This is a genomic window from Devosia sp. XGJD_8, assembly GCF_046614475.1.
In the GTDB taxonomy this organism is placed as follows: Bacteria; Pseudomonadota; Alphaproteobacteria; order Rhizobiales; family Devosiaceae; genus Devosia.
The window spans coordinates 2134997-2248995 of record NZ_JBKJHF010000001.1 but is presented as its reverse complement, the minus strand read 5'-3'; the positions used below and the strand labels follow the sequence as shown (position 1 = coordinate 2248995).

At 63.5% G+C, this 113999-nt stretch carries 105 protein-coding genes and 3 tRNA genes (2 of these 108 running past the window's edge); 65 read left to right on the top strand and 43 right to left on the bottom strand.

The window, feature by feature from the left end; all coding sequences use genetic code 11:
* The 3 genes from ACLI1C_RS10595 to ACLI1C_RS10585 form a co-directional block, all read right to left on the bottom strand.
* Nucleotides 1-1288 carry the beginning of a vitamin B12-dependent ribonucleotide reductase gene (locus tag ACLI1C_RS10595; RefSeq protein WP_411396819.1) on the bottom strand. Its footprint begins 2429 nt before the window's first position, so 1288 of the gene's 3717 nt are visible here — the first part of the coding sequence; the start codon lies at nt 1286-1288; its stop codon lies beyond the left edge, outside the window.
* Between the two features lie 567 nt (nt 1289-1855).
* Nucleotides 1856-3040 carry an MFS transporter gene (locus tag ACLI1C_RS10590; RefSeq protein ID WP_411396818.1) on the bottom strand — a complete coding sequence of 395 codons (1185 nt, stop codon included), beginning with the start codon at nt 3038-3040 and terminating at the stop codon, nt 1856-1858.
* The gene (locus ACLI1C_RS10585) at nt 3040-3825 is read right to left on the bottom strand and encodes an APH(3') family aminoglycoside O-phosphotransferase (protein ID WP_411396817.1); all 786 of its coding nucleotides are present in this window, start codon (nt 3823-3825) and stop codon (nt 3040-3042) included. Before ACLI1C_RS10585 ends, ACLI1C_RS10590 begins: the two co-directional genes overlap by 1 nt.
* Before the next feature lie 84 nt (nt 3826-3909).
* Between ACLI1C_RS10585 and ACLI1C_RS10580 the strand changes: the two genes are divergently transcribed.
* The 4 genes from ACLI1C_RS10580 (at nt 3910) to ACLI1C_RS10565 (ending at nt 6124) form a co-directional block, all read left to right on the top strand.
* Complete coding sequence (locus tag ACLI1C_RS10580; RefSeq protein WP_411396816.1) at nt 3910-4485, top strand: TetR/AcrR family transcriptional regulator; 576 nt, start codon at nt 3910-3912, stop codon at nt 4483-4485.
* Nucleotides 4486-4581: 96 nt separating this feature from the next.
* On the top strand, nt 4582-4965 hold the full coding sequence (locus tag ACLI1C_RS10575) for an NADH:ubiquinone oxidoreductase subunit NDUFA12 (RefSeq protein WP_411398296.1): 384 nt from the start codon (nt 4582-4584) through the stop codon (nt 4963-4965).
* 45 nt (nt 4966-5010) lie between these two features.
* Nucleotides 5011-5412 carry a DUF2155 domain-containing protein gene (locus ACLI1C_RS10570; RefSeq protein ID WP_411398294.1) on the top strand — a complete coding sequence of 134 codons (402 nt, stop codon included), beginning with the start codon at nt 5011-5013 and terminating at the stop codon, nt 5410-5412.
* Nucleotides 5413-5626: 214 nt separating this feature from the next.
* Nucleotides 5627-6124 carry a GyrI-like domain-containing protein gene (locus ACLI1C_RS10565; RefSeq protein ID WP_411396815.1) on the top strand — a complete coding sequence of 166 codons (498 nt, stop codon included), beginning with the start codon at nt 5627-5629 and terminating at the stop codon, nt 6122-6124.
* On the opposite strand, the gene aat is transcribed toward ACLI1C_RS10565, so the two are convergent.
* The 5 genes from aat to ACLI1C_RS10540 form a co-directional block, all read right to left on the bottom strand.
* On the bottom strand, nt 6114-6758 hold the full coding sequence (gene aat / locus ACLI1C_RS10560) for a leucyl/phenylalanyl-tRNA--protein transferase (protein WP_411396814.1): 645 nt from the start codon (nt 6756-6758) through the stop codon (nt 6114-6116). The two genes, ACLI1C_RS10565 and aat, sit on opposite strands and share 11 nt — an antisense overlap.
* 188 nt (nt 6759-6946) lie before the next feature.
* The gene (gene accC, locus ACLI1C_RS10555) at nt 6947-8293 is read right to left on the bottom strand and encodes an acetyl-CoA carboxylase biotin carboxylase subunit (RefSeq protein ID WP_411396813.1); all 1347 of its coding nucleotides are present in this window, start codon (nt 8291-8293) and stop codon (nt 6947-6949) included.
* 10 nt (nt 8294-8303) lie between these two features.
* A complete protein-coding gene (gene accB, locus ACLI1C_RS10550; RefSeq protein ID WP_411396812.1) occupies nt 8304-8798 on the bottom strand; it encodes an acetyl-CoA carboxylase biotin carboxyl carrier protein in 495 nt (164 codons plus the stop codon).
* A 34-nt stretch (nt 8799-8832) separates the two neighbouring features.
* Nucleotides 8833-9270 (bottom strand): type II 3-dehydroquinate dehydratase, encoded by a 438-nt coding sequence (gene aroQ / locus ACLI1C_RS10545; protein ID WP_411396811.1) that lies wholly within the window; start codon nt 9268-9270, stop codon nt 8833-8835.
* A gap of 91 nt (nt 9271-9361) precedes the next feature.
* On the bottom strand, nt 9362-10231 hold the full coding sequence (locus ACLI1C_RS10540) for a DsbA family protein (protein WP_411396810.1): 870 nt from the start codon (nt 10229-10231) through the stop codon (nt 9362-9364).
* A gap of 152 nt (nt 10232-10383) precedes the next feature.
* Here ACLI1C_RS10540 and ACLI1C_RS10535 point away from each other — a divergent pair, with 152 nt between their 5' ends.
* Nucleotides 10384-11538, top strand: a complete 1155-nt coding sequence (locus tag ACLI1C_RS10535) for a pyridoxal phosphate-dependent aminotransferase (protein WP_411396809.1) — start codon at nt 10384-10386, stop codon at nt 11536-11538.
* Nucleotides 11539-11625: 87 nt separating this feature from the next.
* Entirely contained in the window at nt 11626-12207 is a 582-nt protein-coding gene (locus ACLI1C_RS10530) for a hypothetical protein (protein WP_411396808.1), read from the top strand.
* Between the two features lie 60 nt (nt 12208-12267).
* On the opposite strand, the gene ACLI1C_RS10525 is transcribed toward ACLI1C_RS10530, so the two are convergent.
* A complete protein-coding gene (locus ACLI1C_RS10525; protein ID WP_411396807.1) occupies nt 12268-14919 on the bottom strand; it encodes an Rne/Rng family ribonuclease in 2652 nt (883 codons plus the stop codon).
* Nucleotides 14920-15531: 612 nt separating this feature from the next.
* Here ACLI1C_RS10525 and ACLI1C_RS10520 point away from each other — a divergent pair.
* From ACLI1C_RS10520 to prfB, 5 genes are all read left to right on the top strand, one after another.
* Entirely contained in the window at nt 15532-16773 is a 1242-nt protein-coding gene (locus ACLI1C_RS10520; RefSeq protein ID WP_411396806.1) for an N-acetylmuramoyl-L-alanine amidase, read from the top strand.
* A 179-nt stretch (nt 16774-16952) separates the two neighbouring features.
* A complete protein-coding gene (locus ACLI1C_RS10515) occupies nt 16953-19466 on the top strand; it encodes a penicillin-binding protein 1A (RefSeq protein ID WP_411396805.1) in 2514 nt (837 codons plus the stop codon).
* Entirely contained in the window at nt 19466-19960 is a 495-nt protein-coding gene (locus ACLI1C_RS10510; RefSeq protein ID WP_411396804.1) for a peptide deformylase, read from the top strand. The genes ACLI1C_RS10515 and ACLI1C_RS10510 overlap by 1 nt, the downstream gene beginning before the upstream one ends.
* A 92-nt stretch (nt 19961-20052) precedes the next feature.
* Nucleotides 20053-21837, top strand: a complete 1785-nt coding sequence (locus ACLI1C_RS10505) for a methyl-accepting chemotaxis protein (protein WP_411396803.1) — start codon at nt 20053-20055, stop codon at nt 21835-21837.
* An 89-nt stretch (nt 21838-21926) separates the two neighbouring features.
* Nucleotides 21927-23049 (top strand): peptide chain release factor 2 gene (gene prfB, locus ACLI1C_RS10500; RefSeq protein WP_411396802.1). Its coding sequence is split into 2 segments (ribosomal slippage): nt 21927-21995 and nt 21997-23049, totalling 1122 coding nucleotides; the frame shifts between segments, so codons are not numbered across the junction.
* Between the two features lie 10 nt (nt 23050-23059).
* Here the strand turns inward: prfB and ACLI1C_RS10495 are convergent.
* Both ACLI1C_RS10495 and ACLI1C_RS10490 read right to left on the bottom strand, forming a co-directional pair.
* Complete coding sequence (locus tag ACLI1C_RS10495; RefSeq protein ID WP_411396801.1) at nt 23060-24211, bottom strand: M23 family metallopeptidase; 1152 nt, start codon at nt 24209-24211, stop codon at nt 23060-23062.
* Nucleotides 24212-24276: 65 nt separating this feature from the next.
* On the bottom strand, nt 24277-24765 hold the full coding sequence (locus tag ACLI1C_RS10490; protein ID WP_411396800.1) for a peroxiredoxin: 489 nt from the start codon (nt 24763-24765) through the stop codon (nt 24277-24279).
* Between the two features lie 234 nt (nt 24766-24999).
* On the opposite strand from ACLI1C_RS10490, the gene ACLI1C_RS10485 reads away from it, so the two are divergent.
* Nucleotides 25000-28395, top strand: coding sequence for an AsmA-like C-terminal domain-containing protein (locus tag ACLI1C_RS10485; RefSeq protein WP_411396799.1), 3396 nt, complete (start codon nt 25000-25002; stop codon nt 28393-28395).
* Between the two features lie 37 nt (nt 28396-28432).
* On the opposite strand, the gene tyrS is transcribed toward ACLI1C_RS10485, so the two are convergent.
* Nucleotides 28433-29677, bottom strand: coding sequence for a tyrosine--tRNA ligase (gene tyrS / locus ACLI1C_RS10480; protein ID WP_411396798.1), 1245 nt, complete (start codon nt 29675-29677; stop codon nt 28433-28435).
* Between the two features lie 121 nt (nt 29678-29798).
* A complete protein-coding gene (locus ACLI1C_RS10475) occupies nt 29799-30461 on the bottom strand; it encodes an alpha/beta hydrolase (protein WP_411396797.1) in 663 nt (220 codons plus the stop codon).
* A 289-nt stretch (nt 30462-30750) separates the two neighbouring features.
* Between ACLI1C_RS10475 and ACLI1C_RS10470 the strand changes: the two genes are divergently transcribed.
* The 9 genes from ACLI1C_RS10470 (at nt 30751) to ACLI1C_RS10430 (ending at nt 39614) form a co-directional block, all read left to right on the top strand.
* Nucleotides 30751-31881: a cysteine desulfurase family protein gene (locus ACLI1C_RS10470; protein ID WP_411396796.1), complete on the top strand. Its 1131-nt coding sequence runs from the start codon at nt 30751-30753 to the stop codon at nt 31879-31881.
* Nucleotides 31882-31946: 65 nt separating this feature from the next.
* Entirely contained in the window at nt 31947-33449 is a 1503-nt protein-coding gene (gene sufB, locus ACLI1C_RS10465; RefSeq protein WP_411396795.1) for a Fe-S cluster assembly protein SufB, read from the top strand.
* Between the two features lie 192 nt (nt 33450-33641).
* Nucleotides 33642-34391 (top strand): Fe-S cluster assembly ATPase SufC, encoded by a 750-nt coding sequence (gene sufC, locus ACLI1C_RS10460; RefSeq protein WP_411398292.1) that lies wholly within the window; start codon nt 33642-33644, stop codon nt 34389-34391.
* Nucleotides 34392-34393: 2 nt separating this feature from the next.
* Complete coding sequence (gene sufD / locus ACLI1C_RS10455) at nt 34394-35602, top strand: Fe-S cluster assembly protein SufD (protein ID WP_411396794.1); 1209 nt, start codon at nt 34394-34396, stop codon at nt 35600-35602.
* A gap of 162 nt (nt 35603-35764) precedes the next feature.
* Nucleotides 35765-36985, top strand: coding sequence for a cysteine desulfurase (locus tag ACLI1C_RS10450; protein WP_411396793.1), 1221 nt, complete (start codon nt 35765-35767; stop codon nt 36983-36985).
* Nucleotides 36986-36997: 12 nt separating this feature from the next.
* Complete coding sequence (locus tag ACLI1C_RS10445) at nt 36998-37393, top strand: SUF system Fe-S cluster assembly protein (protein WP_411396792.1); 396 nt, start codon at nt 36998-37000, stop codon at nt 37391-37393.
* 1 nt (nt 37394) lies between these two features.
* Nucleotides 37395-37814, top strand: a complete 420-nt coding sequence (locus ACLI1C_RS10440; protein ID WP_411396791.1) for a VOC family protein — start codon at nt 37395-37397, stop codon at nt 37812-37814.
* A 13-nt stretch (nt 37815-37827) separates the two neighbouring features.
* Nucleotides 37828-38208 (top strand): HesB/IscA family protein, encoded by a 381-nt coding sequence (locus ACLI1C_RS10435; protein WP_411396790.1) that lies wholly within the window; start codon nt 37828-37830, stop codon nt 38206-38208.
* Nucleotides 38209-38351: 143 nt separating this feature from the next.
* Nucleotides 38352-39614, top strand: a complete 1263-nt coding sequence (locus ACLI1C_RS10430; protein ID WP_411396789.1) for a 3-phosphoshikimate 1-carboxyvinyltransferase — start codon at nt 38352-38354, stop codon at nt 39612-39614.
* Between the two features lie 6 nt (nt 39615-39620).
* Here the strand turns inward: ACLI1C_RS10430 and ACLI1C_RS10425 are convergent, their stop codons facing one another.
* The 3 genes from ACLI1C_RS10425 to parE all read right to left on the bottom strand — a co-directional run bounded on the left by ACLI1C_RS10425 (nt 39621) and on the right by parE (nt 44736).
* Entirely contained in the window at nt 39621-40688 is a 1068-nt protein-coding gene (locus tag ACLI1C_RS10425; RefSeq protein ID WP_411396788.1) for a GGDEF domain-containing protein, read from the bottom strand.
* Between the two features lie 143 nt (nt 40689-40831).
* On the bottom strand, nt 40832-42382 hold the full coding sequence (locus tag ACLI1C_RS10420) for a DEAD/DEAH box helicase (protein ID WP_411396787.1): 1551 nt from the start codon (nt 42380-42382) through the stop codon (nt 40832-40834).
* 341 nt (nt 42383-42723) lie between these two features.
* Nucleotides 42724-44736, bottom strand: a complete 2013-nt coding sequence (gene parE, locus ACLI1C_RS10415) for a DNA topoisomerase IV subunit B (protein ID WP_411396786.1) — start codon at nt 44734-44736, stop codon at nt 42724-42726.
* Between the two features lie 195 nt (nt 44737-44931).
* Here parE and ACLI1C_RS10410 point away from each other — a divergent pair, with 195 nt between their 5' ends.
* From ACLI1C_RS10410 to ACLI1C_RS10400, 3 genes are all read left to right on the top strand, one after another.
* A complete protein-coding gene (locus ACLI1C_RS10410) occupies nt 44932-45255 on the top strand; it encodes a hypothetical protein (protein ID WP_411396785.1) in 324 nt (107 codons plus the stop codon).
* Between the two features lie 567 nt (nt 45256-45822).
* Nucleotides 45823-47343, top strand: coding sequence for an ABC-F family ATP-binding cassette domain-containing protein (locus tag ACLI1C_RS10405; RefSeq protein ID WP_411396784.1), 1521 nt, complete (start codon nt 45823-45825; stop codon nt 47341-47343).
* A 174-nt stretch (nt 47344-47517) separates the two neighbouring features.
* Nucleotides 47518-48165: a PilZ domain-containing protein gene (locus ACLI1C_RS10400; RefSeq protein WP_411396783.1), complete on the top strand. Its 648-nt coding sequence runs from the start codon at nt 47518-47520 to the stop codon at nt 48163-48165.
* Here the strand turns inward: ACLI1C_RS10400 and ACLI1C_RS10395 are convergent.
* Nucleotides 48129-48758 (bottom strand): nucleotidyltransferase domain-containing protein, encoded by a 630-nt coding sequence (locus ACLI1C_RS10395; RefSeq protein ID WP_411396782.1) that lies wholly within the window; start codon nt 48756-48758, stop codon nt 48129-48131. The genes ACLI1C_RS10400 and ACLI1C_RS10395 overlap by 37 nt on opposite strands.
* Nucleotides 48759-48962: 204 nt before the next feature.
* Between ACLI1C_RS10395 and ACLI1C_RS10390 the strand changes: the two genes are divergently transcribed.
* Nucleotides 48963-49646 carry a PilZ domain-containing protein gene (locus tag ACLI1C_RS10390; RefSeq protein ID WP_411396781.1) on the top strand — a complete coding sequence of 228 codons (684 nt, stop codon included), beginning with the start codon at nt 48963-48965 and terminating at the stop codon, nt 49644-49646.
* A gap of 45 nt (nt 49647-49691) precedes the next feature.
* Here the strand turns inward: ACLI1C_RS10390 and glnA are convergent, their stop codons facing one another.
* Nucleotides 49692-51101, bottom strand: coding sequence for a type I glutamate--ammonia ligase (glnA, locus tag ACLI1C_RS10385; protein ID WP_411396780.1), 1410 nt, complete (start codon nt 51099-51101; stop codon nt 49692-49694).
* A gap of 73 nt (nt 51102-51174) precedes the next feature.
* Complete coding sequence (locus tag ACLI1C_RS10380) at nt 51175-51513, bottom strand: P-II family nitrogen regulator (RefSeq protein WP_035079039.1); 339 nt, start codon at nt 51511-51513, stop codon at nt 51175-51177.
* Nucleotides 51514-51857: 344 nt separating this feature from the next.
* Here ACLI1C_RS10380 and ACLI1C_RS10375 point away from each other — a divergent pair.
* The 3 genes from ACLI1C_RS10375 to ACLI1C_RS10365 all read left to right on the top strand — a co-directional run bounded on the left by ACLI1C_RS10375 (nt 51858) and on the right by ACLI1C_RS10365 (nt 54934).
* Nucleotides 51858-51942, top strand: a tRNA-Leu gene (locus ACLI1C_RS10375).
* Between the two features lie 54 nt (nt 51943-51996).
* The gene (tig, locus tag ACLI1C_RS10370; protein ID WP_411396779.1) at nt 51997-53376 is read left to right on the top strand and encodes a trigger factor; all 1380 of its coding nucleotides are present in this window, start codon (nt 51997-51999) and stop codon (nt 53374-53376) included.
* Nucleotides 53377-53461: 85 nt separating this feature from the next.
* Entirely contained in the window at nt 53462-54934 is a 1473-nt protein-coding gene (locus tag ACLI1C_RS10365; RefSeq protein ID WP_411396778.1) for an NAD(P)H-hydrate epimerase, read from the top strand.
* 166 nt (nt 54935-55100) lie between these two features.
* Here the strand turns inward: ACLI1C_RS10365 and ACLI1C_RS10360 are convergent, their stop codons facing one another.
* The gene (locus tag ACLI1C_RS10360) at nt 55101-56357 is read right to left on the bottom strand and encodes a cytochrome P450 (RefSeq protein ID WP_411396777.1); all 1257 of its coding nucleotides are present in this window, start codon (nt 56355-56357) and stop codon (nt 55101-55103) included.
* Between the two features lie 128 nt (nt 56358-56485).
* Between ACLI1C_RS10360 and ACLI1C_RS10355 the strand changes: the two genes are divergently transcribed.
* The 4 genes from ACLI1C_RS10355 (at nt 56486) to ACLI1C_RS10340 (ending at nt 59550) form a co-directional block, all read left to right on the top strand.
* Nucleotides 56486-56716: a hypothetical protein gene (locus tag ACLI1C_RS10355; protein WP_411396776.1), complete on the top strand. Its 231-nt coding sequence runs from the start codon at nt 56486-56488 to the stop codon at nt 56714-56716.
* A gap of 232 nt (nt 56717-56948) precedes the next feature.
* Nucleotides 56949-57578: an ATP-dependent Clp protease proteolytic subunit gene (locus ACLI1C_RS10350; RefSeq protein ID WP_411396775.1), complete on the top strand. Its 630-nt coding sequence runs from the start codon at nt 56949-56951 to the stop codon at nt 57576-57578.
* Between the two features lie 172 nt (nt 57579-57750).
* On the top strand, nt 57751-59028 hold the full coding sequence (gene clpX, locus ACLI1C_RS10345) for an ATP-dependent Clp protease ATP-binding subunit ClpX (RefSeq protein ID WP_411396774.1): 1278 nt from the start codon (nt 57751-57753) through the stop codon (nt 59026-59028).
* A gap of 114 nt (nt 59029-59142) precedes the next feature.
* A complete protein-coding gene (locus ACLI1C_RS10340) occupies nt 59143-59550 on the top strand; it encodes a DUF1801 domain-containing protein (RefSeq protein WP_411396773.1) in 408 nt (135 codons plus the stop codon).
* Between the two features lie 2 nt (nt 59551-59552).
* On the opposite strand, the gene ACLI1C_RS10335 is transcribed toward ACLI1C_RS10340, so the two are convergent.
* On the bottom strand, nt 59553-60635 hold the full coding sequence (locus tag ACLI1C_RS10335) for a citrate synthase/methylcitrate synthase (protein WP_411396772.1): 1083 nt from the start codon (nt 60633-60635) through the stop codon (nt 59553-59555).
* 58 nt (nt 60636-60693) lie between these two features.
* Between ACLI1C_RS10335 and ACLI1C_RS10330 the strand changes: the two genes are divergently transcribed.
* Nucleotides 60694-61857: a citrate synthase gene (locus ACLI1C_RS10330; RefSeq protein ID WP_411396771.1), complete on the top strand. Its 1164-nt coding sequence runs from the start codon at nt 60694-60696 to the stop codon at nt 61855-61857.
* Between the two features lie 5 nt (nt 61858-61862).
* Here the strand turns inward: ACLI1C_RS10330 and ACLI1C_RS10325 are convergent, their stop codons facing one another.
* Nucleotides 61863-62903 carry an ornithine cyclodeaminase gene (locus ACLI1C_RS10325; RefSeq protein ID WP_411396770.1) on the bottom strand — a complete coding sequence of 347 codons (1041 nt, stop codon included), beginning with the start codon at nt 62901-62903 and terminating at the stop codon, nt 61863-61865.
* Between the two features lie 12 nt (nt 62904-62915).
* Complete coding sequence (gene rocF / locus ACLI1C_RS10320; RefSeq protein ID WP_411396769.1) at nt 62916-63890, bottom strand: arginase; 975 nt, start codon at nt 63888-63890, stop codon at nt 62916-62918.
* Nucleotides 63891-64033: 143 nt separating this feature from the next.
* Between rocF and ACLI1C_RS10315 the strand changes: the two genes are divergently transcribed.
* Together ACLI1C_RS10315 and lon are read left to right on the top strand one after the other, a co-directional pair.
* Nucleotides 64034-64465 (top strand): Lrp/AsnC family transcriptional regulator, encoded by a 432-nt coding sequence (locus ACLI1C_RS10315; RefSeq protein WP_411396768.1) that lies wholly within the window; start codon nt 64034-64036, stop codon nt 64463-64465.
* 226 nt (nt 64466-64691) lie between these two features.
* A complete protein-coding gene (gene lon / locus ACLI1C_RS10310; protein WP_411396767.1) occupies nt 64692-67127 on the top strand; it encodes an endopeptidase La in 2436 nt (811 codons plus the stop codon).
* A gap of 73 nt (nt 67128-67200) precedes the next feature.
* Here the strand turns inward: lon and ACLI1C_RS10305 are convergent, their stop codons facing one another.
* The 6 genes from ACLI1C_RS10305 to ACLI1C_RS10280 all read right to left on the bottom strand — a co-directional run bounded on the left by ACLI1C_RS10305 (nt 67201) and on the right by ACLI1C_RS10280 (nt 69855).
* Nucleotides 67201-67668, bottom strand: a complete 468-nt coding sequence (locus ACLI1C_RS10305; RefSeq protein WP_411396766.1) for a YidB family protein — start codon at nt 67666-67668, stop codon at nt 67201-67203.
* Nucleotides 67669-67709: 41 nt separating this feature from the next.
* Nucleotides 67710-67967: a GlsB/YeaQ/YmgE family stress response membrane protein gene (locus ACLI1C_RS10300; protein ID WP_411396765.1), complete on the bottom strand. Its 258-nt coding sequence runs from the start codon at nt 67965-67967 to the stop codon at nt 67710-67712.
* 108 nt (nt 67968-68075) lie between these two features.
* Complete coding sequence (locus ACLI1C_RS10295) at nt 68076-68489, bottom strand: GFA family protein (protein ID WP_411396764.1); 414 nt, start codon at nt 68487-68489, stop codon at nt 68076-68078.
* A gap of 17 nt (nt 68490-68506) precedes the next feature.
* Nucleotides 68507-68965 (bottom strand): SRPBCC family protein, encoded by a 459-nt coding sequence (locus ACLI1C_RS10290; RefSeq protein WP_411396763.1) that lies wholly within the window; start codon nt 68963-68965, stop codon nt 68507-68509.
* A gap of 105 nt (nt 68966-69070) precedes the next feature.
* Nucleotides 69071-69538 (bottom strand): SRPBCC family protein, encoded by a 468-nt coding sequence (locus ACLI1C_RS10285; RefSeq protein ID WP_411396762.1) that lies wholly within the window; start codon nt 69536-69538, stop codon nt 69071-69073.
* Nucleotides 69535-69855 carry an ArsR/SmtB family transcription factor gene (locus tag ACLI1C_RS10280; protein ID WP_411396761.1) on the bottom strand — a complete coding sequence of 107 codons (321 nt, stop codon included), beginning with the start codon at nt 69853-69855 and terminating at the stop codon, nt 69535-69537. The genes ACLI1C_RS10285 and ACLI1C_RS10280 overlap by 4 nt, the downstream gene beginning before the upstream one ends.
* Nucleotides 69856-70161: 306 nt before the next feature.
* On the opposite strand from ACLI1C_RS10280, the gene ACLI1C_RS10275 reads away from it, so the two are divergent.
* The 23 genes from ACLI1C_RS10275 (at nt 70162) to ACLI1C_RS10165 (ending at nt 91974) form a co-directional block, all read left to right on the top strand.
* Nucleotides 70162-70434 carry an HU family DNA-binding protein gene (locus tag ACLI1C_RS10275; RefSeq protein WP_046140229.1) on the top strand — a complete coding sequence of 91 codons (273 nt, stop codon included), beginning with the start codon at nt 70162-70164 and terminating at the stop codon, nt 70432-70434.
* Nucleotides 70435-70561: 127 nt separating this feature from the next.
* Nucleotides 70562-70637 (top strand) — tRNA-Val (locus tag ACLI1C_RS10270).
* Between the two features lie 231 nt (nt 70638-70868).
* Nucleotides 70869-70945: transfer RNA gene (locus tag ACLI1C_RS10265), tRNA-Asp, on the top strand.
* A 142-nt stretch (nt 70946-71087) separates the two neighbouring features.
* A complete protein-coding gene (gene msrA, locus ACLI1C_RS10260) occupies nt 71088-71819 on the top strand; it encodes a peptide-methionine (S)-S-oxide reductase MsrA (protein ID WP_411396760.1) in 732 nt (243 codons plus the stop codon).
* A 219-nt stretch (nt 71820-72038) separates the two neighbouring features.
* Nucleotides 72039-72584, top strand: coding sequence for an outer membrane protein (locus ACLI1C_RS10255; RefSeq protein WP_411396759.1), 546 nt, complete (start codon nt 72039-72041; stop codon nt 72582-72584).
* A 306-nt stretch (nt 72585-72890) separates the two neighbouring features.
* On the top strand, nt 72891-73469 hold the full coding sequence (locus ACLI1C_RS10250; RefSeq protein ID WP_411396758.1) for an outer membrane protein: 579 nt from the start codon (nt 72891-72893) through the stop codon (nt 73467-73469).
* Nucleotides 73470-73863: 394 nt separating this feature from the next.
* Nucleotides 73864-74229 carry an NADH-quinone oxidoreductase subunit A gene (locus ACLI1C_RS10245; protein WP_411396757.1) on the top strand — a complete coding sequence of 122 codons (366 nt, stop codon included), beginning with the start codon at nt 73864-73866 and terminating at the stop codon, nt 74227-74229.
* Complete coding sequence (locus tag ACLI1C_RS10240) at nt 74199-74801, top strand: NuoB/complex I 20 kDa subunit family protein (RefSeq protein ID WP_411396756.1); 603 nt, start codon at nt 74199-74201, stop codon at nt 74799-74801. The genes ACLI1C_RS10245 and ACLI1C_RS10240 overlap by 31 nt, the downstream gene beginning before the upstream one ends.
* 9 nt (nt 74802-74810) lie before the next feature.
* Nucleotides 74811-75428 carry an NADH-quinone oxidoreductase subunit C gene (locus ACLI1C_RS10235; RefSeq protein ID WP_411396755.1) on the top strand — a complete coding sequence of 206 codons (618 nt, stop codon included), beginning with the start codon at nt 74811-74813 and terminating at the stop codon, nt 75426-75428.
* Nucleotides 75425-76618 carry an NADH-quinone oxidoreductase subunit D gene (locus ACLI1C_RS10230; RefSeq protein WP_411396754.1) on the top strand — a complete coding sequence of 398 codons (1194 nt, stop codon included), beginning with the start codon at nt 75425-75427 and terminating at the stop codon, nt 76616-76618. The genes ACLI1C_RS10235 and ACLI1C_RS10230 overlap by 4 nt, the downstream gene beginning before the upstream one ends.
* Nucleotides 76618-77931: an NADH-quinone oxidoreductase subunit NuoE gene (nuoE, locus tag ACLI1C_RS10225; protein ID WP_411396753.1), complete on the top strand. Its 1314-nt coding sequence runs from the start codon at nt 76618-76620 to the stop codon at nt 77929-77931. The genes ACLI1C_RS10230 and nuoE overlap by 1 nt, the downstream gene beginning before the upstream one ends.
* Before the next feature lie 11 nt (nt 77932-77942).
* Nucleotides 77943-79250: an NADH-quinone oxidoreductase subunit NuoF gene (gene nuoF / locus ACLI1C_RS10220; protein WP_411396752.1), complete on the top strand. Its 1308-nt coding sequence runs from the start codon at nt 77943-77945 to the stop codon at nt 79248-79250.
* Between the two features lie 4 nt (nt 79251-79254).
* Nucleotides 79255-81360: an NADH-quinone oxidoreductase subunit NuoG gene (nuoG, locus tag ACLI1C_RS10215; RefSeq protein ID WP_411396751.1), complete on the top strand. Its 2106-nt coding sequence runs from the start codon at nt 79255-79257 to the stop codon at nt 81358-81360.
* 9 nt (nt 81361-81369) lie between these two features.
* Nucleotides 81370-82467, top strand: coding sequence for an NADH-quinone oxidoreductase subunit NuoH (gene nuoH / locus ACLI1C_RS10210; RefSeq protein ID WP_411396750.1), 1098 nt, complete (start codon nt 81370-81372; stop codon nt 82465-82467).
* Nucleotides 82467-82955, top strand: a complete 489-nt coding sequence (nuoI, locus tag ACLI1C_RS10205) for an NADH-quinone oxidoreductase subunit NuoI (RefSeq protein ID WP_411396749.1) — start codon at nt 82467-82469, stop codon at nt 82953-82955. Before nuoH ends, nuoI begins: the two co-directional genes overlap by 1 nt.
* A gap of 11 nt (nt 82956-82966) precedes the next feature.
* Complete coding sequence (locus ACLI1C_RS10200; RefSeq protein WP_411396748.1) at nt 82967-83575, top strand: NADH-quinone oxidoreductase subunit J; 609 nt, start codon at nt 82967-82969, stop codon at nt 83573-83575.
* A 15-nt stretch (nt 83576-83590) separates the two neighbouring features.
* Nucleotides 83591-83899 carry an NADH-quinone oxidoreductase subunit NuoK gene (nuoK, locus tag ACLI1C_RS10195; protein ID WP_411398291.1) on the top strand — a complete coding sequence of 103 codons (309 nt, stop codon included), beginning with the start codon at nt 83591-83593 and terminating at the stop codon, nt 83897-83899.
* An 11-nt stretch (nt 83900-83910) separates the two neighbouring features.
* A complete protein-coding gene (gene nuoL / locus ACLI1C_RS10190; protein ID WP_411396747.1) occupies nt 83911-86019 on the top strand; it encodes an NADH-quinone oxidoreductase subunit L in 2109 nt (702 codons plus the stop codon).
* Nucleotides 86019-87587, top strand: a complete 1569-nt coding sequence (locus ACLI1C_RS10185; protein WP_411396746.1) for an NADH-quinone oxidoreductase subunit M — start codon at nt 86019-86021, stop codon at nt 87585-87587. The genes nuoL and ACLI1C_RS10185 overlap by 1 nt, the downstream gene beginning before the upstream one ends.
* Nucleotides 87588-87596: 9 nt before the next feature.
* Nucleotides 87597-89042: an NADH-quinone oxidoreductase subunit NuoN gene (gene nuoN / locus ACLI1C_RS10180; RefSeq protein WP_411396745.1), complete on the top strand. Its 1446-nt coding sequence runs from the start codon at nt 87597-87599 to the stop codon at nt 89040-89042.
* A complete protein-coding gene (locus tag ACLI1C_RS10175) occupies nt 89043-89873 on the top strand; it encodes a biotin--[acetyl-CoA-carboxylase] ligase (protein WP_411396744.1) in 831 nt (276 codons plus the stop codon).
* 74 nt (nt 89874-89947) lie between these two features.
* The gene (locus tag ACLI1C_RS10170) at nt 89948-91621 is read left to right on the top strand and encodes a ribonuclease J (RefSeq protein WP_411396743.1); all 1674 of its coding nucleotides are present in this window, start codon (nt 89948-89950) and stop codon (nt 91619-91621) included.
* A 104-nt stretch (nt 91622-91725) separates the two neighbouring features.
* On the top strand, nt 91726-91974 hold the full coding sequence (locus ACLI1C_RS10165; RefSeq protein WP_411396742.1) for a DUF1467 family protein: 249 nt from the start codon (nt 91726-91728) through the stop codon (nt 91972-91974).
* 16 nt (nt 91975-91990) lie between these two features.
* Here the strand turns inward: ACLI1C_RS10165 and ACLI1C_RS10160 are convergent, their stop codons facing one another.
* Complete coding sequence (locus tag ACLI1C_RS10160; protein ID WP_411396741.1) at nt 91991-92320, bottom strand: MmcQ/YjbR family DNA-binding protein; 330 nt, start codon at nt 92318-92320, stop codon at nt 91991-91993.
* Nucleotides 92321-92646: 326 nt separating this feature from the next.
* Between ACLI1C_RS10160 and proS the strand changes: the two genes are divergently transcribed.
* From proS to ACLI1C_RS10145, 3 genes are read left to right on the top strand one after another with little or no spacing between them, the layout of a single operon-like run.
* The gene (gene proS / locus ACLI1C_RS10155; protein ID WP_411396740.1) at nt 92647-93996 is read left to right on the top strand and encodes a proline--tRNA ligase; all 1350 of its coding nucleotides are present in this window, start codon (nt 92647-92649) and stop codon (nt 93994-93996) included.
* Complete coding sequence (locus ACLI1C_RS10150; RefSeq protein ID WP_411396739.1) at nt 93993-95378, top strand: ABC transporter permease; 1386 nt, start codon at nt 93993-93995, stop codon at nt 95376-95378. The genes proS and ACLI1C_RS10150 overlap by 4 nt, the downstream gene beginning before the upstream one ends.
* Nucleotides 95371-96057 (top strand): ABC transporter ATP-binding protein, encoded by a 687-nt coding sequence (locus tag ACLI1C_RS10145; protein ID WP_411396738.1) that lies wholly within the window; start codon nt 95371-95373, stop codon nt 96055-96057. The genes ACLI1C_RS10150 and ACLI1C_RS10145 overlap by 8 nt, the downstream gene beginning before the upstream one ends.
* A gap of 34 nt (nt 96058-96091) precedes the next feature.
* On the opposite strand, the gene ACLI1C_RS10140 is transcribed toward ACLI1C_RS10145, so the two are convergent.
* From ACLI1C_RS10140 to ACLI1C_RS10110, 7 genes are all read right to left on the bottom strand, one after another.
* Entirely contained in the window at nt 96092-96508 is a 417-nt protein-coding gene (locus tag ACLI1C_RS10140; protein ID WP_411396737.1) for an HIT family protein, read from the bottom strand.
* Nucleotides 96509-96511: 3 nt separating this feature from the next.
* A complete protein-coding gene (locus tag ACLI1C_RS10135) occupies nt 96512-97636 on the bottom strand; it encodes a hypothetical protein (RefSeq protein WP_411396736.1) in 1125 nt (374 codons plus the stop codon).
* Nucleotides 97637-97691: 55 nt separating this feature from the next.
* Nucleotides 97692-98870 carry a GNAT family N-acetyltransferase gene (locus tag ACLI1C_RS10130; RefSeq protein ID WP_411396735.1) on the bottom strand — a complete coding sequence of 393 codons (1179 nt, stop codon included), beginning with the start codon at nt 98868-98870 and terminating at the stop codon, nt 97692-97694.
* A gap of 78 nt (nt 98871-98948) precedes the next feature.
* Nucleotides 98949-99713 (bottom strand): glycerophosphodiester phosphodiesterase family protein, encoded by a 765-nt coding sequence (locus tag ACLI1C_RS10125; RefSeq protein ID WP_411396734.1) that lies wholly within the window; start codon nt 99711-99713, stop codon nt 98949-98951.
* Between the two features lie 58 nt (nt 99714-99771).
* Nucleotides 99772-100230, bottom strand: a complete 459-nt coding sequence (locus ACLI1C_RS10120) for a RidA family protein (protein ID WP_411396733.1) — start codon at nt 100228-100230, stop codon at nt 99772-99774.
* Nucleotides 100227-101549 carry a DNA polymerase IV gene (locus tag ACLI1C_RS10115; RefSeq protein WP_411396732.1) on the bottom strand — a complete coding sequence of 441 codons (1323 nt, stop codon included), beginning with the start codon at nt 101547-101549 and terminating at the stop codon, nt 100227-100229. Before ACLI1C_RS10115 ends, ACLI1C_RS10120 begins: the two co-directional genes overlap by 4 nt.
* Before the next feature lie 3 nt (nt 101550-101552).
* Entirely contained in the window at nt 101553-101831 is a 279-nt protein-coding gene (locus ACLI1C_RS10110; protein WP_411396731.1) for a DUF3572 family protein, read from the bottom strand.
* 97 nt (nt 101832-101928) lie between these two features.
* Between ACLI1C_RS10110 and ACLI1C_RS10105 the strand changes: the two genes are divergently transcribed.
* Both ACLI1C_RS10105 and ACLI1C_RS10100 read left to right on the top strand, forming a co-directional pair.
* Entirely contained in the window at nt 101929-102300 is a 372-nt protein-coding gene (locus ACLI1C_RS10105) for a response regulator (protein ID WP_046170152.1), read from the top strand.
* A 91-nt stretch (nt 102301-102391) separates the two neighbouring features.
* Nucleotides 102392-103762 carry a PleD family two-component system response regulator gene (locus tag ACLI1C_RS10100; protein WP_411396730.1) on the top strand — a complete coding sequence of 457 codons (1371 nt, stop codon included), beginning with the start codon at nt 102392-102394 and terminating at the stop codon, nt 103760-103762.
* A gap of 404 nt (nt 103763-104166) precedes the next feature.
* Here ACLI1C_RS10100 and rpmG read toward each other — a convergent pair whose 3' ends face one another.
* From rpmG to rnr, 3 genes are all read right to left on the bottom strand, one after another.
* Nucleotides 104167-104334: a 50S ribosomal protein L33 gene (gene rpmG, locus ACLI1C_RS10095; protein ID WP_056233989.1), complete on the bottom strand. Its 168-nt coding sequence runs from the start codon at nt 104332-104334 to the stop codon at nt 104167-104169.
* 94 nt (nt 104335-104428) lie between these two features.
* The gene (locus ACLI1C_RS10090) at nt 104429-104824 is read right to left on the bottom strand and encodes a DUF983 domain-containing protein (RefSeq protein WP_411396729.1); all 396 of its coding nucleotides are present in this window, start codon (nt 104822-104824) and stop codon (nt 104429-104431) included.
* A 4-nt stretch (nt 104825-104828) separates the two neighbouring features.
* Nucleotides 104829-107114, bottom strand: a complete 2286-nt coding sequence (rnr, locus tag ACLI1C_RS10085) for a ribonuclease R (protein ID WP_411396728.1) — start codon at nt 107112-107114, stop codon at nt 104829-104831.
* A 145-nt stretch (nt 107115-107259) separates the two neighbouring features.
* On the opposite strand from rnr, the gene ACLI1C_RS10080 reads away from it, so the two are divergent.
* Nucleotides 107260-108306, top strand: a complete 1047-nt coding sequence (locus tag ACLI1C_RS10080) for a dipeptidase (protein WP_411396727.1) — start codon at nt 107260-107262, stop codon at nt 108304-108306.
* A gap of 125 nt (nt 108307-108431) precedes the next feature.
* On the opposite strand, the gene topA is transcribed toward ACLI1C_RS10080, so the two are convergent.
* Nucleotides 108432-111059: a type I DNA topoisomerase gene (gene topA, locus ACLI1C_RS10075; protein WP_411396726.1), complete on the bottom strand. Its 2628-nt coding sequence runs from the start codon at nt 111057-111059 to the stop codon at nt 108432-108434.
* A gap of 289 nt (nt 111060-111348) precedes the next feature.
* Here topA and ACLI1C_RS10070 point away from each other — a divergent pair, with 289 nt between their 5' ends.
* Complete coding sequence (locus ACLI1C_RS10070) at nt 111349-112380, top strand: aldo/keto reductase (RefSeq protein WP_411396725.1); 1032 nt, start codon at nt 111349-111351, stop codon at nt 112378-112380.
* Here ACLI1C_RS10070 and dprA read toward each other — a convergent pair.
* A complete protein-coding gene (gene dprA / locus ACLI1C_RS10065) occupies nt 112377-113474 on the bottom strand; it encodes a DNA-processing protein DprA (protein WP_411398289.1) in 1098 nt (365 codons plus the stop codon). The two genes, ACLI1C_RS10070 and dprA, sit on opposite strands and share 4 nt — an antisense overlap.
* 24 nt (nt 113475-113498) lie before the next feature.
* Nucleotides 113499-113999 carry the 3' portion of a glycerol-3-phosphate 1-O-acyltransferase PlsY gene (gene plsY, locus ACLI1C_RS10060; protein WP_411396724.1) on the bottom strand. 99 nt of this gene lie beyond the right edge of the window, so 501 of the gene's 600 nt are visible here — the last part of the coding sequence; the start codon falls outside the window, past its right edge; it ends in the stop codon at nt 113499-113501.

Sequence of the window (113999 nt, the reverse complement as noted above, 5' to 3'; positions counted from 1 at the left end):
TCTTGACGGTCTTGCCATCCTTGCGGGAGGTCAGGTTCCAGTCGCCATCGTTTTCCACGGCGCGCAGGAAGTCATCGGTGACGCGGACGGAATTGTTGGAATTCTGGCCCGAGACGGTGAGGTAGGCTTCGCTGTCCCAATCGGTGTCGTAGACCGGGAATTCGATATCGGTATAGCCCTGCTTGGCGAACTGGATGACGCGGTAGATGTAGTTCTCCGGCACCAGGGCCTTCTTGGCGGCGCGGACTTCGCGCTTGAGGGCAGGGTTCATCGCCACGTCGAAGCAGTCGTCGCCCGAACCTTCGCAGTTCACGGCGGCCTTCATGATCAGCTTGAGGTGCTTGGAGACGACCTTGGAGCCGGTGACGAGGGCCGCGACCTTCTGCTCCTCCTTGACCTTCCAGTTGATGTATTCCTCGACATCGGGATGATCGATATCGAGCACGACCATCTTGGCGGCGCGGCGGGTGGTGCCGCCGGACTTGATGGCGCCGGCAGCGCGGTCGCCGATCTTGAGGAAGCTCATGAGGCCCGACGACTTGCCGCCGCCCGAGAGGCGTTCGCCCGAGCCGCGCAAAGCGGAGAAATTGGTGCCGGTGCCCGAGCCATACTTGAACAGGCGCGCCTCGCGGACCCAGAGGTCCATGATGCCGTTTTCGTTGACCAGGTCGTCATTGACGGACTGGATGAAGCAGGCATGGGGCTGGGGGTGCTCGTAGGAGCTCTTGGAGGAGACCAGCTTGTTGGTGAAGGGGTCGACATAGAAATGGCCCTGGCCGGGGCCGTCGATGCCATAGGCCCAGAACAGGCCGGTGTTGAACCACTGCGGGGAATTGGGGGCAACGCGCTGGGTGGCGAGCATGTAGGCGAGCTCGTCGAAGAAGGTGCGGGCATCTTCCTCGGAGTCGAAATAGCCGCCCTTCCAGCCCCAATAGGTCCAGGTGCCGGCCAGGCGGTCGAAGACCTGGCGGCTGTCCATTTCCGAACCATAGCGCTCGGCTTCGGGGAGCTTGGCGAGCGCAGCCTCGTCGGGGACGGAGCGCCACAGCCAGGAGGGAACGGAGTTCTCCTCGACCTTCTTCAAGACCTTGGCGACGCCGGCCTTGCGGAAGTATTTCTGCGCGATGATGTCAGCCGCGACCTGGCTCCAGGTCGAGGGAATGGCAATGTCTTCGAGCTTGAAGACGACCGAGCCGTCAGGATTGCGAATCTCGCTCGTGGCCGAGCGGAATTCGATCGAGCCGTAGCGATCCTGATCGGCAGACGTGAACCGGCGTTCAATGCGCATAGTCGTCGTATTCCCCAATGTAACGAGCACAAGGGTGCCCGCGAGCCGAAACCCGGCTTCTCATCCAAATCTGTGTTGACGCTTCACCAACCGAGTCCGCTGGACGGGCTCGAAAAAATTGCCTGTGCCCGAACCTGTCGCCGGTCTTGTGCCAGCGCTCTCGTTCAGGACTTGCCCGCTGCAGGGAGATGCATCGAACTGTCCAAAACATTCTTCCGATTCAGACGGCGCGTCAATGTCACAAATCACAAGGGCTAGTGGTCGGGATGGCGGCCAGGACAACCACTAGTAGGGGTAATATGTGGATTGCGGGGACAAACTGCAAGGAAATTGGTGGGCTTGGCGGGCCCGTTTGAGCTTTTTCAAGAGCTGCATGAACCATCGAAACGCCGCGGGAGGAGTCCGCGCTAAAGCCACGGGATTCCTCAGGGATCGGGTTATGGGGAGCGCCGTTAAGCGGGCATTCATCATGCCGGCAGACGGCAGAATCGGCTGGGCCAAAAGCTGTCAAGCGCAGAAATTTTGGCCGAAAGACGGCAGGGCGCCGTGGACACCAGCGCTGGTGGCTCAGTCGATGGCGCGCATACCACGACGCTGCCCGACAAAGACCCAGGCGGCCACGGGCAGCATGACGAGGCCAGCCCAGCCATAGGCGGGCAGGATGCCCAGCCATTGGGCGAGGAAGCCAAAGAGCAGGGTGGCGACAATGCCGGCAATATTCTCCGCCATGATCAGCGCCGAGGTCGTGGTGGCGCGGCTGCGCCCATCCATGACGCGATGGAAGCGGGCCTCAGCCAGCACCGCCACGGGGGCGATGGCCACATAGGCCAGCTCCAGCAGCAGCACATACCATGGATTGTCGCCGAGCGAGGCTGCCACCAGCAGGGCGCCGCCGAGCAGGGGCAGGGCCCAGGCCAGATAGGGACGACCGGCAAGGCGGTGGGCGGCGACGCTGGCATAGGCATAGACCAGCTCCACCGCGGCGGCCAGCAAGCCCCAGGCCCAGATCGGCACGGAGACGGCGAGATAATAGAGCTGGTCGAACTCCTCGAGCAGCTCGAAGGTGATCAGGCCCACCGACATGTAGATGGTGACGAAGCGCAGATCGGCATGGCGCCGGAACTCGCCGAAGGCGTCGGCAAAGTGGGACAGGTAAGTGGCAGGTGTCTCGCCGTCCTCAGCCTGCCGGCTGCGCCGGTTGTCATGCAGCAGCAGCGCCAGCCCGGCGCCGACAAGAAGGGGCGGGATAGACAGCCAGATGGCCCAATCCATATCGAACTGGGCGACGAAGCCGCCGAGCAGGGCGCCAGCGCCGATGCCAAGGCCCTCGGCTGCCGAGTCGCGCCCCAGGATCTTGTCGAACTCGTCGCTCCGGCCCGCTTCGGCCAGGCGTTCATAGAGCAGCGCCTCGCGCGAGCCCGACTGCAGGGCCTGTCCGGCACTCCAGAACAGGAAGCCGAGGCCATAGAGCCAGAAGCTGCCATTGGCGAGGCCCCAGCAGACAAAGGTCAGTGCCTTGAGCAGGGGCGCGACGACCAGCAGGACGCGGCGATCGAAATGATCGGAAAGGGCGCCCGAGGGCATTTCGAGAACGATGGCGGAGGCCGACCAGAAGGCGAGCAGGATACCGATCTCGGCGACGGAAATGCCGCGCAGCTCGAACAGGGCCGTGTAGATGGCGTAGGCCAGCATGAAATCGAACAGGAAGACATAGGCGTAATAGACGCCGAAGAAGCGACCCAGACCGGCCATCAGAACAGCTCGTCGAGCGTGCAGTAGTAGCGGTAGCGCTGCGCGTCCCATGCTGCGCCGTAGGCCGCGAGGAATGGGGCGACGTGGTCCTGACCGCAATTGTAGATGATGCTGCGGCAGGCAATGGCCAAATCCTGCCAGCGATCGGCCACGCCGAGGCGTCCGCAATCAATGATGCCAGCAAAGCGGCCATCGCTGGCCATGATATTGGGCAGGCTGGCATCGCCATGGGTGACGACAAGGTCTTCGTGGCCAGGCTGGTGCTGCTGCAACCAGTCGAGGACGGCCTGGGCGGTCCAGCCATGACGGGCTTCGTCGAAATCGCTTTCGTCGACGCGACCGGCCGCCGCATTGGCGGCGCCGGCCTGCAGCCGCACGGGCAGCCGGAGGTCGAAGGGGCAGGTTGCCGGATCAAGGGCGTGCAAGGCGCGCAGACCGGTAGCCAGGGCGTTACACAAGTCGGCGGGGCGATCGACCAGATGGGTCAGGTCCGTGCCGGGCAGGGCGGTCATCAGCAGCCAGGAATAGCCGTCCGCGTTAAACCTGTCGCAAAGCCGGGGGGCGGGAACGGATGTCGAAGCGAGCCAGTGCAGTCGCTCCGCTTCACCCGGGATTTCGCCCAGGGCGTGGATTGCCTCCCGCTTGAGATATAGCGTATCGCCGCCGCCTTCGATGCGCCAGACACATGCGCCGGAGCGGCCCAGGGTGATCCGCACCCACTGCCGGCCGGCCAACCGCGCCAGCTGGGCGGGCAGCTCGATGTCGTGCGCGAAAGAGGTGGACATTAGCCAATTCCTGTTTCAGAACGGTAGGTAAATAACTCCGCTCTATGGCGTGGTCAATGGAATTTTAGAATGATCGATCTGTAAATGGCGCGTCCAAGGGGCTATGATCGCGATACGGTGCTCGACAAGGCCATGTCGATGTTCTGGCGGCTCGGTTACGAGGGCGCGCATCTTGCGGCCCTGGTCGAGCATACCGGGCTGAACCGCTTCAGTCTCTACAAGGAGTTTGGCGGCAAGGCGGGGCTTTACGAGGCGGCCCTCGACCGATTTCTCGGCTACCTGCTGAGCCAGTATCGCGACATCCTGACCGTGCAGCCGCAGGGGCTGGAGAATATCGAGGCCGTGCTGCGATCGCTGCAATATGGCAGCGAATATTACGGCTGCTTCATGATCAACACGCTGACGCAGCGCGACTCGGTGCCGCCCGGTGCCTATGACCGTGCGGTGGCAGGCGCTGGCGAAATCGAGGCGCTGTATCGGGCGAACCTTGCCGGCGCGCTGGCGCGGGGGCAGATCGCCGCAGCGAGCGACATTGCAGGGCTGGGCAAGATGCTGCAAACGCTGGACCAGGGCCTGCATATCCAAGGCCTGGCGGGCACGACGGACGCACAGAAAGACGCGATCATCACCGCGGCCATGGCGGGGCTGCAGGCGCGGTAAATTCGCCGCCAAACACTAGGCTGCCGTGACCACCCATGTTACACCCGGCGCAATCGCATAATACGACGGCGGAATCGACAATTGGCCAAATCCGGTATCAAGCAGTTCCTGACTGAAATCTTCTCCTGGTGGAGCGGCCAGACATGGGGAACGCGCCTGTGGATCTGGCGCTTTGGCGACTTTGTCGGCAGCGACGAATTCGGCAACAAGTACTACCAGGATCGCAAGGCTGGCCGCCGCTACGTGACCTATAATGGCTATGCCGACCCGTCCACGATCGGATCCGGCTGGCACGGCTGGATGCATCACCGCACCGACGTGGTGCCGGCGCAGGCCAACTATCAGGCGCGCGCCTGGCAGAAGCCGCATGAGCCGAACCTGACGGGTACGGCCGCTGCATACCGTCCAGATGGCAGCCTGCTGAACAAGGGCGAGCGCCCGCGCGTTACCGGCGACTACGACGCCTGGTCGCCCGAATAGGACGGCGCCTTGCGCCGCACCACCCCGTTTTCAGCCCTGACAAAGATGCTGGTGCCCTTCGTGGCGCTGGCATGCTTCGGCTTGGCCGCGCCGGTTCTGGCCCAGCCGGTGGCCAATCCGGTCGCCACCTTTGCCGGGCTCGACAAGATCACCGGGCGCATCACGCGGTTCGACGTCTATATCGACGAGACGGTGCTGTTCGGAGCGCTCGAACTCACGCCGCGGGCCTGCTATAGCCGTCCCTCGACCGAGACCCAGCGCATCTCGGCCTTTCTGGAAGTCGACCAGCGCAGCCTCACCGGCGTCTCCCGGCGCATCTTCACCGGCTGGATGTTTGCCGATAGTCCGGCGCTCAACGCAGTCGACCACGCGATCTATGATGTGTGGCTGGTCGAGTGCAAGACCAGCACCGACGTGCCGCCGCCCGACGAGCGCGAGACCCCCTGAAACCAAATCGACCGTGACTGTTCTGACCTTGTCGGTATCGGCGACGCTCACCCGTCCTTGACCGAGCAGCGCCGTGGCGCAAGGCTGCGGCCGGTCGGAGGCTAATGCATGCTGCGTGGGGGACGGACCAGCATGACGGCGACCAGGGCCAATGCGACCGGCGGGCGCTGCTCGACAGGACCATCCCAAGAAACCACCATAACAGGAGACTGAGATGCTTACCTTGCCTGAAAACGTGACCCGGGCGGCGCAAGACTATGCCTATGTGAGCTTCACGGTGCGCATGGACGAGATGCAGAAGCCCGCCCAGGAAGGGTTTCCGGTCGTGTTCGGCCTGCTCGCCGAGCAGAATATCGAACCGGTGGGCGCGGCATTCTACAATTACCGGCGGATCAACATGGCCGATACGCTCGAGGTGGAGGCCGGGGTGGCGGTGGCGCGGAAGGGCGTGGCAAGCGACAGGGTCAAGTTCGGCACCCTGCCGGCCGGGCGGTTCGTGACACTGCGCTGGCATGGGCATCCGGACAAGCTGGAGCCTGTCACCGGCATGCTGATCGGCTGGCTGCGGCAGAGCCAGCAGGCTCTGGACATGGAGGAGAAGCCCGATGGGGACCACTTCGCCTGCCGGCTGGAAATCTATGAGACGGACCCTGAGGAGGAACCCGACATGGACAAGTGGGTGACCGAACTGGCCTTCAAACTCAAGGACTAGCGCGCTGGCGGTCCCAGGCACACCAATCGCCAGACAGCAGGAGCGCCTGGGCGAGGCGCTCCTCATATTCCTCGCGTGGGATTTCGACGCCCCCGAGCGAGGTGAGATGGGGCGTGACGAACTGGGTGTCGAGCAGCACGAAGCCGCCGGACCTGAGGCGCTCGACCAGATGGGCAATGGCCATCTTGCTGGCATTGGTCCGCCGGTGGAACATCGATTCCCCGAAGAAGGCGCCGCCGATGGCAAGGCCATAGAGGCCGCCGACGAGATCGGGGCCATCCCACACCTCTACCGTATGGGCCACGCCGCGGCGGAACAGCTCGCCATAGACCGAGCGGATGGTGCGGTTGATCCAGGTGGTGTCGCGATCCTCGCCGACGGTGGCGCAGCCCTCGATGGTCGCCTCGAAATCGGTATCAACCCTGACCGTAAAGCCCGACTTGCGGATGGCCTTGCGCAGGCTGGTGGAGAGGCGGAAGCCATCGAGCGGGATGATGCCGCGCATTTCCGGGCTGACCCAGAACAGGTCCTCGTCCTCGGCGTCCTCCGACATGGGGAAAATGCCGGCGCGATAGGCGCGGATGATGAGTTCGGGGGTGATGTCGATGTCGAAGGGATCCTGCCGGCGGGCCATCAGCAGCTCCCGCCCCAAAGCACCCGGCGGTTCAGTCGACACCCTCCCCCTTGTGGGGAGGGATCAAGGGTGGGGGTGGGCTGAAACCGATATCGGGGCTCTCGCACCCCCTCCCGGCCTCTCCCATCAAGGGGGAGGTGATGCTCCGTGGATGTGACGCCACTGTGCCACATCATCAAGGCTCCCAATCAGACCTTGTTCTCGGCCAGATACTTTTCCAGCCAGTGGATGTCGTAGTTGCCGGCAAGGATGTCCGGTTCGCGGATCAGGCGCTGGAACAGCGGCAGCGTGGTCTTGATGCCGTCCACGACGAATTCGTCGATGGCGCGGCGCAGGCGCTGCAGGCATTCGTCACGGGTACGGCCATAGACAATGAGCTTGCCGATCAGCGAGTCGTAATAGGGCGGGATCTTGTAGCCCTGGTAGACGGCCGAATCGACGCGCACGCCCACGCCACCGGCGGGATGGTAGAAGGTGATGGTGCCGGGCGAGGGCGCGAAGGTCTGCGGGTCCTCGGCATTGATGCGCACTTCGATGGCGTGGCCATAGAACTGCACCTTGTCCTGCGTCATCGAGAGTTTTTCGCCCGAGGCGACGCGGATCTGCTCATAGACGATGTCGATGCCGGTGATGCGCTCGGTGACCGGGTGCTCCACCTGCAGGCGGGTATTCATCTCGATGAAGTAGAATTCCCCGTTTTCGTAGAGGAATTCGATGGTGCCGGCGCCGGCATATTTGAGCTTGCGCATGGCCACGGCGCAGATCTCGCCGATCTCGTCGCGTTCCTTGGGCAGGATGGTGGGGCCGCCGGCCTCTTCCCAGACCTTCTGGTGGCGGCGCTGCAGCGAGCAATCGCGGACGCCGAGGTGGACAGCATTGCCCTGGCCGTCGCCAAGCACCTGCACCTCGATGTGGCGCGGCTTGCCGAGGTATTTTTCCATATAGACCGAGTCATTGCCGAAGGCGGCCTTGGCTTCGGTGCGGGCGGTCGACCAGGCTTCGAGCACGTCCTTTTCGGACTTGGCGACCTTCATGCCGCGGCCACCGCCGCCGGCGGTTGCCTTGATCAGCACGGGGTAGCCGATTTCCTTGGCAGTACGCAGGGCTTCCTCGTCGCTCTCGACGGCGCCGGCAGAGCCGGGCACGACGGGAATGCCGAGTTCGACGGCGGTCTTCTTGGCCGTGATCTTGTCGCCCATAATTTCGATATGGTGCGCCGAGGGCCCGATGAAGGTGACCTTGTGCTCGCCCAGGATCTTGGCGAAGCGGGCGTTCTCGCTGAGGAAACCGTAGCCGGGATGCACGGCATCTGCGCCGGTGATTTCGCAGGCGGCGAGAATCGAGGGGATGTTGAGGTAGCTGTCCTTGGCGGAGGGCGGGCCGATGCAGACGCTTTCGTCGGCCAGGCGCACATGCATGGCATTGGCGTCGGCGGTGGAGTGCACCGCCACGGTCTGGATGCCGAGCTCCTTGCAGGCGCGCAGGATGCGCAGGGCGATTTCGCCGCGATTGGCGATGAGGACCTTCTGGAACATGAAGCCCCCCTTACTCGATGACGACGAGCGGCTCGCCGTATTCCACCGGCTGTGCATCCTGGACGAGGATGCGCGTGACGGTGCCCGAGCGGTGCGCCGGGATCTGGTTCATGGTCTTCATCGCTTCGATGATGAGCAGGGTCTGGCCCTCGGTCACCTTGGCGCCGACATCGATGAAGGCGGGCTTGCCCGGCTCGGGCGAGCGATAGGCGGTGCCGACCATGGGGGAGGTGAGGGTGCCGGGATTGGAGGCGAGGTCCTCGGCGGCAGCAGGGGCTGCGGCGGGCACGGAGCCGGCCGGGGCGATGGAGGCCGGAGCAGCCTGCGGCGGCGCCTGCAGATACTGCGGCGCCTGCGCATAGACCGGCGCCTCATTTGCGTAGGAGCGGGTGACGCGGACCCGGAAGTCCTCCTGCTCGATCTCGATCTCAGCGAGATTTTCCTTGTTGAGCAGCTCGGCAATGGCCCGGATCAGATCCTGATCCACCTGCGATGACTTGGTCATTCTTGTCGGTCTCCCGCGCTAGTCGCGTTGATCGTTATTTTAGTTTTTCGGCGAGCGCTGTGAGCGCCAGTCTATACCCGGTGACGCCAAAGCCGCAAATGACGCCGAACGCGACCGCCGACACATAGGAGTGGTGCCGGAAGGCCTCGCGCTGGTGGATATTGGAAATATGCACTTCGGCAACCGGCAGGCCGACGCCCTTGAGGGCGTCATGGATGGCCACCGAGGTGTGCGAATAGCCGCCCGGATTGATGAGGATGGCGTCGGCCGTCTGACGCGCCTCGTGAATCCAGGTGATGAGCTCGCCTTCGTGATTGGACTGGCGAAAATCGACGGCCAGCCCGAACTCGTCGCCCGTGCGCTGGCACAGGTCCGCCACATCCTGCAGCGTTTCGGCGCCATAGATGTGTGGCTCGCGGGTGCCGAGCAGGTTGAGGTTCGGGCCGTTGAGGACGAGAACACGTTTTGCCATGATTTTGCCTTTTGCACCGGCATTTCCGGCCGGCGCAAGCCCGGTTATACGAAGTCCACCGAAAAGGCAAAAATCGCGGCGAAAGTGGGGCTTACCCCTCGCATTGGGACTCGCCGCATTTGCGCATATTGGCGATGCGTTCGCGCAGTTCATCGATGCCGATGGCACCGGGAATGATCTCGTTGCCGATGATGTAGGTCGGCGTGCCGGTGATGTTAAGCGCCCTGGCGATCTCGTAAGAGGTCTGGATCTTCTGGGACACCGCCTCGGTGCCCATGTCGAGTTCCAGCGACACCGGGCTGAGGCCCAGATCGGCTGCGGCGGCGAGCGCTACCTGCTTGTCCACCTGACCCCGGCTGGTGAACAGCGCCTCGTGGAAGGTCCAGTAATCGACGTCGGCATCGCCAACCAGCACCGCCACACGGGCCGCATCGATGGATTCGTTGGACAGAATGGGGAATTCCTTGAGCACGACGCGCAGGTTGGGGTCTTCCGCCAGCAGCGCAGCCATGTCGGGCAGGGCGGCGCGGCAATAGCCGCAATTGTAGTCGAAGAACTCGACCAGGGTGACGTCGCCATCCGGATTGCCGAGCACGACCTGGCCGGGGTCGTTGAAAATGGCCTCCTTCATCGAGGCGATGGCGCCGGTGGCCTGGGCGCGCTCCTCGGCCTGCAGGGTCGTGTCCAGGGCGACCGACATGCGCTGGAGAATCTTGGGGTCGCTCAGCAGATAGGATTCGATCAGGGGATTGAGGGTTTCCGGATCGATTGCCGCCACATCCTGCGACAGGGCGGCCTGTGCCGCCTGGCGCTCGGCGTCATAGGCGGTGATGGCCTCATCGATCAGAGCCTGCACCGCCACCGCATCGGTCTGTGCAACGGGCCTGGTGACCACCGAATAGCCGAGGGCTCCGGCCAGAATGCCCACCAGGGCGACAAGGACAAGAGTGACGCGCGACATGACCGTAGGCTCCAAATTCGGCAATCGGCCCGCTTCTAGCAGACGCAGGGCGATATTGGCACCCGGGAGTGAAGGGCGCCCTGACACGACCATCAATTGTTGTTGAGGGGGGCGGCCGAACCGGATAGGCGGGGAGGCAGCAAGGAACCGCCATGACAGAACAGCCCGCCGACGGCCTGATGCCCTTCCACGCCATGGAAATTCTCAAATGCGCCAAGATTATCGAGGCGACGGGGCGCAGCGTCTGTCATCTCGAGGTGGGTGAGCCCGGTGCGCCGCCGGCACCCCGGGTGATCGAGGCCGTGGCCAAGGCCCTGCCGCTGGCGCAGGGCTATACCAATGCCAAGGGCCTGACGGAGCTGCGCGAAGGGCTGGCGAACTATTATGCCACCCAGCACGCGGCGGTCGTCGAACCCGAATCGATCCTCTGCACGATGGGGTCTTCGGCGGGGTTCATCATCGCTTTCCACACAGCCTTTCGACCCGGTGCGCGCATCGCAATCACCCGGCCGGGCTATCCGGCCTATGTGAATACGCTGCTCGGGCTGGGCTTCGGCATTGCGGAAATTCCGCTCGACGCCGCCAATGGCTGGAAGCTGACCGGGGCGGACATCGCGGCGGCCCATGCCGATACCCCGTTTGAGGGCCTGCTGTTCGCCAGCCCCGCCAACCCGACCGGCGCGGCGGTGGACCGGGCGGAGCTGGCCGACATCGTCGCCACCTGCCAGCGGCTCGGCGTGCGGCTGATCTCGGACGAAATCTACCATGGACTGGACTATCGCGGCCCTTCGGTCAGTGCGCTGGAGCTGACCCGGGAGGCCATCATCATCAACAGCTTCTCGAAATATTACTGCATGACGGGCTGGCGGATCGGCTGGATGGTGCTGCCGGACGAGCTTATCCGTCGCGCCGAAATCCTGCAGCAGAACCTTTTCATCTCTGCCCCGACGCTGAGCCAGATTGCCGCGACGGTGGCGCTGGGCGAGCGTGACTATGCCGAACAGCAGAAGGCGGGCTATGCGCGCAACCGGCAATTGCTGAACAATGGCCTGCAGACGCTGGGCTTTGACATCGGCAGCCCATCGGACGGGGCGTTCTATGCCTATGCCGGGATCAGCCGCTTCTCCAACGATTCCATGAGCTTCTGCGAGGCGCTGCTCGACGAGGCGGGTGTCGCGGCGACGCCGGGCATCGACTTCGACCGGGCCGGCGGCAACCGCTACGTGCGCTTCTCCTATGCGGGCACGCAGGAGACGATCGAGATGGCGATCGAGCGCATGGGGCGCTTCCTGCAGCAGGCCGGATAGAGACAAGTCAGCCGGGACGGGTAGGCCCATCTTAAGGCCTCTGCGCTATGCTTTGCCATGTGCTGGTAGGATTGGGAGGTCCGAACCGTGCATGCTCAAGCAGGCGATCCGGACGTTCTCGCCCATTGCGTAGCCATCGTCCTGGCCAAGGACGAGCGCGATTGTGCGGCGCTCATGCGCCTGGCCGAGAAGCTCCGCTTCGGCGCCGTAGTGGCGCATTCGCCAGCACTCGGCCATGACCGCTTCGACCATCGGCTGGTCTATTATCTCGTCCATTTCGACTACGCAGACGAAGACAAGCGCAAGCTGCTGTTCGACCTGCGCCATGCCGGCTCGGTCAGCCTCTGCTTCGCCCCGGTCGTGCTGTTTCTGCGCGATGGCTCGGCAGAAGACATCCAGGCGCATATCGAGATGGGCTTTGACGAGGTCATCAGCGTGCCCGAGGACGGCCGCGCCATGGCGACACGGCTGGCGGCCCAGATCGGGCATGAGCACCTCTATATCGAGACGCGGAACTATCTTGGACCCGACCGGCACCGCAGGGACAAACCCGGTCATGGCCAGGTGCACCGAATGCAGGGCGAAAAGCATGCGCGACTGACGATCCTGCGCACGCCGGAGGCCGGTGTGCATATCGTTCGCCGCCAGACTGTGGACGAAGCCCGCTAGCGGAGCAGCAACAAAAAAGGCGGCCCATGGGCCGCCTTGAATGTCTGGATCTACAAGCTTCTAGCCGAGGCCGAGGCGGCGCTGCCACCAGCCGGCCTTCTTCTTGGGCTCGGCCTGCTCGCCTTCGGCTTCCGCCTTGGGTGCGCTGGAAGACACGACAATCCCTTCGGCCGGCAGTTCCTTCTTGGCGCGGCGCGGCTTGGGCGCCTCCGCAGCAGGCTCGGCAGCCTCGACCTTGGCGGCTTCGGGAGCCTTGGCCACTTCAGCGACCGACGCCGCCGGTGCCGCCTCGGCCGTCTCGGCCTTGGGCTTGCGGGCACGCGGCTTGCGCTTGGGCTTTTCGGCCTCAACCGGCGCCTCTGCCTCGGCCGGCGTGGCTTCGACCGGAGCCGCATCAACGGGTGCGGACTCGGCGGTTTCTTCCACCTTCTTGCGACGCGTGCGCTTGGGCTTTTCAACCGGAGCCGGCTCGGCGACGGCCGTTTCGGCTGCCGCGATTTCGTCCTGAGCCAGCAGGCTTTCGGCCACTGTCTCGGTTTCAGCCGTGGTCAGGCCATCCTCGCCAGCGGGCGAGGGAGCCTTCTCGGGACCGTCCTCGCCATCGCGACGATTGCGACGGCCACCGCGACGGCCGCGACGACGGCGCTTGCGCGGCTCCTCGTCGGAACCGGCATCATTGGAGGGACGCGCGACATTGGGCTCTTCATCGCCCTCGTCGCTGTCTTCGCCGGCATCGGCTTCGACGCTCGGGGCCTGGGCAGCGCGCTGCTGGGGCGGACGCTGGCCATTGTCCTCGCGATCGGCACCACCGCGGCGGCGACGACGGCGGCGACGGCGACCTTCGCCTTCACCATTTTCGCCCGATGCGGCAGCGGCGGCCGGGCTTTCGCCGGCTTCCTCGTCCTCAACCTCGTCGACGATCTCCTCGTCGGCATCGTCCTCAATGATGGCGCTGTCGACGCGCACATGCTCGGTGACGCGGGTATCGGCATAGGCCATGACCCGGGCTTCGCCCTTTTCGATGGCGAACTGGTGACCGGTCATCTTGCCGTCGGCAGTGATGGTGATCGACAGCTGGTTGCGGATTTCGAGCGAGATCAGCGTCTCGCGCTTGAAATTGAGAATGTAGAGCGCGACCTCGACCGGTACGCGGACATTGATCGACTGGCCCTGGCGGCGCAGAACGTGGTCTTCGATGTGGCGCATGATCATCAGCGCCAGCGACTCGACCGAACGGACCAGACCGGTGCCGTCGCAGATCGGGCACTTGTGGGTGGAGCTTTCGACGACGCCGAAGCGGATGCGCTGGCGGCTCATTTCCATGAGGCCGAAGTGCGAAATACGGCCAACCTGGATGCGGGCGCGATCGTCCTTGAGGCAATCCTTGAGCTTGCGCTCGACGGCCCGGTTGGAGCGATTTTCCATCATGTCGATGAAGTCGATGACGATCAGGCCGGCCAGGTCGCGCAGGCGGAGCTGGCGGGCGACTTCATCGGCCGCTTCCAGATTGGTCTGGAGCGCGGTGTCCTCGATATTGTGCTCCTTGGTGGAGCGGCCCGAATTGACGTCGATGGAAACGAGCGCCTCGGTCGGGTTGATGACGATGTAGCCGCCCGAGGGCAGGGTAACCGTCGGCGAGAACATGGAATCGAGCTGGGCTTCGATGCCGTATTTGGAAAAGAGCGGCTGATCTTCCTTGTAGAGCTGCACGTTCTTGGCGTGGCTCGGCATGATCATGCGCATGAAGTCCTTGGCTTCGCGGTAGGCATCTTCGCCCGCCACGAACACTTCATCGATGTCCTTGTTGTAGAGGTCGCGAATGGTCCGCTTGATCAGCGAGCCTTCCTCATAGACCAGGCACGGCGCCTGGCTCTTGAGGGTGAGTTCGCGCACGCTTTCCCACAGGCGCATCAGGTATTCGAAGTCGCGCTTGACCTCGGCCTTGGTGCGCGCGGCGCCGGCGGTGCGCAGGATGACGCCCATGCCCTGCGGCACTTCGAGATCGGAGGTGATCTCCTTGAGGCGCTTGCGGTCGGCGGCGTTGGTGATCTTGCGCGAAATGCCGCCGCCACGGGCGGTATTGGGCATCAGCACGGAATAGCGGCCGGCCAGCGACAGATAGGTGGTCAGTGCCGCGCCCTTGTTGCCGCGCTCTTCCTTGACCACCTGCACCAGCATAACCTGGCGGCGCTTGATGACTTCCTGGATTTTGTAGTGACGGCGATTGGGGCTCTGCCGGCGACGCTCGGGAACTTCCTCGAGTGCGTCGGCACCGCCGATCGACTCGATCGGTTCGGAATTGGCGGGCGCCTGCTCGATATGGCTGGCGTCTTCGATATCCTGCGGGTCTGCCTCGGCGTCAGGCTCGGTGACGCCTTCGGGCAGTGAAATATTCTCGTCGGCTTCGTCGTGGTGGTCGTCCTCGGCCTCTTCGTCGCGCAGCAGGGCTTCGCGGTCGGCTACCGGGATCTGGTAATAGTCGGGGTGGATTTCGCTGAAGGCGAGGAAGCCATGGCGGTTGCCGCCATATTCCACGAATGCCGCCTGCAGGGACGGCTCAACGCGCGTGACCTTGGCGAGGTAGATATTGCCCCGCAGCTGGCGGCGGGTCGCCGATTCAAAGTCGAACTCGTCGAGCCTGTTACCCGATGTGACGACAATCCGTGTTTCTTCCGGGTGGATGGCATCCACCAGCATTCTCTTGGTAGCCATAATGAACTCCGCGCGCTCGCGCGCCGACAGACAGGCGCGGGGAGACCGGCATCCGTGCTGTGGCGCTGTGCGAGGCGAATGGTTTGGGGTGGGTGGCGCGCAGAAGCTCTGCCTTGAACGCGCCGGTCGTGATGGTCATGGCCGGAAGATGCTGCGTGACAAAACGGCAATCGGATAATTCGATCGCGTCGCGCTTTGTCCGCTTGCGGGCCATCTGACCTCTTCCTATTGGATTGCCTGGTGGCAACCGTCCGGTCCATGGGGACCGAAATTCGTAGCGAAGCGCAGGATTTGCCGCTTCTGAACCGGATGTCGGGAGTTCTCTTCGTTCCCTGGTCCGGCCACTTCCTGGCACCGCTATCGTGGCCCTGGGGCCACGCAAACTGGTTCCGCAGGAAGCATGCGCTTCCCGTCTAGCGTGTAGGGATGTTGCGATAGAATGGCAACAAGAAAGTCGAAACCACTGGGGGCAAACCATTTCACACCAGCTTTATTGGCCCGCTCCGCAAATCATCGCATAAGAGCCACATCGCCGCAGAATCGCCCGACCCGGGTGGCAGATGTGGACGAGAAGAACATGGGGCCGGTCCGCGCTTGCTGAAATCCCTCCGTATGATGCTGCTGCCGCTGCTGGCGGCCCTGTTTGCTGCGCTGTCGCTGGCCGGCATGCCGCAGGCGCAGGACGCGCCGGCCGCGCCTGCCGCCGTTGCGGCGCCCGTGGCGCTGCCCAATGTCATGGATGTGCGCGTGTCGGCGACGCCGGAGCGGGCAAGGCTGGTCATCGACCTGGCGGCCAAGACCGAATTCGCGCTGGTGTCGCTGAGCGACCCCGACCGGCTGGCCATCGACGTGCGTGCGGCGACTTTCTCGGTGCCCGAGCCGACCGGCAAGCCGGCAGGCGAGGGGATGATCGCCGAATATGTGGTGGAGCAGGCAGCGCCGGACCGGGTGCGGACCATGCTGACGCTGTCCGCGCCGGCGCAGGTGCAGCAGGCCTATGTGCTCGACCCCTTCGAGGGGCAGCCGGCCCGGCTGGTGGTGGATGTCATTCCGGCCACGGCCGAGGAATTTGCGGCCAACGTGGCGCGCGACGCGGCGGCATCGGCGACGCCGCCGGTGGCCGATGCTTCTACCCCGGCTGGTGGTTCGGAACTGCCGATCGCCACACGGCCCCTGGTGGTGATCGATCCCGGCCATGGCGGCATCGACAGCGGCGCCGAGACCACTAATGGCATCAAGGAGAAGGACATTGTCCTGGCCTTCGCCCTGCGGCTGCAGGAGCTGCTGGTCGCCTCGGGGCGCTTCGACGTGGCGCTGACGCGGGAGGACGATACCTTCCTGCGGCTTGAGGAACGCGTGGCGCTGGCACGGACCAACAAGGCGGACCTGTTCATTTCCGTGCATGCCGACAGCTTCCAGCAGGCGGAAATCCGCGGGGCCAGTGTCTATACGCGGGACGAGAACGCCACCGACGTGCTCGACAAGGTGCTGGCGGACAAGGAGAACAAGACCGACGTGATCGCGGGCTTCGCCATGCCGCAGATGGCGCCCGAGGTGGTGGATATCCTGCTCGACCTGATGCGGCGGGAAATGCGGCACCAGTCGTTCATGGCGGCACAGGCCATCGTGCACCAGCTCGAGCCCAGCGTGCAGCTGCGGCGCTTCCCGGTGCGGCAGGCGGACTTCTTCGTGCTGCAGGCGCCCGATGTGCCATCGGTGCTGCTGGAGCTGGGCTTTTTGTCCAATGCCGACGACATGGCCAATCTGCTGCGCGGGGAATGGCAGGATCGCACGGCCGATGCCTTGGCGCGCGGCATATCAAGCTATTTCGACGGGCTTGTGCCCGAAGAGTGATGTGATAATTCGGCCACGCAGCGCCGCAAGCGTCACCGGCGTGCCGCTGTGGCGGGCTTGTGATCTACTGTCGGGGCCGCCGTCTGCTATGATTCTGCGGATGAAACTGCCGCGCCTGGCGGGCGCTGCGCGGCCGGTTTAATGCGGGTCGGACGATCCGTGTCGGAGAAATTGAGTATATGCTGCGCTTGCTTGGCTGGATTTTTGGTTTTGGAATGTTCGCCGCGCTCGCCGGCATCGGCGTCGCAGCCATCTATCTCACGACCGTTGCCGCCGAATTGCCCGACTATACGGTGCTCAAGGACTATCAGCCGCCCGTAACCACAAGGGTGCATGCCGCCGACGGCACGCTGCTGGCCGAATTTGCCCGCGAGAGGCGGCTGTTCCAGCCCATCGAGACCGTGCCTCCACTGCTCGTCCAGGCCTTCCTGTCGGCCGAGGACAAGGATTTCTACAACCATGGCGGCATCGCCATCGACGGCGTGTTCCGGGCCGTCCGCGACAATCTCATGGCGCGCATGGATGGCAATAATGCCATCCAGGGCGGTGGCTCCTCGATCACCCAGCAGGTCGCAAAGAACTTCTTGCTCAGCTCCGAGCAAACCTGGGACCGCAAAATCCAGGAAGCGCTGCTGGCGATCCGCATTGAATCGACCTTCTCCAAGGACCGCATTCTCGAGCTCTATCTCAACGAGATATTCCTGGGCCTGAACTCCTATGGGGTCGCGGCGGCGGCGCTGAACTATTTCGACAAGGCGCTCTACGAGCTCACCCTGGCCGAGGCGGCCTATGTGGCGGCGCTTCCCAAGGGCCCAAACAACTACCATCCGTTCCGCCGCCCGCAGGCCGCCATCGAGCGCCGCAACTGGGTTATCGACCGCATGGTGGAGAATGGCTATGCGACGCTGGAAGAGGCGGAGGCGGCCAAGGGCGAGCCACTGAACGTCATTCCGCGCGCCGGCGGCAGCCAGCTCTATTCAGCCGAATATTTCACTGAGGAAGTCCGCCGCGAGCTGGCCAAGCTCTATGGCGAGGACCAGCTCTATGGTGGCGGCCTGTCGGTGCGGACCACGCTGGAGCCCAGGCTGCAGGAATATGCCCGCCGCGCGCTGATGGACGGGCTGATCGCCTATGATCGCAGCAAGGGCTTCCGTACGCCGGTGGCCAGCATCGAGATCGGTGCCGACTGGGGGCTGGATGTCGCCAAGATCGTGCCCTTGAGCGATGTGCCGGAATGGCAGCTGGCGGTGGTGCTGGAGATCAGCGGCAATGAGGCACGCATCGGGCTGCGCCCCGACGATATCGCTGATGGCGGGGTGGCTGACGATCGCGTTGTGGGAACACTTTCCGGCCCTGATATTACGTGGGTATCCAAGCCATTGCAGGAGATACTTAATGTAGGGGATGTGGTCTATGTCTCGCCGATTTCGGGCAAGACTGGCAACTACATGCTCGAGCAGGTGCCCGAGATCGAAGGCGCGCTGGTTGCGATGGACCCGCGGACCGGCCGCGTGCTGGCCATGGTGGGCGGCTTTTCCTACGCGATGAGCGAATTCAACCGGGCGACGCAGGCATTGCGCCAGCCCGGCTCGTCGTTCAAGCCCATCGTCTATGCCGCGGCTCTGGACAATGGCTATACGCCCGCCTCGGTGGTGCTGGATGCCCCGGTGGAAATCCGCAATGGCGACGGCTCGATCTGGCGTCCGGAAAACTATGCCCAGGAATTCTACGGGCCGCAGACGCTGCGGCGCGGTATCGAACGCAGCCGTAACGTCATGACGGTTCGGCTGGCCAAGGATATCGGCATGCCGCTGGTGGCTGAATATGCGCGGTTGTTTGGCGTCTATGACACGATGCAGCCGGTGCTGGCCATGGCGCTGGGGGCCGGTGAGACGACGGATCTGCGCATGACGGCGGCTTACGCCACCATCGCCAATGGGGGCCGCAAGATCGTTCCGACCCTGATCGACCGTATCCAGGATCGCTATGGCGTGACGGTCTATAAGCATGACCAACGCCTGTGTCAGAGCTGCAAGGCCGAAAGCTGGAACGGGCAGGGCGAGCCGGTGATCGTGGACAATCGCGAGCAGGTGCTCGATCCGATGACGGCCTACCAGATCACCTCGATGATGGAAGGCGTGGTGCAGCGCGGCACCGGGACGGCCGCGCGCGTGCTCAACCGGCCAGTGGCCGGCAAGACCGGCACCACCAATGACTACAAGGACGCCTGGTTTGTGGGCTTCACGCCTGAACTGGCCGTCGGCGTCTATGTCGGCTACGACCAGCCGCGCTCAATGGGTCGGGCCGTGACCGGCGGCACGTTTGCGGTACCGATCTTCACCGACTTCATGGCCAAGGCCCTAGAAGGCAAGCCTGCCACGCAGTTCAACAAGCCGCCGGGCATGAGTACCGCCTGGATCAACCCCAATTCAGGGGTCAAGGCCTTCGAGGGGGAATCGGCGATCGAGGAGGCGTTCAAGCCGGGTACCGGGCCGAACCTGATGACCTCGGTGATCGGCGTCGACGTCAACGCCTTCGACGCCATCCAGCGCCAGCAGCAGATGCAGCAGGAATATGGCGGCGGCTACGTGACCCAGCCCAGCGAGCCGCAGCGCTCGGGCGATCAACTGGTCTATGACGGGTCGACGGGGCAGTGGGTCTATCCCAATGTGGGTCGTGGCGGCCTGTTCTAGTGGGCGAATTCGTCATCTACCCTGATGCTGCGCTCACCCGGAAAGCCACGTCGCGTCCCGTCGATGCCAGGATGCTGGAGGCCGGGGCGAGGCTACTGGCAGCGGCGGAAGGGGTGCAGGCCTATGGCCTCGCCGCGGCGCATCTGGGGCTGGACGAACCGCTGGTGGTCATCAGCATCGCCCCCGCCACCGCACCGCGCGACTATCGCGTGCTCTACAACCCGAAAGTCATCGACCTCGCCCCCGAGAGTGAAACGGGCATGGAAGGCTCGGTTTCATTGCCCGGCATAGAAGTGCCAGTGGTCCGTTCGACCTGGGCCGTGCTGGCGCATGATGACGCAGCCGGACAGAGCCGAAATCTGCGGGTAGAGGGCTTTGTTGCTCGGGTCGTGCAGCACGAGATTGATCAGATGAATGGGCTGTTCTTCCTTCGGCGCGTTTCATCAGTAAAGCGTGATCTTGCACTTCGGAAATTCAGAAAGACTACTCGTTAGCAAGTATCCGTAGTTGATCACGACTTCGTTATTTACTCTGGCTTAGGGATATTTCCGTATATCTCCGTCCCGATCAATGGACGAGGTCGGTCGTGAATAAGATACCCCTCTTTGGGCGCAAGAAGACTACCCAGCGGAACAATGACAGGGCCGTACTGGACGCCATCAACCGGTCGCAGGCCGTCATCGAGTTTGCCCTGGATGGGACGATCCTGTCGGCCAATGCCAACTTTCTGACCGCCATGGGCTACGACGCCAGCGAGGTCATTGGGCGGAATCACCGCATGTTCGTCGAAGCCGGTGCGGACGAGGGCGAATGTGCGGCTTTTTGGGATCGCCTGCGCGCCGGCCGCTTTGACACGGGTGAGTATAAGCGTGTCGGCAAGGGTGGCCGCGAGGTCTGGATCCAGGCGTCCTACAATCCCGTGCTGGATGCGGACGGCAAGCCGATCAAGGTCATCAAGTTTGCCTCCGATATTACGGCGGCCAAGCTCGCTGCGGCTGATACACGCGGACAGCTCGACGCGATCAGCAAATCCCAGGCGGTGATCGAATTCACCACCAGCGGCGAAGTGATGACGGCCAATGCCAATTTCTGCGCCGCGCTCGGGTACCGGCTCGACGAGATCCAGGGGCGGCATCACCGCATGTTCGTGCCGGCAGAAGAGGCAAGCAGCCGCGCCTACGCCGAATTCTGGGCAACACTGGCCCAGGGCAATTACCAATCGGCCGAATATCTCCGGATTGGCAAGGGCGGCAAGGAAGTGTGGATCCAGGCGAGCTACAACCCGATCCTCGACATGAACGGCAAGACGTTCAAAATCGTCAAATATGCGACGGACATAACCGCCCGCAAGCATGCGGTGCAGAAGCTGGGTGAAGGATTGTCGGTCCTGGCGCAGGGCGACCTGACCAGACAGATCGACGAGGCCTTTGTCGGCGAGCTCGACGAGGTGCGCGAGGCCTATAATACGACGCTGTCCAAGTTCTCGGTGATCGTCCAGAAGCTCCGCAACACGTCCGGGACGCTCAAGACGGCAACCTCCGAGCTGCTGGCTGGCGCCAATGACCTATCGGACCGCACGGGGCGTCAGGCTGCGGCGATCGAGGAAACCTCGGCCGCCATGGACCAACTGGCCTCCACCGTCAGCGACAATGCGCGGCGCGCCGACACAGCAAGCGGAAAATCCCGCAATGTCTCCCAGACAGCGAGCGAGACCGGTGGCGTGATGGAGCAGGCCAATACGGCCATGGAGCGCATTTCGACGTCGTCTTCGCGCATATCCAACATCATCGGCATGATCGACGACATCGCCTTCCAGACCAATCTGCTGGCCCTCAATGCCTCGGTCGAGGCGGCAAGGGCCGGGGATGCCGGCAAGGGCTTTGCCGTGGTTGCGGTGGAAGTGCGGCGGCTCGCCCAGTCGGCCGCGAGCGCCTCATCCGAGGTCAAGGCGCTGATCGAGCAATCGGCGACCGAAGTCGTCACGGGCACCAGGCTTGTGGCTGAGGCTACCAGCAAGCTGACGGCGATGCTGGACGGGGTGAGGGAAAACGACCTGCTGATCCAGGGCATCGCCCAGGCCAGCCAGGAACAGTCCAGCGCCATAGAACAGGTCACGACTGCCATCCGCCAGATGGACGAGATGACCCAGCACAATGCCGCGCTGGTCGAGGAGACCAATGCCGCGGTTGAACAAACCGAGGCACAGGCCAGGGAACTCGACGAAATCGTCGAGGTGTTCGTCACCGATGATGAGCCGGCAGTGGTCGAGACGCGACGCCAGCCCCTGCCACGCCCCAAACCCTCTGCGACAGCGCGAAGCTACCTGTCAGCTGGCTCCGCCGCCCTCAAGGCCGACTGGGACGAATTCTGATCCCAGAGGCGCAGCTCAAAGGCCACCGGCGGGTTGATCCTGCCGGTGGCCTCGTCTACATGGTCCGTCGAACATTGGATGGACATGAAATGCGCGCGGAAATCGAAAAGACCGTCGCCGAAATCGAGCAGGTTCTGACCCTGCTGAGGAGGCATCTTTGACTGGGATACTGCTGAACTGCGCCTCGACGCGCTGACCGCCGAGACCGAATCTCCCGAATTCTGGAACGATCCCGAAAAAGCCCGCGCAAAGATGCGCGAGCGCGACGAGCTCGACGTGGCGGTCAAGGCCGTGCGCGAGCTGGAAGCGGGGATCCGTGACAATGTCGAACTGATCGAGATGGGTGAAGCCGAGGGCGACGCCGAGATCGTCAAGGAAGCCGAGAACGCGCTGCTCGAACTCAAGCAGTCGGCCCGGCGCCGCCAGATCGAGACGCTGCTGTCGGGCGAGGTCGATGCCAACGACTGTTACCTCGAAGTCCATTCGGGAGCCGGCGGCACCGAAAGCCAGGATTGGGCGAACATGCTGCTGCGCATGTATACCCGCTGGGCCGAGCGCCGGAAGATGAAGGTGGAAGTGCTTGAAATGCATGACGGCGAAGAAGCCGGCATCAAATCGGCGACCATCCAGATCAAGGGCCACAATGCCTATGGCTGGCTCAAGACCGAGAGCGGCGTGCACCGGCTGGTTCGCATCAGCCCCTATGACTCGGCCGCACGGCGGCATACGAGCTTTTCCAGCGTCTGGGTCTATCCGGTGGTCGATGATTCCATCGATATCGAGATCCGCGAAGCTGATCTCAAGGTCGATACCTATCGTGCCTCGGGCGCGGGCGGACAGCACGTCAACACGACCGACTCGGCGATCCGCATCACCCACGTGCCTTCGGGCATCATCGTGGCGTGCCAGCAGGAGCGCAGCCAGCACAAGAACCGCGCCACGGCCATGGCCATGCTGAAGTCGCGCCTCTATGAGGCGGAACTGCAGAAGCGCGAAGAGGCAGCCAATGCCCAGGCGGCCAGCAAGACCGATATCGGCTGGGGCCACCAGATCCGCAGCTACGTGCTGCAGCCCTACCAGATGGTCAAGGACCTGCGCACGAGCGTCGAAAGCGGCCAGCCATCACTGGTGCTGGATGGCGATCTCGACGAGTTCATGGAAGCCGCCCTGGCCCAGCGCGTGGGCGTGGCGACGGATGTGGCGGCGGACTAGCAGTCCGCCTTCACAGCAGGGCCAATAGCCGCTTGCCGGTCTCGAGAAACGCCTTGGGATTGATGGCATTGTCGCCGTCCCGCACCTCGAAATGCAGGTGCGGGCCGGTGGAGCGGCCGGTGGAGCCAACCTTGGCGATGGGTGTGCCTGTATTGACCGCCTGGCCCTTCTCGCTGAGGAAGCTCGACAGATGGGCATAGCGGGTGACGAGGCCATTGGCGTGGGTGACTTCCACGACATTGCCATAGCCCGGCTTGCTGCCGACAAAGCTCACAACGCCCTTGCCGGCACTGAATACCGGCGTGCCCTTTGAGGCCGCGAAATCGAGCCCCGAATGGAAGGCGCGGCGCCCGGAAAAGGGATCGCTGCGATTGCCGAAACCAGAGCTCTGGCGGTAGTTGCCGCTGATCGGCATATGAATGGGGGCGGCGTCGATGCTTTCGCGCGCGGCCTTGTAGCGCACCAGCGCGGCCATGACGGCATTGGCGTCGTCGATGGCCTGGGATACCTCGCCTTCGGCCGTTGCGGCCAGGAGCGGGCCGCCCACGCCATCCTGCAGGGTGGGCAGATCAACGCGGATGCCCAGATCGGAGAGTTCGGACACGATGCTGTTGGTCCGCGTGGTGGCGGTCTCGGCGATGGAGGTCATGGCGAACTGCGTCTCGCCCATCATCTGCGCCACCGCACTGGCCGTGGCGTCGACATCGGGATTGCCGGTGGCGCTGATTGTTGCGATGGAGGCGGTGTCATGGTTGTCGCTCGAGGCGAGGCCCGCGGCCTCGATGCCGAGCTCCCCGGCCTTGTCGACCAGCACCCGAACCAACTGATGCTGTTCGAGCAGCACTTCCTGCTGCTGGGCCAGCTCCTGCAGCTGCAGGTTCATGTCGCCGGCCTGGGCATAGCTGCGCGAGTGCAGGCGGTCGACCTCGACGCGGAGTTGCGCGATGCGATCCTCATAGGCCTCGATGACCATGTCGTTCTGGCCGCTGAGCAGTTTCTTGATATCGGGCGAGAGCAGGAATGCGGTGCCGAGCAGGGCATTGCCGGCCAGAAGCACGGCGAACATGCTGTAGAACAGCGCCGGGTGGATGCCCTGACGCTTCTGCGTGCCGACGTCTTTGCGTCCGGTATCGGAGCGCCCGAAACTGGCCTGACTACGCACGCAACCCACCCCGCCATCACACCTAATATGGTGAGCAGAGTATGACCGAGTGTGGTTAACAAAGGCTATTTGGCTGGCGCCGCCGCGTCATGTGCCTCCAGCGCTTCCAGCATTTTCTGGGCATGGCCAAGAATGCGGGTGGCGCGAACGATCCGCGCTATCCGGCCGTCGGCGCCGATGATGAACGAGGTCCGGATCAGCCCCATGAATTCGCGGCCATAGAGCTTCTTGAGCTTCCACAGGCCATAGGGTTCGATGGCCAGGTGGTCGGGATCGGATGCGAGCGGAACGGCCAGGCCGTATTTGCTGCGAAACTTGACGTGGCTCTGGATGGTGTCGGGGGAGATGCCGACCAGGCGTGCGCCCAGGCTGGCGAAGGCCTTAGCCCGATCGGAAAATTCCCGGTTTTCATCGGTGCAGCCGCCAGAATCGTCTTCCGGATAGAAATACAGCACCACCGGCTGGCCGCGTGCGGCGGCAAGGCTGAAGACCGTGCCGTCATCCAGCGGCAGGGTGAAGTCCGGGGCGAGATCGCCTTCTGACAAATCGGCCATGCAAAAGTCTCCCGTTAACAGACGCGCGCTAATGTGGGTGTTCGGTGCCATATTGCAGCCGGTATCATTGGGCAAGTGACCGCCTTCTGCGGTTGATTCTTGAGGGCGCCAACAAATAGCGGCAAAGCCTCGTTCTGGAAGCAAGTGAGCGCGTCAACTTCACCCGCAGACACTCCGGTTCCGCCGTCTGCGCAGCGCAAACGGCCCCGTGCACGCCACGCAGCCAAACTGGCCGTGTGGGCGCTTGGCATACCCTCCGTCCTGGCACTGCTGCTTTATCTCGTCCTGCTGATCACGCCGGTGCGCCTGCCCTTTGGGGGTGAGGCGGTGCGTTCGGTTATCCAGTCGGCCCTGCCGCCGACCAGCACCCTGTCGCTGGGCGAGATGGCGCTGGCCCTGGAGAACAATGTCTGGCCCGTCATCCAGTTTTCTCCGGTGACGCTCAACGACAGCAAGAGCGGCGCCCGCATCGGCATGGAAGCGCTGGAAGTCGGCTTTTCGCCGGTGCGCGCTCTCGTTGGCCAGCCGGGCGCCACGGTGACCATCGTGCGGCCCCATATCCAGGTGGTGCAGGACCTGTTTGGCCCCCGCGTATCCAGCTTCGAGGTCATCGACGACCCGGAGGGCGGCACCGCCACGGTGCGGGTGCAGGAAGGCGCAGACGCCTTTCCCGTGGTCGGCATTTCGGCAAGTGGCATCGATGCCAGCGGCAGCGAGCAGCCGCTCAACCTGCGGTCTGACAATGACTGGCTGATCTACAATCTTGAATCCAGCGAGCAGGGTATCGCCGAAATCGTGGAGCAGGCGGCCCAGGGGCGGTTTTCCAAGCTGGTCATCCGCGACGGGGTCGTGGACATGATCGATTCCGTCTATGGGCTGTTTCGGCGCTTCGATGCGATCAACCTCGAGATCGGTCCGACGCCGGACCGCCGCGACACCAATGGCACGTTCTCGGCCAGCCTGGGCGGCCGCACCATGACCGGCAGCATGTCGCGTCATGTCGACGATGCCGGCAATTCCCGCCTGGAAGCGGACGTTTCCAACATCGATTTCGCGGCCTTTCTTCCCTTCATCGACGATGCCACCAGCATGGCTGCCTTGCGCGGGGCCGGGGCGCTGTCGATCGATGTCAATTTCGAGCCCGCGGGCGGCAAGCTGGTCGACGGGCGGTTCAAGATCGACCTGACCGGCCTCGACCTGCGCATAGCCGATGACTATTTCCCGGTGGCCAGCTCGATCATGGACATTACCTGGGCGCCCAAGGATGGCCAGTTCATCCTCAATGAGGCGGCACTGCAGATCGGCAAGAGCAGCGCCTATCTGTCCGGCGTCGTTGCCATGGGGCTGGACCCGGTCTTCGGCCCGACGCTGGCCATCGCGCTCAAGGCGCGGGATGTGGTGATCCAGCCCAATGAAATGGCAGCGCCCGAGGCGCCGTTCGAGAGCATGGAGTTTTCCGGCTGGTCGGCGCCACTTTACGGTGCCCTGGGCATCGACCGCCTGATTGCGCGCAAAGGCGAGGCCGTCGTGGAGACGGCCGGCCGGATCGACATGCTGCAGGCCGGGCTCGGCATCGACCTGTCGCTGGTGGGGCAGGGGGTGAGTGCCGACGACGTCAAGCGCCTCTGGCCCTATGTCATGGGCGGGGAGAGCCGCGACTGGTTCGTGGCCAATGTCACGGACGGCTCGGTGTCCCAGGCGCGCATGGATTTCAAGTTTCCAGTGGGGTCGCTTGGCCTGGCAGGGGAAGACAAGCCTATTCCCGAGGACGCCATGCAGATCGACATGGTTGGCACGGGCGTCTCCATCAAGCCGACAGCCGAAATGGCGCCGATAGCCATCGACGGCCAGACGCGGCTGCAGGTCGATGATGCCGATGTGACCATTTCGGCCCAAGGCGGTACCCTGACTACCGAGGCGGGCGATATCCGCGTCAGCAATCCCGCCATGGTGATGGACAATTCGGACCCTTCAGGCGGGCTCATCGAAGTTTCCGGCGATATCGCAGCGCCGATCCCGGCCTTGCTGGCGCTGGCCAATGACCAGCAACCAGACGTATTGGCTGGCGTGGACCTGCCGGTCGATCTGGAAGCCCTGACCGGGGCGGTCAATCTGGGGCTCGTGGCCACCATTGCGCTGCCTGACGAGTCCAGCGGCCGGGCACTCGACATCGATTATGTTGTCAATGGCACAGTGGCCGACTTTGCCAGTTCCAAGCCGATCCAGGAACGCCGGATCGATAATGGGCAACTGGCGTTCAGCGCCAGCCAGGACGGCTACCAGCTGGGCGGCACGGCCGAGATCGACGGCATGGCGGCCGATGTCGAGATCGCCGGTACGCCCACCACCGACCCGACCTTCCGGCTCGGCTCGAGCATCGAGGTGGCCGAGCTGGCCAAGATGGGCTTTGACGTTTCCGAATTCCTGTCCGGCCGCGTGCGCTTCGTCGCCCAGCCGATGCCGGATGGTTCGATCCAGATGGCCGTGGACCTCAAGGATGCCTCGCTTTCCATCAAAGATATCGGCATCAGCAAGGCCACGGGGACATCAGGCACCCTGAACGCGACGATCACGCCATCGGGCGAGATCACCCAGCTCAACGATATCGACCTGTCCTTCGGCACGGTTCGCGCCATAGGCGACATCACCTACCACGTGACCGAGGGATTGCGGGCGGCCAGCTTCAGCCAGTTCGGGCTCAGCACGGGTGACAGCGCCCAGCTGGAAATGGCGCCCATCGAAGGTGGTTATGCCGTCCAGATCCGCGGGGCCCAGCTGGACCTCAAGCCCATGCTGAGCAAGTTCTTCGGCCTCGGTGAGGGCGCAGGCGGCGTGCAGTCGACGCAGTTCGACCAGACCATTGCGCTCGATGTGCAGCTCGACCGGGCGCTTGGCTACTATGCCACCACGGCCTTCAACCTCGATCTCGACCTGCTGCTGCGCGGCAGCGACATGCGGCGCGCCAACCTGACGGCGCAATTCAGCGACGGCAACAGCATCTCTGTCACCACCAATCCGGCGCCGCGCGGGCGCACCATGTCAGTGGCCTTCAACGATGCCGGCACCATCCTGCGGCTGCTCGGCGTCTATTCGCAGCTGGCGGGTGGCTCGGGCAATCTGGTGTTGACCACAGATCGCGAAGTCGATGCCGAGGCTGGACAGCTGGTGATGCGCGACTTCGCCATCGTGGATGAAGCCAATGTGGCGCAGGTGCTCGGCAATCACTCGGACTCCCGCGCCCGCATCTCCCAGCAGAACCGGCTGGACTTCGACGCCGCGCAAGTGGAGTTCCAGCGTCGGTCCGACCGGGTCGAGGTGACCAATGCCGTGCTCACGGGCGATACGGTGGGCGGCACGATGCGCGGCTTCATCTACACCGACCGGCGCCAGTATGACCTGACGGGCACCTATGTACCGCTGTTCGGGATCAACAATGCCTTCCAGCAGATCCCGCTGTTGGGGCCATTGCTGGGGGGACGCGAGGGCGAAGGGCTGGTCGGCGTGACCTTCGCGGTGCAGGGTTCTCTCGACAACCCACAATTCCGCATCAATCCGCTGTCGATCCTGATGCCGGGCGTGTTCCGCGAGCTTTTCGAATTCCGCGCCAAGGAATTGCCGCAGGCGGAATAGGCTGGGGCGCCGCCTGGACGCCCCAGAGGTGCTGCAATCAGGCCGGCTTGATGAGCGCGTGGCGCTTCTTGCCGACAGAGAGCTTGATGACGCCTTCCGGCAGCAGTGCATTGTCGCCGATCATGAGCTTGTCATCCTCGATCAGCGCGTCATTGACCCGCACGGCGCCCGACTGGATGTGCCGGCGTGCCTCGCCATTGGAGGCGGCAAGACCTGCCGTAACCAGGGCTGCGAGGATGCCCAGGCCATTGGCGAGTTCGGCATGGGTGACCGTTGCCGTCGGCAGGGACAGGTCGATGGCGCCGGTCTCAAAGGTGGCCCGGGCCGTTTCTGCGGCTTCCTCGGCAGCGGCACGGCCGCGGATCATGGCGGTGACTTCGGTGGCGAGGCGCTTCTTGGCTTCGTTGATGTCGCCGCTCACCTGGCGGGCAATCTCGTCCAATGGCAGCGTGGTGTAGAGCTTGAGGAAGCGCTCCACGTCGGCATCCTCGGTGTTGCGCCAGTATTGCCAGAAGTCATAGGCTGAGAGCAGGTCGGCATTGAGCCAGATCGCCCCGTTGAGCGACTTGCCCATCTTGGCGCCCGATGAGGTGGTGAGCAGAGGCGAGGTCAGCGCGTAGAGCTGCGGCGTGCCGAGGCGATGGCCCAGGTCTATGCCATTGACGATATTGCCCCACTGGTCCGAACCGCCCATCTGCAGGCGCACGCCATAGCGCTTGTTCAGCTCGACGAAGTCATAGGCCTGCAGGATCATGTAGTTGAATTCGAGGAAGCTCAGCGACTGCTCGCGATCGAGGCGCTGCTTGACCGAGTCAAAGCTCAACATGCGGTTGATTGAGAAATGCTGGCCGACATCGCGCAGGAATTCGAGGTAGTTGAGCGGCATGAGCCACTCGGCATTGTTGACCATCAGCGCATCCTTCGGGCCGGAGCCGAAGGTCAGGTAGTTGGCAAAGACCTGCTTGATGCCGTCGATATTGGTCTGGATGGTCTCGGGCGTCATCAGCTTGCGCGCCTCGTCCTTGAAGGACGGGTCACCCACCATGCCGGTGCCGCCGCCCATCAGGGCCACAGCACGATGGCCGGTCTTTTCCAGCCAGTGCAGCATCATGATCTGAATGAGGCTGCCGACATGGAGCGAGGAGGCCGTCGGATCAAAACCGATATAGGCGGTGACCGTCTCGGTGGCGAAAAGCTCGTCCAGACCCGCATCATCGGAGGTCTGGTGGATGAAGCCGCGCTCGTGCAGCGTGCGGAGAAATTCGGATTTGAAGTTTGACATTGGGTGCGATCCAAAGGCCGGTCCCGGCGCGGGACCCTGGGGCCATCGAGAGAGAAACGGAGCATTCCACCTGGGCAGAATGTCTCCGGGATGAACTCGATCGCGTGAATACGCTCTCTAACTAGCGCCCGCCGCCGGCGGCGATCTCCTGCCGGCGACGGTCGAGATAGTCGGCACAGCGCATGGTGAGTTCGTCGATCTTGCCTTCGAAGAAGTGGTTGGCACCCTCGACGATCTGCTGCTCGATGGTGATGCCCTTCTGGGTCTTGAGCTTGTCGACCAGCTTCTGCACCGAAGAGGGCGGGGCCACGCGGTCCTTGTCGCCATGGATGATCAGGCCCGAAGACGGGCAGGGCGCCAGGAACGAGAAATCATAGAGGTTTTCCGGCGGCGCCACCGAAATGAAGCCCTCGACTTCCGGGCGGCGCATGAGCAGCTGCATGCCGATCCAGGCGCCGAAGGAGAAGCCGGCAATCCAGCAACCGCGCGACTCGCGGTTGATGACCTGCAGCCAGTCCAGCGCCGCGGCGGCATCGCTGAGCTCACCAATGCCATGATCGAACAGGCCCTGGCTGCGACCGACGCCGCGCGAATTGAAGCGCAGCACGGCAAAGCCGCGCTCGGCGAACATGTAGAAGAGATTGTAGACGATCTGGTTGTTCATCGTCCCGCCGAACTGCGGGTGCGGGTGCAGCACGATGGCGATGGGAGCGTTGGGCTCCTTGCCGGGCTGGTAACGGCCTTCCAGACGGCCCTCGGGCCCGTTGAAGATCACTTCTGGCATGGGTCTGCTTTTCCGGCCACTTTTGGCTCTGTTGGCGTGGTCTTTCCAGCCCGGGTTGTGACGGCGTAGCGGCTTGACTAAGCACGCCACGCTCCCTAAAACATGGGTCGAAAAAACCAGTTTAGAATTATTCAAAACGGGTTTTCGGCCGCATCGCGGCCTGCAGGAGCGCCCCTTGTAATGAAGTTGGGCGTCAAATTTCAAGAAGTGTTTGGATTCGAAGGCGCGAGGGCGCCTCGGTCTTGGCATGGATGGTATGACCGGCGCGCATGCGCCACACGGGTAACCGATGACCAGAGCGGCGATCTATCTCGATCACAATGCCGCGTCCCCGCTTCTGCCCGAAGCGCGGGCGGCGCTGGTTGCTGGCCTTGATTTGACCGGCAATGCTTCATCGGTGCATGGCCATGGCCGTGCATTGCGCAATCTCATCGATACGGCCCGCGGCCAGGTCGCGGCTCTTGCCGGCGCCGAGCGCAAGCAGGTGGTGTTCACCGGCTCGGCGACCGAGGCGATCACGCAGGCAATCGTCGGCGGCGCCAGGGCCTTTGCTTCGGAAGCCATCGTCATCAGCGCCGGCGAACACGCGGCGGTGTCCAAGGCTGCCGAGATGACGGGGCTACCGGTGATCACCATCGGGCTTCTGGCCGATGGCAGCATTGATCTCGATCAACTGGTGGGACGCTTGCAGCATGCTGGCGGAAATCTGCTGGTGGCGCTGCATTGGGTGAACAATGAGACCGGCGTGGTGCAGGACATGGCGCGCATCAACGCCCTGGTCGGCCCCACCCGCCACACGCTCTTCATCGACGCGGTGCAGGCCTTCGGCAAGCTGCCACTGGATTTTGCCGCTTCGGCGCCCGACATGATGGCGGTAAGCGGCCACAAGATCGGCGCACCGGCCGGTATCGGCGCCCTGCTGGTCAAGGCGCATGCCGATGTGGTGCGGCTCATTCCCGGCGGCGGGCAGGAGCAGGGGCGGCGCGGTGGCACGGAAGCGGCGGCACTGATCGCGGCGTTCGGTGCGGCGGCATCGGCCATAGTGGACCGTTACACGGCAGCGAATGTGCCGGCGCTGATTGCGCGGCTCGAGGCCGCGCTGCCAGACGATGCCGTCGTCTTTGGCGGCGAGCGGCTGGGCAATGTGGTCAATTTCGCCGTGCCCGGCGTCAAGAATGCCACGGCGATGATGGGGCTGGACCTCATGGGTCTTTCGGTCTCGTCGGGCTCGGCCTGTTCGTCCGGCAAGGTCGGACCGAGCCATGTGCTGGCGGCCATGGGCGTGGCGCCCGAACTGGCCGAATGTGCCCTGCGCGTCAGCCTGGGCTGGAATTCCACCAGCGACGACGTCGATGCGTTCGTTGCCGGTTACCGAACGATCCTTGAGCGCCAGCGGGCGCGGCAGGGTCAGGCGGCCTAGGCCGTCACAGTTTATGCGGCTCGCGGCGACCTTGAATCGCCGAGGGGCAAAAAGGAGAAGCCATCATGGCGGACTACGACGATATCCCGACGCTCAAGGAAAACATCGACCGCGCCACCGTGGACTCGGTGCTTGCGCTCGATGTCGACAAGTACAAGTACGGCTTCGAGACCGCGATCGAATCCGACATGGCCCCCAAGGGCCTGAGCGAGGATACGGTCCGCTTCATCTCGGCCAAGAAAAACGAGCCGCAATGGATGCTGGACTGGCGGCTGGAAGCCTATCGCCGCTGGCTGACCATGACCGAGCCGACCTGGGCCAAGGTGCATTATCCCAAGCTCGACCTGCAGGACATGTACTTCTACGCCGCCCCCAAGTCCTCGCCGGCGCCCAAGAGCCTCGATGAGGTCGATCCGGCGCTGATCGCCATGTATGACAAGCTGGGCGTGCCGCTGCGCGAGCGCGAAATCCTGGCCGGCGTCGAGCGGCCCAATGTGGCCGTCGACGCGGTGATGGATTCGGTCTCGGTGGTCACCACGTTCCGCGAGGAGCTGAGCAAGGTCGGCATCATCTTCTGCTCGATCTCCGAAGCCATCCGCGAGTATCCCGAGCTGGTGCAGAAGTACCTGGCTTCGGTGGTGCCGGTCTCGGACAACTACTATGCCACGCTGAATTCGGCGGTGTTCACAGACGGGTCGTTCGTCTACATCCCCAAGGGCGTGCGCTGCCCTATGGAGCTCTCGACCTATTTCCGCATCAACGAGAAGAAGACCGGCCAGTTCGAGCGCACGCTGATCATTGCCGAGGCTGACAGCTATGTGAGCTATCTCGAAGGCTGCACCGCGCCGATGCGCGACGAAAACCAGCTGCATGCCGCGGTCGTCGAGCTGGTGGCGCTGGAAAATGCCGAGATCAAGTATTCCACCGTCCAGAACTGGTATCCCGGCGACAAGGACGGCAAGGGCGGTATCTACAACTTCGTCACCAAGCGTGGCGACTGCCGCGGCGACAATTCCAAGATAAGCTGGACCCAGGTGGAAACCGGGTCGGCCATCACCTGGAAGTATCCCAGCTGCATCCTGCGCGGCGACGGCTCGCGCGGCGAGTTCTATTCGATCGCCATCTCGAACGGCTACCAGCAGGTCGACAGCGGCACCAAGATGATCCATCTGGGCAAGAACACGTCATCCCGGATTATCGCCAAGGGCATTGCCGCGGGCTTTTCGGACAATACCTATCGCGGCCAGGTCTCGGCCCATGCCAAGGCCAAGGGCGCGCGTAACTTCACCCAGTGCGACAGCCTGCTGATCGGCGACAAGTGCGGGGCCCATACGGTGCCCTATATCGAGAGCCGCAACGGCACGGCGGTGTTCGAGCACGAGGCGACGACGTCCAAGATCTCGGACGACCAGATGTTCTATTGCCAGCAGCGTGGCCTTTCCGAAGAGGAAGCGGTGGCGCTGATCGTCAACGGCTTCGTTCGCGACGTGCTGCAGCATCTGCCCATGGAATTCATGGTCGAGACACAGAAGCTGATCTCGATCTCGCTAGAGGGGAGTGTGGGGTAGGGCGGTAGGCCCCCTCACCCGGCGCTGCGCGCCGACCTCTCCCCCATAGGGAGAGGTGAAGAAGCAAATGACATGGCTGGCACCCACCTCTCCCTTCGGGGGAGAGGTCGCCCGAAGGGCGGTGATGGGGCCTTCAGTGAGCAACCGGCGCCGAAATGGCAGCCGAACCGGAGTTTAGACATGACCACCCCAATCCTTGAAATCCGCAACCTGCATGCGCGGATCGAAGACCGTGAAATCCTCAAGGGCGTGAACCTCATCATTCCGCCCGGCGAAGTGCATGCCGTGATGGGTCGCAATGGCTCGGGCAAGTCGACGCTGAGCTATGTGCTGGCCGGCAAGGAAGACTATGAGATCACCGAGGGCGAAGTGCTGCTCGATGGTGAGAACCTGCTCGACATGGACCCGTCCGAGCGCGCCGCGGCGGGCCTGTTCCTCGCCTTCCAGTATCCGATCGAGATCCCCGGCGTCGCCACCATGACCTTCCTCAAGGCCGCAATGAATGCCCAGCGCAAGGCGCGGGGCGAGGGCGAACTGTCGACGCCCGACTTCATGCGCGCGGTCAAGACCGCCGGCACGGACCTTCATATCGACACCGAAATGCTCAAGCGCCCGCTCAATGTCGGCTTTTCCGGCGGCGAGAAGAAGCGTGCCGAAGTGCTGCAGATGGCGCTGCTGCAGCCCAAGATGTGCATCCTCGACGAGACCGATTCCGGGCTCGACATCGATGCGCTGCAGGTGGTCTCCAAGGGCGTCAACGCGTTGCGCGCCGCCAATCGCTCTATGCTGGTGATCACCCACTACCAGCGCCTGCTCAACCACATCGTGCCCGACGTGGTGCATGTGTTCAGCGATGGCAGGATCGTCGAGAGCGGCGACAAGGACCTGGCGCTGCAGCTCGAAGCCAAGGGCTATGCCGACTTCGACGGCGCGGCGGCCTGATCATGCGCCAGACCATGCCCGTCCGGCTCGGAGCAGCCGAGGATACACTGATCGCCCAGCTCAAGAGCGTGGGCGCCGACGCGACGGCCGAGCGGATCACCGTCGCCGGCCTGCCGACGCGCCGCGTCGAGAGCTATCACTATACCGACCTCAAAACCCTCCTGCGGGCGGTGCCGCCGCTGGCGCAGGCCGCCAATGAGGCCTCTGCGCCCGCATTGCGCGTTCCGGGCGCCTATCAACTGATGATCGCCAATGGCGTGATCCAGTCCGCCTCCACGGCGCCGGCCGGCATCATCGTCGGCAAGGCAGATGGCGGCGTGCTGAGCACCCGCGACGACATCCTGGTGCATCTCAACGGTGCCCTGGCCAAGGACAGCCTGACGCTGACGCTTGAAAGCAGCGTCGATCCGGTGATCCAGATCGACCGCCGCATCGAGGGCGAGGCCGCCCATGCCGCGGATTCGCTCAAGGTCTTCGTGGCCGATGGCGCTTCCGCGACCATCCTCGAGACCTTCTCGGGGTCGGACGCCGCACATGTGGGCAACCACGCCACCTATGTCGCGCTGGGCAAGAATGCCGTGCTGACCCATATCACGGTCGACCTTTCGGCCCGCGCCACGTCGCATTTCGCCACGAACGAGTATCACCTCGCCGAGGGGGCAAAGCTGCGCACGCTGGTGATCCATGCCGGCGCCGGGCTGAGCCGCACGCAGCTGTTTCCGCGCTATGAAGGTGCGGGCGCCCATGGCGATATCACCGGGCTCAACCTGGTTTCGGATGGGCAGCATGCCGATATCACCATGGATGCGAGCCACGCCGTGCCCGGCACGTCGTCGCAGCCGCTGTTCAAGTCGATTGCGCGCGGCCGCGGCAAGGCTGTGGTGCAGGGCAAGCTTGTGGTGGCGCGGGATGCGCAGAAGACCGATGCCAAGTTCATGCATCAGGGACTGATGCTGTCGGACGAGGCGGAAATCCTCTCCAAGCCCGAGCTCGAAATCTATGCGGATGACGTGGTCTGCGGCCATGGCTCGACTTGCGGCAAGCTGGACGAAGACAGCCTGTTCTACCTGATGAGCCGCGGCATTCCGCAGGAGGAAGCCGAGACCATGCTGGTGCGCGGGTTCCTGGAAGAACTCGTCGATCCGATCGAGGATGCGGCGCTGGCCGAGGCGCTGCACGGGGTGATCGACGGCTGGCTGCTGGGGAAGTAGCTCTGAACATGCCGCACGAAGCGGCACCTCCCCCTTGACGGGGGAGGCTGGGAGGGGGTGGCAGTTGGCCCGGATATCCGGGCTACCCCCCACCCTTGATCCCTCCCCGCAAGGGGGAGGGTGTCGACTGAAACATCGCAGGTTCCCAAGGACCAGATGCCTATGACCTTCGACCTCGAAAAAGTCCGCGCTGATTTTCCGATCCTTTCCGAGGTCGTTCACGGCAATCGGCTGGTCTATCTCGATAGCGGCGCTTCCGCGCAGAAGCCGGTGCAGGTGCTGGACCGGATGGACCATGCCTTCCGGCACGAATATGCCAATGTGCATCGGGGGCTGCATACGCTCGCCAACCGGGCGACCGAGGCCTATGAGGGCGGCCGGCATGCGGCGCAGGCCTTCCTCAATGCCGCGCGGCCGGAGGAGATCATCTTCACCAAGTCGGCCACCGAAGCGATCAACCTGGTGGCGCAGTCCTTTGCCGGTCCGCGGATTGGGGAGGGTGACGAGATCGTGCTGTCGATCATGGAGCACCACTCCAACATCGTGCCCTGGCACTTCCATCGCGAGCGCAAGGGCGCGGTGATCAAGTGGGTCGATGTGGGCGACGATGGCAGCTTCGACATCGACGCCTTCGCGGCGGCGCTGACCGACCGAACCCGTATGGTTGCAGTTACCCATATGAGCAACGTTCTGGGCACGGTGACGCCGATCCAGCAGGTCATCGAGATCGCCCATGCGCGCGGCATTCCCGTGCTGATCGATGGCAGCCAGGGCGCGGTTCACACAAGCGTGGACGTGCAGGCGCTCGATGCCGACTTCTACGTCATGACCGGCCACAAGCTCTACGGCCCCACCGGCATCGGCGTGCTCTATGGCAAATATGACCTGCTGGCCGAGATGCAGCCCTATCAGGGTGGCGGCGAGATGATTGATGTGGTGACCATGGAGACGGTGACCTACAACGAACCGCCGCATCGCTTCGAGGCGGGTACGCCGCCCATCGTCCAGGCCATCGGGCTGGGCGCGGCTCTGGGCTATATGGAGAGCCTTGACCGCGAGGCCATTGCGGCTCACGAGGCCGAGGTGGCGGAATATGCCCATGAGCGGCTCAGCCGGATCAATTCGCTGCGCCTGATCGGCACGGCGCCGGGCAAGGGCGGCATCTTTTCGTTCGAGGTCAAGGGCGCCCATGCCCATGACGTCTCGACCATTCTCGACCGCTACGGCATTGCCGTGCGTGCCGGCACGCATTGCGCCATGCCGCTACTCAAACGCTTTGGTGTCAGCTCTACCTGTCGCGCCTCCTTCGCCCTATATAACGGCAAGGATGACGTAGACGCGCTGGTGGACGGCATCGAACGCGCCCAGAAATTTTTCGCGTAACGCGAGGACAATATGACCGACGAACCCGAGATCGCGCCCGCACCGACCATTCCGGAAAACCGCATCACGCCCAGCGTTGGCGGCGGCCTGCCCGAGGCGGAAGTCGAACGCATCACCAGCGACCTGATCGGTGCGCTCAAGACCGTCTATGACCCGGAAATCCCGGTCGACATCTACGAGCTGGGCCTGATCTACAAGGTCGATCTCGACGACGACCGCAAGCTGACCATCGACATGACGCTGACCGCGCCGGGCTGCCCGGTGGCGGGCGAAATGCCCGGCTGGGTGGAGAATGCCGCCCGCGCCGTCGAAGGCGTGCAGGACGTGACGGTCAACATGGTGTTCGATCCGCCGTGGGACGCGTCACGCATGAGCGAGGAAGCGCAGGTTGCGCTGAACTGGTGGTAGCTTGAACCGGCCGGCGCTTGAAGGTCTGGTCGAAACCGCACTCTATGTGACCGATGTCCGGCGCAGCCGCGATTTCTATACCCGCATCTTCGGTTTCGAGGCGATGGGCGGCAACGAGCGCATCCAGCCGCTCAATGTCGGCCCGGGGCAGGTCTTGCTGCTGTTCAAGCAGGGCGGCACGCCAGACCCGGTTCCGGTCGGCGATGGTTTCATTCCGCCACATGACGGCGGCGGCGAACAGCATTTCGCCTTTGGCGTCCCTGCCGCAAGCTATGAGGATTGGAAATCCTTCCTCAAGAGCCTAGATATAGACATAGAGAGCGAAGTCAGCTGGCCGCAGGGCGGCAAGAGCCTGTACTTCCGCGATCCCGATCGCCTGCTGGTCGAACTGATCACGCCAGGCGTCTGGCAGAACTACTAGAGGATATCGAGCCATGGCCTTCAAGATCATGTCGCTGACTGATGCTGCTGCCGAGCGCATCAATGAGATCATGGAAGATTCCGACAAGCCGGTGATGGGCGTGCGCGTCGGCGTCAAGAATGCCGGCTGCGCCGGCATGGCCTATACGCTCGACTACGTCACCGAGCCGGTGGCGGGCGACGACCATGTCAGCGACAAGGGCGTGGAAGTCTACATCGAGCCCAAGGCGACCATGTTCCTGCTGGGGACGGTGATGGATTTCGAAGAATCCAAGATGAGCGCCGGCTTTACCTTCAAGAATCCCAACCAGACCGGGGAATGCGGCTGCGGCGAAAGCGTCCAGCTCAAGCCGGCCGACCTCAAGGCGATCGCCGAAGCGCGGGCGGGGGTGTAAGCTCTTATCCCGCTCCCCTTGAGGGAGAGGGACGACATTTCTCATCCGCCCTTCGGACACCTTCTCCCTCAAAGGGAGAAGGGAAGTTCCAGCCCCAGCGGTCCCTTGCGCATCCTGTCCCGCTGAGGCATTGATCCGCCATCATGCCCAGCCCCATCCCGCCTGCTCTCACCATCATCCCGCCCAACCGTCCGCTCATCGGGCGCGTATCGCCGCCGGGATCGAAATCCATCACCAATCGCGCGCTGCTGCTGGCCGCCCTGGCCAAGGGCACGAGCCGGCTGACCGGCGCTCTCAAGAGCAAGGATACGACGCTCATGGCCGCTGCCTTGCGGCAGATGGGCGTGAGCGTGGACGAGCCCGACGCCACAAGCTTCGTGGTGACCAGCACGGGCCGCCTGCAGGCGCCGGATGGCCCGCTCTTCCTCGGCAATGCCGGCACCGCGACCCGGTTTCTGACCGCCGCCGTGGCGACGGTGGATGGCGACGTCATCGTCGATGGGGACGAGGAAATGCGCGTCCGCCCGATCGGGCCGCTGGTTACGGCGCTGCAGTCGCTTGGCATCGACGCCAGCAGCCCGACCGGTTGCCCGCCGGTTACGGTTCGCGGGCGCGGCAGCTTCGGCCAGGGGCGCGTGGAGATCGATGGCGGCCTCTCCAGCCAATATGTCTCGGCGCTGCTGATGGCGGCGCCGCTGGGGGATGGCGCGATCGAGATCGCGCTGACTGGCAGCGATATCGGGGCGCGGGGCTATGTCGACCTGACGCTGGCCGCCATGCGCAGCTTTGGCGCCACGGTCGAGCAGCGCGACGCGGGGACCTGGCTGGTGCAGCCGACCGGCTATGTCGCCACCGACCTGCTGATCGAGCCCGATGCATCGGCGGCGACCTATCTCTGGGGCGCCGAGGCGCTGACCGGCGGGCGGATCGACCTTGGCGTGGCCGCAGACGCCTTCACCCAGCCCGACGCCGCGGCGCAGGCGGTCATTGCGCAATTTCCAAACATGCCGGCCGTGATCGATGGCTCGCAGATGCAGGATGCCGTGCCGACGCTGGCGGTGCTGGCGGCCTTCAACAACCATCCGGTGCGCTTCGTGGGCATCGCCAATCTGCGGGTCAAGGAAACCGATCGCATTCGCGCGGTGGCCAATGAGCTCAACCGCATTCGCCCGGGCCTCGGGACCGAGGAGGGCGACGACCTGCTCGTGGCTTCGGATCCGAAACTGGCGGGGCGCGCGGCGCGGATCGAGACCTATCACGATCACCGCATCGCCATGAGCTTTGCCCTGGCCGGCCTGCGGCTGCCGGGCATCACGATTCTCGACCCGGCCTGCACCGGCAAAACTTATCCGGGATATTGGGACATGCTGGAAAGCCTTGGCGTGGAGCTCACGCCAGGCGTATAGCGCGCGTCAGGCGGCAGAGGCGCCGGACACGGCGGCGGCCTGCAGCGCAGGCAGCTCGCTCTCGCTGACCACGCGGTTGCGGCCGGCATGCTTGGCTGCATAGAGGCAGCGATCGGCGCGCTCGATGAGCGAGCCCGGCGTGTCGCCAACACGATAGGCAGCGACGCCGAAGGAGGCAGTGATCCGGCCCAGTTTCTCATTGGTCGAGCGCTTCAGCAATTCCTTGGCCTGGATCGCCCGGCGGATATTCTCTGCCACAATGACAGCGCCTTCCATATCGGTGGCGGGCAGGATGGCGACGAATTCCTCCCCGCCATAGCGGGCCGCGAGGTCCTTGCCCTTGATGTTGGACTTGAGCGTCATCGCCACGAGGCGCAGCACCTGGTCGCCGGTCTGGTGCCCATAGGTATCGTTGAAGTTCTTGAAATTGTCGATGTCGACAATCATCAGGCACAGGGGATCGTCCGACACGCTGGCCGCGGAGATCGCTCCCTCCAGGCCCTCGTCGAAACCCTTGCGATTGCAGATCTTGGTGAGCGGATCGAGGATCGACTCGCGGCGCACGTCGTCGAGGTCCCGCTGGAGGGAGGCCAGGTCGTCGCGCGATGCTTCGAGCTTCTGCTCAAGGGCAATGTTGGTCTCCTGCATGCGGCGCGTTTCGGTCAGGAGCCGGTCCGCCAGGGCCTTCATCGCGATGGGGGATATGGTGCGCTCGAGATCGCCGCTGGCCGTCTGCAGTGAGCCGGAATAGGCGTTGGCAGTGGTCATGGCACTGTCGATGGCCTCATGGACTTCCTCGATGCGCGCATGCATGCGCTGCGAGACGTTGGTCATGCGGTCATTGACGTCGGATTTCAGGAACTCGTTGTAGAGCGCCTCGGCCAGGTTTTCCGACGGCGTATTGCCGTTGCGGAAGATGGCGTTGATCCGGTTGTTCAGCGTCGGGTTCACGCCCGTCGCATAGGTGTAGAGCAGCTCGTAGAACTGGGGATAGGGCGGAATCGCACTGCGCTTCAGCAGGTCAAATGCCGAATTCGCATAGCCAAGCGCGCGTTTGAACTCATGTTCCGACACTGCTTCCCTCGCGCGCCGCTACCTGGCTCGGTGCATCCAGCCGGACGCACCGAATCCCTCGCTGATAAGTACAGCTGCCCTAGCAATGAATACAACCGCCACGACGCAACAAACCGTTGCCGTGCACAGTAAAATCGAAGTGTTTAACTGCCGATCCGTGTGGGGCGAAGCAAGAAGGCCGGAACCGGGCCATCGTTGCCGAAAGGCGAGTTGCTGTTGCTGGCGCTTGGCTCTTCGTCTGCCTCGGGGCGCGGCCGTCCGCGGCCACGCGCTGGCCGCTGGCTGCGCTCGGCCTTGACCGGCTCTACCGCCGCGGTGGGCTCGTCAGCAACGGGCTCCGCGGGAGCGGCCTCGGCAGTTGCTGCCCTGGCTGCGCGGGGCTTGGCGCCCTCGCCCTTTTCGGATTCGGGCCGGGTGCGGGGTGCACGGGCCGGTGCAGCTTCCTCAGCAGCCGGAGCGTCGGCGCGATTGCGCGGTCCACCACGGCGCGAGCGGGCCGGACGGGCAGGGCGCTCGGCGCCTTCTTCAGCCTCTGCAACGGGGGCAGCAGCAGCGGCAGGCTTGCCGCTCACTTCCAGCCACTCGATCGGCTTCTGGATCAACTTGAGGATGGCATCGAGATGCTTGCCGTCGGCCGGGGCCACCAGCGTGTAGGCGACGCCCAGACGGCCGGCACGACCGGTGCGGCCGATGCGGTGCACATAGTCTTCGGCATGCACGGGCACGTCGAAATTGAACACATGGCTCACCGCGGGAATATCGAGCCCGCGGGCGGCCACGTCGCTGGCGACCAGGAGGGTCAGCCGGTTGTTCTTGAAGGCATCGAGCGTCTCGGTGCGGCTCTTCTGGTCCATGTCGCCATGCAATCCGCCGGCGCTGAAGCCATGCCGCTCCAGCGAGCGGGCGAGGGTCGCCACGTCCCGCTTGCGGTTGCAGAAGATGATGGCATTGGTCAGCCCATCGGCTGCCGCGATGCGCTCGCGCAGGGCAGCGCGCTTCTCCTCGGGCTTGGAGCCGACCTTGACCAGCTTCTGGTCGATGGTGTCGGCGGTCGAGGCCGCGCGGGACACCTGGACATGCACAGGATCCTTGAGGAACTTCTTGGTCAGCTTCTCGATCTGGGCGTCCATTGTCGCCGAGAACAGCATGGTCTGGCGGCGCGGCGGCAGCCGATTGACGATCTTTTCGATGTCATCGATGAAGCCCATGTCGAGCATGCGGTCGGCCTCGTCGATGACGAGAATCTCGACGCCGTTCAGCATGATCTTACCGCGCTCGATCTGGTCGAGCAGGCGGCCGGGCGTGGCGATCAGCACGTCGACGCCGCGATCGAGCTTCTTGTTCTGGTCTTCGAACGATACGCCGCCAATGATCAGGGCCATGGTCAGGCGATGGTTCTTGCCATATTTCTCAAAATTCTCGCTGACCTGCGCCGCGAGTTCGCGCGTCGGTTCGAGAATGAGCGTGCGGGGCATGCGGGCGCGGGCGCGGCCGTTCTCCAGCAGGTGCAGCATGGGCAGCACGAAGCTGGCCGTCTTGCCAGTGCCGGTCTGGGCAATGCCGATGACGTCCTTCTTTTCCAGGATATGCGGGATAGCCTGCGCCTGGATTTCAGTTGGCGTCGTATAGCCGGCCGACGTTACGGCGTCTGTTACTTTGGTGGACAGGCCAAGCCCGGAAAAATCATCAGTCAAGTTGGGTAATTCCACTCAGAAATGTGGCCCGGGGCCAGATCCGGTCCGAGACATTCGGACGGTGCACCGGGGTCTTCAGCAGTGGACCGATAGGTCGGTACGCGAACGCATCCACAACTGGGGCGGCCACCGGACGGTTGCAGAAACTGCAAGAAACGACGGAGTGGCCCTGAGGCACATCGAGCAAAGGCGAACTGTGTCCAAACAAACCAGCCGTCAAGCCAGAAATGCTCTAGCGGCGCGGACCATAGCGCAAAGGCCTTGTCTGTCAACGGCTTTGAGGTCGTTAGTCTTAATTGGCGCTGATCGGCAAGTGTGCATTTGCTAGGTGAGCGACCGGGCTAGATGTCGAGATCGGTCACGAAGGCGGCATTCTCCTGGATGAAGTCGAAGCGCGCTTCGGGCTTGGTGCCCATCAGCCGGTCGACGCTGATCCGGGTGGCTTCGAGGTCGTCACGGATCTTGACCTGCAGCAGCGTGCGCGACTTGGGCGACATGGTCGTCTCGCGCAGATGCGCGAACGGCATCTCGCCAAGGCCCTTGAAGCGGGTCATGTCCACCTTGCCCTTGCCGGTGAACTCGGTGGCCATCAGTTCTTCCTTGTGGGCGTCGTCGCGGGCGTAGAGCGTCTTGCCGCCCTGGCTGATGCGATAGAGCGGCGGCAGCGCCAGGAAGAGGTGGCCGCCATCGATCAGCTTAGGCATCTCCTGGAAGAAGAAGGTGATGAGCAGCGCGGCGATATGGGCGCCATCGACGTCAGCATCGGTCATCACGATGATCTTGTCGTAGCGCAGGTCTTCCTCGCGATAGCGGTCGCGGGTGCCGCAGCCCAGGGCCTGGATGAGGTCCGAGATCAGCTGGCTGGCGGCCATCTTCTCGCGACTGGCCCCGGCCACATTGAGAATCTTGCCGCGTAGCGGCAGCACGGCCTGGCTGGCGCGGTTGCGGGCCTGCTTGGCGCTGCCGCCGGCCGAGTCGCCTTCGACGATGAAGAGTTCGGCGCCCTGGGCGGCGGTCTGCGTGCAGTCGGCCAGCTTGCCGGGCAGGCGCAGCTTGCGCGTCGCACTGGCGCGGTCGATCTCTTTTTCCTTGCGCCGGCGCAGCCGCTCCTCGGCGCGCTCGATCGCCCAGTCCATGAGCTTGCCGGCCTGGTTGGGCGAGGCCGCGAGCCAGTGGTCGAAGGCGTCCCGAAGGGCATTGTCGACGATGCGCGTTGCCTCGCCGGAAGCCAGCTTGTCCTTGGTCTGGCCGACGAATTCGGGCTCACGCACGAAGACCGACAGCATGGCGCTGCAATGGGCGAAGACGTCCTCGGCGGTCAGGATGGCGGCGTTCTTGTTCTTGGTCAGTTCGGCATAGTTCTTGAGGCCGCGCAGCAGGGCGGTGCGCAGGCCCGCCTCATGCGTGCCGCCGTCCGGGGTGGGCACGGTGTTGCAGTAGGAGGAGACTCCGCCATCGCCCAGGGTCCAGGCGATGGCCCATTCGACGGCGCCATGCGTGCCCGGCTTGCCGTGGCTGCCGGCGAAGAGTTCGTCGACGATGCGTGTCTCCCCCTCGATGCGGGCGGCCATGAAATCCTTGAGGCCATCGGGGTAGTGGAACACCGCCTTGGCGGGGGCATCCTCGGTGACCAGCGCCTCATCACAGCTCCAGCGCAGTTCGACGCCGCCGAACAGATAGGCCTTGGCGCGGGTCATGCGGAACAGGCGGGCAGCGGAGAAATGGGCTGTCTCGCCAAAGATCTGCGGGTCGGGATGGAAGCGGGTGGTGGTGCCGCGGCGGTTGTTGACCCGACCGACCATCTCCACCTTGGTGGTGGGGATGCCGCGCGAATAGCTCTGGCGGTAGAGGACCTGGTCGCGGGCGACTTCGACGGTCATGTCGTCCGAGAGTGCGTTGACCACGGATACGCCGACGCCGTGCAGGCCGCCGGAGGTTTCATAGGCCTTGGAGTCGAACTTGCCGCCGGCATGCAGCTTGGTCAGGACCAGCTCAAGCGTTGATAATTCAGGGTTTTTTGGATGCGGCTCGACCGGGATGCCGCGGCCGTTATCGGTAACCGTGACGTAACCGTCGGCGCCGATATGGACCTCGATGCGGGTGGCGTGGCCGGCAATGGCCTCGTCCATCGAATTGTCGATGACTTCGGCAAACAGGTGGTGCAGGGCATTGGCATCCGTGCCGCCAATATACATGCCCGGCCGGCGCCGGACCGGCTCAAGTCCTTCCAGAACCTCAATATCTGCTGCCGAATAGGAGCCAGCGGTAACGTTCGGCGCCTTGGGCGCGGGCTTGGGCGTCTCGGTGGGCAGGCGTTCAGGTTCGGCGCCGAAAAGGTCTTCTGCTTGCGACATGCACATTCCGTCTTTGCGCCCGAATCGGGCGATTCCGCCTTTTAGCATATCCCAGCCGAGCGATGCGCAGGGCAGGGAACCGGCGTGCCTGCCCCGAGTTCTTCACAAGTCTGAACGCAAGATGAACGCGTGGTTGCGGTCCGGTTCAACCCCGATGCGCCAAAGTGTGCGATTGAACCGTCATAGGAGGCTCTCATGACCAGATGGATCGCTGCCGCGCTGACCGCGCTGCTGCTCAGCACGGGCGCGGCAATCCCGGCCCAGGCCCAATCGTTCGGCTTCGGCATTTTCTTTGGCGACGAGGCCTCGGATTTCCATCCCGAGCGCATCACCTGCATGACCGACCGCCAGATCCGCGATGCGGTCGCGGCCCGCGGCTATAGCAATATCGCGCTGAATGTGGCGATGGAGAAGAATATCCAGGTGCGGGCGACCCGCGATGGCTGGGTCTACCTGCTGGATTTCAACTTCTGCACGGGGCGCATCGAGGGCCGTCAGCAGCTGCGTCCCGCCGGCTAAGCGGCGCCCCTGAAACGAAATCGTCCCAAGATCGGGCGCCCGGTTTACGTTCCGTTTGCTTCTTGGGAGCACTTTCTTAAACGCAGGCTGCTAGACCTGACGCATACGGTTTTTGTCTGGAGTTGCCGTATGCGAGCCGATCGGGATCCTAGTTCTGCGTATCCGGTCCCTGCCGGCTCAATTGTCTTCGGTGTTTGGCCGCATGCCGGGTTTTCAGGTATTGCGTACCGGCTGGCCAAGCTCACCGCCCCACGTTCCGGGGTCGTTGCGCTGGTCGCGACCATGTTCTACTTCCTGTGATGTCCGCTGATTGATTTCCCGTGCCGGCGCGGCTAATGATCGATACAGGCCGTCAAGCAAGCAGGGAGGGTCCGATGACATTGCTGTTCACGCACCGCTCCCGTGGCCCTGTTCAGGCCCTGTGGCTCAAGCTGCAGGGCTGACCGGTACTGGTACGGACGCTTCCCTTCTGTCTCCCCCATTCTGGTTTGCCCTTCGTGGCGGTCTCTGACCGCCTCCTGACGGCAATGGCGCAATTGATGATGCGCCGCATCCAGTGAGACAAAAATGGGCTCGATCAGCCTCCGCAATGCCGGCCTGGTGGCCACCGACACTCTCTTTTCCAATCTCAACCTCGTCATCAGCGATGGCGACCGCGTCGGCCTCGTCGCCGGCAATGGGCGCGGCAAGACCACGCTGCTGCGCGCCATGGCCGGGCAGGGCGAGCTGACCTCGGGCGACATCGTGCGCTCGCGGGGGCTCACCGTGGGCTATGTCGAACAGGACATGCCTGCCGCGATGATGGGGATGACACTCTATGAGGCGGTGCTCGACGCCCTGCCGCCGATGGATCGCGACAGCGACAGCTGGCGGGTCGACGTCGTGCTGGACGAATTCGAGACCCCCGAGACGATGCGGCATCGCCGCGTCAGCGAACTCAGCGGCGGCTGGCAGCGCATTGCGCTGATCGCGCGCTGCTGGGTGCCGCAGCCGGACGCGCTGCTGCTCGACGAGCCGACCAACCATCTCGACCTGGGCAAGCTGTTCCAGCTCGAGGCGTGGATCAACCAGGCGGCCCGCAACATCCCGGTGATCATTGCCAGCCATGACCGTCAGTTCCTCGACGCCACCACCAACCGCACATTGTTCCTGCGGCCCGACGAGTCGCATGTGTTTGCCCTGCCATACAGCCGGGCGCGGGTGGCGATGGCCGAGGCGGACGAGGCGGCGCAGGCCAAGCGCGAGCGCGACCTCAAGGAGGTCAGCCGCTTGCGCAAGCAGGCCGCCAAGCTGACCAATATCGGCATCAATTCGGGCAGCGACCTGTTGACCGTCAAATCGAAATACCTGCGCGAACGGGCCGAGAAGATCGAGAGCGCCGCACTCTCGCTGCACAAGGAGCGCAGCGGCGACATAAGGCTGGGCAATAGCGGGGCACAGGCCCGCGTGATGCTGGCCATCGAGAACCTCGACGTGACCAGTCCGCCCGGCGACAAGCTGTTCCGCATCGACAAACTGCACATCTTCCAGGGCGACCGCCTGGTGATCCTGGGGCGCAACGGCACCGGCAAGTCGCAGTTTGTCGGCCTGCTGCACCGGGCCATGACCGGGCGCGAAACTCCGGGCATCCGCGTCAGCCCGCAGATCGTTCCCGGGTATGTAGACCAGGCGATGAGCTTCCTGCCGCCGCGGGAATCCCCGCTCGGCTATATTACCGGGCGCTTCGACCAGGGCGACCAGCGCAGCAAGAGCCTGCTGGCGGCCGCGGGATTTGCCGTGGAGGCGCAGGAGCGTCCGATCGCCGAACTCTCCTTCGGCCAGCGGGCGCGGCTGGGCCTGTTGGCGATACGGCTGCTGGAGCCCAATTTCTACCTGCTCGACGAGCCCACCAACCATGTCGACATTCCCGGACAGGAACGGCTGGAGGCGGAAATCCTGGCGCATGGGGCGACCTGCATCCTGGTCTCGCATGACCGCAGCTTCGTGCGCGGGTTGGGCAACCGGTTCCTGCTGATCGAAAACCGGCGGCTGACCGAAGTGGATGGACCCGAACTACACTTTGCGGCCATGGCACGGGAGGCGTCCTGACTGCAAAGGGTGGCTCAAGTTGCGCATTATCCTGCAATGGCAAATTAACTCTGCAAATAGTTGATGTTGCAACAGCAAGGCGAACGGGCATTTCTGCGGGGCAATTGGGAGAAGTCCTTAACGACCGTCGGCTAGTCGTGCGATGGGACACGTAAACTTGGGATCGGGAACCCCATGTTTCAAAACACTGAGAACGGCGCTGCGCCGCAGCGATCGCATTTCGACTGGCATGACGTCCGCTTCATCGGCGCCGTGGCCGGTCGCTATGCGCTTGCGGACCGCCGGGAAGGGACGGGCGGCAAGGTGGCCGTCTATGCTTGCCGGCTCTGTTCCATCTCCACGCGGCAATGCGTAGTCGTGGGCCCGGTCGTGGGGAGCGAGGGCGAGACCGTCGCGACCCATTTCGACGAGTTCGGCATGTTGCGTGGCAAGATCGGCCGCCGGCTTCCCTCCGGCTTCGTGCTCGACCTGATGCTCTCCGACGCCGAGCGCAACAAGCTGGGTGGCAAGATCATCTGGCAGAAGAAGCGGGTGCATGAGCAGGTGCCGGACAAGCGCGAGCACCGGCGGGTGCCGCCGCGCGACCCCAGGACCGTGCTGACCCTGGCCGACGGCACGCAGATGCCCTGTTTCGTGATCGACGTGTCGCAATCGGGTATCGCGGTTTCCGCCGATATCTGGCCCGAGCTTGGCACGCCCATGGCGGTCGGCAAGCTGGTGGGCCGCGTGGTGCGCTATCTCGAGGTCGGCTTTGCCCTGCAGTTCATCCAGGTGCAGGAGCTCGATCAACTCGAAGTGCTGATGGCGCCTCCGGCCGGGTAGCGACTTCGCTCAAGCTCGCCCAGCATCGGCAAGGCTTCCGGATGTGCCACGGCGACCGCCTGCATCAGCCAGTGGCGGGGCGCCGGGTCGAGCTGCGGCCAGAAATGGCGGAAATCCGCGATATCCCGCTCGCGTGGCGCCTTGGCCTTGTAGAGCAGCTGGATTTCGGGCGCGATGACCATCCGGCCCGCCGGGGTCTGCCGGAACAGAAGGTCGAGCGGCCGGGTGATGCGCTCGTCGCGGCGATAGTGCCAGGCATCATCGGCATGGGCCTCGCTGACGATTTCGAAATCCCATAGCAGTTCGCCGTGTCGCCGCAGCCAGAGGCTGAAGGGCGGCTCGGGCATGGCGCCGGCCAGCCAGGGCGACAGCTGCTTGTTGCGCGCCACGACGATCTCGAAGCCGGCCAGGCTGTCGACGAGCGCCTTGAGGTCGCCGCGCAGGCAGGTGATTTCGATGTCGGAATGGGTCCTGCTGGTGTGGCCGGCCCAGAGGTCGAGGGCCCAGCCGCCGGCAAAGGCCCAGGGGACCGGGACAGGCTCCAGCCAGGTTGCAAGTTCATCAGGGGTTGTCTGTCGCCAGCGTCCGGCCATGCCCGTCTCCAACCCCAAGAACCCAGGAGCCCTCGTATAGCGCACAGAGGTGAAACTGACATAACTTCGTGACAGGAACATATTGCTCCTGTCCTGCAAGCAAGCAGATGAGGAGATGCGGTTACTATTGGTATTATTCCCAATGTGGAAATTGTTTACCAGTTGAGCGTAGCCTTTCTCGCAAGTATTGCGGGATTGTTCGAAATGACTTCAGCAGTGCAGCAGTCTGCTTTCGCCGGCAGAGCAAGACGGTCCGATGATGTCCGGTTCATCGGCGCACTGACCGGGTGCTATGCCCTGTCGGGACGCCACAGTGACGGTGACGAGGGCGTTCCGGTCTATTCCTGCCGCCTTTGCTCCATCTCGCCGACCCAGGCTGTCATCATCGCGCCAGTGATTGCGCATGAAGACGAGATCGTCATCATTCACTTCCACGACTTCGGCATCCTGCGCACCCGCGTGGAGCGCGAGTTGCCCACCGGGTTCGTGGTCGAGATCCTGCTCGATGATGACGGACGCGACAGGCTGGCATCCAAGATCCGCTGGAAGCGCAGCAACCTGCACGCACACATTCCCGACAAGCGGGAGTTTCCCCGCTTCATGCCGCGCAATCCCCGATCGGTCATGACGATGGGGGATGGCAGCCGGCATAGTTGCTTTGTGATCGACATATCCCGCTCGGGCGCTGCCGTTTCCGCCGCCATCCTGCCCGGCAAGGGCACGCCGCTGGCCATTGGCGCGCTGGTGGGGCGGGTGGTGCGCCGGCTCGATGTCGGCTTTGCCGTGCAGTTCATCGTCGAGCACGATGCCAAGGACTTGGAGCGTATGCTGGTGGAGCCGCCTGGTTCGTTCTCGGCGCAGATCGAGGCGGAAGCGCCGCCGGAATAAAAAAGGGCCCCTTTCGGGGCCCTTTCGCTAGGCTGGCTACCGGGCTTAGGCCGAGTAGTACATCTCGTATTCGACCGGGTGCGGGGTCTGCTCGAACTTCACCACTTCGGTCATCTTCAGCTCGATATAGCTGTCGATCTGGTCCTTGTCGAAGACGCCACCGGCCAGCAGGAATTCGTGGTCGGCTTCCAGGGCGCCCAGGGCTTCGCGCAGCGAGCCGCAGACATGGGGGATCTGCATCAGTTCCTGACGCGGCAGTTCGTAGAGATCCTTGTCCATCGGGTCGCCGGGGTGGATCTTGTTCTTGATGCCATCAAGGCCGGCCATGAGCATGGCCGAGAAGGCCAGGTAGGGGTTGGCCAGCGGATCGGGGAAGCGGATCTCGATGCGCTTGGACTTCGGCGACTGGCCGAAGGGGATACGGCAGGAAGCGGAACGGTTGCGGGCCGAATAGGCCAGCAGGACCGGGGCTTCGAAGCCGGGTACCAGGCGCTTGTAGCTGTTGGTAGTCGGGTTGGTGAAGGCGTTGATGGCCTTGGCATGCTTGATGATGCCGCCGATGTAGTACAGCGCTTCCATGGAGAGGCCGGCATACTGGTCACCAGCGAAGAGCGGCTTGCCGTCCTTCCAGATCGACTGGTGGCAGTGCATGCCCGAGCCGTTGTCGCCGAAAATCGGCTTCGGCATGAAGGTCACGGTCTTGCCATAGGCATTGGCGACCTGATGGATGACATACTTGTAGATCTGCACGTCATCGGCAGCCTTGATCATCGGCGCGAACTTGATGCCGAGTTCGTGCTGGGCCGAGGCCACTTCGTGGTGGTGCTTTTCGACAACCACGCCCATTTCGGCCATGGCGGCGAGCATTTCACCGCGGATGTCCTGCGCGCTGTCCAGCGGCGGCACGGGGAAGTAGCCCTTCTTGAGACCGATATGGTGGCCGTTATTGCCGGCTTCATAGGCGGTGTCGTTGTTGGACGGGAGTTCCGGATGGTCGACTTCGAAGCCGACCTTGAACGGGGTATTGGAATACCGCACGTCGTCGAACATGAAGAATTCCGGCTCTGCGCCGAACACGACGGTGTCGCCGATGCCCGAAGCCTTGAGGAAAGCCTCGGCCTTCTTGGCCGTAGTGCGCGGGTCGCGGCTATAGGGCTGGTAGGTGAGGGGCTCGAGAATGTCGCAGTTCACGACCAGCGTCGAGGCGCCGAAGAAGGGGTCGATATAGTGCGAATTCGGATCGGGCATCAGCACCATGTCGGACTCGTTGATGGCCTTCCAGCCACCGATCGAGGAACCGTCGAACATGGTGCCTTCTTCGAACAGGTCTTCATCGACGATCGAGACGTCGAGCGTGACGTGCTGCAGCTTGCCGCGCGGGTCGGTGAAGCGCAGGTCGAGATACTTGATGTTCTCGTCTTTGATGCGCTTGAGGAGGTCAGCTCCGGTGGTCATTAGGTCTTCCCCTGTCTAGATCGGAATAGTTTTTGGGTTGTAGTCACGGCGTGCCGCGCTGGGGTGGAGGCCCCTAGAGCGCGTCGTCGCCGAATTCTCCGGTACGGATACGAATGGCCTGCTCGATCGAGTAGACGAAGATCTTGCCGTCGCCGATGCGGCCCGTCTGGGCTGCATTGCGGATGGCTTCGATGGCCTTCTCGGCGAGTTCGTCGGGGCACACAACCTCGACCTTCACCTTGGGCAGGAAATCCACGACATATTCGGCGCCGCGATAGAGTTCCGTATGGCCCTTCTGGCGACCGAAACCCTTGGCTTCGGTCACGGTGATGCCCTGCAGACCAACTTCCTGCAGCGCTTCCTTGACCTCGTCGAGCTTGAACGGCTTTACGATAGCCTCGATTTTTTTCACTTTGAGCCTCCACGTGCCGCAAACGGCGGATACCGCCAACCCGTATGCACGGGGTGTGCCACGCCGCCAAACGGGCTAAAACGCCTTTGGAAATAAAGGCTTATGATAGCGGTTTAATGCAGTCGGCCGCCCCGGCAGCAGCGGGGTTGGCTAAACAAGTGGCAGTTTGCGCAATATTTGTGCAGTCGTCCAGTCGCCATGGCGCGATGCTGTTTCCGGCGGCCTGTCGGCGGGCGAGGGGCGGTGCAGCTGCGCAGCATTCCGGCCAAATCGCCAAGCTAGGCTTTGACTGGCTTTCCGTCTTCATATAGATGCAACGCCAACCCGGCCAACGGGTCCTTTTTGCGGGTGTGGCGGAACTGGTAGACGCACTGGATTTAGGTTCCAGCGCCGCAAGGCGTGGAGGTTCGAGTCCTCTCACCCGCACCACTGATGGACCGGCCCACGATCAAACGACTATCAATGAATACGGGATTGAACCGAATGCAGGTTACCGAAACCCTCAATGAAGGCCTGAAGCGCAAGTTGAGCGTCACCATTCCGGCCGCCGCCCTCAATGAGCGCCTGGGCGCCAAGCTCGAAGAGCTCAAGGGCCAGGCCAACATCAAGGGCTTCCGTCCCGGCAAGGTGCCGCTGGCGCATATCAAGAAGATGTTCGGCCGCTCCGCCATGAGCGAAGTGATGACCGACGCGATCAACTCGACCGTGTCGGACACGCTGGACGAGCGCAAGGAACGCGCCGCCGCACAGCCCAAGGTCGACCTGCCCGACGATCAGGCCGTCATCAATGACGTTCTCGACGGCAAGGCGGACCTGGCATTCGAAGTCGAATATGAAGTGCTGCCGCCCGTCACGCTGATGAAGCTGGACGGCGTCAAGCTGGTCAAGCCGGTGATCGACATCACCGACGAAGAAGTCACCGCCGAAGTGAACCGCGTCTTCGCGCAGAACCGCGGCTATACCGACAAGGGCGACGAAGGCGTCGTCGAGAACGGCGATCGCCTCGGTCTGAGCTTTGTCGGCAAGATCAAGGGCAAGCCCTTCGATGGCGGCACTTCCGACCATGCCCACCTCACGGTCGGCTCGGGCGAGTTCATCCCCGGCTTCGAAGAGCAGCTGATCGGCATGAAGAAGGGCGAGACGCGCGAGATCGACGTCACCTTCCCCAAGGATTACCAGAGCGAAGAACTGGCCGGCAAGAAGGCCCAGTTCGAAGTGACGGTGCTGCATGTCGACGGCCCGAACCAGGGCGAGCTGGACGACGAGTTCGCCAAGCGTCTCGGCGTCGAGAACGTCCAGGCCATGCGCGATGCGGTCAAGACCCAGATGGAGGCCGCGCTGGCATCCATGAGCCGCCAGCACATGAAGCGCCAGATCCTCGATGCGCTCGATGACGGTCACAAGTTCGACGTGCCGGCCCAGCTGGTCGATGCCGAGTTCAACACGATCTGGCAGCGGGTCGAGCACGAAGTGCAGAGCCATGGCCGGTCCTTCGAAGACGAAGGCACGACCGAGGAAGCGGCTCGCGAGCAGTATCGCAAGATCGCCGAGCGCCGCGTGCGCCTGGGCCTGGTGGTCGCCGAGATCGGCAACCAGAACGAAGTGAACGTGACCGAGGAAGAGCACCAGCAGGCGCTGATCGCCGAAGTGCGCCGCTTCCCCGGCCAGGAACAGCAGGTCTACGACTATTACCGCAAGAACCCCCAGGCCCTGGCTGGCCTGCGTGCGCCGGTGTTCGAGAACAAGGTCGTCGATTTTGTCGCCGAAAAGGGCGACATCACCGAAAAGAAGATGACCCGCGACGAACTGGCCAAGCTGATCCAGGCCGACGAGGACGAGGTTCCGGAAGAACACCACCACTAAGGTGTTCTGACTTGAATATGGAAGCCGCCCAGAAATGGGCGGCTTTTTGTTTGCAGGTTCCGTTTTGTCTGCCGAGAGATGTGCCATGACCGCTGCCCATGCCGATATCCTGCTCACCCCGGCCCAGATGGCCGAGGCCGACCGGCTTGCGGTGGCCAGCGGGGTCAAGTCGCTCAAGCTTATGGAGGCGGCCGGCAAGGCTGTCGCCGAGGCCGTGATGGAGCGCTATTACCAGCGCTCGGTGCTGGTGCTGTGCGGGTCGGGCAATAATGGCGGCGACGGCTTTGTGGTGGCGCGGCTGCTCAAGCAGAAGGGCTGGCCGGTGCAGTTGCGGCTGATCGGCGACCGCGCGGCGCTCAAGGGCGATGCCGCGCATATGGCCGAGCAGTGGACGGGCCGGGTGGCGCCGCCGACGGCGCAGGATATCGACGCGGCGGACCTCGTCGTCGACGCCCTGCTGGGCGCGGGTCTCGACCGTGATACCGAAGGGGCGTTTGCCGAGGCCATTGCGGCGGTCAATGCCAGCTCGCGGCCGGTGGTGAGCATCGACATTCCCAGCGGCATAGACGGCGCCACGGGCGCCCTGCGCGGCACGGCGATGATCGCCGACATGACCGTGACCTTCTTCCGGCTCAAGCCCGGCCACCTGCTGCAGCCGGGCCGCGACCGCTGTGGCGAGGTGGTGCTGGCCGATATCGGCATTGCCGAATCGGTGCTGGGGCCGATCGGCGCCAGGGCCTGGCAGAATTCGCCCAGCCTGTGGTCGCTGCCGGTGGCGAGCAATGAGGGCAACAAGTTTCATCGTGGCCACTGCGTGGTGGTTTCCGGCGGTCCGCTGCAGACCGGGGCGGCCCGGCTGGCTGCCATGGCGGCGTTTCGCGTCGGGGCAGGGGTGGTGTCGCTGACTGGGTCCGAAGCGGCGCTACTGGTCCACGCCGCCCATGTCACCGCCGTGATGCTGAAGCCTACGGAGAGCCCGGAGGCCTTGGCCGAGCTGCTCTCGGATGACCGGATGAATGCCGTGGTCATCGGCCCGGCGGCAGGCGTGGGCGAAGAGACGCGGGCGCGCGTGCTGGCCGTGCTTGCCTCGGGCGCCGCGACGGTGCTGGACGCCGATGCGCTGACCAGCTTTGCGGCCGACGCCGGCACGCTCTACGGCGCCATCAAGGCCGCCGAGCGCCCGGTGGTGATGACGCCCCACGAGGGCGAGTTCCAGCGGCTGTTCGGCGACGTGCCCGGCGGCAAGCTGGAGAAGGCCCGCGCAGCGGCGGAGCATTCGGGCGCCATCGTCATCCTCAAGGGCAGCGATACGGTCATCGCCAGCCCTGACGGCCGCGCCGCCATCAATGCCAATGCCCCGGCCTGGCTGGGCACGGCCGGCTCCGGCGACGTGCTCGCCGGCATGGTGGCGGGGCTGATGGGGCAGGGCATGGAGGGCTGGGAAGCGGCCTGCGCCGGCGTGTGGCTCCATGCCGAGGCGGCGAACAGATTTGGCGGCCCGGGGCTGATCAGCGAGGACCTGCCGCTGCTGGTGCCGGGGGTGCTGGCGAGCCTTTGACCCATCTTCCCTCTCCCCTTGAGGGAGAGGGTGGATCTTCCGCGTTCAGCGGGAGATCCAGGTGAGGGGTGCTGCGCGCTCCCATGCTGCAATGCTTCAGGTAGCAAAGAGACCCCTCATCCGCCCTTCGGGCACCTTCTCCCTCAAGGGGAGAAGGGAAGAAAGATCAGCGCCAGCGCACCATAAGCCGTTCCAGGCCATGGAAATGGTACACGTCATTGTAGCTGGGCGCTTCGGCCAATCTCAGCTTGGGCAGGCGGCGGAACAATTCGCTGAACGCCACCTGCAGCTCGATGCGGGCCAGCGGCGCGCCGATGCAGAAGTGGATGCCGGCGCCGAAGCTCACATTGGCGCCATCGCTGCGGAACGGGTCGAACGTGTTGGCATTGGCGAAGCGCCTGGGGTCGCGATTGGCGGCGCCCAGCATCAGCCCGATAACATCGCCCTTGCGGAGCTGCAGCCCCTCGTAATCGAGGTCGCTCAGTGCGTAGCGGGTGAACATATGCAGCGGCGCGTCGAAGCGCAGGCATTCCTCCACCGTGGCTTCGGTCTGTGCGTCGCTGGCGAAAAGCGTAACCGGATCGATACCGCTTTCGAGGATGGACTTGACGCCATTGCCGGTGGTGTGGACCGTGGCCTCATGCCCGGCATTGAGCAGCAGGATGGCGGTGGACATGACCTCCTCGTCGCTCAACCGGTCGCCGTCGCGATCGGAGGTCAGCATATGGCTGAGCAGGTCCTCGGTCGGGCGCTTGCGGCGCTCGGCAATGGCCTCGGCGACGAAATCCATGAAGTCCTGCGAGGCCTGGTTGGCATCGCGCTCGGTCGCCTCGCTGACGCCGAACATGTACATGGCCACCATGCGGTTGGACCAGTTGAGCAGGCTCGGCGCGCTTTCGGCGGGCAGGCCGATCATCTCGGCGATGATGATTGCCGGGATCGGTGCGGCGAAGGCCTTGATCAGGTCGACGCTGTCTTCGCCTTCGAAGCCGTCGATCATCTCGTTGGCGAGCCGGATGATGCGGGGCCGCAGTTGCTCGACATGGCGGGAGACGAAGGCGCGGTTGACCAGGGTGCGCAGGCGCGTATGGCCCGGCGGCTCCAGGTTGAGCAGGGAGTGCTTTTCGGTGAGGTCGAAGGCGGCGGTATGCGGCTTGGGCGCGGGCATGCCGAGCTCCTCGCGCGTCGCCACATGCAGGATTTCGCGGCCGAAGCGCTTGTCGCGCAGCAAGGCGCTGACATCCTTGAAGCCGGCAAAGCACCAGTGGCCATACTGGTCCCAGAAGAAGGCCGGGTTGCCGGCATGGAGCCGGTCATAGAAGGCATAGGGATTCTGGAAGAAGGCTGGGTCGCGCGGATCGGCGCTGGCGCGGCGGTTTTCGGGGACGTCGGTGATCGGCTTGAGCTGGATGATGGCGGCCATGGAAATCAGTATCTTGGGAAGGGCGCGATGACCTTACGAGGTCGCCGCGATGAAGCAAACGGCGGAGATGCCTTGCTCCCGCCGAAAAAATCGCTAGTCAGGGGCAAGAGATTTTGAGGAGCCGTTCCGTGAGCGATCTGACCCTGAGCCAGGCCATCGACAACATCTATGCGTCGATCAAGAACAACAACGAGGATCTGGACCTCCACATCGCCGCGCTCAAGGCGGCGATGGCCAAGGAAGGCGCCAAGGAGGCCGTGTTCGAGCCGGCCAAGCTGGCCCAGTCCAACCGCCAGGGCCGCAAGATCATGCAGTCCTATTTCAAGAAAAAGGGCGTCGCGGTCAGCTTCTCGGCCTAGCGCTCCATTCACCTTGCCGTCACATCGGGCAAACGCGCTATTGAAGCCTGCCCCAATGCCGCCTATCTGTGCCTTTACCCGCTTTTAAGGCGGCGTGGGCTGCAATCAGTCGCAGCGTCGATTCGAATTCGATACGATCCCCGGACCCCCGATGTCCGAGTTCGGGAAGGGATCGTGTTTCAATCCAAGCAATGCTGGCCCGGTCCGATACGGCACAGCTAAGGGGCACTACATGCGGGATCCGCACGATACTTACATGAACACGCTCGTTCCCATGGTGGTCGAGCAGTCCAATCGGGGCGAGCGCGCCTTCGATATCTATTCGCGCCTGCTGCGCGAGCGCATCATTTTCGTGACCAGCGTGGTCGAGGACAATATGGCGAGCCTTATCGTGGCTCAGCTGCTGTTCCTCGAATCGGAGAATCCGAAAAAGGAAATTTCGCTCTATATCAACTCGCCCGGCGGCGTGGTGACGGCGGGTCTTTCCATCTACGACACGATGCAGTTCATCCGCGCGCCCGTCGCCACCATGGTGATGGGGCAGGCTGCCTCCATGGGTTCGCTGCTGCTGGCAGCCGGCGAGGCCGGCATGCGCACGGCACTGCCCAATGCCCGCGTCATGGTGCACCAGCCGTCCGGCGGCTTCCAGGGCCAGGTTACCGACATCCTGATTCATGCCAAGGAAGTCGAGGGCTTAAAGCGGCGTCTTAATCAGATTTATGAGAAGCACACCGGCCGCACTTACGAGGAAATCGAGAACGCTCTCGAGCGCGATCGCTTCCTGTCGCCAGAGGAAGCCAAGACTTTTGGCCTCATCGACAACGTCTGGGACAAGCGCGTCGTGCCCGAGGCGCAGGCCTGATCGCCCGCGTTAAGCACATTGCTGATGCGCCGTGGACTGTGATCCAGACGCAATTGCACCAAGCCGGATCGGTCTTTAGGATCGGTTCGGCTTAGACTTTCTTTAGGCTCGAGCGTTACCGTCACTGGCAACGCTTGGTTTTGGGGGCGCTCTGGCCCCCGGGAGTGACTGGATGTCCAAAGAGACAACGAACGGCGAAACCTCGAAGAACACGCTCTACTGCTCGTTCTGCGGGAAATCCCAGCATGAGGTTCGCAAGCTGATCGCCGGTCCGACCGTGTTCATCTGCGATGAATGCGTCGAACTGTGCATGGACATCATCCGCGAAGAGAACAAGACCAGCATGGTCAAGTCCTCCGATGGCGTGCCGACACCGGCAGATATCTGCAAGGTGCTCGACGACTATGTCATCGGCCAGTTCCGCGCCAAGCGCGTGCTCTCCGTGGCTGTCCACAACCACTACAAGCGCCTGCACCATTCGTCCAAGAACCAGGATATCGAGCTTTCCAAGTCTAATATCCTGCTGATCGGGCCGACCGGCTCGGGCAAGACGCTGCTGGCCCAGACGCTGGCCCGTATCCTCGACGTGCCATTCACCATGGCTGACGCCACGACGCTGACCGAAGCGGGCTATGTCGGCGAGGATGTGGAGAACATCATCCTCAAGCTGCTGCAGTCGGCCGACTACAATGTCGAGAAGGCGCAGCGCGGCATCGTCTATATCGACGAAGTCGACAAGATCTCCCGCAAGTCCGACAACCCGTCCATCACCCGCGACGTTTCGGGCGAAGGCGTGCAGCAGGCCCTGCTCAAGATCATGGAAGGCACCGTGGCTTCGGTTCCGCCCCAGGGCGGCCGCAAGCATCCGCAGCAGGAATTCCTGCAGGTGGACACGACCAATATCCTGTTCATCTGCGGCGGCGCCTTTGCCGGGCTGGAAAAGATCATCTCGGCCCGTGGCGAAGGCTCGGGCATCGGCTTTGCGGCCACCGTCAAGGACCCGAACGACCGTCGCGTCGGGCAGATCCTGGCCGATGTCGCACCGGAAGATCTGGTCCGTTTCGGGCTGATCCCCGAATTCATCGGCCGCCTGCCGGTGCTGGCAACGCTCGAGGACCTCGACATTGCCGCGCTGATCGAAATCCTGACCGCGCCCAAGAACGCCCTAGTGCGCCAGTACCAGCGCCTGTTCCAGATGGAAGAGGTCGAGCTGACCTTCCACGAGGATGCCCTCAAGGCGATCGCCGAGAAGGCCATCGAGCGCAAGACCGGCGCCCGCGGCCTGCGCTCGATCATGGAAGCTATCCTGCTCGACACCATGTACGACCTGCCATCGCTCGAAGGCGTGGAAGAAGTGGTGATCTCGGAAGAAGTGGTGAAGGGCAAGGACGTGCGTCCGCTCTACATCTATTCCGAGCGCAAGAAGGACGAAGCGCCCGCAACGGCGTAACGACTTCGGGATTGAAATTGAAAACGCCGGGCCTCGCGCCCGGCGTTTTTGCTTTTGCCTCTGTCGATTGCGGGGCGATTGTTTCGTCGTGATGGAGACAGACAGGAGCCAACCATGGCGATGCAGGACGCCGGCAAGCCGCGCACGATCGAGGAGTTCAACGCCATCCAGGATCCGGAGGACCGGCAGATCTGCGAGCTGCTCCGGCAGGTCATCGATGACGGCCTGCCGGAGGCGGAAAGCCGGATCTGGCACGCCCACCCGGTGTGGTTCCTGGCCGGCAACCCGATCGTGGGCTACAGCAAGCTCAAATCCTGTGTCCGCCTGCTGTTCTGGAGCGGGCAATCCTTCGATGTGCCGGGACTGGCGCCGGAGGGGACGTTCAAGGCCGCGGAAAAGCGCTACGCCTCTGTCGCGCAGGTCGATGTCGATGAGCTGCGAACCTGGCTCGAGCAAGCCAGGTTGATCCAGTGGGACTACAAGAACATCGTCAAGAAGCGGCGTCTCGACCGCATCAGCTGAGGTCAGGCCGCTTGCCGCGGTACTGGTCCGACATAGACCGACATGGGCCGGATCAGGCGGCCATTGAGGGCCTGTTCGCGGGCATGGGCGATCCAGCCGCCGACGCGGCCGGCGGCAAAGACGCAGGTGAAGGCGTCGCGGGGGAAGCCGAGGGCTTCCAGCAGCAGCGCGGTGTAGAATTCCACATTGGTTTCCAGCGGCCGGTCGGGCTTCTTGCGCTTGAGCAGGTCGAGCGCGGCCTGTTCCACCGCTTCGGCGAGCGCCAGGCGGGCGGGCGCGATGGCGCCGGATGTCGCCAGCAGGCGGACGGCCCCCTTGAGCGCATCGGCACGGGGATCGCGGACGCGATAGATGCGATGGCCGAAGCCCATCAGCCGCTCGCCTCTGGACAGGGCATCGTCGAGCCAGGCCGGGGCCCCTGCGGGCTGGCCGACGGCGTCGAGCATGTCGAGCACGGGGCCGGGGGCGCCGCCATGCAGCGGGCCCTTGAGGGCGCTGAGGGCGGCGAGCACGGCGGAGGCGAGGCCGGCCTGGGTTGAGGCCACCACCCGGGCGGCAAAGGTCGAGGCATTGAGGCCGTGATCGGCAACGGTCACCAGATAGCGATCGAGCGCGTCAGCCTGCTGCGCGGTCGGCATGGTGCCGGACAGCATGCGCAGGAAATCGGTGGCATGGGCAAGTCCGGCGTCCGGCGCGACGGGGGCGAGGCCGTTGCGCAGGCGCAGCAGGGCGCTGGTGAAGACGGCGGGCGCCGCGACCAGCTGAAGGGCCGGATCGATGCCGTCGCCATCGGGCAGGCGGGCCATCAGGGCGCGCAGGCCATCAACGGGGGGCAGGGCGACGATGGCGGGATCGGCCGACGCGACATGGGCGAAGACGGCCTGGCGCGCTCGGCCCAGCGCCGCGGGCAGATCATCGGGCAGCGGCAGGAAGCCGTCGCAGAGCAGGCGCAGCACATTTTCGTAGCGGCTGGTGGCCACCAGTTCATCCAGCGATATGCCGCGCACGATCAGCCGGCCATTGGCGCCGTCCACGTCGGACAGCACGGTTTCGGCGGCAACCACGTCTTCCAGACCACTTTTCATCACACACTCCTTTGGCTTGTTGCCGGCAAGACTAGGCGTGCTAACATTGACGTCAATCTTGACCAATTGGATCAATGTATCTGCCATGGACTGGCTGACCGCCGCGGAAGCTCTCGATCTGCTCGGCACGCAGAAGCAGACGCTTTATGCCAATGTCAGCCGCGGCCGGATCAAGGCCAGGCCGGACCCCTCCGACAGCCGCAAGAGCCTCTATCGGGGTGACGATGTGCGACGCCTGGCGCGGCGCGCCGCCGGCCGAAGGCGGCAGGATGCCGTAGCCGCGCAGGCCATGCAGTGGGGCGAGCCGGTGTTGCGCACCGGGATTTCGACGGTCCTGGACGGACGACTGCTCTATCGCGGGCAGGATGCCTGCGCGCTTTCCGAGGGCGCCACGCTGGAGGAGGTCGCCGCATTGCTGTGGCGGGCGCCGTTCAGCAGCGTTGAGGCGTCATCCGCCGAGGCTGGTGGGGGAATGCCGGCGGCCTTTGTCGCGCTGGCCAGGCGGGCAGCGGTATCAATGCCGGTCGCGGGGGCGCCGGCCTCGGAAGCCGGGCAGGTGCTGGCGGAAATGGCGCAGGCGCTGGGCGGCGATGCGCAGCAGGGGGAATGCCTGCATCAGCGGCTCGCGCGGCATTGGGTGCGGCCCGATGCTGCCGATATCATCCGGCGCGCCTTGGTGCTGCTCGCCGATCATGAGCTGACGGCCTCGACCTTTGCCGTGCGGGTGGCAGTCTCGACCGGGGCATCGGTATGGGCGGGGGCGCTGGCGGGGCTGGCGACGCTCAACGGGCCGCGCCACGGCCTGGCGTCACGCGAGGTGGCGGTGCTGGTCGAGGATATCGGGCACGATCCCGACCCGGAAACGGCCTTGCTCGACTGGCTGGGCGAGGGACGGCATGTGCCGGGCATTGGGCATCAGCTTTATCCCGAAGGCGATGTGCGGGCCGTGGCTTTGCTGGACCAGTTCAACCCGCCGGAGGCCTTCATCGCGTTCCGGGAGGCGGCCGAGCGCGTCACGGGCGACGCCGTCAATGTCGACTTCGCGCTGGCGGCACTCGTTGTCGCGCATGACCTGCCCAGGGATGCGCCGCTGGTGCTGTTTGCCGTGGCCCGGACCGTGGGCTGGCTGGCGCATGCGCTGGAGCAGATGGCCAGCGGCCAGATCATCCGGCCGCGGGCGCAATATGTGGGGGCTTCACCTGTCCCTCTGGTCGAGAGTTGAGCCGTCTACGCCGGCTCCTGCACTTTCCGGGCGGCGACGGTGCCGACCAGTTCGCCATAGAGGTTCTTCGGGTCGGCCAGTTCGGGGATGAGATCCACCAGATGCCGCCTCTCCGCGGTGAGGTCGTGGACCAGCCGCAGCGCCGAGAAATCCTCCACGGCAAAGCCGACCGAATCGAAGACGGTGATGTCGGCCGCGCTGGTCCGGCCATCCTTGACGCCGGCAAGTACTTCCCAGAGCTCGGCCACGGGATAGTCGGCTGGGGCCTGCTGGATTTCGCCCTCGACGCGGGTCTGGGGCGTGAACTCGGTGAAATACTTGCCCACGCTCAGAATGTCGGCGGCCAGCTCGGTCTTGCCGGGGCAGTCGCCGCCAATGGCGTTGATATGGGTGCCGGGGCTGAGCATGGCGGCATCGATGACGGCCACTTGGCCTTTGACCGCGGTGCAGACGGTGACGATATCGGCTCCGGACACGGCCGCCTCGACGGACGCCGCGCGGACCAGCGTCATGCCGAAACCCCCGGCATTGGCCATGAACTTGTCGACGGCCCGGGGATCGGGGTCGTAGACCCGGATTTCCTCGATGCCGAGCAGCGCCTGGAAGGCGAGGGCCTGGAATTCGGACTGGGCCCCGGCGCCGATCAGCGCCATGACCCGGCTCTCGGGCCGCGCCAGGACCGAGGCGGCGAAGGCCGAGGTGGCGGCAGTGCGCAGGGCGGTCAGCAGGGTCATCTCGCTGATCAGCAGCGGATAGCCGGTGGCGACATCGGCCAATACGCCGAAAGCGGTAACGGTCAGCTTACCGGTCCGGGGGTTGGACGGGTGTCCGTTGACATATTTGAAGGTGTAGAGCTGCCCGTCGGAGGTGGGCATCAGCTCGATCACGCCATCCCGGGAATGGCTGGCAACGCGGGCGGATTTCTCGAACTCGCTCCAGCGCGAAAAGTCGGACCGGATATAGCCGGCCAGCTGGGTGAGGAAAGCCTTTGTACCGGTGGACCGGACTAGCCTCCTCATGTCTTCGACCCCGATGAACTGCGTCATTTTCTGGCGCTCCTAGATGCTGGTTGCCGCTTCGGTGATGTCGATGCGCGCGCTCTGGCGCGGCATGATCTGGCGGCCGAACAGGCTTGCCGCCAGGTCGACCAGCAGCCGGGCACTCATGCCGGCGTGGTCGAGGTAGGGATTGAGCTCGACGATGTCGAGCGAGCCCATAGTGCCGCTGTCATGGATCATCTCCATGACCAGGTGCGCCTCGCGAAAGGTCAGGCCACCGGCTACGGGCGTGCCGGCGCCCGGCGCGATGGCGGGGTCGATGGCGTCGACGTCGAGGCTCACATGCAGGTGGCCGCCCGCGGCCTCCACCCTTGCCAGCACGTCGCGCATCAGCGCCACGACGCCCATTTCGTCGATGCGGCGCATGTCGATGACATCGACGCCGCGCCGTTCGAGTAGTTGCCGCTCCGGCCGGTCGATCGAGCGGGCGCCGAAGACGGTGACGTTGCGCGGATCGACCTGGCCCCGCCAGTCGCCCTGGTATTCCGGCCCGAAATCGGGTTCGCCACAGAGCAGGGCCAGCGGCATGCCGTGGATATTGCCGGTCTCGGAGGTGGCCGGCGTGTTGAAATCGCCATGGGCGTCGACCCAGAGCACGAAGAGTGGCTTGCCAATCGCCGCGCAATGGCGCGCCACGCCTGAAATGGTGCCCATGGAGAGCGAGTGGTCGCCGCCGACAAAGGCGGGCAGGCGGCCCGCGCCGAGGCTTGCCAGGGCCTGCGCGCTGCTCTGGCGGGCAATGGCCAGCACTTCGGCCTGCCGCTCGCCGGAGAGGCGCCAGGGCGTGCCGCCGGCGGCGCGATAGTCCCAGACCAGGTCGCCATGGTCGCTGACCGTATAGCCCAGCGTGGCCAGCGTCTCGATCAGTCCGGCGACCCGCATGGCGTCGGGGCCCATGCCGGAGCCGCGGCAGGAGGCACCGGCATCGCTGGGGATGCCGAAGAGATCGATGGCAGGGGCGGCGGCATAGCTCATTGAACAAATCCTGCGCGTCACCGGATCGGGCCCGGATCATTTGATGTCCGCCCAGTGTGCCCAGCCGTGCGCTGTGCGAATAGCCAGATTTGTGCTATATATGCGCAGTCAATCGTTCAGTTTGCCAAGTGTGGATGCGCATAATGATCCTCGATGATCTCGATTACCGGCTGATCGCGCTGCTGCGCACCAATGCGCGCACTCCGGTCAACAAGCTGGCACTGGACCTCAAGGTCTCGCGCGCCACCGCCAAGGCGCGCATCGACCGGCTGGTGGCGGGCGGGGCCATAGCGGGCTTTACGGTGGTCATGGCTGCCGCGCCCAGCCAGGGCATTCGCGCCATCACCATGGTGGAGGTCGACGGCAAGCATGAAGCGGCGGTGATGAAGCGGCTGCTCGGCATGCCCCAGGTGCGCCAGCTGCACAATACCAATGGGCGCTGGGACATGGTGGCCGAGCTCGAAGCGCCCGATGTCGAGGCCTTCGACGACCTGCTGCGGCAGATCCGACAGATCGACGGGATTGCCTCCACCGATACGAGCATTTTGCTCAAGGCACGGCGAAGCGTGGGGTAGGGGGCATATCCATAGTGCAGCCAAGGCACAGCCCTGTTTCCGTGCTGCTACGCATATCTCCTGTGCGTAGTTGGGTTAACCGTGACAATTCCACGAAGGTTGACTTGTGTACCCGATAGGCGGACCTATTTATTAACCGGAATCAGCCCAGCATCTCATGCTGTAGCTGTCTACAACGGGCGCGCTACCATCTCCCTTCCCCCGCGCGCCCCGGAAAGGATACGAGATGACGGACGTCACCCCCGCCACTGGCGATGCAAGCCGGGACCGGGTTTACCCAGTTCTCCCCCTGCGTGATATCGTCGTTTTCCCCGGCATGATCGTGCCGCTGTTCGTTGGCCGCGAGAAATCGGTCAAGGCGCTCGAAGAGGTCATGCGCGACGACAAGCACATTCTTGTCGTGACCCAGAAGAATGCGCAGGACGACGATCCGGCACCAGACCAGATCTATGCCACCGGCACCATCGCCACCGTGCTGCAACTGCTCAAGCTGCCCGACGGCACCGTCAAGGTGCTGGTCGAGGGCCTGCACCGTGCGACCATCGATCGCTACCTGCAGACCGTCGACTATTTCGAGGCTGAAGCCTCCATCCTGCCCGAACCGGTGGAAGACGCGACCGAGCTCGAGGCCCTGTCGCGCTCGGCCAGCACCGAGTTCGAGAACTATGTGAAGCTCAACAAGAAGATCTCGGCCGAGGTCGTGGCCGCGGTCGGCCAGATCGAGAACCACTCCAAGCTTGCCGACACCATTGCCAGCCACCTGGTCATCAAGATCAACGAGAAGGAAGACCTGCTCTCGACCCTGTCGGTCGCCGAGCGCTTCCAGAAGATCCTCGGCCTGATGGAAGGCGAGATCGGTGTGTTGCAGGTGGAAAAGCGCATCCGCAGCCGCGTCAAGCGGCAGATGGAGAAGACGCAGCGCGAGTACTACCTCAACGAGCAGATGAAGGCGATCCAGAAGGAACTGGGCGACGGCGAGGAAGGCTCCAACGAGATCGCAGAGATCGAGGAGCGCATTGCCAAGACCAAGCTTTCCAAGGAAGCCAAGCTCAAGGCCGAGGCCGAGCTCAAGAAGCTCAAGTCGATGAGCCCGATGTCGGCTGAAGCCACCGTGGTGCGCAACTATCTCGATACGCTGCTCGGCCTGCCCTGGGGCAAGAAGAGCAAGGTCAAGCGTGACCTGGTCCTGGCCGAAAAGGTGCTGGACGAGGATCACTACGGCCTCGAGAAGGTCAAGGAACGGATCCTGGAATACCTGGCCGTGCAGGGTCGTACCGGCACGCTCAAGGGCCCCATCCTCTGCCTCGTCGGCCCTCCGGGCGTCGGCAAGACCTCGCTGGGCAAGTCGATCGCCAAGGCGACCGGCCGCGAATTTGTGCGCATGGCACTCGGTGGCGTGCGCGACGAAGCCGAGATCCGCGGCCATCGCCGCACCTATATCGGCTCCATGCCCGGCAAGGTGATCCAGTCGCTCAAGAAGGTCGGCAAGTCCAACCCGCTCTTCCTGCTCGACGAGATCGACAAGATGGGCCAGGACTTCCGTGGCGATCCGAGTTCGGCACTGCTCGAGGTGCTCGATCCAGAGCAGAACCACACCTTTGCCGACCACTATCTGGAGGTCGACTACGACCTTTCGGACGTGATGTTCGTCACCACGTCGAACACGCTCAACATCCCCGGCCCGCTGATGGACCGCATGGAGATCATTCGCCTGTCGGGTTACACCGAGCAGGAGAAGCATGCGATCGCCAAGCAGCACCTGATTCCGGAGACCCTCAAGGAAAACGGCCTTGCCCATGGCGAGTTCGAGCTTTCCGACGAGATGCTGACCGCCCTGATCCAGCGCTACACCCGTGAAGCGGGCGTGCGTAACCTCAAGCGCGAACTCAGCAAGCTGATGCGCAAGGCCGTGGCCGAGATCGTCAAGACCAAGGTCAAGACGATCACCATCGACGAGGCCAAGCTCACCCAGTATCTGGGTGCCGACATCTACAAGCACGGCGAGATCGAAGCCGAGTCGCAGGTTGGCCTGGTGACGGGCCTGGCATGGACATCGGTGGGCGGCGAGCTGCTGACCATCGAAGGCGTGATGACGCCGGGCAAGGGCCGCATGACGGTTACCGGCAACATCAAGGAAGTGATGAAGGAATCGCTGACCGCGGCAACGGCCTATGTCCGCTCCCGCTCGATCGATTTCGGCATCAAGCCGCCGATGTTCGACACGCGCGACATCCACGTCCACCTGCCCGAAGGCGCGACGCCCAAGGATGGTCCGTCGGCCGGTATCGGCCTGGCGACTGCCATCGTCTCGGTGATGACGGGCATTCCGGTCCGCAATGATGTCGCCATGACCGGCGAGATCACGCTGCGGGGCAGGGTGCTGCCCATCGGCGGGCTCAAGGAGAAGCTGCTTGCCGCGCTGCGCGGCGGCATCAAGACGGTGCTGATCCCTGAAGAGAATGTGCGCGATCTCGCCGAGATCCCGGACATCGTCAAGGAAGGCATGGAAATCGTGCCGGTCAGCCGCATGGATCAGGTGATCGAGCGGGCGTTGGTGCGCAAGCCCGAGCCGATCGAGTGGAACTTCGACGAAGCCACGCCGGCCGTGTCCACCACGGTCGACGCCGCCTCCGACGATGCCACAGCCGGCCTGCCGCACTAGGCCGGTCTGATTGAATGAGAAACGGCGGCCCGCATGGGCCGCCGTTTTTCTTTGAGTGAGCTGTTTTTGGCAGCTAGGTGAACCTCGCCGCCTCATCCTCCGTCGGCATCCTGCCGTTGGGCGTCATCCTGTTGACGGCGTCGGGCAGGGTCTTGGAGAGACGCTCCAGCAATTCGGCCCGAGAGAGGCCGGTCTTCTGGGTCAGTTCAGCAATGGTCTCTTCGCCCAGGGTGTCCTCAAGATCGGCTGCGTCAACGGGGGCATTGTCCTCGTCGGCATTGATCCAGCTGTCTGCCTGTCGGCCGTGTCCCGTCTGGCGGAAGCGATCGACAAGATCACCCAGACCACCGCTCAATACGCTGCCGGCAGAGGCGCCGCCCAGCGCGCCGCCCAGGCCGTTCAGCAAGTCGCCAAGGCCTCCGGACGACTGACCGGGATTTGCGGGATCGGCGGATTGGCCACCCGCCCCGTTGAGCAGTTCGCCAAGTTTGTCACGGTTCTGGTAGCCCGCCACGGCCAGCAGGCCAAGCAGGGCAACCATTGAAGGCATTCCTCGCGCCATTTGTAATCTCCCGTCCTGGTTTATTCCCGGCGGCGGCCGGCAATCATGCCCCAAACGACGAGCACGATGATGGCACCCACCACGGCCCCGATCAGCCCCGCGCCCTCGCCGGGTGCGTACCAGCCCAGTGCCTGGCCGAGAAACGACGCAACGAAAGCGCCGACGATGCCCAGGATGGTGGTCATGATGAAGCCCGATGGCTCATTGCTGCCGGGCATGATGAACTTGGCGATGATGCCGGCGACGAAACCGATGATGATTGTCCAGATAATGCCCATGGTGTGCTCCGGTATTGGGTGCATGCAGCAACGCCGTTCGGACCAGCTCGTTCCCGCCGGGCCACAGGCAGGCCCGGAAGGATCGCGTGTCGGCGCATGCCGGTATGGCTATCCAGCCATGCGCTCGAACTTCTGCACTGCCGGATCGATGGCGTCCCAGGGATGACCACGCATGCTGTAGGTCAGGGCCTGCGGCTTGAACTGGCTGGGGTCGTCGAGGGCGGTGGCATGGACGGCGATGATGTCCGGCATGGCGGTGAAGGTCAGGTAGACCGGCGTGCCGCAAGTGGGGCAGAAGGCGTGGAGCTTGTCGTGCCCGCTATCCGCGGTGACGCGCCATTCCGATGCCATGCCGGTGATCCGCATGGCGCTGCGGTGCGGAAAGGTCAGGTATGAGCCGTGGCCGGTGCCGCTGCGCTTCTGGCAGTCGAGGCACTGGCAGTGGTTCTGGAAGATCGGCTGCTGGGTGGTCGCGAAACGGATGGCGCCACAGGCGCAGCCGCCGGCATAGGACATGGCCATGGGTTGATCTCCCTGCGTCATGCCGCCGGCTCGGCCAGCTCTGGAAGCGCCCCGGTGCCGGTTTCGATCAGCTGCTTGAGGCTGCCCTGGATCAGCGATGTCCAGGCGTCGGTGCAGATATCGTAGCACTCCACTTCGGGCTTGAGGCCGACATGGGTGAAGGTGACTTCGGTGTGGCTGCCGGTATGGACGATGTCGAAGGCGATCGTCGTGCCGGTCCATTCGGTCCGGTCCTTGAGGAAGCTGAGGTCGGCATCGAGCACTTGCCAGGCGACGCGCCGGCCGGGTACGAGTTCGGTCACCTCCTGCCTGGAATAGTGCAGGTCCTGGTAGCGATAGGTGAACACATCGCCGAGCTCGGTGCTGTCGCCCTCGAAGGCGCCGCTCCACCAGGCGCGGGGGTTGATGATGGCGGCGAAGGCCGCCTCGGGGCTCCGGTTCACGGTGAAGGTGGTTGTGTAGCTTGGCGTCGTCATGGGTTGCTCCTTGGCTGGGTTGTGGCCGGCGCGCAGCTGTCCATGCCCTGAACGAGCACTGGCTGCGGCCGGATGAAAGTTGATTGGGGGCGCTAGCGGCGGCGGTCAGGCGGCCTTGGGCTTGGCGAAGATGTCGAGCGCGCGGCCCGTCTCGAGGAAGGACTTGAGACTGGACAGGACTATCGGCCAGCCCTTGCTGATGCCCTTGGCCATGCCGCCGCCGGCGAGCAGTTCGTCATGGGCGACGGTCAGGCGCACCATGTCGTCATATTCCTCGATATCGAAGGTCACGCGGCTGTAGCTGTCGGGGTCGGCTTCCTGCGACGCGTTGGTCCAGGTCATGACAAGGCGTTTGGGCGGGCTTACCTCCACCACCTTGCCGACCAACTCGACTGTGCGCTCGTCATTGGCGCGGATATGTTCCCAGCGCGAGCCGGGCTGCCAGTCCGATACATTCTCATGGCCCCAGTAGCGCCGTGCCAGCTCTGGCCGGGTAATGGCTTGAAACACCTTGTCCGGGGTCGACTGGATATAGGTCACATAGACAAAGCTGGTTGTCTCTTTGGCGGTCATTCCTGGTTTCCTTCGAGTTCCGTCTTCAGGTCGTGCAGCGTCTTGAGCCGCTCAAGTTCGAATTTGCGCACCCAGCGCTCGTAGATGTCGTGCAGGGGCACGGGGTTGATGAAATGCAGCTTTTCCCTGCCGCGCTTTGCCGTGCTGACCAGGTTGGCCTCTTCTAGCAAAGCGAGGTGCTGCGTTGCCGATTGCCGCGCCATGGCCAGGTTTTCGCAAAGCTGGCTGAGCGTCTGGCCGTTTTTCTCGTGCAACAGGTCGAGCAGCTGCCTGCGGGTGGGGTCGGCCAGGGCCTTGAAAACCTTATCTGCGTCCATCGTTCTCTCAAATCTGCACTACAATATGCAGGCAAATACCTGCATGTCAAGGGCAGGCATTTGCCTGCATTTACGCCATGCCCGCGGTTGCCGAATAGCCTCGGAACCCGCAGGAAAGCCCGGAAAACGGGCGAAAACCTACAATCCGGACTTGCAGGGCCAATCTTTCCGGTCCATTAACAGCTTTGCACCGTCCGGCCTCGCAAAAAGCCCGGAAATCCTTGCGTTTCACTCAGAATCGACCAAGGGTTGCCGCGTTTTAGGCTTCGCCAGCGAGGGCGGGCAAATCCACTGTGAGGAAACGCTATGAACAAGAACGATCTGGTTGGCGTCGTCGCCGACAAAGCGACGATCACCAAGGCACAGGCCGCTGAAGCGGTTGACGCAGTGTTCGAGGCCATCACCGGCTCCCTGAAGGCTGGCGAAGAAGTCCGCCTCGTCGGTTTCGGCACCTTTGCCGTGTCGGCACGCAAGGCTTCGACCGGCCGCAACCCTGCCACTGGCGCTGAAATCCAGATCCCGGCCTCCAACCAGGCCAAGTTCAAGCCCGGCAAGGGCCTGAAGGACGCGATCAACTAAGATCACGTCGGATCACTACGACGATCGGCCCCGTGCGCATCGCGCCGGGGCCATTTCATTTGCCGGTTGACGATAGCGGGCAGGGGCCCTAATCAGGGCCACCTTGCCAAGGCCGATCCGGCCCGGCGGGCGATTAGCTCAGTTGGTAGAGCGCCTCGTTTACACCGAGGATGTCGGCGGTTCGAGTCCGTCATCGCCCACCATTCTCCCTCCACCGCGAAACCTGCAAGCAAAGTGCCAGCATGCTGGCAGCGGGCGCTTCTCATCCTTCACATCCAGAATCATGCGCTAGACCTTGTGGCGACGGGCCTTTTCCACAGCCTGAAGCCGCATTCATGAAAATGTCGCCTGGATGGTGACTTGCTCGCTTGACTTGCCCCTGAGGGCTGGGTAAACGGACGCCACGTTGCGCGAACGACTTGTTTGCAAGCGCTGCGGGAGTAGCTCAGTTGGTTAGAGCGCCGGCCTGTCACGCCGGAGGTCGCGGGTTCGAGCCCCGTCTCTCGCGCCACCCTTTCCCAGGGTTTGCGCACCTTTCCCCCAGTTTCAGCCTCGAGTTCTGCTTCATTTCCGCGTGAAGCGGCTGATCCGATGTAACCCAGAGCGCATATAAGTCGAACTTACGGGCAACTGCCTCAACCAAGGGTTCGCAAATGTCTCGCTCTCTCACCATTGCACACGATCGCGCCGCCAGCTGGCGCGCCACGTTGGCGGCCATGCTCGTCCTGCCCGCCATGGCGCTTGGCTTTTGGAGCCAACCCGCCGCCGCCCAGGAGGCGCCGGTGGTCATCCCCGCACCACTGACGGATCTCAGCGAGACCGGCACCTCGGCAACGGCCGTCTTTGCCGGCGGATGCTTCTGGGGCGTGCAGGGGGTGTTCCAGCATGTGAAGGGCGTGACGCGCGCGGTCTCGGGCTATTCCGGGGGCGCGGCGGAAACCGCGACCTACGAACAGACCAATAGCGGTACGACGGGCCATGCCGAAGCGGTGGAGGTGACCTATGACCCATCCGTGGTGAGCTATGGCGATCTGCTGCAGATCTACTTCTCGGTGGCGCATAATCCGACGCAGCTGAACTACCAGGGACCCGACCGCGGTACACAGTATCGCTCGACAATCTTCGTGGGCAGCGATGAACAGGCCGAGATCGCCCGCAGCTATATCGCGCAGCTCGATGATACGGGCCTGTTCGAGGGGCCGATCGTAACGACGATCGAACCGCTGGACGCCTTCTATGACGCCGAGCAGTACCACCAGGATTTCCTGACGCTCAATCCGACCTGGCCCTATATTGTCTATCATGACCTGCCCAAGATCGCGGCGCTGAAGTCGATCTTTCCCGACGCCTATCGCGACGAGCCTGTGCTGGTGGGTACGCTGTAGGGCTGCGCGCCGGCACGGTGTGGCTGTTCGGCAACTGCTACCCGATGCCCTATTTTGGCCCCGTGGGTGTCGGGTTTTTGCCGGGAATGTTGGACAAACGAGGTGATTGGCTCCCGGGCATCCCGATTTGGTGGTCCGGGCGCGGTACACGACCTAGGCGGAACCGGCCCTACGGCGCCGCGTTCATCAACGGATGGTCCCGCAGCAAGGAGAACGGCGATGAGCTTGTTCAAGACTTTGGCGCTTACGACGCTCGCCACCGCGCTCTCCGCGGGCACAGCCCTTGCGGCAGACATGATCACTGTTCCCACCAGCACACCGGTCGAAATGCCGGTCTATGAAGAGTCCGGATTTGACTGGAATGGCTTCTATGCTGGTGTTTACGGCGCGGCCCAGAATGGCGCGACCAGCGGTACGCAATATGGCCTTGGCATTCAGGCGGGCGTCAACGCGCAGTTCGACTTCTATCTGCTGGGTGCCGAAGTCGCCGTCCATGGCATTACCGGCGATGTGGGCGAGACCACCTATGGTCAAATCCTTGGTCGGGCCGGTCTGGTGGTGACCGATGATGTCGTCGTCTACGGCGCGGGCGGCTATGGCATTGACCTGGGGGCACCCGACGAGAGCGACGCCCTGCTGGGCGGCGGCGTGGAACTGGCGGTCACCGACAGCATCTCGGTGGAGGCGCAGTACCTGCACGGATTTCCGCTTAATGGCGGCAATGCCAAGGACCAGTTCACGGTGGGCGCGAACTTCCACTTCTAGCGTGCCAGCGGCAGGAATTATCGAATCAAGGCCCCGCTCCGACGGGGCCTTTTTGTTGCGGCGCTCGTTTGGCGGCGCGACTCGGTCACGCCCCGATTGCGACACCTCGTCGCCCTGCAGGCGCGGCCGATAGGTGCAATTTGTCTCAAATTGGGCCAATTGCGCGGTATTGAGGCAACACACCCCCGCAAATGGTCATCGAATCTTATCCGCACTGAGTGATTTGAGCGAACCGAGGCTTGTCACGCGCGTTGAGCTGATGCATCTAGTCGGTCGACTACGGTTAACTCTATGGGAGTGCAAGATATGTTTGTACGTTCGCTTTCTCTCGGTGTGGCTGCTGCCGCGCTGCTCGCTGGTGGTGCTCAGGCCGCCGACCTCATCATCCCGACGACCCCGCAGCCGATCTATGAAGCTGCTGGCTTCGATTGGGAAGGTCTCTATGTCGGTGCTCGCGCTGGTGGCCAGTTCACCGGTTCCGACGCCAGCACCTATGCCGGCTATCCGATCAGCTCGACCTCGGGCGTCCTCGGCGTTGCTGCCGGCGTGAACTTCCTGCCGATGGATCCGCTGCTGGTCGGCGTTGAAGTCACTGGCGACTACATCTGGAACAACGCGTTCAGCACCGGCGAATTCTTCGCCAACCTGCGTGCTGGTGCCGTTGTGACCGATTCGGTCCTCGTCTATGCCATCGGTGGCGTTGGCACCAACAACCGCACTGGTTTCAACCAGGGCGTGTACCAGCTCGGCGGCGGCGTCGAACTGGCTGTGACCGACTCGATCTCCGTCCGCGGTGAACTGGTTGGCCAGGGTGACTTCGACGGCGCTGCTGACCCGTTCTTCGAAACGGCCAAGGCAACCGTCGGCGTGTACTACCACTTCTAAGTTTTGCAATCGGCAGGGCGGTTCGCCGCCCTCTCGACCTAGCGTCTTGCAAACCCAATTCGGCGAACCACAGCAGTGGTTCGCCGTTTTGGTTTTGGCCCGCTTTATGCGGGCCTTTTGCTATCTGGTGGCCATCACCCCAGGGTGGATGGAATCCAAAATCGGCGAAGATTGCAGCATGCTTTTGTCGTCCAATTTGCGAGATGGTGGCTAATCTTGCGGGCAGTTGGCGATTGAATATATGATTATTCTGGTCATATTTTCTTTCCCTTGAAACCCGATAGCCAAAGGTCTAAGCCCAAGCCATCAACTGTCGCGTTGGTTCGCTTGCCCCAATTGCTTGCGCAACCCTCGCAACCCCGGTCGCCCGACCGGCCTAGAAACAGGCTGCCGCATGACTGATTTGCTCAGCGACTATCTGCCGATTGTCATCTTTATCGCCGTGGCCGGCGTTATCGGACTGGCCCTCCTGGTTGCTCCTTTCATTGTCGCCGTGAAGAACCCCGATCCCGAGAAGGTTTCGGCGTTCGAAGCAGGTTTTGATGCCTTCGACGATGCGCGCATGAAGTTCGACGTGCGATTCTATCTCGTGTCGATTCTCTTCATCATCTTCGACCTCGAAGTGGCGTTCCTGTTTCCGTGGGCGGTGGCCTTCCATGATGTCGGCTGGTTCGGGTTCTGGTCGATGATGATTTTCCTCGGCGTACTGACCGTCGGCTTTATCTATGAATGGCGGAAAGGGGCCCTGGAATGGGATTGAGTGAACCAACCGGTACGCTGGTGGCGCCACGTCCGACCGGGCTTGTCGACCCGCGCACCAATCAGGCCGCAGGCGCCTCGGATCCGTTCTTCACCGACGTGACCGACGAGCTGGCCGACAAGGGTTTTCTGGTTTCGACCGTGTCGCAGCTCGTCAACTGGGCGCGTACCGGATCGCTGATGTGGATGCAGACGGGTCTGGCCTGCTGCGCCGTCGAGATGATGCAGATGTCGATGCCACGCTACGACATCGAGCGTTTCGGTACGGCGCCGCGCGCTTCGCCGCGTCAGTCGGACGTGTTGATCGTCGCTGGCACCCTGACCAACAAGATGGCCCCGGCGCTGCGCAAGGTTTATGACCAGATGCCGGAGCCGCGCTACGTCATCTCCATGGGCAGCTGTGCCAATGGCGGCGGCTACTATCACTATTCATATTCGGTCGTGCGCGGCTGTGACCGCGTCTTGCCGGTGGACGTCTATGTTCCCGGCTGCCCGCCCACGGCAGAAGCGCTTCTTTACGGCATCCTGCTGCTGCAAAAGAAAATCCGCCGCACCGGCACCATCGAACGCTAGGTTCCCAGAATGGATGAAACTATCCAGGTCGATCCGCTAGTGGACCTTGGCGAGCATATTGCTCGCTCGCTGGGCACGGCTGTCCTGTCCCAGGAAGTGGCCTTTGGCGAACTGACCCTGAACGTAGAACGCGACGCAATCGTGGCGGTTGCCACTTTCCTGCGCGACGATCCACGCTGCCGCTTCATCAGCTTTGTCGATGTGTGCGGTGCCGATTATCCGGCGCGCGACGAGCGGTTCGACGTGGTCTATCACTTCATGAGTCCGCACCTGAACCAGCGCGTCCGCGTCAAGCTGACGGCCGACGACGTGACGCCGGTGCCGAGCATTACCGGCGTATTCAAGGGCGCTGAGTGGTTCGAGCGCGAGGCCTATGATCTCTACGGCATGCTGTTTTCGGGCCATGGCGACCTGCGCCGCATCCTGACTGACTATGGTTTTGACGGGCATCCGTTGCGCAAGGATTTTCCGACGACCGGCTTCGTCGAGGTCCGCTATGACGAGGAGCGCAAGCGCGTCGTCTATGAGCCCGTCAAGCTGATGCAGGAATACCGTTCGTTCGACTATCTGTCGCCCTGGGAAGGCACTGATTATGTGCTGCCCGGTGACGAGAAGGCCAAGCCATGAGTGTTGAAGCCGAAGTCCGCAATTTCACCATCAACTTTGGCCCCGTGCACCCCTCGGCGCATGGTGTGCTGCGTCTGATTCTGGAACTCGACGGCGAAATCGTCGAGCGCGTCGATCCCCATATTGGGCTGCTGCATCGCGGCACCGAGAAGTTGATCGAATCCAAGACGTATCTGCAAGCCGTGCCGTATTTCGATCGCCTCGACTATGTGGCACCGATGAACCAGGAGCATGCCTTTGCCCTGGCCGTCGAGAAGCTGCTGGATCTCGAAGTGCCGCGGCGCGGGCAACTGATCCGCGTGCTCTATTCGGAAATCGGGCGCCTCCTGGCGCATCTGATGAACGTCACCACCCAGGCCATGGACGTCGGTGCGCTGACGCCGCCGCTCTGGGGCTTCGAGCAGCGCGAAAAGCTCATGGTATTCTATGAGCGCGCTTCGGGTGCGCGCATGCATGCCGCCTATTTCCGTCCGGGTGGTGTCCACCAGGACCTGCCGCAGGCGCTGATCGACGATATCGAGACCTTCTGCGAGACCTTCCCCAAGGCTCTGGCCGATATCGACAGCCTGCTCACAGAGAACCGCATCTTCAAGCAGCGCAACGTCGATATCGGCGTGGTGAAGCTGGAAGACGCATGGAACATGGGCTTCTCGGGCGTGATGGTACGCGGCTCGGGCGCCGCCTGGGACCTGCGGAAGAGCCAGCCCTACGAATGCTATGCCGAGATGGATTTCGACATTCCGATCGGCAAGAACGGCGACTGCTACGACCGCTATCTCATCCGCATGGAAGAGATGCGCCAGTCGACCCGCATCATGAAGCAGTGCGTGGACAAGCTGAACGCGCCGGACGGCAAGGGGCCAGTCTCCTCGCTCGACGGCAAGGTCGTTCCGCCCAGCCGTGGCGAGATGAAGCGGTCGATGGAAGCGCTGATCCATCACTTCAAGCTCTATACTGAAGGCTATAAGGTTCCTGCCGGCGAGGTCTATGCCGCCGTTGAAGCGCCCAAGGGCGAGTTCGGCGTGTACCTCGTCAGTGACGGCACCAACAAGCCCTATCGCTGCAAGATCCGGGCCCCGGGTTTTGCGCATTTGTCGGCCATGGATTTCCTGTGCCGCGGCCACATGCTGGCCGACGTCTCGGCCATCCTGGGCTCGCTCGATATCGTGTTCGGAGAGGTTGATCGCTAATGGTTGCGCGTCGCCTTGCGGATGAGTCGGTTCAACCGGCCGCGTTCGCCTTTACCGCTGAAAACGCCAAATGGGCGGAATGGAAGATCGGGCTCTACCCGGCCGGCCGTCAGCAATCTGCCGTCATCCCGCTGCTCATGCGCGCCCAGGATCAGGACGGCTGGGTCAGCCGCGCCACGATCGAGGCGATCGCGGATATGCTCGGCATGGCCTATATCCGCGTGCTGGAAGTGGCGACCTTCTATACCCAGTTCCAGCTGCAGCCGGTCGGCTCGCGGGCGCATGTGCAGGTTTGTGGCACGACGCCATGCATGCTGCGCGGCGCCGAGGGGCTGATCGAGGTCTGCAAGAGCAAGATCCACCACGAGCCGCACCATCTGAGCGATGATGGCACGCTGAGCTGGGAAGAGGTCGAGTGCGCCGGTGCATGTGTCAATGCGCCGATGGTTGCCATTTTCCACGACACGTTCGAAGATCTGACGCCGGATCGGCTGTCCGAGATCATCGATGCCTTCCAGGCCGGCAAGGCCGATACGGTCAAGCCAGGCCCGCAGATCGAACGGCTGCACTCTTCGGCAGAAGGCGGCCGGACGACGTTGCTGGAAACCCCGACTGCCAAGCGCGAGAAGTTCGTTCCGCCCGCGCCGCCCGCCGATGCCGCTCCGGCAGCACCTGCCGCTCCGGCTGCGCCCCAGGCGCCGACCACGGCCGGCAAGCCCAAGGATGTCAGCGAGGAGTCGGCTCCGGCCATCAAGGGTCCGGCGCCGCAGGCAAAGGTGTCCCAGGCCAAGGCCGAAGGCGAGCGCAAGGCGGCCGATGCGTCGGCCGGTGCGGATGGCGAGCCCAACAAGGCGATGCGTCCTGCCGCGATTGGCGCCGAATCCGACGCGAGCAAGGTCGATGGCGGCAAGGCCCCCGGCAAGAACAAGACGGCCGAGCCCGCCGAAGGCGGCGCCAGCACCTCGACCAAGAAGACGCGCACGATCATTGCGCCCAAGGCCAATCCCAAAGAGGTCAATCCCGTTGCGGAAAAGGGCGGCGCTGCGCCGCTTTTTGCCACGCCAGCCGGCGGAGCGGATGATCTCAAGCTGATCTCGGGGGTGGGCCCGGTGCTCGAGGGGCGTCTCAACGCCCTGGGCATCACCAAGTGGAGCCAGGTCGCTGCCTTTTCGGCGGACGACATCGCCAAGGTCGAGGAGGTGCTCAACTTCAAGGGGCGCGTCTCTCGTGACAACTGGCTGCGGCAGGCCGAGGTTCTCGCCCGTGGCGGCGAGGCAGAATATATCCGCGTCTTCGGCAAGAAGCCGCGTTAGGAGTGTGAAGAGTGCTCGCTGACAAGGACCGCATTTTCACCAATCTCTACGGCCAGGGCGACTGGACGCTCGAGGGCGCGCGCTCGCGCGGCGCCTGGGTGGGCACCAAGGAGTTCATCGACGCCGGTCGTGACTGGATCACCAACGAGGTCAAGGCCTCGGGCCTGCGTGGCCGTGGTGGCGCCGGTTTCCCGACTGCGCTCAAATGGACCTTCATGCCCAAGGTCAATGATGGCCGCCCGCATTACCTGCTGGTCAATGCCGACGAGTCCGAGCCCGGTACCTGCAAGGACCGCGATATCCTGCGCCACGACCCGCATCACCTGGTGGAAGGGTGCCTGCTGGCTGCCCGTGCCATGGATGCGCACCTGGCCTTCATCTATGTGCGCGGCGAATTCATCCGCGAGCGCCAGCGCCTCGAGGCCGCCGTCGAGCAGGCTTATGAAGCCAAGCTGATCGGCAAGGACAATATCCACGGCTGGGACCTGGACATCATCGTCCATCACGGCGCGGGCGCTTATATCTGCGGCGAAGAAACCGCGCTGATGGAATCGCTGGAAGGCAAGAAGGGCCAGCCGCGCCTCAAGCCGCCATTCCCGGCCGGCATGGGCGTCTATGGCAATCCGACCACGGTGAACAACGTCGAGTCGATTGCCGTCGTCCCGGAAATCCTGCGCCGTTCTGGCGCATGGTTCGCCTCCATCGGCCGCGCCAACAATACCGGCACCAAGCTGATGTGCGTCTCCGGCCATGTGAACAAGCCGGCGACCTTCGAAGAGGCCATGGGCGTCACCTTCGAGGAAATCATCGAAAAGCATTGCGGCGGTATCCGCGGCGGCTGGGACAACCTGCTGGCGGTGATCCCGGGCGGCGCTTCGGTTCCTTGTGTACCCGGCGAGAAGATTCGCAACGCTGTCATGGATTTCGACGGACTTCGTGAAGTCGGATCTTCGCTTGGCACGGCGGCTGTCATCGTCATGGACAAGCAGACGGACATCATCAAGGCCATCTGGCGCCTGTCGGCTTTCTACAAGCACGAGAGCTGCGGCCAGTGCACGCCATGCCGCGAAGGCACCGGCTGGATGATGCGCGTCATGGAACGCATGGTCGAAGGGCGCGCGCAGAAGCGCGAGATCGACATGCTGTTCGAGGTGACCAAGCAGATCGAAGGCCACACCATCTGTGCGCTGGGCGACGCTGCCGCGTGGCCCATCCAGGGGCTGATCCGCAACTTCCGCCACGTCATCGAAGAGCGGATCGACCAGTACACATATTCGTCCACCAGCGACGGCGCCGTGCCGTCGATCGCTGCGGAGTAGGGCCATGGCTTCCATCAAGGTCGACGGCCAGCTCGTCGAAGTTCCGGACTATTACACGCTGATGCAGGCTGCCGAGGCAGCAGGCGCGGAAATCCCGCGCTTTTGCTATCACGAGCGTCTGTCGGTGGCCGGCAATTGCCGCATGTGCCTCGTCGAGGTGAAGGGTGGGCCACCCAAGCCGCAGGCCTCTTGCGCCATGGCGGTCAAGGACTTGCGTCCCGGCCCGAATGGCGAGCCGCCTGAAATGTTCACCAACACGCCCATGGTCAAGAAGGCCCGCGAAGGCGTGATGGAATTCCTGCTGATCAACCATCCGCTCGATTGCCCGATCTGCGATCAGGGTGGCGAGTGCGACCTGCAGGACCAGGCCATGGCCTATGGCGTGGACAAGAACCGCTTTGCCGAGAACAAGCGCGCCGTCGAGGACAAGTATATTGGCCCTCTGGTCAAGACCTCGATGAACCGCTGCATCCACTGTACGCGCTGCGTCCGCTTCACCACCGAAGTCGCCGGCATCGCGGAAATGGGCCTGCTGGGTCGCGGCGAGGATGCCGAGATCACGACTTACCTGGAAAAGGCGCTGACCAGCGAATTGCAGGGCAATGTCATCGATCTTTGCCCCGTTGGTGCGCTGACGTCCAAGCCATACGCCTTCAACGCGCGTCCGTGGGAACTGGTGAAGACCGAATCCATCGACGTGATGGATGCCGTGGGCTCCAATATCCGCGTCGACAGCCGCGGTCGCGAAGTGATGCGCATCCTGCCGCGCCTCAACGAAGCCATCAACGAAGAGTGGATTTCGGACAAGACGCGCTTCGTCTGGGATGGTCTCAAGAGCCAGCGGCTCGACCGGCCCTATGTACGCAAGGGCGGCAAGCTGCAGCCCGCGAGCTGGGACGAGGCGCTTGCCACCGTCGCAGCGCGTATCAAGAAGGCCGGCAACAAGGTCGGCGCCATTGCCGGTGACCTGGCCGCTGTCGAAGAAATGTATGCGCTCAAGGCGCTGCTCGCCTCGGTCGGCTCCGGCATGACCGATGTGCGTCCCGCCATGTCGGGGATCGATCCGTCGATGCCGCGCTCGGCCTATATCTTCAATCCGACGATTGCCGGCATTGAAGAGGCCGACGCCATCGTGATCATCGGGGCCAATCCGCGCAAGGAAGCGTCGCTGATCAATGCGCGCATCCGCAAGACCTGGCGCGCCAAGGGCCTGCCGATTGCCGTGATCGGCGAACAGGCTGACCTTACCTATAGCTACAGCTATCTCGGCAGCAGCCTCGAGGCGCTTGCAGATCTGGTTGCCGGCAAGGGCTCCTTTGGCGAGATTCTGGCCAAGGCCCAGCGTCCGTTGATCATCGTCGGCGAAGCGGCTGTTTCGCACGCAACGCTCGGCAAGCAGGTTGGTCGCGATACCATCGCGATGGCTGCGAAGCTGGCGACGGCGGGTGCTGACGTGGCCGAAGGCTGGAATGGCTTTGCCCTGCTGCACAATGCAGCGAGCCGCGTTGGCGGCATGGATATCGGCTTCGTGCCGCATGACGGCGGCGTTTGCTCGGCGGACCAGATTGGCCTCGCCGGCAAGGGCGAGCTTGACGTGCTCTTCCTGCTCGGCGCCGACGAATACGACATGTCGGCCATGGGCAAGGCTTTCGTCGTCTATGTCGGTACGCATGGTGATGCCGGTGCGCACCGCGCCGATGTCATCCTGCCGGCGGCGACCTATACCGAAAAGTCCGGCACCTATGTGAATACCGAGGGTCGCGTGCAGGTGACCAATCGGGCCGTGTTCCCGCCGGGCGATGCCAAGGAAGACTGGGCCATCATCCGGGCGCTTTCGGGCGCCCTGGGCAAGCCGCTGCCGTTCAACTCGCTGACGCAGCTGCGCGCCGCCATTTATGCGGAATTCCCGCATCTGGCCCGCATCGACCAGATTGCACCCGGTTCAGTGGCCGATGTCACCAAGCTGGCCAAGGCCGCTATCAAGTCCAAGTCTGCCCCGTTCGGCTCGGCTGTCGCCGATTTCTATCTCAGCAATCCGATCGCTCGCGCCTCTGCCGTCATGGGCGAATGCGCGGCAACCGCAGCCGGTCTCCGGCAGGCAGCGGAGTAGGGGAGTACAATGGACTTTATTCTCTCCGCTCTCGACTACCTGCTCGGCATCCCGGTTCTCGGCTGGGGTGTGCAGATAGGGCTCATCTACAAGATCCTGCTGGTGCTGGTATCGCTGCTGGTCTTTACGGCATTCATCCTGCTGGCCGATCGCAAGATCTGGGCGGCCGTGCAGATCCGCCGCGGCCCCAATGTGGTTGGTCCCTTCGGCCTGCTGCAGAGCTTTGCCGACCTGCTGAAATTCGCGCTCAAGGAGCCGATCATTCCGGGCGGCTCGGACAAGGTGCTGTTCCTGCTGGCCCCGCTGCTGACCGCCACACTGGCGCTGGCCGGCTGGGTGATCATTCCGTTCGGCCCGGGCCTCGTTCTGGCTGACATCAACCTGGGTATCTTGTATCTGCTCGCCATCTCGTCGCTGGGCGTCTATGGCGTCATCATCGGCGGCTGGGCATCGAACTCGAAGTATCCGTTCCTCGGTTCGCTCCGCTCGGCGGCGCAGATGGTGTCCTATGAGGTTTCCATTGGCCTCGTCATCATCACCGTGCTGCTCTGCGTGGGTTCGCTGAACCTCAGCGACATCGTGGTCGCGCAGCAGGAGATGGGCCTGGCCCATACGCTTGGCGTGCCGTGGCTGAGCTTCCTCAACTGGTTCTGGCTGCCGCTGTTTCCGATGTTCGTGGTGTTCTACATCTCGGCCCTGGCGGAAACCAACCGCCCGCCCTTCGACCTTGCAGAAGGCGAATCCGAGCTGGTGGCCGGCTTCATGACCGAATATTCGGCCACGCCCTACATGCTGTTCATGCTGGGCGAGTACATCTCGATCCTGCTGATGTGCGCCATGACCACCATCCTGTTCCTGGGTGGCTGGGCCTCGCCGATCGACCTGCCGCCCTTCACCTGGATTCCCGGCGTGGTGTGGTTCGTGGTCAAGCTGAGCATGGTGTTCTTCATGTTTGCCATGGCCAAGGCCATCGTGCCGCGCTACCGCTACGACCAATTGATGCGCATTGGCTGGAAGGTTTTCCTGCCCATGTCGCTGGCCATGGTCGTCATTGTTGCATTCGTCCTCCAGCTTACGGGCTGGGGCTGGCAAGGAGGGATGGCCTGATGCGCGCCGCCCAGTTCGTCAATACGCTGCTGCTTACGGAGCTGGTGAAAGCCTTCTTCCTGGCCATGCGCTATTTCTTCTCGCCCAAGCCGACGATCAACTACCCCTTCGAAAAGGGTCATGTGAGCCCGCGCTTCCGTGGGGAGCACGCCTTGCGCCGCTACCCCAATGGCGAAGAGCGCTGCATTGCCTGCAAGCTGTGCGAAGCCATCTGTCCGGCCCAAGCCATCACCATCGAAGCTGGTCCGCGCCAGAATGACGGCACGCGCCGCACGGTGCGCTATGACATCGACATGGTTAAGTGCATCTATTGCGGCTTCTGCCAGGAGGCCTGCCCGGTCGACGCCATCGTCGAGGGGCCGAATTTCGAATTTGCTACCGAAACGCGTGAAGAGCTCTACTTCTCCAAGGAGAAGCTCCTCGCCAACGGCGATCGTTGGGAGCGTGAAATCGCTGCCAACCTCAGCGCCGACGCACCGTATCGCTGAGAGAGAAGAGCATGACCCTTCCGCTATTCTTCTTCTATCTGTTCTCGGCAATCGCCATTGCGTCGGCCCTGATGGTCATCTCCGCGCGCAATCCGGTGCATGCGGTGCTGTTTCTCATCCTGACCTTCTTCAACGCCTCGGGCCTGTTCATGCTGGCCGGCGCCGAATTCCTCGCGCTGCTGCTGATCGTGGTCTATGTGGGCGCCGTGGCCGTGCTTTTCCTGTTCGTCGTGATGATGCTCGACGTCGATTTCGCTTCGCTGCGCCAGGGCTTCCTGCAATACGCGCCTATCGGCGTGGTGGTTGGTGCGATTCTGCTGCTGGAGCTGCTGCTGGTCGCAGGCAGCTTCGTGGTGTCGCCTGAGGTTGCCGCCGGGTCGGCGCTGCCGATGGATGGCGCGGTCGACAATATGCGGGCGATCGGGCTGGTGCTGTATACGCGCTACATCTTCCTGTTCCAGGGCGCGGGTGCGGTGCTGCTGGTGGCCATGATCGGCGCCATCGTGCTGACGCTGCGCCACAAGTCGAACGTCAAGCGGCAGGATCCCATCGTGCAGGTTGGCCGCAAGGCCTCCGAGACGCTGGAAGTCGTCAAGGTCAAGAGCGGTCAAGGGCTGTAGGAGGCAAACATGGGCTTGGGTATCGGGCTCGGTCACTACCTGACCGTAGCAGCAATCCTGTTCACGCTCGGCGTGTTCGGCATCTTCATCAACCGCAAGAACGTCATCGTCATCCTGATGTCGGTCGAGCTGATCCTGCTGGCGGTGAACCTCAATATGGTGGCGTTCAGCGCCGAGCTGAACGATCTGCAGGGGCAGATCTTCGCCCTGCTGATCCTGACCGTGGCGGCCGCCGAGGCTGCCATCGGCCTCGCCATCCTCGTCATTTTCTACCGCAACCGCGGCTCGATCGCGGTTGAAGACGTCAACCAGATGAAGGGCTAAGAACCACCGCTATGATTCAAGCGATTGTTTTCCTGCCCCTTATCGGTGCGCTCATCGCGGGGCTGCTGGGCCGTACCATCGGCCACCGGCCGAGCGAGTATATCACCACCGGGCTGCTGCTGATCTCGGCTGTGCTGAGCTGGGTCGTCTTCCTGCCGGTCGCCTTTGGCGGCGGGCTGATGGGCGCCGAGGTCGAGGGCCATACGGCTGTGCTCAAGGTCGAGGTCATGCGCTGGATCCAGGTCGGCGACATGGATCTGCGCTGGGTGCTGCGCGTCGATACGCTGACCGCCATCATGCTGGTCGTGGTCAACACCGTGTCGAGCCTCGTGCATGTCTATTCCATCGGCTACATGGCCGAAGACCCGCATCGCAGCCGGTTCTTTGCCTATCTGTCGCTCTTCACCTTCGCCATGCTGATGCTGGTAACGGCCGACAACTTCCTGCAGATGTTCTTCGGCTGGGAAGGCGTGGGCTTGGCGTCCTATCTGCTGATCGGTTTCTGGTATACGCGTCCATCGGCCAATGCCGCGGCCATGAAGGCCTTCGTGGTCAACCGCGTCGGCGACTTCGGTTTTGCGCTCGGCATTTTCGGCGTCTTCATGGTGCTGGGTCACATCGACTTTGACGGCGCATTCCATGCTGCCGAGGAATTCTCCACCACCGGCCTGCCGGTGATGCAGTTCCTGGGCTGGCAGCTCGATGCCATGACCGTCATCTGCCTGCTGCTGTTCATGGGTGCCATGGGCAAGTCGGCGCAGTTCCTGCTCCACACCTGGCTGCCGGACGCTATGGAAGGCCCGACGCCTGTGTCGGCGCTGATCCATGCCGCCACGATGGTCACGGCCGGCGTCTTCATGGTCGCCCGCCTGTCGCCGCTGTTCGAGACGTCGCCTTTCGCGCTCACCGTCGTGCTGGTCATTGGCGCCATCACCGCTTTTTTCGCGGCGACGGTTGGCCTGGTGCAGAACGACATCAAGCGGGTGATTGCCTATTCGACCTGTTCGCAGCTCGGCTACATGTTCGTGGCGCTGGGGGCAGGGGCCTATTCGGCGGGTGTGTTCCACCTCTTTACCCATGCCTTCTTCAAGGCCCTGCTGTTCCTGGGTGCCGGCGCGGTGATCCACGCCATGCATCACGAGCAGGACATGCGCAACATGGGTGGCCTCCGCAAGAAGATCCCGATCACCTATGCCATGATGCTGATCGGGACGCTGGCGCTGACCGGTGTCGGTATTCCGGGTTCGACCTTCCTCGGCTTTGCCGGGTTCTTCTCCAAGGACTCGATCATCGAGGCGGCCTATGCGGTGGGCGGAAATACCGGGATGTTCGCGTTCTGGCTGCTCGTCATCGCGGCGCTGTTCACCAGCTTCTATTCGTGGCGCCTGATCCACCTGACCTTCCATGGTTCGCCGCGCGACGCGCAGCATCATGGCGAAGGTCCGCATCCCGATCCGGCCCATGCGGCGCTCGAAAGCCATGATGAGCCGATCAATGACAGCAATGCCGATGATCATGGCGACCATGCTCACCACGGCTCGGCCTATGACCATGCCCATGAGTCACCCAATGTGATGCTGGTGCCGCTTTATGTGCTGGCCGCCGGGGCAGCGCTGGCGGGCGCGGTGTTCTACGGCATGTTCTTCCATGAGGTCGAGCATATCGAGCACTTCTTCGCCGGCTCGATCTTTGTCGACCACGAGATCATCGAGGCCGCTCACCATGTGCCCCTCTGGGTCAAGTGGAGCGCGACCATTGCCATGATCGCCGGCTTCGTCACCGCCTGGTACATGTATATCCGTCGCCCGGACGTTCCCGGCAACCTGGCAGCCACCAATCCGGGCCTTTATCGCTTCCTGCTCAACAAGTGGTACTTCGACGAGCTCTACGACACGATCTTCGTCAGGCCTGCCCTGTGGATCGGACGCGCCTTCTGGAAGGGTTTCGATGACTGGCTGATCGACGAGAGACTGTCCGAGGGCCTCGGCCGCCGGGTGCAGAATGTCACGTCCTGGGTCGTCAAGCTCCAGTCCGGCTATCTCTATCACTATGCCTTCGCCATGCTGATCGGCATTGCGGCACTGCTGACCTGGGCCATCGCGGCCGGGGGACTGATCTGATGACCTTCGAAAATACCATCCTCACAGTCCTCACCTGGCTGCCGCTTGTCGGCGCAGCGGTGCTGCTGTTCACGCCCGCCACCTCGCTCAACGCCATCCGCTGGATGACGCTGGCGGTGACGACCATCGTGTTCGTGCTGTCGCTGGCCATGTGGCAGACCTTCGATCCGTCCGATCCGGGCTTCCAATTCGTGGTCAACCTCGCCTGGATCGGCGACAGCATCGGCTATCGCGTCGGCGTCGACGGCATTTCGGTGCTCTTCGTGGTACTGACCGCGCTGCTGATGCCCTTCGCCATCCTGGCAAGCTGGGAGATCGACAAGCGGGTCAAGGAATACATGATCGTATTCCTCGTGCTCGAGACGCTGATGATCGGCGTGTTCACCACGCTCGACCTGGCCATGTTCTATGTGTTCTTCGAGGGCACGCTGCTGCCGATGTTCCTGATCATCGGCATCTGGGGCGGCGCGGCGCGCATCCAGGCCAGCTACAAGTTCTTCTTCTATACCTTCACCGGCTCCGTGCTGATGCTGCTGGCCATCATGGCCATGTACTGGAATGCCGGCACCACCGACATTGTCCAGCTGCTGACGCATGACTTCCCGGAATCCTGGCAGGTCTGGCTGTGGTGGGCGTTCTTCGCCTCGCTGGCGGTCAAGATGCCGATGTGGCCGTTCCATCGCTGGCTGCCGGAGGCCCACGTGCAGGCGCCGACCGCCGGCTCGGTGATCCTGGCCGCCATCCTGCTCAAGTTGGGCGGCTACGGCTTCCTGCGCTTCAGCCTGCCGATGTTCCCGGATGCCTCGCTGCAGTTCGCCAATATCATCTTCTTCCTGTCCGTCGCGGCGATCATCCTCACCTCGCTGGTGGCGCTGGTGCAGACCGATATCAAGAAGCTGATCGCCTATTCGTCCGTTGCCCATATGGGTTTTGTGACCATGGGCATCTTTGCCGGCAATGCCCTGGGCATCCAGGGCGCCATGTTCCAGATGATCAGCCACGGCATCGTGTCCGGCGCGCTGTTCCTCTGCGTCGGCGTCATCTATGACCGCATGCATACCCGCGACATTGCCGCCTATGGTGGCCTTGTCGAGCGCATGCCGCGCTATGCCTTCGCCTTCATGGTCTTCACCATGGCCAATGTCGGCCTGCCGGGCACGTCGGGCTTCGTCGGCGAGTTCCTGACCATGCTGGGCGTGTTCCAGGTCAATACCTGGGTGGCCTTCGGCGCTGCCTTTGGCGTGATCTTCTCGGCCTGCTATGCGCTCTGGCTCTATCGCCGGGTGATCTTCGGCGCCCTGACCAAGGAAAGCCTCAAGTCGATCCTTGATCTCAATCTGCGCGAAAAGGTCATCCTCTATCCGCTGATCGTGCTGACCATCGTCTTCGGCTTCTACCCCGCGCCCATCCTCGATACGACGGCTGCTGCCGTCGACAATCTGGTGGCCCATTATGCGACAGCGGTCGGCCTCGATCCTGCCGTGTCGCTGGCCGATGCGCAGGCGCCACTCGTCCATGCCGAACCGGTGGCTGCCGCTGAGCCGGCCGCCGCGCCTGCTGCCCACTAGGAGAGTCCCGTGAACTCAGACGTTATCGATTTCGCGAGCCTGGCTCCCGCCTACCCGGAAATGCTCCTGGCCGTGGGCGCCATCGTGCTGCTGCTCGTCGGCGTGGTGATCAACAAGGAGCGCTCCCTGCTGGTCTCCTATGGTGCAGTGCTGCTGCTCCTGGTCGTTGGCGCCGTCATCCTGTTCGCGCCTGCCGAAGGCGTGATCTTCAATGGCGTCTTCATTGCTGACAGCTTTGCCCGCTTCATGAAGGTGCTGGTGCTGGGTGGTTCGGCCTTCTCGCTGATGCTGGCCCTGCCGCGCGCCGAGGAAAACGGCACGCACAAGTTCGAGTATGCCATCCTCGTGTTGCTGGCGACGCTGGGCATGATGGCCATGGTTTCGGCCAATGACCTGATGAGCCTCTATGTCGGGTTGGAGCTGCAGTCGCTCTCGCTTTACGTGCTGGCCGCCATCAAGCGCGACGACAGCAAGGCGACCGAAGCGGGCCTCAAGTATTTCGTGCTGGGCGCCCTGTCCTCGGGCATGCTGCTCTATGGTGCCTCGCTGATCTATGGCTTTACCGGCCATACCAATCTGCAGGAAATCGTGCTGGCCATTGCCAATGAGGGCCGCTCGATCGGTCTCATCTTCGGCCTCGTCTTCCTGCTCGCCGGTGTTGCATTCAAGATTTCGGCGGTGCCGTTCCACATGTGGACGCCCGACGTCTATGAAGGCGCGCCGACACCGGTCACCGCCTTCTTCGCCACGGCTCCCAAGGTGGCTGCCATGGCGCTGCTGGTGCGGCTGGTGATGGACACGTTCCAGGGCATTGCCAGCGACTGGCAGCAGATCGTGATCTTCCTGTCGATTGCTTCCATGGTGCTGGCAGCCTTTGCCGCCATCGGCCAGCGCTCGATCAAGCGACTGATTGCCTATTCCTCGATCGGCCATGTCGGCTTCGCACTGGTCGGCCTGTCGTCGGGAACGCAGGTTGGCGTCGAGGGCGTGGCGATCTACATGGCGATCTATGTTGCCATGACGGTTGGCCTGTTCGCTTGCCTGCTATCGCTGCGGACCGATGCCGGTTACGTGGAAACCATCGACGAGCTGGCTGGCGCGGCGCAGACCCGGCCCTTCGTGGCGGCTATCATGGCCATCATCATGTTCTCGCTGATCGGGATGCCGCCGCTGGCAGGGTTCTTTGCCAAGTGGCACGCCTTCCTGGCCGCCATCGACGCCCAGCTCTATGTGCTGGCGGTGATCGGCGTGCTGGCTTCGGCCGTGAGCGCCTTCTACTACCTGCGAGTGGTCAAGGTGATGTATTTCGATGAGCCGGTGCGCCAGTTCCAGGCGGTTCCGGCCGAGCTGAACATCATCATGGCGGTCAGCGGTTTCCTGCTGGTGACCTATTACTTCACGGTCGGCAGCCCGCTGGCCAGCTATGCCCAGACGGCCGCCGGAAGCCTGTTCTAGGTGAGCGAGTTCGCTCTTGGACACAAGGCGCGCGCGGCCGGTTATCGGCTGCGCGGCTATGACAGCATCGGCTCCACCAATTCCGAGGCGCTCGCTGCTGCCTCAGCAGGCGATCCCGGCGGGATATGGTTTGCCGCGCGGCAGCAGACAGAGGGCAGGGGACGCCGGGGCCGCCAGTGGGAGAGCCCGCACGGCAACCTGGCCGCCACGCTCTTGATTGTGCCCGAGGCCGATCCCACCTTGGCGGCAACGCTGGGCTTTGTTGCCGGCGTTTCTCTCAGCACGGCCCTGTCGGCGATTTTGCCCGGCGGACTGGTAAAGATCGGTATCGACGGGGCGGATGGGCTGGGCGGCAATTCCCGCATTGCTCTGAAGTGGCCCAATGATGTGTTGGCCGATGGCGCCAAGCTTGCAGGGATATTGCTGGAAGCCAGCAAGCTGCCGGACGGTCGTCACGCCATTGCCATCGGCTTTGGCGTCAACGCGGTTGCGGCGCCGCAAGGTTTACCCTATCCCGCAACCAGTCTTGTCGAGCTCGGCGTCAGTCGGACCGCCGAGGATGTCTTCGAGGCGCTGAGTGATGCCTGGGTGGACGTTTTCGGGGTTTGGAATGATGGCCGCGGCATTGGCGACGTGCTGAAGCAGTGGCGCGCGTCCGCGGCCGGGATCGGCGCGCCGGTGGCCGTCAACCAGAACGGGGAAGTGCTCCGCGGCATTTTCGAAACGATCGACGACGCTGGACGACTGATCGTCCGCGCCGATGACAATCGCCGCATCGCGATCACCGCGGGCGACGTACATTTTGGGGCAACGGCCAGCGCCCGAAGCTGACCACAAACAACTGCGCAGGCGACCGGCGACCAATGATCGCTCCGGCGTTGCGCTCGAAAGGACTGAACTGACCCATGGCTAAAAACCAAAGGGATGAACTCGTCTTCGTGCCGCTCGGCGGCGTTGGCGAGATCGGCATGAATATGGGCGCATACGGCTTTGGGCCGGAGCGCTCGCGCAAGTGGATCGTCGTGGATTGCGGCGTGACCTTCGGCGGGCCCGACCTGCCCGGGATCGAGCTGATCATGGCCAATCCCGAATTCCTCGAGGAACGCGCCGACGACGTGCTGGCGCTCATCCTGACCCACAGCCACGAAGACCACTACGGCGCCGTGCTCGACCTCTGGCCGGGGTTTGAAAAGCCGGTCTTTGCCACGCCCTTCACCTCGGCCATGCTGGCCGCCAAGCGTGCAGGGGATGGCATTGTTGAAAATGTCGACATCACCATCATGCGTCCCGGCAAGCCGTTCACCGTCGGCCCGTTCACCATCGAGGCGATCAATGTCGCCCACTCGATCCCCGAATCCAATGCGCTGCTGATTTCGACGCCCGTGGGCCGGGTGCTTCATACCGGCGACTGGAAGCTTGATCCGACGCCGGTGGGCAATGCCCCGACCGATGTGGCGCGCCTGCAGAAGATCGGCGAGGACCGCTCGACACCTCTGGCGCTGATCTGCGACTCGACCAATGCGCTCAAGGATGGCGAGAGCCCCAGCGAGGCCGAAGTGGCCGCCAATCTGGCTGCGATGATCGCCGAGTCGCCCAACCGCGTCGCCGTGACCACCTTTGCCTCCAATGTCGGCCGGGTGATCTCGATCGTCCGTGCTGCCGAAAAGGCCGGCCGCCAAGTGGTGATGTCGGGTCGCTCGCTGCACCGGATTACCGGCATTGCCCGGGAACTGGGCATGCTCGAGGGCCTGCCGCCGCTGCTCGACCAGGATGCCTATCGCTCGATTGCCCGCAACAAGATCGTGCTGATCTGTACCGGTTCGCAGGGCGAAGCCCGCGCCGCCATCGCCCGCATCGCGCGCGGCGAACATCCGGTTATCGAGCTGGCTGCTGGCGACCGCATGATCTTCTCGTCCTGGGCCATTCCGGGCAACGAGCGGGAAGTCATCGACATCCAGAACATGCTGATCGACAAGGGCGTCGAGGTCATCACGCAGAATGACGGGCTGGTGCACGTGACGGGTCACCCGCGTCGTGACGAGCTGCGCAAGCTCTACAGCTGGGTGAAGCCGGAAGTGCTGGTGCCGGTGCATGGCGAAGCGGTGCATTTGCAGGCCCATGCCAAGCTCGGTCGCGAATCCGGCATCCCCAATGTCTGCGGCATCCGCAATGGCGATCTGGTGCGGCTCTTCCCCGAGACCATGACCTATCCGGCCGAAGTGCGCACGGGCGAGCTCTATCTTGATGGCCTCGTGCTGTGCACGCCGGACGAATCCGGTGTCAAAGGCCGTCGCCGCCTGTCCTTTGGTGGGCATGTTGTGGTCAGCCTCTGCGTCAACGGCAGTGGCCAGGTCGTTTCGGGCCCGGATCTGGTGATCGAAGGGCTGCCCGAGACCGAGGACGAGTCGCTGAGCGAGCTGGTGGAAGACACCGTTGCCGGCGTCATCAAATCCATGCCGCCCAAGCGGCGCAGCGACACCGAAGTGCTGAACTCGGCCCTGTTCAAGGCCATCCGCAACGAGGTCAATGCCTATTGGGGCCGCAAGCCGAACGTTTCGGTGTTCGTGCACCGGGTCTAACGCACGCTGCAGGCGCGCTGCGGCAATAAGCGACGGCGCTTCCCGCTTCCGTGGGAATGCCGCCGGGCGTATGTGAAGACCTGTCACGTCGCGAGGATATGCCCATGCAGATCGGCTCCATCATTGCCGTCTTCTTCGTCATCTGGTGGCTGAGCTTCGTCGCCGTGTTGCCGATCGGCAATCGCAGCCAGGCAGAGGCGGGGAACGTCGTGGCCGGCACCGATCCGGCTGCGCCTGTGACGCCCCGCCTGCTGCGCCGTGCCCTGATCGCCACCGGGCTGGCGATCCTGATGACGGGCCTGCTGTTCTGGGCCCTCAGCAACGAGGCACTGCACCACTACTGGAACCGCTGAGCGTCCGAGGTCAAAGCTAGCGCCGCTGGCGTTTCGGCTTTCCCACGGCATGGGCATGCGCCATTGCGAGCGCAGCGCTGAGGTCTTCCTCGGTGGCAGATGCCAATGTCACACAGGTCCAGCTTTGGCGACCCCAGGCGTTCTGGACCGGCGCAAAAACCTCCGGCGCCAGCTGGCATTTGAATTCCTGCTCGTCCGGGGAGAATTTGAGGTTTGCTGTCCCGCCATGCGCCGGCAGGGTCGCGTAGATGCGGTCGACCTTGAAGGCGGCCCGGTCGAAATGCGGCGCCTCGGTCGTGCCCGGCAGGGATAGAGCTATGCGTCTGAGGTCTGCCGCCTCCGCCATCTTGCGCCTTCTCAACTCGACGAACAGGGATATGTTCGAGCGCGGAAATAAAAAAGCGGGGCACAAGGCCCCGCTGAATTGAGTTTGTTCGACAATACGCTGGTCTTAGGCGCGCTACTGAAGCGCGCTGCCAACGCTCCTCCCTTGACGTTGTCGACGTCCGGCGATTTGTCACCGCCTGTGCTTTATTGCGAGGGACCCTAACAACAAGAATCCGACCTGTCACGTAGATTCTGCATGCCTTCCATGCTTGCATCGGATGGACGAGTAGGATTTGAGTGGGCATCAACAAAAGCCTTGAGTCGACGGTCATTTCGGGAGTTCACATGCGCCTGTCCCGCTACTTCTTGCCCGTGCTGCGTGACGTGCCCAAGGAAGCCGAAATCGTCTCGCATCGCCTGATGCTGCGTGCCGGCATGATCCGCCAGCAGGCCTCCGGCCTCTATTCCTGGCTGCCGCTCGGCTACAAGGTGCTGATGAAGGTGCAGAAGATCATCGAGGAGGAGCAGAACCGCTCCGGCGCGGTGCAATTGCTGATGCCCACGATCCAGTCGGCTGACCTGTGGCGCGAGAGCGGGCGTTACGACGCCTATGGCAAGGAAATGCTCCGCATCGAGGACCGGCACGAGCGCGAATTCCTCTATGGCCCGACCAATGAGGAGATGATCACCGACATCTTCCGCAGCTATGTGAAGTCCTACAAGGACCTGCCGCTGAACCTCTACCACATCCAGTGGAAGTTCCGTGACGAGGTGCGCCCGCGCTTTGGTACCATGCGAAGCCGCGAATTCCTGATGAAGGATGCCTATTCCTTCGATCTGAGCAAGGAAGCGGCCGTCGAGGCCTATGAGCGCATGTTCGTGGCCTATATGCGCACCTATGCCCGCATGGGGCTGACCGCCATTCCGATGCGCGCCGATACCGGCCCCATCGGCGGCGACCTCAGCCATGAGTGGATCGTGCTGGCCGATACGGGCGAGAGCGCCGTGTTCTGCGATCGGCGCCTGCTCGACAAGCCCATTCCCGGGCCCGATACCGACTTCCGGGGCGACCTCAAGCCGATCTTTGAGGACTGGACCTCGCTCTATGCCGCGACTGAGGACATGGTCGACATGGCCGAATATGAAGCTGCCGTGCCGGAAGAGCATCGCGTCTCGGCGCGCGGCATCGAAGTCGGCCACATTTTCTACTTCGGCACCAAGTATTCCGAGCCCATGAAGGCGACCGTGACCGGTCCCGATGGCAAGGAAATCACCGTGCATATGGGCTCCTATGGCATTGGGCCGACCCGTCTGGTGCCCGCCCTGATCGAGGCATTCCACGACGATGCGGGCATCGTCTGGCCGGTTTCGGTCGCGCCCTTCGAGGCGGTGCTCATCAACCTCAAGGCTGGCGACGCGGAGTGCGATGCCGCCTGCGACGCGCTCTATGCGGCGTTGAACGCAGCGGGCCTAGATATGCTCTATGACGATCGTGACCAGGGCGCAGGTGCCAAGTTCACCACGGCCGACCTGATCGGCATTCCCTACCAGATCATCCTGGGGCCGCGCGGGCTGAAGGCCGGGGAAGCCGAAATCAAGCATCGCAAGACCGGTGAGCGGGAGACGCTGCCAATTGCCGATGCGGTGGCGCGTCTCAAGGGCCTCATCGAACCGCAGCGAAAGACCGACATTTGACCGACACGGCGCCGCCTCTGCTGAACAAGGGCACGCGCGCTTTTTCGCGCTTTGAGTGGATGGTCGCTGGGCGCTATCTGCGCGCCCGGCGCAAGGAGGCGTTCATCTCCGTGATCGCCAGCCTCACCATGGTGGGCGTCGCCATTGGTGTGGCCACCCTGATCGTCGTCATGTCGGTGATGAACGGGTTCCGGGCGGAGCTGCTGACCAAGATTCTGGGCCTCAATGGCCATTTCACGGCCTATCCGATCGAGCGCGAATTCACCGATTACAAGGAAACGGTGGCTGCGCTCGAACAGATCGACGGTGTGAGCTTTGCCGTCTACTTCGTCGAGGGCCAGGTGCTGGCTTCGGGGCAGGGCAGTTCCACCGGCGTCACCGTGCGCGGGATGGACGAAGAAAACCTCAAGAAGCTCGAGCTGCTCTACAATTCTGCCGAACAGGGCGGCTGGGACCAGTGGGACGAGACCAAGGGCATCGCCATCGGTTATCGCCTGGCCCAGACGCTGGGCGTGTCGCTGGGCGACCAGGTGCAGATCATCAATCCCGACGGGGCGATGACGCCCTTCGGTTCGACTCCGCAGATCCGCTCCTATCCGGTCAATGTCATCTTCGATCTGGGCATGGTCGAGTTCGACAGCTTCTTCATGTACATGCCGCTCGAGCCGGCGCAGGACTATTTCAAGATGGTCAAGGAGGTGCTGAAGCCTGGCGCTCAGCCTCCCGCCACTGGCCCGCTCGATCCGCCTCCGACCGACGAGCAGATTGACGCCGCCTACGACCGCGTAGGGGAGGCCAGTGCGGCCGAGATATTCATCGACGACCCCGACAACACCACGGTGATGCGGCAGCGACTGCAGGCAGACCCTTCCGCCCGTCCGCTGGTGCTGACGGACTGGCAGCAGCGCAATGAGACCTTCTTCTCGGCGCTGCAGGTGGAGCGGGTGGTGATGTTCACCATCCTCTCGATGATCATCCTCGTGGCCGCATTCAACATCATCTCCAGCCTGATCATGCTGGTGAAGGACAAGAGCGCGGATATTGCAGTGCTCCGGACCATGGGCGCCACGCGCGGCGCCATCATGCGCATCTTCTCGATCACCGGCACGACAATTGGCGTGGTAGGCACGCTGAGCGGCGTGGTGCTGGGGCTGATCGTGGCTGCCAATGCGGAGCCGCTGCGCGCCTTCGTTTCCAACACGCTCGGCGTAGCCATTTTCCCGCCTGAGGTGTTCTTTCTGTCTTCGCTGCCTTCCAAGACGGACCCGATGGAGGTGACGGTTGTGGTGTGCCTTGCACTGGGGCTCAGCTTCCTCGCTACGCTTTATCCGGCCTGGCGCGCCGCCCAATACGACCCGGTCGAGGCCCTGCGCTATGAGTAAGCCGCATCTGGTGTTGACGGACGTCCACCGCCATTACGGCCAGGGCGACAAGATCGTCCGCGTACTCGAAGCCGCGAACCTGACCGTCCAGAGCGGCGAACTTGTCGCCCTGGTGGCGCCGTCTGGTGCCGGCAAGTCCACGCTGCTGCATCTGTCCGGCCTGCTGGAGAGCCCGCAAGGCGGGGAAGTCGAGATCATCGGCGTCAAGACCAGCAAGCTGGGTGACCGCGGGCGCACGCAGCTGCGCCGGTCCACCGTGGGCTATGTGTACCAGTTCCATCATCTGCTGCCCGAGTTCACGGCATTGGAGAATGTCTCCATGCCGCAGCTGATTGCCGGCAAGTCCCCCGCCGAAGCCAACAAGCGCTCGATGGAGCTGCTGGAACTGCTGGGAATCGCACAGCGCGCCAGTCACCGCCCGGCCGAGCTGTCCGGGGGCGAGCAGCAGCGCGTCGCCATTGCCCGCGCCGCAGCGAACCATCCCAAGGTCATTCTCGCCGACGAGCCGACAGGCAATCTCGATCCGGAAACCAGCGACCTGGTGTTTGGCGCCCTGGCCAACCTGATCAAGAATGAAGGCGCTGCCGCGCTCATTGCCACGCATAACCACGATCTGGCGCGCCGCGCCGACCGCATCGTGACTCTCAAGGGTGGGTTGGTGGTCGATCACACTCTGTGATCGGCCTGGGCATTGAGCTGGTCAGCGGTGACCGCTAGAGGGCGGCGGCTATATCCTTGGCCAGGGCTGCCAATTCGCCATCATCGGCCTTGCCGCCCCCATGTGCGCCCAGTGGCACGCCTGCATAGACCGGTATGACGTGGAAATGCAGATGGAACACCGTCTGCCCGGCCGGCGCCTCGTTGAACTGCGCGACACGAATGCCGTCCGCTCCCGTCGCAGTCTTCACCGCATTGGCGACCTTTTGTACCAGCGGGATGACCGCGGCGAGCGTCGCCGGTTGGGCATCCAGCAGATTGCGTGAGGGCGCCTTGGGGACGATCAGCACATGGCCGCGGGACTGGGGAAACAGGTCCATCATCACCAGCGCGACCTCATCCTCATGGACCTTGTGCGCCGGAATTTCCCCGCGCAGGATTTTGCCGAAGATGTTGGACGGGTCGTAGCTCATGGTTCACTCCGCCGGCTGGGAAATGTCCGGCTGCTCCTTCTGGAAGAAACGGAAACGGAAATAGTTGAGCACGGCCAGCCCGGTCAGCGTCACCGGTACGTAGCGGAAGCCGCGACGAATGAAGAACAGGGCGATATTGACGGCGGTCGCCGCGCTCATGGCGCCCTTGCCCATGGCTGAGGTGAAGGACGACGGCACGATATGGCGATAGATCAGGGCATCGGAGCGATAGTAATCGCGGGCCCGCAGGGCGAAAGCCCGCTTAGAGGCCGAATAGGCCTTGAGCTCATCCATCCCCATGTCGCCATGGAACTCCACTTCCGAGCCCAGTGCCCAGACTTCCGGTGGCGCCAGCCGCGTCTTGCCGATGTCCGTGAAGAGCTCGGTCAGCTCGCGGAAGGTGATGTTGTTGGCATTCCAGCAATCCTCGGTTTTGGCGCCGTGTGAGAGGATGAGCACATCGGCGCGCTCAAGCTTCTCGCGCATGCGGTCATAGTCGCCGGGCGCGAAGTCGATGCCTGACTTGGCCGTCTCGACAATCCCGCCCAAGGCCGTCAGCCTGTCCACCATTGCTGAGCCGAAGGCGCCGCTGGCGCCGGTCACAAGGAAGCGGCGTCCCTTGATCTGGCAGGTCGTGCCGAAGATCAGGTCGAAAATATTAGCGAAGGACGAGAAGAAATTGTGCGGATAGACGTGGTGCATGGCGTGGTAATTGTTGTCCACCCAGAGCAGCCCCTGTTGTCCACCCACGCGGTCCATCGACATGTGATTATAGTCCAGGCCTTCCTCACGCAGGGTCATGACCAGCATGACCGTGCGAATGGCCGCGACAGCCGCGATGACGGGCCAGGGAAAGACCAGCAGGAAGATCAGCGTGCCCGCCATTGCCGTCAGGTATTCGGGCAGGATGTGGAACCACACATTGGCCCGGGCATAGGCCGGGTTGATCTGCATGTCGAGCCCGAGGAACTTGTGATGCACCCAGTGCCATGAGGACAGGGTCCGCAGCAGGGAGAAGCGCGAGCCTTCCCATTTGTGCAGGGTCCAGTGCAGGGCGTCGAACAGGGCCGTCGACGCGATGAAGACGAGCGCGGCCTGCAGCACGAATACGATAATGTCCCAGATCATGGGCTGTTACATAAAGCGGTTGGCGCCAGCGTGAAAGTGGCGATCGTGTCATCCATCAACGGTCGGTCCTCTCGCCCTTGCGGAACGGGGTAAACTGCTCGAGCATTTCCTGGCTCCGCTCCACCGAACGCCGCTCCCGCTCCAGATAGTCGGCAACCGCCTCGCGCAGGCCGGGATGGGCAATCCAGTGCACCGAATGGGTGGTGGCCGGAGCATAGCCGCGGGCCAGTTTGTGCTCGCCCTGGGCCCCGGCCTCGACCACGGCCAGCTTGTGGGCAATGGCATAGTCGATGGCCTGATAGTAGCAGAGCTCGAAATGGAGGAAGGGCACGTCGCGGGTGCAGCCCCAGTTGCGGCCGAAGATGCGATCCTTGCCGACGAAATTGATGGCGCCGGCAATGGGCGTTAAGCCGTCATAGGCCAGCATCAGCACGATGCGGTCGGCCATGGTCTCGTTGAGCCGGGAGAAGAACGCGCGGTTGAGATAGGGCCGGCCCCATTTGCGCGCGCCGGTATCCTCGTAGAAATCGTAGAAGGCGTCCCAGTGGTGTTCCTTGAGGTCGGAGCCGCTGAGCCATTGCACGGTCAGTCCGTCTGCCAGCGCGTCGCGGCGCTCGCGGCGGATGGTCTTGCGCTTGCGCGATGAGAGGGTTTCGAGGAACTCCTCGAAGCTGGCAAAGCCCTCATTGTGCCAGTGAAACTGGGTATCGAGGCGCCGGAGCCAGCCATCGGCTTCGATTTCGGCAGCCTCGGACTCTGGCACGAAGGTGGCATGCACCGAGGACGCGTTGCGCTGGATGGCCAGCTGTTGGGCCGTCGACAGCAGGGCTGCCCGGATGGCGGGGTCGCCCGATGGCACCAAGAGCTTAGGCGCTGTGGCGGGCGTGAACGGCACAGAGCATTGCAGCTTGGGATAGTAGGTGCCGCCAGCCCGCTCGAGGGCATCGGCCCAGCCGTGGTCGAAGACATACTCGCCCATGGAGTGGGATTTGAGAAACAGCGGCATCAACCCGACCGGCCGATCGCTGTCGTCATGCAGCAGGATATGCTGCGGTTGCCAGCCTGTCCGCCCGGTGGCGCAGCCCGATGCCTCGAGCGCCAGGAAGAAGGCGTGATCGAGGAAGGGGTTATCGCTGCGCCCATCCGTAGACGGCACAAGGGCGTTCCACACATCGGCGGGGATATCCGCCGTGCTGGGATGGATGATGGCGCGATAAATCGGCTGGTCTGCCAAGGGAGTTCCGGCGGCGGTCAATGGACGACCCAAGATAGGGCTGTTCGTGCGGCAATGTAAGGTTGCCGCGGCCGCCAATCACGCAGATTTGGCGGCCGGTGCGAATCCCTCAAACACGATCTGGTCGGCAAATGGCGCAGCCGCATCGGCCTCTGCCTGCGAGCGGATGGTCCAGGCCGTGACCGGCTTGCCCAGCGCCCGCCAGAAGGTGATGGCGGGGAGCTGCAGCGCATTCTTGTCGCAGGATATGAAATCGAACTGCGTTTCATGCCAGTGCAGAAGATGCCGGAGCGTGAAGCGCTGGTCGTCGGTCAGGTGACTGTTTTGGTCGCTATCGGCATAGTCATAGGTGATGATGCCGCGCAATCCGGTGAAGCCGAACTGGCGGATCGCCGTCAGCAGGTGCGGATCAAACGATTCGACGGTCACCGGACCATTATAGGATTTCAGCGCTTCGGCCGCCGAGCGGGCCAGCAATTGCGTGCCGGCCACATCGCGCTGATGCTTGAGCTCGATCTGCAGAAGGGCACGGCCACCGATCTGGCTCAGGAAATCGACAAAGCGCTGCGGACAGTCGCCGGCAGCACTGCCGAGCAGGGGCGAGGTGGTGATCTCGGCCGCCGTGGTGTCGGCGACCAGCCCATCCGTGCCCAGCAGGCGCTTCATGTCATCGTCATGAAAGACGACCGGCACACCGTCGCTGGTCAGCTGCAGGTCGCATTCGATGGCAAAGCCACCGACGATGGCCGCCTCGAAAGCGCTGGCGCTGTTCTCGATATAGCCTTCGGCGCGATCATGCAGGCCGCGATGGGCCACCGGATTTGGAAACATTGCCTGGGTCATACTGGTCTCGTCGCGTGGAAGGGCCTCAATCGCACCGTATTGTGACGATGGTGTTGCACTAGACTTCGACGACCGCCTCGATCTCGACGGCCGCGCCGAAGGGCAGGGAGGCAACGCCGAAGGCAGCCCGGGCATGCTTGCCCTTGTCACCCAGCACACCAACCAGGAGGTTGGAACAGCCATTGGCCACCAAGTGCTGCTCGGTAAAGTCCGGGGTCGAGGCCACCAGTACGGTCACCTTGAGGATGCGCTTGATATCGTGCAGCGGCACGCCGCCCATATGGACGATCTGCGACAGCACGTTCAGCGCTGCCAGCTCGGCGGCGTTGCCGCCCTGGACGACATTCATGTTGTCCCCGAGCAGACCGGTCACCACGCCGCCTTCATTGCTCGAGATCTGCCCCGAAACGTAGAGAATGTTGCCGGACCGCGTCACGGGCACATAGCTGGCGACGGGCGCCTTGGGCGCGGGCAGTTCATAGCCATATTCGCGGAGCTTTTCGATCGGACTGGTCATCTGGTCTTGCCTTCATTCTGGTCGTCAGGTTCTGCCGGAATCGGCGCCGGTTTCTGCTTATACAGCTTGCCGCGGACAACTGCCTCGCGACCGAAGCGATCGCGCACGCGATCCATGGCACGTTCGGCCGCCGCCTTGCGGGCGATGGCTGGTTCCAGCAAATCGGCTGGATCGCTGCCAACGTGGGCATCGATACCCGAAACGCCGATTCCGATCAGCCGGAAAGCGGTGCCATCGACTTCACGCTCCAGCAACGACAGGCCGGTGTCATAGATGACATTGGCCAGCTGTGTCGGGATCATCAAATGCCGCGCGCGCGTGCGCAAGCGGAAACCGGCGGATTTGAGCTTGAGCGTCACAGTGTCGCCCACAACCTGCTTGGCCTTGAGCCGCTCGGACAGCCGTTCCGTTACCTTGAGCAGTTCGGTGGAAAGCTGATCGAGGTCACTGATGTCAGTGTTGAATGTCGTCTCGGAGGAGATGGTTTTCATCGCGTCGTCCGACGAAATCCGGCGGCTGTCCTCGCCCCGTGCCAGTCGGGCGAGCCGGGCACCCGTTTCCCCATAGCGGCGCATCAGGTTTTCCGGCGGCTCGTCCTGCAGCTGGCCGATTGTCACCAGCCCATCCTTGCGCAGGGTCTCGGTGAACACCTTGCCCACGCCATAGATGAGGCTGATGGGCTTTGGAGCGAGGAAGGCCAGCGTCTCGGCCTGTCCGATCACCGCGAAGCCGCGGGGCTTGTCCAGGTCGGACGCGACCTTGGCCAAGAACTTGTTGTGGCTGAGGCCCACCGAGATGCTGACGCCAATCTCGGTCTCCACGGTCCGGGCGAAACGGGCCAGCACCAGTGCTGGCGGCCCCTTGTGCAGCGCCTGGGTCCCCGACATGTCGAGGAAGGCCTCGTCGATGGACAGTGGCTCGACCAGGGGCGTCAGGGCATCCATGTGCTCGCGGATCTGCCGGCTGACCGCCACATATTTGGCCATGTTCGGTTTGATGATGACCGCGTCAGGACAGAGTTGCCGCGCCTTGAACATGGGCATGGCCGAGCGGACGCCGGACTGGCGGGCGATATAGCAGCAGGTGGACACAACCCCGCGGACGCCGCCGCCGATGATCAGCGGTTTGTCGCGCAGGCCGGGATCATCGCGCTTCTCGACGGAGGCGTAGAAGGCGTCGCAGTCGACATGGGCGGTCGAGAGGCTGAACAGCTCGGTATGACTGCGCAGGCGCGGCGAACCGCAGCCCGGGCAGCGCATCAGGGCGGTAGTGCCCGTGCCGTATTCGAGGCAATCGCGACAGAGCCACTGGAGGGTCACCTATCACTCCGTGGCATTGAGCCGGTGCCAGACCCGCATGAACTGATCGGGCGAGAGGCCGGAATTTGCGCAGAGGGCGAGCAGAATCGGTTCGTTTGAGGCAAAATAGTCGATGAGCCCGCTCTGCAGGGCAGGTGACCCGACAGACCGGCGGAGCGTGTCCGGATCGAGACCGGCATGTTGCATGAAGGCCAGCAACTCTTCCGGGTTTTCGGCCAGATAGCCAAGGCAGGCCTCGGCCAGTGGAGCGACGGATGGCTCGGCTCTCTCGGAACGCGGCACTGCAGGCCTCATTTGGTGTTTTGTAAGAGATTCGATGGTAGCTGAGTGGAGCGGCAAAGCGAAGCCGCCAGCGCCTCGACGGCGCGGAGAAGGATCCATGCCAAAGACTGTTATGATCGTGGAAGACAATGAGCTGAACATGAAGCTCTTCAACGATCTGCTGGAATCGCGCGGCTATGCCGTCATCCAGACCCGCAATGGCATGGAGGCGCTCGATCTCGCGCGTGCCCACCGCCCTGATCTCATCCTCATGGATATCCAGCTGCCCGAGGTCTCCGGCCTTGTTGTCACCAAGTGGCTCAAGGACGATGACGACCTGGCGCATATTCCGGTCATTGCCGTCACGGCCTTTGCCATGAAGGGTGATGAGGAGCGGATTTTGCAAGGCGGTTGCGAGGGTTACATCAGCAAGCCCATCTCCGTGCCTCACTTTCTGGAAACTATTGCCCGCTACATTGGCCCTGCCTGATCCTGCAGCGCCGCGCCAGCGGCCTGCCTGATAAGCCCGCTCGACGCCGATGGGGGACGCCGTTGGCCAGCGCATTGTTTCGGGGCCCAGAGTGACCGCACGCGTACTGATCGTTGACGACATCCCAACCAATGTCCGCCTGCTCGAAGCGCGGCTGACGGCTGAATATTATGATGTCGTAACGGCATCCTCGGGGCCTCAGGCTCTAGAGATCTGCCAGACGTCGGATGTCGACATCGTTCTTCTCGACGTCATGATGCCCGACATGGACGGCTTCGAGGTCTGCCGGCGGCTCAAGTCCAATGTCCGCACCCAGCACGTACCCGTACTGATGATCACCGCGCTGGACCAGCCCTCGGACCGCGTGAAGGGTCTTGAGGTTGGTGCCGACGATTTCCTGACCAAGCCGGTGGACGACGTGCAGCTGATGGCGCGCGTCAAGAGCCTGGTCCGCCTCAAGTCGCTGACCGATGAACTGCGCGCCCGCGCCACGACCGGCCAGCAGATCGCCGTCGAAGATGCCCTGCGGGCCATGGACAAGATCAGCACCGCAGGCGGCTCCATCCTGATCGTGGATACCGATGAGCGGCATGCCGAGCGGATCAGGAATTACCTCACGCCTGAGCACAGCGTGGACATCCTGACCCAGCCGGCCGATGCGGTGTTCCAGGTCACAGGCGCCAACTACGAACTGGCGCTGGTTGCGATGTCTCTGACCGACTTCGATCCGCTGCGGGTCTGCTCGCAGATCCGGACGCTGGAAAACACCCGGACGCTGCCGATCATCCTGATCGCCGACGAGGCGGACAAGCCGCGCGTGGTGCGAGCACTGGATCTGGGCGTCAACGACTTCATTTCCCGGCCCGTGGAGCGCAATGAGCTCGCGGCGCGCGTCCGCACGCAGATCCGTCGCTATCGCTACGCCATGGAGCTGCGCCAGAGCGTCAACAATACCATGGCCCTGGCCGTTACCGACGACATGACCGGGCTTTACAACCGGCGCTATTTTGACCGCCACCTGGGCGTGATGCTGGGTAAGGCGCAGACGCAGGATCGCGACATGGCGCTGATGATCCTGGATATCGACCACTTCAAGGCCGTCAACGACACCTATGGGCACGACATCGGCGATGCCGTGCTGCGCGAGTTCGCCACCCGGCTCAAGCGCAATATCAGGGGCGTCGATCTGGCCTGCAGATTCGGCGGCGAGGAATTCGTCGTGCTGATGCCCGATACCGATTTTGGCCAGGCCGAGCTGGTGGCGGAGCGGGTGCGGCAGTCGATTGCCGAGAAGGTGTTTGAGGTCAATGCCGGGCGGCCGCTGTCCGTGACGGTGTCGGCCGGCGTGACACTCAATGAGAGCGCGGCTGATACGCCGGAGTCCCTGATCAAGCGGGCTGACGTTGCGCTCTATCGCGCCAAGCGCGAGGGGCGGAACCGGGTGGTGTTCGACGCCGCCTGAGACTGGCGCAATTGGCTGCGTTAGGGTTAAGCGTTATAATTAACAAAGCTTTACCCGATCGGAAGCGCCGGAATTCCTTGAGTTTTTCTGGCCGTGGCGTAGGTTGCCATCAACACGGCGAGTGACCCAAAACGGGACACTTACTGATGGTTCCCTACGGCTCTCTCAGGTCCGCCGCAACTCCTGAGTCCCGTGGGGCGGCTGGTCCGGATGTGGACAGAGTGGCCTCTTCGACATGCCACTCCGGACCAGCCACTCTTTCACACAGCATCCGACCGCACAGCACTCATCCTGACCGGGTGACGGATAGCTGTATCCATGTCGATCAAGCTTGCTCCGGACAGCAAAAAGCCCCGCATCGCAGATGCAGGGCTTTTCGATTCTCGGATCGAGCAGGCGCCAGATTACTTGATCTTGGCTTCCTTGAACTCGACATGCTTCCGCACAACCGGGTCGTACTTGTTGTACGAGAGCTTCTCGGTCTGGGTGCGGGCGTTCTTCTTGGTGACGTAGTAGTAGCCAGTATCAGCCGTCGACACGAGCTTGATCTTGACGGAAGCGGCTTTGGCCATGGTTAGTCCTCACAATACGAAAGGCGCCGTGGAATCCGCGGCGCCGGAAGTTGGGCGCAAACTACGGATTTGGCGCCGATTGTCAAGCCGAAGCTTAGTCCCGCTGGCCGGTGCCGAAGCCATACATGCCGTTGGCCCATTGCATGCCCACAATGGCGCCCTTGATGGAGGGGAGCATGGCCAGCGGCAGGATCACGGCGAGGGGCACCATGGTATAGAGATAGGTCAGCGGATTGACGTGCCAGACCATGTCCATATGCAGCATGATGCCGACCAGCAGGTGGCCGACGATCATGATGGCGATGTAGGGCGGGAAGTCATCGGCACGGTGCAGGTCAAGCTGTTCGCCGCAAGTTTCGCAATGGTCGGCGACCTTGAGATAGGCGCGGAACATCTTGCCCTGGCCGCAAAGGGGGCATTTGCACAGGGTGCCGCGCCAGACGGCCTGGCCCAGATTGCGCTGTTCGATCGCCTTGGAGTCGCCGCTCATCACACTATCCCTTCTTGCGGCCCTTGGGGCCGTAGCTCCTAGATGGGCGCTTCTGGTTCCGGCGTGCAGGTGACGGATTGACGCGGACACCCTCGGACAGCAGCTCGAAGCGTAGCGCCCCGGCCACGGGAGCGGCTTCAACCAGCCGTACCGTGACGCGATCGCCCAGGCCGAACTTCTCGCCCGTCCGGTCGCCAATCATGGCCTGCTGGTCTTCGGCATAGCGGTAGTAATCCTGGCCCAGCGTCGAGGCCGGGATGAAGCCGTCGGCCCCGGTTTCCAGCAGGCGCACGAAGAGGCCCGAGCGGGTGACGCCGGAAATACGAGCCTCGAAGCGCGCGCCGATCTTGGTGGCGAGGAACTGCGCCAGGAGCCGGTCGGCGGTCTCGCGCTCGGCCAGCATGGCCCGGCGCTCGGTGGCCGAAATGTGCTGGGCGATGCCGGCCAGCTTGAGGGCCTCATTCTCGGTGAGGCCATCGTCGCCAAGACCGAGTGCCCGGATTAGCGCACGGTGCACGATCAGGTCGGCATAGCGGCGGATGGGCGAGGTGAAGTGCGCGTAGCGGTCGAGGTTGAGGCCGAAGTGCCCCAGGTTCTCGCGGTCATAGACGGCCTGCGCCTGGCTGCGCAGCACCATTTCGGACACCTGCTCGATATTGCCGGCCTTGCGGGCCTGGGCCAGGATGCCGTTGAAGTCGGAAGCGCGCACAGCGTCCGATTTCTTGACCGCGATGTTGAGCGAGCCGAGGAAGTCGCGCAGGGCCTGGAGCTTTTCGCTCGAAGGCTCGTCGTGCACGCGATAAAGCAGCTCGGAGCGCTTCTGCTCAAGCGTCTCGGCCGCCGCGACATTGGCGGCGATCATCATTTCCTCGATCAGGCGATGCGCCGCCAGCCGCTCTGGTATGCGGATATCCTGCACCATGCCCTTGGCATCGAGCACGATCTTGCGCTCCGGCAGGTCCAGGTCGAGCGGACCGCGGCGGTCGCGCGCCGATGCCATGGCGTCATAGGCGGCGTAGAGCGGCCTCAGGATGGGCTCAAGCAGCGGGCCAGTCTGGTCATCGGCATTGCCGTCAATGGCAGCCTGGGTCTGCTGGTAGCTGAGTTTGGCGGCCGAACGCATCAGGATGCGATGGAAGCTGTGGCTCTTCTTGTGGCCGCCGGCATCGAACACCATGCGCACGGCAAGCGCGGCGCGGGCCTCGCCCTGCTTGAGCGAGCAGAGCTCATTGGAAATCCGCTCAGGCAGCATGGGGACGACCCGGTCGGGGAAATAGACCGAATTGCCGCGCAGATAGGCTTCGCGGTCGAGCGCCGTGCCGGGCCGCACATAGGCGGCAACATCGGCGATGGCCACGGTGACTATATGGCCGCCTGGATTGGCCTTGTGGTCGTCGGGCTGGGCATAGACGGCGTCGTCGTGATCCTTTGCATCGAAGGGGTCGATGGTGATCAGCGGCAGGTCGCGCCAGTCCTCGCGGCCCTTGAGGCTCGCCTCCTTGGCCTCTTCCGCCTCGCGCAGCACCGATTCCGGAAAGCGGTAGGGGATTTCCAGATTGTGGATGGCGATGAGGCTGACTGCGCCTTCCGACATCGGATTGCCGATGACAGACGTGACCTTGGCGCGCGGAATCATCAGGCGGCCGGAGAGCTTGACCTCGACTTCGACCAGGTCACCATCGGCGGCCGTCAGCAGATCGCCCAGCGGAATGCGCATTTCCTTCTGCTTGCGATCCACCGGAATGAGGCGGGCGCCGTCCTCATCCATGCGCACGATACCGATCTGCCCGCGGCGCGGTTTGTCGAGGATCTTCATGGCCTTGGCGGTATAGACCGGCACGTCGCCGTCGCCAGCGTCGATGCGGGCCAGGATGCGGTCGCCGGGCGCGGGCACGACGCGGGCGTCCCGACCGCCCAGCACGGTCACCCGCGGCTTTTCGCCTTCTTCCTCGTTCCACTGGGCCGGAAAGGCATGCAGATCATCGGGATCGGCATCGGTGGGAATGTCGAGCACGGTGACATGGGGCAGGGCGGCGGTGCGGCGCAGCGCCTTGCGGGTGCGCGTGATGATGCCTTCGCCCTCGAGCTCGGCCAGCATGGCCTTGAACGGGCGGCGCATGTCGCCTCGGATGCCGAACACCTTGGCCAGATCGCGCTTGCCCTTGATGTCGGCCTGTTCGGCCAGGGCGGCGAGAAGCTGCTCACGGGTGGGCAAGGCGCCAGCGGCAGGCTGGCGCGCACGCTTGGGGCCGGAGAGGTTTTTGGGTTTTCGAGTTGGTGGCTTGGCCATTGGGTCGTTTCTGTAGAGTTAGGCGATAGATAGGGCAGTTCGCGAGAGATTGCCAATTTTGGGTGCGTTGCCCCTTGATGGGGCAGGCCGGGAGGGGGTGATAGGGTGTCCGCCACCTCATGCTTCTGATTCCCCGGACGCCCACATGACCATTCCCTTCTTCGACGGACACAATGACACCCTGCTCAAGTTGCTTGAGGTGGCGGGTGCCGACAAGGAGCGGCCGTTCATCGAGGGAATGCCCGGTGCCCATATCGACCTGCCGCGCGCCAAGGCGGGCGCCATGGCAGGCGGGTTCTTCGCGATGTTTCCGCCGCCGCTCAAGGCGACGCTGGAGCAGGTCGCGGCGGCGCCAAACTACAGTACCGGGCAATTGCCGCCGGAGCTGGCCCTTGCCGATGCGCTGGTTTCCACCAATGGCATGGCGTCGGTGCTGTTGCGGCTAGAGCGGGCCGGGGCGCTGGCGGTCTGTCGCACGGCGGGGGACATCCGCGCGGCTATCGCGCAGGACAGGCTGGCGGCAATTTTCCATATTGAGGGCGCCGAGGCCATCGATACCGAATTCCGGTCGCTGGACGTGCTCTATGCCGCCGGGTTGCGCTCTATCGGCATCACCTGGAGCCGGGCGAACGCCTTCGGCACCGGCGTGCCGTTTCGCTTCAATGCCGATCCCGATATCGGGCGGGGACTGACCGATGCCGGCAAGGAACTGGTACGGCAATGCAATGAGCGCGGCGTGATGATCGACCTGAGCCACCTCAACGCGGCAGGGTTTCGTGACGTGGCGGCACTATCGAGCCATCCGCTGGTGGCGACCCATTCCAACGTGCATGCGATTTGCGCCAGTTCGCGCAATCTGGTCGATTGGCAACTGGCGGCGATCGCCGAGAGCGGCGGCATCGTCGGGCTGAACTTCGCCACCGGCTTCCTGCGGCCCGATGGCCGGTTCGACGCCAATACCGAGATCGAGCTGATGGTCCGCCATGTCGATGCACTGGTGGAGGCGCTGGGCGAGGATGGCGTGGCGCTGGGCAGCGACTTCGACGGCGCCATGGTGCCGACCGCCATTGGCGACGTCACCGGCGTGCAGACGCTGCTGCAGGCGCTGCTGGATAAGGGCTATGGGCAGGAACTGGTGCGCAAGATCGCGCTGGGGAACTGGATCGGAATGGTTGAGCGGGTGATGGGGTAGGCGAACCGCCCCCACCTAGCCTCCCCCTGAAGGGGGAGGGACCGATCCAGTTTTCGTCGCGATCGGGTCCCATCCTCTGCGCGGCTCCTCCCCCTTCAGGGGGAGGTTGGGTGGGGGTTATGCCTCTAGAACGGCACGTCTTCCTTGGCGACGGTCTTTTTCGGCGCGGCCTTCTTGGCAGCCGGCTTCTTTGCCGTAGCAGGCTTGGCTGCCGGCTTCTTGGCGGGCGCCTTTTTCTTGGCCGGAGCCTTCTTGACCTTGGCGCCCGTGGCCTCGGCGCGCGCCGCGATCCACTGCACGGCCTGGTCCAGGGTCACATCCTCGGGCTTCACATCCTTGGGGATGGTGGCGTTGATCTTGCCTTGGTTGACGTAGGGCCCATAGCGGCCGGCGCGGACGGTGATGGGGCCGTTGTCGTGCTCGAAGGTCTGGATGGCCGCCACGGCAGTGCCACCGCCGCGCTTGAAGCCGCCGGCGGCTTTCTGCGCGATGAGATCGACGGCGCGGTTGATTCCGACCGTGAACACCTCTTCCACGTCCGGCAGGTTGGCATATTTGCCGTCATGCAGCACGAAGGGGCCATAGCGGCCGATGCCGGTCGAGATGGGCAGGCCGCTCTCGGGGTGCAGACCCACTTCCCGCGGCAGCGACAGCAGCTTGAGCGCGGCTTCGAGGGTCAGCGAGGCGGCGTCCCAGCCCTTGGGCAGGGAACTGCGCTTGGGCTCCTTGCCGTCGCCGAGCTGGACATATGGGCCGAAACGGCCAGACTTGAGGTGGACTTCCTCGCCCGTCTCCGGATCGGTGCCGAGCACGCCGTCGCCGGCCGCAGCTTCGCTCGACTGGCCATTGGCCGCGTCGGAGAGCTGCATCGTGTGCTTGCATTCCGGGTAGTTGGAGCAACCGATGAAGGCGCCGAACTTGCCCAGCTTGAGCGAGAGCTGACCGGTGCCACAAGTGGGGCACTTGCGCGGATCGGAGCCGTCTTCCTTGGGCGGGAAGATGCGGCTGGCGAGCATTTCGTTGAGCGCGTCGAGGACTTCCGAAACCCGGAGGTCCTTGATCTCGTCAGTGGCGTGCGTGAAATCCTTCCAGAAATCACGCAATACGGTCTTGTAGTCGAGGTCGCCGGCCGAGACCTGGTCGAGCTGCTCTTCGAGGCCGGCCGTGAAGCCGTATTCGACGTAGCGGGTGAAGAAGCTCTCGAGGAAGGCCGTGACGATGCGGCCACGGTCCTCGGGATGCAAAGCCTTGCCCTCAAGCCGGACATAGTCGCGGTCCTTGAGCGTGGTCAGCGTCGCCGCATAGGTGGAGGGCCGGCCAATGCCGAGCTCTTCCATCTTCTTGATCAGGCTGGCCTCGGTGTAGCGGCTGGGCGGCTGAGTGAAGTGCTGCTCGATCTCGACGGCCTGCAAAGCGGGCTTGTCGCCGACAGCCAAAGGCGGCAACTCGCGGCTTTCCTCGTCCTCGTCATCGGGCTCATCGGATTTGACCTCGACGCCGTAGAGTTTGAGGAAGCCCGGGAAGGTGACGACGGAGCCGACGGCACGCAGTTCGACGGCGCGGCCGGGCACGTTGACGGCAATGTCGACCGTGGTGCGGTCGATCTCGGCAGAGCGCATCTGCGAAGCAAGCGTGCGGCGCCAGATCAGGCCGTAGAGCTTGGCCTGGTCGGCATCGAGGCTGAGCTGCTCGGGGCGCTTGAACATGTCGGTCGGGCGGATGGCCTCGTGCGCTTCCTGGGCGTTCTTGGCCTTGGTCTGGTAGATGCGGGCCTTTTCCGGCAGGTATTCCTCGCCAAAATACTTGCCGATCACCGAGCGGGCCATGGCGATGCCCTCGGGCGCCATCTGCACGGCGTCGGTACGCATATAGGTGATGAGACCATCTTCGTAGAGACGCTGGGCGATCTGCATGGTGCGGTTGGGCGAAAGGCCCAGGCGCGAGGAGGCGTCCTGCTGCAGGCTCGACGTAGTGAAGGGCGCATAGGGGTTGCGCTTGGTCGGCTTCTTGTCGACGGAGCTGACGTTGAACTGGCCGGACTCGATCAGCTTCTTGAGCTCGGCGGCATTTTCGCCGGTCTTGATGTCGAGCTTGTCGGTCTTCTTGCCGTCCACCGAGAACAGGCGTGCGAGGAAGCTCTTGCCACCCTGGGCCAGCTTGGCTTCGACGGACCAATATTCGTCGGCCCTGAACTTTTCGATCTCGGCTTCGCGGTCGGACACCAGGCGCAAGGCGACCGACTGCACGCGGCCGGCCGAGCGGGAGCCCGGCAGCTTGCGCCAGAGGATGGGCGAGAGCGTGAAGCCGACGAGATAGTCAAGGGCGCGGCGCGCGAGATAGGCGTCGACCAGCGGCATGTCGATTTCGCGTGGCTTGGCCATCGCGGCCGTAACGGCGTCCTTGGTGATGGCGTTGAACACCACCCGCTGGACGCTCATGTCCTTCTTGATGGCCTTCTTGGCCTTGAGGACATCAAGCACATGCCAGGAAATAGCTTCGCCTTCGCGATCCGGGTCAGTCGCCAGGATCAGGCCATCGGCACCCTTGAGGGCATTGGCGATATCGCTCAACCGCTTCTTTGAGGCGGTATCGACCTCCCAGGACATGGCAAAGTCTTCGTCGGGGCGGACGGAGCCGTCCTTGGCCGGCAGATCGCGGACATGGCCGAACGAGGCCAGGACTTCATAGCCTGAACCCAGATATTTGTTGATTGTCTTGGCTTTAGCCGGACTTTCAACGACGACGACCTTCATGGAGTATCCGTTCCGCAACCGCTTGTATGAAGTGGCGCAACATGGTGAAGGCGGGAGAAGGTGTCAACGGGCGGAAAACCGCGGCGCGGCACTCTCTCTTAGAGAGAGGAAAATTCGCGGCTGTCGCGCAATTGTCCGAGCATGCCTTGCAACTGCCATACAAGATGTGCAGAAATGGGCTTGCGCGTTCTGCGCTTGCCCCACTCTATGCATGCTCCCCGATTGACCGGCCCGCACCCCGTGCGCTGCCGTCCGCCGAGCATCGCCGGGGCCTCAGGAGGATTTGATAATGGAATATCGCAAGCTCGGTAACAGCGGCGCCGTCGTTTCGGCCTACTGCCTCGGCACCATGACCTTTGGTGCGGAATCGGACGAGGCAACCTCGTTCCGTCTGATGGACGACTATGTGGCTGCTGGCGGCAATTTCATCGACACGGCCAATGTCTATAGCGCTGGTGTATCCGAGGAGATCGTCGGGCGCTGGCTCAAGAGCAAGCCCGGTGTGCTGCGCGATCTCGTCGTCACCACAAAGGGCCGGTTTCCAATGGGGAATGGGCCAAACCATCTGGGCCTGTCGCGCAAGAATTTGCGCGAAGCGCTCGACGCTTCGCTCAAGCGGCTCGGGGTTGAGCATATCGACCTCTACCAGATGCATGCCTTCGATGCGCTGACCCCGCTGGAGGAGACGCTGCGCTTTCTCGATGACTCGATCCGTAACGGCAAGATTGCCTATTACGGCTTCTCCAACTTCCTCGGCTGGCAGCTGACCAAGGCCGTCTGGCTGGCCAAGGCCAATGGCTATGCGCCGCCTGTAACGCTGCAGCCGCAATACAACCTTCTGGTGCGCGACATCGAGCACGAGGTGGTGCCGGCGGCTCTGGATGCCGAGATCGGGCTGCTGCCCTGGTCGCCACTGGGTGGTGGCTGGTTGAGCGGCAAGTACAAGCGCGATCAAATGCCGACGGGCGCAACCCGGTTGGGCGAAAACCCGACACGGGGCATGGAGGCGTTCGAAAAGCGCAACGCCAAGTCGGTGACCTGGGAGGTCATCGGGGCCGTGGAGGATATCGCCAAGGCACGCGGCGTGACCATGGCCCAGGTGGCCCTGGCCTGGGTGGCGGCGCAGCCGGCGGTAACCTCGGTGATCCTGGGCGCGCGGACGACCGAGCAGCTCAAGGACAATCTGGGCGCCGCCTCGCTGAAGTTGACGGGTGAGGAGATCGCCACGCTCAGCGAAGCGAGCAAGCCGGACATGTCGGACTATCCCTATGGCGCCGGCGGGATCAGCCAGCGCCATCGCAACATCGAGGGTGGGCGCTAGTACTTCAGCGCCACCAACTGACCGCTCGACCACTCGATCTGGCCCGCCAGATCGAGTTCGAGCAGCAGCATCTGCATGGCCGAGGCGCTGAGGCCGGACTGGCGGACCAGTTCGTCCACTTCCACCGGCGTGGGGCCGAGCGCGGCGAGGAGACGTGATCGGTCGTCATCGCTGGGTGGTTGAGCTTCCGGGATCAGGTCGGGTTCCCAGTCGCGGTCGAACAGCGCGTTGCGCGCAGGGTCGGCGCTGCCCAGGGTTTCGATGATGTCCTCGGCGCAGATGACCAGCCTGGCCCCTTGCTGGATCAGCGCATTGCCCCCTTCGGCGCGCGGATCGAGCGGCGAGCCGGGGACGGCGAAGACATCGCGGTTCTGTTCCAGCGCGAGGCGCGCCGTAATCAGCGAGCCGCTGCGCTTGGCCGCCTCCACGACGACGATGCCAAGCGAGAGTCCGGAAACCAGCCGGTTGCGCCTCGGGAAGTCGCGGGCCCGCGGTTCCCAGCCCAGCGGCATTTCGGTGAGCAAGGCCCCGCCATTGTCGAGAATGTCGTGGGCGAGGGGGATGTTCTCGTCTGGATAGATTTTGTCGAATCCGCCCGCCAGCACGGCGATGGTGCCGGTGTTGAGCGTTGCCTTGTGGGCAGCTGTGTCGATACCGCGTGCCAGGCCCGACACCACGGTATAGCCGCGCTCGCCGAGGTCGCCAGCCAACATCCGGGTCATCTTGATGCCGGCGGCAGAGGCATTGCGCGCGCCGACAATCCCCACGGTGCGCTGCCAGTCGAGATTGGCGCCACCGGCCATGGTCACCAGAGGCGGCGCGGCGGGAATGAATTTGAGCAGGTCTGGATAGTCGGGCTCGCCACTGGCGACCAGCCGCGCGCCGTAGCGAGAGAGGCCGGCGATCTCGTCTTCAGCGGCAGCCTGGCTGGTGATGCGCAGGGGCTTGCCTGTGCGCTTGAGCAGGCTGGGCAGGGCCTCCAGCGCTGCTTCTGCCGAAGCGAAGCGATTGAGCAATTGGCGGAAGGTGGCGGGTCCGACATTGTCGGACCGGACAAGGCGAAGCCAGGCAATGCGTTGCGCGTCGGTCAGCATGGCACCCGGCAGCGGCGCCAAGGCTTAGGGCGCTTTCTTCTCTGAGCCGATTCTGGGCTCATTGCCGGCGATCAACCGGACGATATTCTCGCGATGCTGGAAAAACAGCAGCAGCGCCATGAGCGCGACAGCACCAGCCAGCCATTCGCCGACCACGACATAGGAAAAGATCGGGGCCGTGGCCGCTGCGGTCAGGGCCGCCAGCGAGGAGAGCTTGCGGGTGAAGGCGATGAGCAGCCAGACGGCGCAGAAGATGAGACCAACGGGCCAGCTCAGCGCCAGCAGCGAGCCGATCATCACCGCGACGCCCTTGCCACCCTTGAAGCTGAGCCATGCGGGAAAGCAGTGTCCGAGAAAGGCAAAGATGGCCGCGAACATGGCCGCATCCTCGCCCCAGTAGTAGCGGGCGAACAGCACCGGCAGGGCGGCCTTGGACGCGTCGAGCACCAGCGTCGCGGCGGCCAGCCAGCGATTGCCGGTGCGCAGCACGTTGGTTGCCCCAATATTGCCCGACCCGATGGCGCG

Coding starts and splice junctions, on each gene's coding strand:
- ACLI1C_RS10590 (WP_411396818.1), bottom strand. CDS start 3,040: ATGGCCGGTCTGGGTCGCTTCTTCGGCGTCTATTACGCCTATGTCTTC.
- ACLI1C_RS10585 (WP_411396817.1), bottom strand. CDS start 3,825: ATGTCCACCTCTTTCGCGCACGACATCGAGCTGCCCGCCCAGCTGGCG.
- ACLI1C_RS10580 (WP_411396816.1), top strand. CDS start 3,910: ATGGCGCGTCCAAGGGGCTATGATCGCGATACGGTGCTCGACAAGGCC.
- ACLI1C_RS10570 (WP_411398294.1), top strand. CDS start 5,011: ATGCTGGTGCCCTTCGTGGCGCTGGCATGCTTCGGCTTGGCCGCGCCG.
- ACLI1C_RS10565 (WP_411396815.1), top strand. CDS start 5,627: ATGCTTACCTTGCCTGAAAACGTGACCCGGGCGGCGCAAGACTATGCC.
- aat (WP_411396814.1), bottom strand. CDS start 6,758: ATGGCCCGCCGGCAGGATCCCTTCGACATCGACATCACCCCCGAACTC.
- accC (WP_411396813.1), bottom strand. CDS start 8,293: ATGTTCCAGAAGGTCCTCATCGCCAATCGCGGCGAAATCGCCCTGCGC.
- accB (WP_411396812.1), bottom strand. CDS start 8,798: ATGACCAAGTCATCGCAGGTGGATCAGGATCTGATCCGGGCCATTGCC.
- aroQ (WP_411396811.1), bottom strand. CDS start 9,270: ATGGCAAAACGTGTTCTCGTCCTCAACGGCCCGAACCTCAACCTGCTC.
- ACLI1C_RS10540 (WP_411396810.1), bottom strand. CDS start 10,231: ATGTCGCGCGTCACTCTTGTCCTTGTCGCCCTGGTGGGCATTCTGGCC.
- ACLI1C_RS10535 (WP_411396809.1), top strand. CDS start 10,384: ATGACAGAACAGCCCGCCGACGGCCTGATGCCCTTCCACGCCATGGAA.
- ACLI1C_RS10525 (WP_411396807.1), bottom strand. CDS start 14,919: ATGGCTACCAAGAGAATGCTGGTGGATGCCATCCACCCGGAAGAAACA.
- ACLI1C_RS10520 (WP_411396806.1), top strand. CDS start 15,532: ATGATGCTGCTGCCGCTGCTGGCGGCCCTGTTTGCTGCGCTGTCGCTG.
- ACLI1C_RS10515 (WP_411396805.1), top strand. CDS start 16,953: ATGCTGCGCTTGCTTGGCTGGATTTTTGGTTTTGGAATGTTCGCCGCG.
- ACLI1C_RS10490 (WP_411396800.1), bottom strand. CDS start 24,765: ATGGCCGATTTGTCAGAAGGCGATCTCGCCCCGGACTTCACCCTGCCG.
- tyrS (WP_411396798.1), bottom strand. CDS start 29,677: ATGTCAAACTTCAAATCCGAATTTCTCCGCACGCTGCACGAGCGCGGC.
- ACLI1C_RS10475 (WP_411396797.1), bottom strand. CDS start 30,461: ATGCCAGAAGTGATCTTCAACGGGCCCGAGGGCCGTCTGGAAGGCCGT.
- ACLI1C_RS10470 (WP_411396796.1), top strand. CDS start 30,751: ATGACCAGAGCGGCGATCTATCTCGATCACAATGCCGCGTCCCCGCTT.
- sufB (WP_411396795.1), top strand. CDS start 31,947: ATGGCGGACTACGACGATATCCCGACGCTCAAGGAAAACATCGACCGC.
- sufD (WP_411396794.1), top strand. CDS start 34,394: ATGCGCCAGACCATGCCCGTCCGGCTCGGAGCAGCCGAGGATACACTG.
- ACLI1C_RS10450 (WP_411396793.1), top strand. CDS start 35,765: ATGACCTTCGACCTCGAAAAAGTCCGCGCTGATTTTCCGATCCTTTCC.
- ACLI1C_RS10445 (WP_411396792.1), top strand. CDS start 36,998: ATGACCGACGAACCCGAGATCGCGCCCGCACCGACCATTCCGGAAAAC.
- ACLI1C_RS10435 (WP_411396790.1), top strand. CDS start 37,828: ATGGCCTTCAAGATCATGTCGCTGACTGATGCTGCTGCCGAGCGCATC.
- ACLI1C_RS10430 (WP_411396789.1), top strand. CDS start 38,352: ATGCCCAGCCCCATCCCGCCTGCTCTCACCATCATCCCGCCCAACCGT.
- parE (WP_411396786.1), bottom strand. CDS start 44,736: ATGTCGCAAGCAGAAGACCTTTTCGGCGCCGAACCTGAACGCCTGCCC.
- ACLI1C_RS10410 (WP_411396785.1), top strand. CDS start 44,932: ATGACCAGATGGATCGCTGCCGCGCTGACCGCGCTGCTGCTCAGCACG.
- ACLI1C_RS10405 (WP_411396784.1), top strand. CDS start 45,823: ATGGGCTCGATCAGCCTCCGCAATGCCGGCCTGGTGGCCACCGACACT.
- ACLI1C_RS10400 (WP_411396783.1), top strand. CDS start 47,518: ATGTTTCAAAACACTGAGAACGGCGCTGCGCCGCAGCGATCGCATTTC.
- ACLI1C_RS10395 (WP_411396782.1), bottom strand. CDS start 48,758: ATGGCCGGACGCTGGCGACAGACAACCCCTGATGAACTTGCAACCTGG.
- ACLI1C_RS10390 (WP_411396781.1), top strand. CDS start 48,963: ATGACTTCAGCAGTGCAGCAGTCTGCTTTCGCCGGCAGAGCAAGACGG.
- glnA (WP_411396780.1), bottom strand. CDS start 51,101: ATGACCACCGGAGCTGACCTCCTCAAGCGCATCAAAGACGAGAACATC.
- tig (WP_411396779.1), top strand. CDS start 51,997: ATGCAGGTTACCGAAACCCTCAATGAAGGCCTGAAGCGCAAGTTGAGC.
- ACLI1C_RS10365 (WP_411396778.1), top strand. CDS start 53,462: ATGACCGCTGCCCATGCCGATATCCTGCTCACCCCGGCCCAGATGGCC.
- ACLI1C_RS10360 (WP_411396777.1), bottom strand. CDS start 56,357: ATGGCCGCCATCATCCAGCTCAAGCCGATCACCGACGTCCCCGAAAAC.
- ACLI1C_RS10350 (WP_411396775.1), top strand. CDS start 56,949: ATGCGGGATCCGCACGATACTTACATGAACACGCTCGTTCCCATGGTG.
- clpX (WP_411396774.1), top strand. CDS start 57,751: ATGTCCAAAGAGACAACGAACGGCGAAACCTCGAAGAACACGCTCTAC.
- ACLI1C_RS10340 (WP_411396773.1), top strand. CDS start 59,143: ATGGCGATGCAGGACGCCGGCAAGCCGCGCACGATCGAGGAGTTCAAC.
- ACLI1C_RS10335 (WP_411396772.1), bottom strand. CDS start 60,635: ATGAAAAGTGGTCTGGAAGACGTGGTTGCCGCCGAAACCGTGCTGTCC.
- ACLI1C_RS10325 (WP_411396770.1), bottom strand. CDS start 62,903: ATGACGCAGTTCATCGGGGTCGAAGACATGAGGAGGCTAGTCCGGTCC.
- rocF (WP_411396769.1), bottom strand. CDS start 63,890: ATGAGCTATGCCGCCGCCCCTGCCATCGATCTCTTCGGCATCCCCAGC.
- ACLI1C_RS10315 (WP_411396768.1), top strand. CDS start 64,034: ATGATCCTCGATGATCTCGATTACCGGCTGATCGCGCTGCTGCGCACC.
- lon (WP_411396767.1), top strand. CDS start 64,692: ATGACGGACGTCACCCCCGCCACTGGCGATGCAAGCCGGGACCGGGTT.
- ACLI1C_RS10305 (WP_411396766.1), bottom strand. CDS start 67,668: ATGGTTGCCCTGCTTGGCCTGCTGGCCGTGGCGGGCTACCAGAACCGT.
- ACLI1C_RS10300 (WP_411396765.1), bottom strand. CDS start 67,967: ATGGGCATTATCTGGACAATCATCATCGGTTTCGTCGCCGGCATCATC.
- ACLI1C_RS10295 (WP_411396764.1), bottom strand. CDS start 68,489: ATGGCCATGTCCTATGCCGGCGGCTGCGCCTGTGGCGCCATCCGTTTC.
- ACLI1C_RS10290 (WP_411396763.1), bottom strand. CDS start 68,965: ATGACGACGCCAAGCTACACAACCACCTTCACCGTGAACCGGAGCCCC.
- ACLI1C_RS10285 (WP_411396762.1), bottom strand. CDS start 69,538: ATGACCGCCAAAGAGACAACCAGCTTTGTCTATGTGACCTATATCCAG.
- ACLI1C_RS10280 (WP_411396761.1), bottom strand. CDS start 69,855: ATGGACGCAGATAAGGTTTTCAAGGCCCTGGCCGACCCCACCCGCAGG.
- ACLI1C_RS10275 (WP_046140229.1), top strand. CDS start 70,162: ATGAACAAGAACGATCTGGTTGGCGTCGTCGCCGACAAAGCGACGATC.
- msrA (WP_411396760.1), top strand. CDS start 71,088: ATGTCTCGCTCTCTCACCATTGCACACGATCGCGCCGCCAGCTGGCGC.
- ACLI1C_RS10255 (WP_411396759.1), top strand. CDS start 72,039: ATGAGCTTGTTCAAGACTTTGGCGCTTACGACGCTCGCCACCGCGCTC.
- ACLI1C_RS10250 (WP_411396758.1), top strand. CDS start 72,891: ATGTTTGTACGTTCGCTTTCTCTCGGTGTGGCTGCTGCCGCGCTGCTC.
- ACLI1C_RS10245 (WP_411396757.1), top strand. CDS start 73,864: ATGACTGATTTGCTCAGCGACTATCTGCCGATTGTCATCTTTATCGCC.
- ACLI1C_RS10240 (WP_411396756.1), top strand. CDS start 74,199: ATGGCGGAAAGGGGCCCTGGAATGGGATTGAGTGAACCAACCGGTACG.
- ACLI1C_RS10235 (WP_411396755.1), top strand. CDS start 74,811: ATGGATGAAACTATCCAGGTCGATCCGCTAGTGGACCTTGGCGAGCAT.
- ACLI1C_RS10230 (WP_411396754.1), top strand. CDS start 75,425: ATGAGTGTTGAAGCCGAAGTCCGCAATTTCACCATCAACTTTGGCCCC.
- nuoE (WP_411396753.1), top strand. CDS start 76,618: ATGGTTGCGCGTCGCCTTGCGGATGAGTCGGTTCAACCGGCCGCGTTC.
- nuoG (WP_411396751.1), top strand. CDS start 79,255: ATGGCTTCCATCAAGGTCGACGGCCAGCTCGTCGAAGTTCCGGACTAT.
- nuoH (WP_411396750.1), top strand. CDS start 81,370: ATGGACTTTATTCTCTCCGCTCTCGACTACCTGCTCGGCATCCCGGTT.
- nuoI (WP_411396749.1), top strand. CDS start 82,467: ATGCGCGCCGCCCAGTTCGTCAATACGCTGCTGCTTACGGAGCTGGTG.
- ACLI1C_RS10200 (WP_411396748.1), top strand. CDS start 82,967: ATGACCCTTCCGCTATTCTTCTTCTATCTGTTCTCGGCAATCGCCATT.
- nuoL (WP_411396747.1), top strand. CDS start 83,911: ATGATTCAAGCGATTGTTTTCCTGCCCCTTATCGGTGCGCTCATCGCG.
- ACLI1C_RS10185 (WP_411396746.1), top strand. CDS start 86,019: ATGACCTTCGAAAATACCATCCTCACAGTCCTCACCTGGCTGCCGCTT.
- ACLI1C_RS10170 (WP_411396743.1), top strand. CDS start 89,948: ATGGCTAAAAACCAAAGGGATGAACTCGTCTTCGTGCCGCTCGGCGGC.
- ACLI1C_RS10165 (WP_411396742.1), top strand. CDS start 91,726: ATGCAGATCGGCTCCATCATTGCCGTCTTCTTCGTCATCTGGTGGCTG.
- ACLI1C_RS10160 (WP_411396741.1), bottom strand. CDS start 92,320: ATGGCGGAGGCGGCAGACCTCAGACGCATAGCTCTATCCCTGCCGGGC.
- proS (WP_411396740.1), top strand. CDS start 92,647: ATGCGCCTGTCCCGCTACTTCTTGCCCGTGCTGCGTGACGTGCCCAAG.
- ACLI1C_RS10145 (WP_411396738.1), top strand. CDS start 95,371: ATGAGTAAGCCGCATCTGGTGTTGACGGACGTCCACCGCCATTACGGC.
- ACLI1C_RS10140 (WP_411396737.1), bottom strand. CDS start 96,508: ATGAGCTACGACCCGTCCAACATCTTCGGCAAAATCCTGCGCGGGGAA.
- ACLI1C_RS10135 (WP_411396736.1), bottom strand. CDS start 97,636: ATGATCTGGGACATTATCGTATTCGTGCTGCAGGCCGCGCTCGTCTTC.
- ACLI1C_RS10125 (WP_411396734.1), bottom strand. CDS start 99,713: ATGACCCAGGCAATGTTTCCAAATCCGGTGGCCCATCGCGGCCTGCAT.
- ACLI1C_RS10120 (WP_411396733.1), bottom strand. CDS start 100,230: ATGACCAGTCCGATCGAAAAGCTCCGCGAATATGGCTATGAACTGCCC.
- ACLI1C_RS10105 (WP_046170152.1), top strand. CDS start 101,929: ATGCCAAAGACTGTTATGATCGTGGAAGACAATGAGCTGAACATGAAG.
- rpmG (WP_056233989.1), bottom strand. CDS start 104,334: ATGGCCAAAGCCGCTTCCGTCAAGATCAAGCTCGTGTCGACGGCTGAT.
- ACLI1C_RS10090 (WP_411396729.1), bottom strand. CDS start 104,824: ATGAGCGGCGACTCCAAGGCGATCGAACAGCGCAATCTGGGCCAGGCC.
- rnr (WP_411396728.1), bottom strand. CDS start 107,114: ATGGCCAAGCCACCAACTCGAAAACCCAAAAACCTCTCCGGCCCCAAG.
- ACLI1C_RS10080 (WP_411396727.1), top strand. CDS start 107,260: ATGACCATTCCCTTCTTCGACGGACACAATGACACCCTGCTCAAGTTG.
- topA (WP_411396726.1), bottom strand. CDS start 111,059: ATGAAGGTCGTCGTCGTTGAAAGTCCGGCTAAAGCCAAGACAATCAAC.
- ACLI1C_RS10070 (WP_411396725.1), top strand. CDS start 111,349: ATGGAATATCGCAAGCTCGGTAACAGCGGCGCCGTCGTTTCGGCCTAC.
- dprA (WP_411398289.1), bottom strand. CDS start 113,474: ATGCTGACCGACGCGCAACGCATTGCCTGGCTTCGCCTTGTCCGGTCC.